This is a genomic window from Pseudomonas sp. B6002, from assembly GCF_013385985.1.
GTDB lineage: Bacteria > Pseudomonadota > Gammaproteobacteria > Pseudomonadales > Pseudomonadaceae > Aquipseudomonas.
Genome location: NZ_JACAOY010000012.1, coordinates 402426 through 517436, shown reverse-complemented (window position 1 = coordinate 517436; position 115011 = coordinate 402426). Strand labels below are relative to the sequence as shown.

Here is a 115011-nt window from a genome sequence, read left to right as displayed (position 1 = left end):
AAAGTTGTCCACAGGTGGTGCAGGCGGCGGCACTGGCCCAGCGCATATTGGATGCGATGAAGCAGCCGTTCATCTTCGACGGGCACCAACTGTTTATCAGCGCGAGTATTGGCATCAGCCTGTTCCCCAGCGATGCCCTGAGCGCCGAACAGTTGCTGCGTAACGCCGACTCGGCGCTGTTCAAGGCCAAGAGTGCAGGGCGCGAAGGCTACGCCTTGTACACCGAAGAACTGACCGCCCATGCCCAGCACCGCGTCGAGATCGCCAGCGAATTGCGCCGCGCCCTCGACCAGCAGGAGTTACGGGTGTTTTACCAGCCCGTGCACGACCTTCACGGCAGTCGCCTGATCGGCGTAGAGGCGCTGGTGCGCTGGCAACACCCGGAGCGCGGCCTGGTGCCCCCGGGCGACTTCATCCCGATTGCCGAGCGCACCGGACTGATTGCCGACATCGATGCCTGGGTGATGGACCAGGCCTGCCGCCAGATGTGCCAATGGCTGGCTGACGGCGTGCCGTTGAGCTTCATCGCGGTGAATGTCTCCAGCCGACTGTTTGCCCGGCGCGAGCTGTATGAACAGGTCGCCCAGGTGTTGCACGACACCGGCCTGGACCCGGCTTTCCTGGAGCTGGAAGTGACCGAAAGCGCCGTCATGGATGACCCCGAAGAAGCCCTGGAGCAACTGCACCGCTTGCGTGAACTGGGCCTGCGCCTGGCCATCGACGACTTCGGCACCGGCTATTCCTCGCTGTTGCGCCTCAAGCGCCTGCCCGTGCAGAAGCTCAAGATCGACCAGGGTTTTGTCGCCGGATTGCCATGGGACGAAGACGACGCCGCCATCGTGCGCGTGGTCATTGCCTTGGCCAAAAGCATGGGCATGCAGGTGCATGCCGAAGGGATCGAACAAATGGAGCAGGCACGGTTCCTGTTGGAGCATGACTGCGACATGGGCCAGGGGTATTGGTTTGGCAGGCCGGTGCCGGCAGGTGAAATTGATTGGGACAGGGCTCCCCCGATCCGACAGGCATAACGCCGTCAATGTGGGAGCCGGGCTTGCCCGCGATGGCGGTCTTACATTCAAAATAGTGGGTGGCTGACACACCGTCATCGCGGGCAAGCCCGGCTCCCACAGGGTTCTGTAGCGCCCTTGAAGCAGTATTTCGAAGCCGAAAACTCTCGCAACCCCACGTCCCGCCAGAAAATTCTTTCTGGTTATATAAACATTCTTAAATAGTATTTTTAAGAATATCCGCGCTTATCTACTATCGCCCTCACGCCACAAGCAGTGCCGCCACTGCGAGGCACTATTCATTTCAGGAGCGAGACCATGAGCGCATCTCTACGTAGCGTCGACGGCCAGGACGAAGCAGCCATTTTGCGTGAGATCCAGAGCGCGTTGCGCGACCTGCGGTTTGGCGCGGTGGAAATCACGGTGCACAACGCCCAAGTGGTACAGATCGAACGCAAAGAAAAATTCCGTCTGCAGAACCCGGGCAACAAACCGGCGTAAGCAACCACGGCGATTCGCATGCTAGACCCGCAACTATAAGAAAAAGCCAACACCCAGAATTTTCAGGAGCTTCTATGTCGTCGATTCGCCGTTACGCCCTGGCCGCCCTGGCCAGCGCCGTGTTTGCAGGTTCCGCCGTTGCCAAGGACTACGAGTTGCTCAACGTCTCGTACGACCCTACCCGTGAGCTGTACCAGGACTACAACGCTGAGTTCACCAACTTCTGGAAACAGTCCCACCCTGGTGACAACGTCAAGATCCAGCAATCCCACGGCGGCTCGGGCAAACAAGGCCGTGCCGTGATCGACGGCCTGCGTGCCGACGTCGTGACCCTGGCCCTGGCCGGCGACATCGACGAAATCGCCAAGCTGGGCAAGACCCTGCCGGAAAACTGGCAGACCCGCCTGCCGGACGCCAGCACCCCGTATACCTCGACCATCGTGTTCCTGGTACGCAAGGGCAACCCTAAAGGCATCAAGGATTGGGGCGACCTGATCAAGAAAGACGTCTCGGTGATCACGCCGAACCCGAAAACCTCTGGCGGTGCGCGCTGGAACTTCCTCGCCGCCTGGGCCTACGGCCTGAAAGCCGGTGGCAGCGAAGCCAAGGCCCAGGAATACGTGAAAGAGCTGTTCAAACACGTGCCTGTGCTGGACACCGGTGCTCGCGGTTCGACGATCACCTTCGTCAACAACGGTCAGGGTGACGTGTTGCTGGCCTGGGAAAACGAAGCCTTCCTGGCCCTGAAAGAAGACGGCGGCGCCGACAAGTTCGACATCGTCGTGCCTTCCCTGTCGATCCTCGCGGAGCCACCGGTGGCCGTGGTCGACAAGAACGCCGAGAAAAAGGGCAACACCGAGATCGCCACTGAATACCTGAAGCACCTGTACAGCCCGGCTGGCCAGGAGATTGCGGCGAAAAACTTCTACCGCCCACGCGATGCGAAAGTAGCCGCCAAATACGCCCAGCAGTTCCCGAAACTGGACCTGGTGACTATCGACAAAGACTTCGGCGGCTGGAAGACTGCCCAACCGAAATTCTTTAACGACGGCGGCGTGTTCGACCAGATCTACACCGCACAGTAAACGCATGCCCTTGTAGGCGCCGGCTTGCCAGCGATGAGGCCAGAGAGAACACTGCAAGCCTCAAGGCCCCATCGCCGGCAAGCCGGCTCCTACAGTTAGAGCCCGCATTCATTTGCGGGTTTTGTATGTTTGTCCCCTTACTCAAGGACTCTTATGTCGCGTCGTATCTCCCCCGTCATACCCGGCTTCGGGCTGACGCTGGGCTACACCGTGGTGTACCTCAGCCTGATCGTACTCATCCCCCTTGCGGCGATGTTTGTACACGCCGCTCAACTCACCTGGGATCAGTTCTGGAACATCATCTCCGCACCGCGCGTGCTGGCGGCGTTGCAACTGAGCTTCAGCACCGCGCTGTACGCGGCGCTGATCAACGGCGTGATCGGCACACTGCTGGCCTGGGTGCTGGTGCGCTACACCTTCCCCGGCCGCAAGATCATCGACGCGATGATCGACCTGCCGTTCGCCCTGCCCACCGCCGTGGCCGGTATCGCGCTGACTGCGCTATACACGCCTAACGGCCTGGTCGGCCAGTTCGCCGCCGACCTCGGCTTCAAGATCGCCTACACCCCATTGGGTATCACCCTGGCGCTGACCTTCGTCACCCTGCCGTTCGTGGTGCGCACGGTGCAGCCGGTACTCGCCGACATCCCCCGGGAAGTCGAAGAGGCCGCCGCCTGCCTGGGCGCCAAGCCGTTGCAGGTGTTCCGCTACATCCTCGTGCCCGCGCTGCTGCCTGCTTGGCTCACCGGCTTCGCCCTGGCGTTTGCCCGTGGCGTGGGTGAGTACGGCTCGGTGATCTTCATCGCCGGCAACATGCCGATGAAGACCGAGATCCTGCCGTTGCTGATCATGGTCAAGCTCGACCAGTACGACTACCGCGGCGCCACCTCCATCGGTGTGCTGATGCTGGTGGTTTCCTTTGTCCTGCTGCTGCTGATCAACTTGTTGCAGCGGCGCATCGAACGTCCATAAGGAGGCGCGGAACATGTCCCAATCGTCTATTTCCGCTGCGTCCTCGGCCAACGCTGCCCGCCGTGGCAGTGCTGCGTCGCGACGTATCCTGATCAGCCTTGGCTGGCTGGTGTTCGCGTTGTTCCTGCTGTTGCCATTGCTGATCGTGGTGACCCAAGGCTTGAAGAACGGCCTCGGCGCATTCTTCACCGCGATCCTGGAACCCGACGCGCTGTCGGCACTGAAACTCACGGTGATCGCCGTGGTGATCTCGGTACCGCTCAACGTGGTGTTCGGCGTCAGCGCCGCCTGGTGCGTGAGCAAGTACTCGTTCCGTGGCAAAAGCATCCTGGTCACGCTCATCGACCTGCCGTTCTCGGTGTCGCCGGTAATCGCGGGCCTGGTCTACGTATTGATGTTCGGCGCCCAGGGCTTCTTTGGCCCTTGGCTGGCCGACCACGACATCCAGATCGTGTTCGCCTTGCCCGGCATCGTGTTGGCGACCATCTTCGTCACTGTGCCGTTCGTGGCTCGTGAACTGATCCCGCTGATGCAAGAGCAGGGCACCCAGGAAGAAGAAGCCGCGCGGCTGCTGGGCGCCAACGGCTGGCAGATGTTCTGGCACGTGACCGTGCCGAACATCAAGTGGGGCCTGATCTACGGCGTGGTGCTGTGTACCGCACGGGCCATGGGCGAGTTCGGCGCGGTGTCGGTGGTGTCCGGCCATATCCGTGGCGTCACCAACACCCTGCCGCTGCACGTCGAGATTCTCTATAACGAATACAACCACGTTGCCGCGTTTGCGGTGGCCAGCCTGCTGCTGATCCTGGCGCTCTTCATCCTGCTGCTCAAGCAGTGGAGCGAGAACCGTATCAACCGCCTGCGCAAAAGCGCCGGTGAGGAATAAGTCATGTCGATCGAAGTCCGTAATGTCAGCAAGAACTTCAACGCCTTCAAGGCCCTGAACAGCATCAATCTGGACATCCAGAGTGGCGAGCTGGTGGCTTTGCTGGGCCCGTCCGGCTGCGGCAAGACCACCTTGCTGCGCATCATCGCAGGCCTGGAAACGCCCGATGACGGCAACATCGTGTTCCACGGTGAAGACGTCTCCGGCCACGATGTGCGTGATCGCAACGTCGGGTTTGTGTTCCAGCACTATGCGTTGTTCCGCCACATGACCGTGTTCGATAACGTCGCCTTCGGCCTGCGCATGAAGCCGAAGAACCAGCGCCCGACCGAAAGCCAGATCGCCAGCAAAGTGCACGAACTGCTGAACATGGTGCAGCTCGACTGGCTGTCGGATCGCTATCCGGAACAACTCTCTGGCGGCCAGCGTCAGCGTATCGCCCTGGCCCGCGCCCTGGCGGTTGAACCGAAAGTGCTGCTGCTGGACGAGCCCTTCGGCGCCTTGGATGCCAAGGTGCGTAAAGAACTGCGCCGCTGGCTGGCGCGCCTGCACGAAGACATCAACCTGACCTCGGTGTTCGTGACCCACGACCAGGAAGAGGCCATGGAAGTCGCCGACCGCATTGTGGTGATGAACAAGGGCGTGATCGAACAGATCGGCTCACCGGGCGAAGTCTACGAAAACCCGGCCAGCGATTTCGTCTATCACTTCCTCGGCGACTCCAACCGCCTGCACTTGGGTGAAGACCAGCACGTGCTGTTCCGCCCGCACGAAGTGTCGCTGTCGCGCCACGAGCTGGAAGACCACCACGCGGCCGAAGTGCGCGACATCCGCCCATTGGGCGCGACCACCCGCGTGACCTTGAAAGTGGAAGGCCAGAGCGAACTGATCGAAGCCGAAGTGGTGAAAGACCACGACAGCCTCACCGGTTTGGCCCGTGGCGAAACGCTGTTCTTCAAGCCCAAGGTCTGGCAAAAAGCCTAAGCCCACCCATCCCCCCCTGTGGGAACCGGGCTTTTGTGGGAGCTGGCTTGCCTGCGATAGCATCACTGCGGTGTGACTGACACACCGAGGTGATGCTATCGCAGGCAAGCCAGCTCCCACATTCAGACCTTTCTCGGCTCCAGATCGCGGCGGGTTACAGGCCCCGATCGCTCTTCGATCTGCTGCTTGAGGTCACCCCGCAACCCCACCAGAAACGCCAACTCCGCCACCACAAACAGCGGCCCGACGATCAGCCCCGACACATCGTCGACGAACGCTGGCTTGCGCCCTTCGTAGTAGTGCCCGACAAACTGGATCACCCAGCCCACCACAAACATCCCGATACCGCTGCTCAGCCACACCAGTGTGCTCTGCGCGGCCAGCACGTGCCCGGCCCACACCGACAAGCCCATCAGCACCGTCATCAGCACGCCCAAGGCCAATTCCAGGCGCAGGTAAAACCACGCGGAAAACAGCGCGAGCAGAACGGCGGGTGAGAGCCAGAGCCCGCCTACGGTCCATTCGGGGCGGGATAACAGCACCGCCACTGCGACGACGATCAGCGGAATGCCGATAAAGTGGCTGGCGATATTGCGTGGGTCACGGTGGTAGGCAGCATATTGACTGAGGTGGTCGACGAGGCTTTTCATTGTTGTTCCTCCTGTAGGATGCTGGATCATGCCCTGTCAGCCTTTGCCTGACTGTCAGCTGGGCGACAATCTTCGGAGTTCTCATGGACGCAGAGCAATGGCACGCGCGGCTGGCCATCGGTCATTGGTTCAGCCACCTGCCGTCATCTTTTCAGCATAGCCTGCTGGCCCAGGCCCGGCTGCGCTCGCTGGTGGCGGGGCAAACCCTGTTCAAGCGCGGCGATCCGCCGTGTGGTTTGTATGCCGTGCTCGAAGGCACCTTGCGCATCAGCGCGGTGAACGAGCAGGGCAAGGAAGCGATATTGAGCCTGGTGGAACCGCCTTACTGGTTCGGCGAAATCTGCCTGTTCGACGGATTGCCACGCACCCACGACGCCTGCGCCGCCGGGCCGTGCACTTTGTTGCAGGTGCCGCAGCAGGCGTTGTTGAATATCCTTGATGAAGCCCCGCACTACTGGCGCAACCTGGCGCTGTTGATGAGCCAGAAACTGCGCCTGAGTTTTATCGGCCTCGAACAGCTCAGCCTGATGCCGGCCCCGGTGCGCCTGGCCCACCGCTTGTTGATGATCGTTGAAGGGTATGGCGACATCGAACACTCCAGGCGCGTGCTGCAACTGCCCCAGGAAGACCTGGCGGCCATGTTGAGCCTGTCGCGCCAGACCACCAATGCGTTGCTCAAGGACCTGCAGGCCCAGGGCGTGGTGCGTTTGGGCTATGGCGAAATTGAAGTGCTGGATGTGCAGCGGCTGCGGGAGGTTGCACATACCTGAGGGGGCCCCATCGCGGGCAAGCCCGCTCCCACAATTGGAATGCGTACCCCTGTGGGAGCTGGCTTGCCTGCGATGAGGCCCTCAAAAACACTACAGAGCCCGCTACCGCAACCCATCCCGAAACTGCCCCGGCGTCAGCCCCGTCCAACGCTTGAACGCGCGGTTGAAACTGCTGGTATCGGCAAACCCCAATAAGTGACTGATCTCTGCCAATGAACACTGCGGGTCGCGCAAATGCAGCAACGCGAGGTTCTCCCGGCACTCATTGAGCAACGCATCAAACCTGCACCCCTCGTCCGCCAGATGCCGCTGCAGGCTGCGCAAACTCAGGTGCAGCGCCTGGGCGACGCGTTCGGCACTCGGCTCGCCATCGGGCAGCTGCGCTTCGATCACCCGGCGTACCTTGCGCTCCCAGGTCAGCGGTTGCAGTTGGGCGAGGGTGCGCTTGAGCACGGTCTCGTTGTGCTCGGCCAGCTCCGGGTTGGCATCGTCCAGGTGGCTGTCGAAGTCGTGGGCGGCGAACTCCAGGCGGTCTTCCTCGGCGGCAAAAAACACCGGAGCGCGAAACACCGTGTGCCACGGCTGGGGATCGGCCGGTTCAGGCCGGCGCAGGTACACCGCCAGCGGTGCGTACTCACGGCCCAGCCGGTTGCGACACGTGCGCACGTAAATCGCCGCAAACGCATCGATGGCCTCGAACGCCGGCGCCGGGCTGCCCTCCGGCTGCAGCAGGCGGAAACGGTAACGCTCACCGTCTCGGCTAAGCTCCAGGGCCAGGGCATCGCTGACCACCTGGTGATAGCGCACGATGCGCTCGAACACCTCGCGCAGGCTGCCGCTGGCCACCAGCGCATAGCCCAGCGCATGAAAGGTGGTGGGGCTGACAAACCGCGACACGCGCAAGCCGATTGCCGGGTCCCCGCTGGCCTGCACGGCCAGCGCCCACAAGCGTGTGGTGGCCGACAGCGGGTAGCGCGCATTCGGGTCGTCCATGTGTTGCGGGTCGAGCCCGGCCTGGGCGCACAGCGCGGCACTGTCGAGGCCCAAGGCATCGAGCTGCTTGCGCAGGGCGCGGGTCCAGCTGGCGAGTGAGGTGGGTTCGGTCATGGCGATTGGCGCTTGCGGTCAACAGGTTGGCGTCCGGGGCTAGCGTCCTGCGAGATCGCTTGGGGCAGGATGGGCGCATCAATAAGCAAGAGGATGGAAGCATGGACGGTACTTCTGCAAGTCCCCAGCAGATGAACGCGCAACAGCGTTCGGCGCATATCCGTGACGTGGTGCTGGCCGAAGGCGTGCGCTTGCGCCAGAGCCACCCCTGGCTGCTGCATCAGGACGCACTGGGCGCGGGCATCCTGGCGTTTGCGTTGGTGGGCATGGTCGGCTCGGCGGCGCTCTATTTCACGGGCCATATGGCCTGGTGGGTATGCCTGCTGCTCAATGCGTTCCTCGCTTCGCTGACCCACGAGCTGGAACACGACCTGATCCACAGCATGTACTTTCGCAAGCAGCGCCTGCCGCACAACCTGATGATGGGCCTGGTGTGGCTGGCGCGGCCGAGCACGATCAACCCGTGGGTGCGCCGGCATCTGCACCTCAACCACCACAAGGTTTCCGGCACTGAAACCGACATGGAAGAGCGCGCCATCACCAACGGCGAACCGTGGGGTTTTGCGCGGTTGCTGATGGTCGGCGATAACGTGATGTCAGCGTTTATCCGTATCCTGCGGGCCAAGACCTGGAAGCACAAACTCAGCATCCTCAAACGCTCGCTGCTGGTGTACGCGCCGTTGGCGCTGCTGCATTGGGGCGCGTGGTACGTGTTCCTCGGTTTTCACGCGGCAAATGGCATCGCCAGCCTGCTGGGCGCGCCTATCGACTGGTCAGCCAGCACACTGCACATGATGCAGGTGATCGACATCGCCGCCGTCGTGATCATCGGCCCCAACGTGCTGCGCACCTTTTGCCTGCACTTTGTCAGCTCGAACATGCACTACTACGGTGACGTGGAGTTGGGCAACGTGATCCAGCAAACCCAGGTGCTCAACCCCTGGTGGATGTGGCCGTTGCAGGCGTTCTGCTTCAACTTCGGCAGCACCCATGGCATTCATCATTTCGTGGTGAAGGAGCCGTTCTACATCCGTCAGATGACCGCCAAGGTGGCGCACAAAGTCATGGCCGAGATGGGCGTGCGCTTCAATGATTTCGGGACGTTTGCCCGGGCCAATCGGCTTGGCTTTCCACCGCCAGCAGGGTTTCGATCAGCGCCTTCGCCGCAGGCGACAAACGCACCCCAGCGCGGCTGATCACGCCGCAACGGTTGCTCAGGCTGTCGAGGTTGTGAGGCAGGTTGCGCCAGTGCAGCACCTTCAGTGCGCCGCTGGCCAATTCATCGACGAACGCCTCTTCGGCGCCCAGGCCAATGGCGTCGGACTGGCGCACGATGGTGGCCAGCGCCGAGAACTGTTCAAGTTCGATAGCGGGCGCAAAATCGATGCGCCCGCTGAGGTTAGCGAGCAGTTTGCGAATACCCGGTGCAATCAACGGCGTAGCCAGCGGGAAACCAAACAGGTCGTTGGTCGACAGACTGTCCTTGGCCAATAGCGGGTGACCGGCCCGGCAGAAAAACACGCTGCGCCGGGGCGTGAGGGCCTGGATCTGGAAGTTGGGGTCAGCCTCGAAGTGGCGGACATCGGCGATAAAGAATTCGATCTCCTCGCGGCTCAGGCTGCGCCCGAGCTTTTCCCAGTTATCCACCTGCAATGCGGTGCGGACCTTGGGGTAGGTGGTGATAAACCGCGCCATGGCCTGGGGCACCAGGTTCACGGCCGCCACGGCGTCGCTGCCCAGGCGCACTTCACCGGCGTCGAGCTTGGTCATGCGCGTGACTTCATGGCTGAGCAGCGCGGCGCCCTGGACCAGGCTCAGGGCATGCTGCAGCACCACCTGACCTTCGGGTGTGGGGCGCAGGTCCTTGTGAGCGCGGTCCACCAGCACGCAGCCGAACTCCTGTTCCAGGCCCTGGATGCTGCGGCTGAACGCCGGCTGTGTGATGCCCATGGCGTCGGCGGCGCGCACAAAACTGCGGTGCTCGTTGAGCGCGATGAAGTAGCGCAGCTGACGGAGATCCATGGGGCGCCCGGCGTCCAAGAGGGGAACCGGGATTTTAAGGGGCTTGCTTATTCCGTCAATGAAGCACGTTTGTTTTATCTAGATCTTAAATGCATATCTATAGAGCAGGCACCGTGCGGTAGGTGGCCGGGCTGAAGACCCGCGTCACCACCAGCATCGCCACCACGGTCACTGTCAGTACTACCCAGGCGCTGACAAAGGTGCCAGTCAGCTCACGCAGCCAGCCGGTCAACCAGGGCGAAATTGCATTGATCAAGAAGCCCACGCCCTGCACGAAGGCCGCCAGTTGCCCGGCCTGGCGCGGGTCGCGGTGGTGGTCGAGGGTCAGCAGCAGGCTCAGGGCGAAACACGCGCCCAGGCCAAAGCCGATCAGCGCGACCCACAGGTGGGGAAACTGCTGCGGCGCCATCAGCAAGCCGAGGTAACCCACGGTCTGCGCCAGCAGGCTGACGCCGAGCAAGGGCCGACGGTCGATCCCGCGTTGGGCCAGTACCGGCATCAACAACGCCGCGATCACCTGGAAAATGGTCATGAATGCCAGCAGCGAACCGCTCGGCAACACGCCCCAGCCCAGTTGCTGGTAGTACGCCGGCAGCCACGCCACCATGCTCATGTAGCCGCAGTTCACCAGGCCGAAATACAGCGCCAGCAACCAGGCACGGCGGTTGCGCAGGCCTTTGAAGGCGGGAATCACCAGCGCGCTTCTGGGCGCTCCCAGCGGCACAAATGCCCACAGCAACAAGGCGGCCAGCGCCGGCAACAGCCAGATCCCGAGCCCCGCCTGCCACTGCTGGAAGTGCGTGGCCACCACCGGGCTGAGCAACGCGGCCAGCCCGCCACCGGCCATCAGCGAGGCCGAATACACGCCCATTGCCACCGGTACGCGGTGATGGAATTCGCGCTTGATCATCGCCGGCACCAACGCCTGGATCAGCGCCACCCCGGCACCACCGAGCAAGGCCGTGACCAGCAGTGCCGAGGCCTGGCCCATCAGCCAGCGCGCCAGGCACGCCAGCAGAATCATCATCAAGCCCAGGGCGATGCCGCGTCGCTCGCCCAGCCTTGCTTCCACCCGTACGCCGATCAACGCCACCAGGCCCATGCACACCACGGGCAAGCTGGTGAGCAGGGCACTGCTCTGGAAGCTCAGGCCAGTGGCCTGGCGGATCTCGCCCAGCAGCGGGCTGATGGAGCTGAGGATCGGCCGCAGGTTCAGGCCCAACACCACCAGCAGCCCCCAGCCGGCGAGGGATTTATTGAGGGTCATGCAGGGTTTTCCATTGCTGGTACAGGGTGGTCATGGCCGCGTCGGGCAGGTGCTGGATCGGCAAGCGTTGTTCGCCCAGGGGCAAGCCGACCTGTTGCCCAATCGCCGCCGTCGACAAGCCGAAGGGCTCGGCCATCGCGTTGCTGGCCGCAAACACCACCCGTTCCACGCCGCACAGGTACATGGCGCTCAGGCACATCGGGCAGGGCTGGCCGCTGGCGTAGATCACGCAGCCTTCCAGGCGTGCACCGAGTTGACGGCTGGCTGCACGGATCGCCAGCAGCTCGGCGTGGGCGGTGGGGTCCCGGGTCAGGTGGATCTCGTTCACCGCTTCCACCAGCACCGCGCCGTTGTGCGTCAGGACCGCGCCAAACGGCCGGCCGCCTTGACTCACATTGGCCCGGGCCAGGGCGATGGCGCGTTGCAGGTGCGGGTGGTCGTCGCTCATGGCGCTACCTCGGGGAGGAATGGAGGGTGAAGTATGGGCAGCGGCCTTGGTATTCTGAAATTAAATATAACCATGCCAACCAGTGGCAAAGAGAATGGTGACGCCATGTTCGATCCCGTGTTGCTGCGCAGCTTTGTCGCCGTGGTGGACTGCGGCAATTTCACCCGCGCCGCCGAGCGCCTGCATGTGACCCAGTCCACCGTCAGCCAGCAGATCCGCCGCCTGGAGGACGCCGTGGCGTGCCAACTGCTCGACCGCGACCAGCGCCGGGTAGTCGCCACTGCCGAAGGTGAGCGCTTGCTGGCTTACGCGCGGCGCATCCTCGCGCTGCATGAAGAGGCCGCCGACGTCTTGATCAACCAGCAAAGCGACGGCGTGTTGCGCCTGGGCATGCCGGAAGACTTTGCGGCCGAACGCCTGATGCCGTTGCTGTCGGCGTTTGTGGTGGCGTACCCCCGTGTTCGCTTGGAAGTCACCAGCGGCCTCGGCCCGGAACTGCAGCGTCAATACCGCAGCGGTGAGTTTGATGTGCTGCTGGTCAAACAGATGGGTGACAGCGATGACTGCCTGGCTTCCTGGCCGGAGCCTTTGTGTTGGGTCGACAGCCGCAGCACGCCATCCCTGGGGCGTGACCCGCTGCCCTTGGTGGCGTTTCCGGTGGGTGGCCTGTACCGCAACGAAATGCTGCAGCACCTGGAAGTCGGCGGCTGGCGTTGGCGCATCGGCTATTCCAGCGCCAGCCTGGCCAGCGTGTGTTCGGCCGTGGCGGCGGGGTTGGGCATCAGCCTGTTGCCCAAACGTGTCGTGCAGGCAGGGCACGTGGTGCTGGGGCAGGACAGCGGACTGCCTGCGGTGCAGGGCGTTCGACTGGCCCTGTATGCCCGCAGTGGTTTAGGCCCGGCAGGGCAGACCTTGCAGCGCCAATTGCTCGATTTGTGCGCAAACAGCCCTGCCTGAGCCATGCCTTTGCTGAATATTTTTTATGCCTCAAAAGCATCGAAAAACGCGGACTGCGCGCCAGGCCGCGCAGCACAAGGCTTTGGCGTTTCGGGATGTTTCATTTATTCATTTTAGATCTATGTATAACTTTAAAGATTACTTTAAGAGATAAGCGTCTGGCCCCGATGATTCAGCCCTCGACGGCCTCTCATGCAGGCCTGTCGGTTTTTTTGTTTCAAAACCGTAGGGAGTGAATCAATGGGCAATGTCCAGACCGCCGCCAGTGCACAAGGGGCGCAGTGGCGCCAGGCACCAGGTGGTGAGTTGGTTGACCTTGGCCGGCCGCACCGTGCGCCGTTGGGGCAACAGCGTTTGCAGCAAGCCCCGAAACGCTTTTCGAGCCGCCGCGAAGGCCTGTTGCTGGGCTTGCTGGTGCTGGCCCTGCATGGCGCGGTGATCTATTGGGTGAGCCAGAAGCCGACCCCGGTGTTGCCAATTGTGCCGCCGGAAATTCCGCCGATGACCATCGAGTTTTCCCAACCGGCGCCGCCTGTGGTCGAGCCGCCTCCACCGGTTCCACCACCACCGCCGCCTGTGGTCGAGCCACCGCCGCCGGTGGTGGATGAATTGGCCGCCAAGCCGGCGCCACCCAAACCGATTCCAAAACCCAAGCCCAAGCCAGTGCCAAAACCTGAGCCCAAGCCCGCGCCTAAACCGGTTGAGCAGCCACCTGCGCCACCGGCTCCCCCTGCGCCGGCCGCGCCGCCGTCGCCGGCACCCGTGACACCCGCTTCGGCCAACGCCGCGTACTTGAAGAACCCGGCGCCCGAATACCCCTCGTTGGCCCAGCGCCGGGGTTGGGAAGGCACGGTGTTGCTCAGGGTGCATGTGTTGGCCAGCGGTAAGCCGGGTGAGATCCAGGTCCAGAAGAGCAGCGGTCGCCAGCAACTCGACGACGCCGCATTGGCCGCCGTGAAGCGCTGGAGTTTCGTGCCGGCCAAGCAGGGCGACGTGGCACAGGACGGCTGGGTCAGCGTACCGATCGACTTCAAGATTCACTAACTATTCGGCTGCGGTGTGTTGGACACGCCGCGACCTGCACAGAGGGAAAACATCATGGCATTAGCATCTCCACTTGAATCCATCGAAAGCGCGGTGATCTGGCTGCTGGTGGTCTTTTCGGTTGCCACCTGGGGCCTGGCCCTGCTCAAGGGCGTGCAGTTCGGCCGCCTCAAGGCGCAGGATCGCAAGTTCCACAAACAGTTCTGGGCGGCGTCGAGTCTCGACTCTGCGGCAGAACTTGCCGAAACCCAGCCCGGTGCGGCGGCCCGTGTCGCCCAGGCCGGTTATGCCGCGATCCAGGTGGGCGATGCGCCACACGCCGCCGATTTGAGCCAGGCCATCAACCACCAGGACCGCCTCGAACGCGCCCTGCGCCAGCAGATCGTGCGTGAACGCCGCTCCCTGGAAACCGGCCTGGCCGTGGTCGCCAGTATCGGCAGCACCTCGCCGTTCATCGGCCTGTTCGGCACCGTGTGGGGCATCATGGAAGCGTTGAAAGGGATCAGCGCCGCCGGTTCCGCTAGCCTGGAAACCGTGGCTGGCCCGATTGGTGCCGCACTGGTTGCAACGGGTGTGGGGATCGCCGTCGCGGTGCCTGCGGTGCTGGTCTACAACTACTTCCTGCGTCGCCTGAAGCTGACCGCCGCCGACCTGGACGACTTTGCCCACGACTTCTACAGCCTGGCGCAGAAGAATTCCTTCCGCGTGCTGCTGCACCCAACGCTGAACAAAGCGGCGGCCGGCAACCCGCAAAAAGTGAAGGAGGCGTCCTGAGATGGCCTTCTCCACGCAAGACAGTGATGAGGTGCTGAGCGAGATCAACGTGACGCCCCTGGTGGACGTGATGCTGGTGCTGCTGGTGGTGTTTATCGTCACCGCGCCGCTGTTGACCAACGCGATTCCGATCAACCTGCCCAAGACCCAGGCCGTGGCCCCGGTGGAGCAGAAAGACCCGCTGGTGGTGAGCATCGACGGCGCCGGCAAACTGTTTATCAACAAGGACGAAATCCAGCCGGACCTGCTGGAATTCAACCTGCAGGCGGCCAAGGCCAAGGACCCCGATGTGCGGGTGCAACTGCAGGCTGACGATGGAGTGAACTACGGCGAAGTGGCGCGAGCCATGGCGTCGATCGAACGCGCGGGCATTACCAAGCTGTCGGTGATTACCGCGCGTTGATTTGCAAAAGCCTCGACACTTTTTTGGCCGTCTCCTTGGCAGGGTGCGGCCTTTTTTTTGGTGTATAGAGGTATATAAGTGTCTCGTTGTAAAATAATCCTGTTGTAAAATTTGCTCTTGTTTTCTAATGTTTCCGGGCGTGCAATATGTGCGTAGTTTAATTATTTCTAGTGGGGTACAAACTATTGAACTGACGGAGAGGTTTATGGCAATTCGTTTTCCTGTTGACGTTGTAAGTTTCGTGACGCATTCATTGCCGAATAGTAAAAATCCTGAAGGCTCTGCTTCAACTCCGCCTGCCTGCGCAATATATTCTGGTGAATCCTCCAACGACTCAGTGAGTGCAAGCGGTGAAAAATCCCCACTCGACAGTAATCCGCTCATCGACCGGTCGGTGTTAGGAAAAAATGATCGCATAGATCGCTACCTCAACGCGCATGCCTCGGACTTCATGACGCCCGAAAAAGAGATGGCGAAAATATTATCGAGTGAGTTAAAGCACCGTTGGAAGATGGAGGTAGATCCGGATAAGACATTCTTGGTCACCTTTAAAGACGGTGAGCGCAATGAAAAGAGTGTGGTAGAAAAAGTCACGTTGACTCAGGCAGCTCTAAATAATAGCCAGGGCGTGCCTATTGAAAATAATAATAGCTGGTTTCAAAAAGTGGGTCAGTACTTCTCACCTCTGGTGTTTTCTTACAATAAAGTAGCAGAGGCTATTGAGTCATCGCACGCTGAGCAAGGTATTTATCGCCAGCCTGCGTCTTACACTGACTCGCCTTACAGTGCTTCGACACGGCTCGACATACCTGTAGCAGACTTTAAGGCACTTGTTTGGGATACTGATCGGACCCAATTATACAAAAATACACTCACCGCTTTTTGGGGCAAGCAGACCGAGTCCTATGCGGCCTTGAGCAAAATTTCGTTTGTCAAAGCCGTTAAGCTGCAGAGCCTTGAAGGAACACTGGGCGAGGAAGAGACAAAGCTGGCCCTGCGCGTTATCGGGCCGTTTGCGCAAAAACCATGGACTGAACTGAGCGCTCAGGATTTTACTCGGTGTACGTTGCAGGACCCGAACCTTAATGTCGGCCTGCTTAGCGTAAACGGTATGACGTCTACTGATTTGATGAGTGTGACGGACAAGAAAACCCAGTTGACGTTGTTACATATACCCGGTAACTCTTCCCCCCTGCATCGTTTTGATAACCCGGAGCAAATGCGGCGGTGGCTGGCCAAACAGGCGGCTGACCCGGTAAAACGTGCAGCGCTTATGACGCATTTTTCTCTTGAAGACCAAGCGGACAAGTCTTTTTCCGATGGCGTGTATCAATCCCTGCAGGGGTTGGGCGCTTGGTCCGATGCCCAGGGCAAGCAGGGCTTTAGCCTCTCCAAACTCAATGATTGGTCACCTGGGCGATACATCACGGTCGATCCGTTGAGCGGAGATCCGTTTCAGCAAATCATGACCCGTCAAAAGGCTAGGTCCTTTTCGGATGCAGATAGTGCGATTGTCAGTGATCGTGATTATACAAAGACCAAAATAACCGAAGGCATTGAGGAGGCCGCTAAAGTCGCGCTGTTTATGACCCCCCTGGCGCTTGTCATGCCAGAGGTAGCGCTGGCGCTGGACGCGTTCTACCTGGCTGCGGGAGCTACTGAGATGGGAATCGGCATTGTTGATGTGGCCAGAGGAAAATCCAAGGGAACGGATCGCATTGTATTTGGCGTATTGAATGCTGTGCCGCCGTTGGTTACCCATGGCGCAGGTTCGCTTGCAAGAGCGTTGAAACCGGAAGGTGAAGTTGCGGAACATACCGGGCAAGCCAGTGAGCAAGTCCGACCCTTCTTTAAGTTGCCTCAACGTATTAATGGTCAGATTGGATACCCAATGAGTCCGGTCTCGCCGCCCGCGCCGTTTCGAGAGTTTAAGATTCCCCTGGATGGTGTCATTAGCGCTAAAGGGACAACGGGCTCCATAGATTTGAATGGGTACTCATCACCCGTTGTTTATGATTTGCAAGCCGAGGCATGGCGTGGCCTGACCTTCCACGGAGAAGTCACTGATGTCTTTCATTGGCGTGAGGGTACAGGGCCATGGTTGTCAGGTACGCGAGAGCAACTGATAGCCAACAGTGCAAAGAGAGTGGCTTCGGTGAGTCACCGGGTCGTAAAGTTACCGGAACTACCCCTGTTGCCATTGAACCCAACAGAAGTGCCCAAGACGATCCATTATTTTTGGGCAGGCAATGAAATGCCCGAGCACCTCGTAAACAATATTGCTGAAAATGCTCGAAAGAGTCCGGGTTATAAATCAATTGTGCATGTCGATGCCAATGATCAAGCAACTTTCCTCAAGGTGAAAGAAGCGCTGGATCACAAAGTAGGTGGCCTGGAAGTTCAGGACCTGAACGCCGATGAGGGTTTTCGTGAGTTTAATGCCGGTCAATATGGCGAGATGTACCAATACTTTCGATCAGGTAAAACACAGAACCTTGCCGCCTCGTCGGATGTGATGCGTGTGGCGTTAATGAAGCGTTACGGCGGCATTTATATGGACACGGATGACGCGCTTACTGTCCCGGTGGGCGAAGTTTCCCTGAAGGCGGCGTCAAATGATGTATTGATGAACTCTCCCGTCACGTACGCGGCGGCGGACTTTTACGGTTTTAATACCAGTAATTTTGCAAGCCACGCGGATAATCCGGTGTTCGACAAGGTGTTGGAAGAAATGCATCGACGCTTTAGGAACAACAAAGAGTGGTTGGATGCAAACCGACCTTTTATCGGAGAACATTCCAGCGCATCCGACTTGGATGTGTACAAGGTTTACGAGAAGAAAGTCTTTGAGGTGACAGGCCCGGTGGCTTTTAATGACGTCATGAAAAAAGAAAAGTATGGCCTTTTTCCTGTTCTTGACGATTTAGCCGACGTGCTCAAAGGAAGTTTGATAGCGCCCGATGCCTACAGCCAGCAGTTGAAACAGGCGCAAGAGTACTACCAGTCAATGTGGGAGAAATTTCGGGCCGACATTGGCGCGGAGCATTCTATGCGCCATTCCCGCTGAGTGAGCGCACATAGCCGACCACGTTCTCGCCCCCCGACGCGATGTATCGGGGGGTTGATGAATTGACCCGCGAGGGTGAGTTCGAGCGAATAATCTGCACTTTGGTTATTAATAAATAGCTTCTTATTCCTTAACGAATATAAACCTCGTCCCTATACTGGTCAGCAACGTTAAACGCTGCAGGAGGGCACACCCATGCACAGCGAGTTGATTCGTTACCTGATCGTGCCGGGCTGGCAAGGATCGCCAGAAGATCATTGGCAAAGCCATTGGCAGAACAGCCTGCCCAACAGTGCGCGCGTGGAGCAGGCCGATTGGCTGACGCCCCGTCGCGAAGACTGGGTGGCGGCGCTGGCCGAGGCCATCGCGGCTGACAGCACGCCGGTGATCCTCATCGCCCATAGCCTGGGTTGCATCACCGTGGCGCATTGGGCCGCTACCGCGCCGGTGCAGTTTCTGCGTCAGGTGCGCGGCGCCTTGCTGGTGGCGCCCGCCGATGTCGAACGCCCGGCCTGTGCTCCCGCCCTGCGCAACTTTGCGCCGATTCCCACCGACCTGTTGCCGTTCCCCAGCCAAGTGGTCAGTTCCGACAACGACAGCGCCGTCAGTGCCCCCCGGGCCCTGGAGCTGGCGCGTAACTGGGGCGCCGAAGCCGGCATCCTCTCGGGTGCTGGCCACATCAATGTGAAATCCGGCCACCAGCGCTGGGAGCAGGGCTTCGCCTACCTCTATCGCCTGCAACACCGCCTTGAGCACCACGCCCGGCGTACTGCCTGAACATTTTTCAACGCCCCGTCCCTTGAGTGGATCTGGGGCGGGAGCCTGCCATGAGTCTGCATGAAACCTACGGCCAGCCCTTGCTGACCTTCCCCGACGCCGAAAAAAGCCCGCTGAGCATCCGCGCCAAGGCCTTGGTGTTTGTCGACCCACGCTCGCGCCAACTGCGCGAAGACCTCGAAAGCCTCGCCCCACGCGCCTTGCCTGTGTTGATTCGTGGCGAGACCGGCAGTGGTAAAGAACTGCTGGCACGGCATATCCACCGTGGCAGTGATCGCGGCGGTTTGTTTGTGTCGGTCAATTGCGGTGCGATCAGCCCCACTTATGCGGACGCCGAGTTGTTCGGCTATGCCGCCGGCAGCCACAGTGGCGCGGCCAGCAGCCGCGCTGGGTGGTTTGGTTCGGCCAATGGCGGCACCCTATACCTGGATGAGATCGGCGACTTGCCGTTGCCGATCCAGGTCAAGTTGCTCGCCGCGCTTGAGAACCACGAAGTCACCCGCGTCGGCGCCCATCAGCCCAGCCCGGTGGACGTGCGCCTGGTGGCCGCCACCAGCATCGACCTGGCCCAGGCCGTGGCGGCGGGCAAGTTTCATGAGCGGTTGTTCCATTACCTGAGCGAGGGCCAGCTGGAACTGCCGGCCTTGCGTGAGCGCATTGGTGACATCCTGTCCCTGGCCGAATACTTCCTCGGCATCTACAGCCAGCGCCTGGACCTGCCGGTGCCGCTGATCAGCGAAGCCGCCCAGCGCGTGCTGGAACACCACAGCTGGCCGGGCAATACCCGTGAGCTGGAAAACGTTATTCACTTTGCGTTGCTGGTGAGCAGTGGCGACGAGATCTTGCCCGAGCATTTGAACTTGCCGGCGGCGGGCTCACCTTTGGAACAGGTGCAGCGGATTGTCGAGGCAGCGAGCCCCGCTGACCTCCAGGCCCTCAAATCCTACCTCGCTTCCTTGTAGGAGCCGGCTTGCCGGCGATAGCAGTCTTGAGGGCCCCATCGCCGGCAAGCCGGCTCCTACAGTGGTTGGTGTGAACGTTGTGTATGAACAAAATGGAATATCAACGTGAATAAAAGATATTGTTCGGGAATAAAAAATCTAGGTATTGTCACTCCCACGCCGCGATAGCATTTCGCTGGCACGCCCTATAAAAACGGTCGTCAGAGACGCCCCGGAATTTCGATAAGGACACTGCATGAAAAAGGTTCTGTTGTTTACCGCACTGGCGGCTGCCCTGACTGCAAGCTTCGCCCAGGCCAACGAGAAGCTGGTGGTGGCTGCCACCCCGATCCCGCACGCGGAGATCCTCGAGCTGGTCAAGCCAACCCTGGCCAAAGAAGGCGTGGACCTGGAAATCAAGGTCTTCACCGACTACGTGCAGCCTAACGTGCAAGTGGCCGAGAAGCGTCTGGACGCCAACTACTTCCAGACCCTGCCGTACCTGGAAAACTTCAACAAGGGCAAAGGCACCAACCTGGTGACCGTGGTCGGCGTGCACGTTGAACCGTTCGGCGGCTACTCGAAAAAGATCAAGAACATCTCTGAACTCAAAGACGGCGCCACCGTTGCCATTCCCAACGAAGGTTCCAACAGTGGCCGTGCCCTGTTGCTGCTGCAGAAGGCCGGTGTGATCACCCTGAAAGACCCGAGCAATGCTCTGGCTACGCCAAAAGACATCAAGGACAACCCCAAGCACCTGAAATTCAAGGAGCTGGAATCGGCCCTGCTGCCACGCGTGCTGGACCAGGTTGACCTGGACCTGATCAACACCAACTACGCCCTGGAGGCCGGTTTGAACCCAGCCAAGGACGCGCTGATCATCGAAGACGCCAAGTCGCCGTACGTGAACTTCCTGGTGGCTCGCCCGGACAACAAGGACAGCGACGCTATCCAGAAACTGTCCAAGGCCCTGACCAGCCCGGAAGTCAAAGCCTTCATCGAGAAGAAGTACAACGGCGCAGTCGTGCCGGCGTTCTGATGTAACCCAAAACCCCCTTCAAGGTTTCAACGCCGACGGCTTTTTCAGCGTCGGCGTTTTTTATTGGGCATTTGAAATGCAATCAAACCCTGTAGGAGCCGGCTTGCCGGCGATTGCGGTCGGTCAGTTGAAACATCTGTAGCGGATAGGCCGCCATCGCCGGCAAGCCGGCTCCTACAAGGGGTTATGCAACACGGCTGTTGATGGCCCTGCGTAGCGCCACCAACCACTTCACCAGTTCCTGCGGATCAATCGGTTTCGCTTCGTTCATGGTTCATTCCCTCGAAACGGCTTTCCTGCGACCCCAAGACCATAGCTGCCACCTGTCAAACCCGCGAATCCGGGGGTTATCTTTTTGGGTGATATCAATATGCTTTTTGGGTATTTAAATTTTGATTTTTATACCTTTAAAGTTCGCGCTACCCGACGTTACCCACGTCGGCCTGGATTGCGCTCGCTGCATTACCCCTGCGGCGTCATGGACTGCCAATGACCTTCGATTTCGCTTTTATCCTCAGCACCTTGCCGGCGTTTCTCAAAGCCGTGGGGGTGACGCTGCAAGTGGGCTTGATCGCCATTGCCACCTCCCTGCTGGTGGCGCTGATCAACGCCGCGCTGCTGGTGTTTCGCACGCCCTACGTGTCGCGCCTGGTGGCGCTGTACGTAGAGCTGGCGCGTAACACGCCGCTGCTGATCCAACTGTTTTTCGTCTACTTCGCGCTGCCGGCCCTGGGGTTCAATATTTCCGGGTTCTGGGCGGCGATCATTACCATGACTTTCCTCGGCGGCGCCTACCTCACCGAAGTATTGCGCGCGGGCGTGGAAGCGGTGCCGCTGGCGCAGATCGAGTCGGGCAAGTCCATTGGCCTGTCGGACTGGCAACTGCTGCGCCACGTGATCCTGCCCCAGGCCGGCATCCTCAGCCTGCCGGCCCTCTTCGCCAATTTCATCTTTCTGCTCAAGGAAACCACCGTGGTCTCTGCCGTGGCGGTGCCCGAGATTCTCTACACCACCAAAAGCTACATCGCCCTCTACTACAAGACTTACGAAATGCTTGCCGTGCTGACGCTGATTTGCGTGTTGCTGTTCTTGCCGTTGTCGCTGCTGCTCAGCCGCCTGGAAAGGAGGCTCCAGCATGGCCAGTTCGGGTCTTGAGTTGCTGTGGGTGTCGTTGCCACAACTGGGCAAGGGCGCTGCGCAAACCCTGTCGATTTCGTTGCTGAGCATCGCCTTCAGCACCGTCGGCGGCGTGTTGTACGGCGTGCTGCGCACCTTGAACAACCGGCTGATCAACGCCGTGTTGCGGGTATACCTGGAGCTGTTCCGTGCGATCCCGGTACTGGTGTGGTTGTACCTGCTGTTTTTTGGCCTGCCGATTTTCTTCGGGTTGAGCATCCCGAGCTTCTGGTGCGCAGTGCTGGTGCTGTCGCTGTGGGGCGCCAGTGAAGTCGGTGAAGTGGTGCGTGGCGCGTTGCATTCGCTGCCCCGTGGCCAGCGTGAGGCGGGCTTGTCGATTGGCCTGTCCGACCCACAACTCTACGGCTATGTGCTGCTGCCCCAGGCCCTCAAGCGCATGACCCCGCCGACCATTAACGTCTACACGCGCATTATCAAGACCAGCTCCCTGGCGGTGCTGATCGGCGTGGTGGATGTGATCAAGGTTGGCCAGCAAATCATCGAACGCACCTATGAGTCGGTCCTGATCTACGGCGTGCTGTTCCTGTTTTTCTTCTTTATCTGCTACCCGTTGTCGGCCGCCTCCAAGGTGCTGGAACGGCGCTGGGCCCAAGCATGAGCGCATTGATCGAGTTCCAGGGTTTCAACAAATTCTTCGGCGAGGCGCAGGTGCTCAAGGGCATTGACCTGCGCGTGCAGAGCGGCGAAGTGGTGGTGATCCTCGGCCCCAGCGGCTGTGGCAAAAGCACCCTGCTGCGTTGCCTCAACGGCCTGGAAGTGGCCCACAGCGGCAGCCTGCGCTTTGCCGGCAATGAGCTGCTGGATAAAAAAACCGACTGGCGCCAAGTGCGCCAGGACATCGGCATGGTGTTCCAGAGCTACCACCTGTTCCCGCACATGAGCGTGCTCGACAACATCCTGCTCGGCCCGCTGAAAGTGCAGAAGCGCGACCCCCGCGAAGCCCGTGAACAGGCCGAAAAGCTGCTGGAGCGCGTGGGCCTGGCCGACAAGCGCGACGCCTTCCCGCGCCAGCTCTCCGGTGGTCAGCAGCAACGCATCGCCATCGTGCGTTCGTTGTGCATGAACCCTCAGGTCATGCTGTTTGACGAGGTCACCGCCGCCCTCGACCCGGAAATGGTCAAGGAAGTGCTGGAGGTGATCCAGGGCCTGGCCCGCGATGGCATGACCTTGCTGATCGTCACCCACGAAATGGCCTTTGCCCGCGCCGTCGCCGACCGCGTGGTCTTCATGGAGGCCGGGCGCATCCTCGAACACAACACCCCCGAGGCATTCTTTACGAACCCGCAGACCGCACGCGCGCAGCAGTTCCTGGAGAAGTTCTCCTTTGTTTCAACACTGCCGAAGAAAACCAAGGAACTGGAGCTGATATGAAAAAGTTACTGCTGCCACTGTTTGCCGTCGCACTGCTGGCCGGCTGCGATAAAAAGGCCGAAGAGCCTGCCAAACCGGCTGCCGCTGCGGCGAGCTACCTCGACAAGATCAAGGCACGCGACAAACTGATCGTCGGCGTCTTCACGGACAAACCACCGTTCGGTTTTGTGAACGAGGCGGGCCGCTACGTCGGGTTTGATACCGACATCGGCCGCCAATTCGCCAAGGACCTGCTGGGCGATGAGAACAAGGTCGAGTTCGTTGCGGTGGAACCGGCGAGCCGCATTCCGTTCCTGCAGAGCGACAAGGTCGATTTGATCCTCGCCAACATGACTGTGACGCCCGAGCGCAAGGAAGCGGTGGACTTCACCAACCCCAACCTGAAAGTCGCGGTGCAGGCCCTGGTGCCGAACGACAGCGCGGTGAAAAGCCTGGATGACCTGGCCACCCGCACCACCATCGTCACCACCGGCACTACCGCTGATATCTGGCTGACCAAGAACCACCCGGACTGGAAATTACTGAAGTTCGAGAAAAACTCCGAATCGCTGCAAGCGCTGTCGGCCGGTCGTGGCGATGCCTATGCCCAGGACAACCTGGTGCTGTTCAGCTGGGCCAAGCAGAACCCGGGCTACCGTGTGCTGGAACAGAAACTCGGCGATGAAGCGCCGATCGCGCCAGCCGTGAAGAAGGGCAACACCGAACTGCGTGACTGGGTGAATGCCGAGTTGGCAAAGCTGGGTGAAGAGAAGTTCCTGCTCAAGCTGTATGACCAATATGTGCGCAAAGAGCTGAGCGATGACACCAAGCCTGAGAGTGTGATTGTTGAAGGCGGTAAGTGGCAGGGTTGATCAGTCAGTTATTGAGTGGCTGATCTACCGCTATCGCAGGCAAGCCAGCTCCCACAGTTGTTCGCATTCCGCAGGTGGAACACGGTCGAATGTGGGAGCGGGCTTGCCCGCGAAGAGGCCCTTGCAGGCGATGACTATTCCGGCCAATGCCACGCCGGCGCATCCAGAATCCCCTGCCCAACGATCTGGGTCTCCCCCAACACCTTCTCCAACACTATCGAATTGCACCCCTCATCCTGCTGCAGCGCCGCAATCAGGCGACTGGCATGGGACACCACCCACACCTGGCAGTGATTCGAGGCTTGGATGATCAGGCGCGCCAACGCCGGCAGCAGGTCCGGATGCAAGCTGGTTTCCGGCTCGTTCAACACCATCATGGTCGGCGGCCGCGGCGTCAGCAGCGCCGCGATCAGCAGCAAGTAACGCAAGGTCCCGTCCGACAACTCCGCCGCCGACAACGGCCGCAGCAAGCCTTCCTGATAGAACTCAATCGCAAAACGCCCCCCCTGCAACGGCTGGATGTTCAAGCGCGCGCCGGGGAATGCATCGCTGACGGCCCGCTGCAGCGCCTCGGGGTCGCCAATCTCGCGGATCGTCTGCAAGGCGGCCGCCAGGTCGCGCCCGTCGTGATGCAACACCGGCGTGCGTGTGCCCAGTTGTGGCTGGCGTACCGGGGCGTCCGCATCGCTGCGAAAGTGATCATAAAAACGCCAGCCACGGATGCTTTCGCGCAGCAGCAACACCTCCGGCGAGCCGCGCAGGCTGCCGACCTGATCGAACAGGCTGTGATAGTTGGGGGTGTGCTGGGCCAGCACATCCCAACTTCGACCGTCGCGCGCGCGCACCATGGGGCCGGAACGCTGCACCAGCAGGCTGGCTGGCCGGTAGAGGTGGCCGGCCCAGATGCATTCCTTCTTCACTTCCGGGTCGAGGGAGAAAAATGACCTGCTGGGTTCAGGTAGCCCCAACGATATCGCATAGCTGAAATCATCCCCGGCAAACCCCAACCGCAGGCGTTTGACGCCTTGGCGCACGGTGGACTCGATCGGCACCTCGCCGTTGCGCATGCGCCGGCTGATGTTTTCCGGCCCGGCCCAGAAGGTGGAGTCCAGCCCGCCCTCACGGGCCAATGCATTGATCACCCCGCCCTGGGCAGTTTCGGCCAGCAGGCGCAGGGCACGGTACAAGTTGGACTTGCCGCTGCCATTGGGGCCGGTGACCAGGTTGAGCCGGTCCAGGGGTACCACCAATTTATTGATCGAGCGGTAATTGGCCACCGCGAGGGTTTTCAGCATGGGGATTTAATCGGTTTGGGAACCCCCCGAGTATGGGATCCTCCATGCAGATAAGGAACCCTGATCTAAGCTCACAGTCGCATACACACTGGCACGTCGGCATCACGCATAAGGAGCCTGCATGGGCGGTCGTACTTCCACATTGATCTTCGGACTTGGCCTACTGACGCTGTTGAGCGGCTGTGGCCAGGAAAAGGCCGAGCCCAAGGCCCATTCCCGGGTGTTTGTGCAAACCGTGCAGCCGGCGGATTTTGCCGCGGCGGTGACCCTCACGGGTGACGTCCAGGCCCGGGTACAGACCGACCTGTCCTTTCGCGTTGGCGGCAAGATCATCCAGCGCATGGTGGACGTGGGCGACCGCGTGAGCGCCAAGCAAGTGCTGGCCAAGCTCGATCCCAAGGATTTGCAGACCAACGTCGACTCCGCCCAGGCCCAGGTCGTGGCCGAGCAGGCGCGGGTCAAACAGACGGCCGCCGCCTTTGTGCGCCAGGAAAAACTGCTGCCCAAGGGCTACACCAGCCGCAGTGAATATGACGCCGCCCAGGCTGCATTGCGCAGCAGCCAAAGTGCGCTGGCCGCCGCCCAGGCCCAATTGGCCAACGCCCGCGAACAACTCGGCTACACCGCCTTGATCGCCGATGCGCCCGGTGTGATTACCGCGCGCCAGGCCGAAGTGGGCCAGGTGGTGCAGGCCACCGTGCCAATTTTCAGCCTGGCCCAGGACGGCGAGCGCGATGCGGTGTTCAACGTGTATGAGTCGCTGTTGGTAGAGCCGCCACCCGACGCACCGATCACCGTCAGCCTGCTGGAGAACCCCAGCATCAAGGCCGTGGGCAAAGTGCGTGAGGTCACGCCTGCCGTGGCCGCCAACACCGGCACCGTGCAAGTGAAGATTGCCCTGCAAGCGCTGCCCAAGGGCATGGAGCTGGGCTCGGTGGTCAGCGCCACGGCCAATGGCCCGGCCAAACCCAGCATCGAACTGCCTTGGGCAGCGCTCACCAAAGACCTCAACGAACCTGCCGTGTGGCTGATCGACGGCGACGGCAAGGCGCAATTGCACAAGGTCACGGTAGCGCGCTACCTCACCGGCAAAGTGATCATTGGCGACGGGCTCAAAGGCGGCGAAAAGGTCGTGGTGGCGGGCGGGCAGTTGCTGCACCCCGGCATGGTGGTTGAGATCGCGCAGCAAGGAGTCCAGCCATGAAGCGCCTGACGGCGGTACTCGCCGCCAGCCTGCTGCTGGCCGCGTGCTCCAAGGAAGAGGCGCCACCGGAGCCCGTGCGTCCGGTGCTGTCCATGGAAGTGAAAGCCGAAGACCAGGAAAACCTCGGCCGCTTCGCCGGTACCATCCAGGCGCGCTACGAGAGCAACCTGGGTTTCCGTGTGCCAGGCCGTATCGCCCGCCGCGCCGTGGATGTGGGCGCCGAAGTGGAGAAGGGCGCCTTGCTCGCGGTGCTCGACCCCACCGACCAGCAAAATCAGTTGCGCGCCGCCCAGGGCGACCTGGCCCGAGTGCAGGCGCAGTTCATCAACGCCCAGGCCAACGCCCGTCGCCAGCAAGAGCTGTTCAACCGTGGCGTCGGCGCCCAGGCCCAGCTGGACGTAGCTCAGACCGACCTGAAAACCACCCAGGCCTCCCTCGATCAGGCCCAGGCCTCGGTCAACCAAGCCAAGGACCAACTGAATTACGCCGAGCTGCGCACCGATCACGCCGGTATCGTCACCGCCTGGAATGCCGAGGCCGGCCAGGTGGTCAGCGCCGGCCAGCAAGTGGTGACCCTGGCCCGTCCGGACATCAAGGAAGCGGTGATCGACCTGCCGGCCGGGCTGGCTGAGCGCCTGCCGCCCGACGTGGTGTTCATGGTCGCCGAGCAGCTCGACCCCAACGTGCACACCACCGCCATCGTGCGCGAGATCGAGCCCCAGGCCCAAAGCGCCACGCGCACCCGTCGCGCGCGCTTGACCCTGGCCGAGACACCGCCTGCGTTCCGCCTGGGCACGGCGATCAGCGTGACCCTGAGCACCGCCATCGCGCCGCGAATCGAATTGCCCCTGAGCGCCTTGCAGGAGGTCGACGGCAAGACGCGCATCTGGCTGCTCGACACCCAAAGCCAGACCGTGCAACCGCGTGACGTCACCGTCGTCAGCCGCGACAGCGCCAGCGCCGTGCTCAACGGCGGCGTCAAACCCGGCGAGCGCATTGTCACCGCTGGCGTGAACAGCCTGAGGCCCGGGCAAAAAGTCAAAATCGACGAGGACAGCCCGCGATGAAAGGGAGCTTCAACTTATCCGACTGGGCCCTCAAGCATCAGTCCTTCGTCTGGTACCTGATGTTCGTCGCGCTGCTGATGGGCGTGTTCTCCTACATGAACCTGGGCCGCGAGGAAGACCCCTCGTTCACCATCAAGACCATGGTGATCCAGACCCGCTGGCCGGGCGCGACCCAGGAAGAAACCCTCAAGCAGGTCACCGACCGCATCGAGAAAAAACTCGAGGAACTCGACGCCCTCGACTACGTGAAAAGCTACACCCGGCCGGGTGAGTCCACGGTGTTCGTGTTCTTGAAGGACACCACCAGCGCCAAGGACATCCCCCATATCTGGTACCTGGTGCACAAGAAAATCGACGACATTCGCGGCACCTTCCCCCAGGGTCTGCAGGGGCCTTCGTTCAACGATGAGTTCGGTGACGTATTCGGCTCGGTGTACGCGTTCACCGGCGACGGCCTGACGATGCGCCAGTTGCGCGACTACGTGGAGCAGGTGCGCGCCGAGATCCGTTCGGTGCCGGGGCTGGGCAAAGTCGAGATGATCGGCCAGCAGGATGAAGTGATTTACCTGAACTTCTCCACGCGCAAACTCGCCGCCTTGGGGATCGACCAGCGCCAAGTCGTGCAGAGCCTGCAATCGCAGAACGCGGTCACGCCGGCCGGGGTGATCGAGGCCGGGCCGGAGCGGATTTCGGTGCGCACCTCGGGGCAGTTTGCCTCGGAGAAAGACCTGGCCAACGTCAACCTGCGGCTCAACGATCGCTTCTATCGCCTGGCGGACGTCGCCGAGATCAGCCGTGGCTACGTCGACCCGGCGCGGCCGATGTTCCGTTTCAACGGCAAACCGGCCATCGGCCTGGCGATTGCCATGCAGAAGGGCGGCAATATCCAGTCGTTCGGCAAGGCCCTGCATGAACGCATGGACGAGCTGACCGCCGACCTGCCGGTGGGTGTGGGCGTGCACAAGGTGTCCGACCAGGCGGAAGTGGTGGAAGAGGCCGTCGGTGGCTTTACCAGCGCGCTGTTTGAAGCGGTGATCATCGTGCTGGTGGTGAGCTTCATCAGCCTCGGCATGCGCGCAGGGTTGGTGGTGGCGTGCTCGATCCCACTGGTGCTGGCGCTGGTGTTCGTGTTCATGGAGTACAGCGGCATCACCATGCAGCGGGTGTCGCTCGGCGCGTTGATCATCGCCCTCGGCCTGTTGGTGGACGACGCGATGATCACCGTGGAGATGATGATCACGCGCCTGGAGAAAGGCGAAACCAAGGAACAGGCGGCGACCTACGCCTACACGTCCACGGCGTTCCCGATGCTCACCGGTACGCTGGTGACCGTGGCCGGCTTTGTGCCGATTGGCCTCAACGCCAGTTCGGCGGGCGAATACACCTTCACCCTGTTCGCGGTGATTGCCGTGGCGATGCTGGTGTCTTGGGTGGTGGCGGTGCTGTTCGCGCCGGTGATCGGCGTGCACATCCTCAGTGCCAATGTGAAATCCCACGATGCCGAGCCGGGGCGGATTGGCCGCGCGTTCAACGGCGGCATGCTCTGGGCGATGCGCAACCGCTGGTGGGCCATTGGTATCACGGTGGCGTTGTTCGTGGCGTCGGTGTTCTCGATGCAGTTCGTGCAGAACCAGTTCTTCCCGTCATCCGACCGCCCGGAAATCCTCGTCGACCTGAACCTGCCGCAAAATGCCTCGATCAACGAGACGCGCAAAGCCGTCGACCGCCTGGAAGCGATCATCAAGGACGACCCGGACATTGCCCGCTGGAGCACCTACATAGGCCAGGGCGCGATCCGTTTCTACCTGCCCCTCGACCAGCAACTGGAAAACCCTTACTACGCGCAGCTGGTGATCGTGAGCAAGGGCCTGGAAGAACGCGGCGAGTTGATCAAGCGCCTGCAAAAACGCCTGCGTGATGACTTCGTCGGCATCGGCAGTTACGTGCAGCCACTGGAAATGGGCCCGCCTGTGGGGCGGCCGATCCAGTATCGCGTGTCGGGCAAAGACATCGATCAGGTGCGCAAGCACGCCATCGAGCTGGCGACCCTGCTGGATAAAAACACCCACTTGGGCGAGATCATCTACGACTGGAACGAGCCGGGCAAAGTGCTGCGCGTGGACATCGCCCAGGACAAAGCGCGGCAACTGGGATTGTCGTCGGAAGACGTGGCGCAGTTGATGAACAGCGTGGTCAGCGGCGCCTCGGTGACCCAGGTGCACGACGACATCTACCTGATCAACGTGGTCGGCCGCGCCGAAGATGCCGAGCGCGGCACCCCGGAAACCCTGCAGAACCTGCAGATCGTCACGCCCAATGGCACGTCGATTCCGCTGCTGGCGTTTGCCACCGTGCGGTACGAGCTGGAGCAGCCGCTGGTGTGGCGTCGCGACCGCAAGCCGACCATCACCATCAAGGCCTCGGTGCGCGACGAGATGCAGCCGACCGACCTGGTGAAGCAACTGGCGCCGACCATCGAGCAATTCAGCGCCGGCTTGCCGGTGGGCTACAAGGTCGCCACCGGTGGCACCGTGGAAGAAAGCGGCAAGGCCCAGGGGCCGATTGCCAAGGTGGTGCCGCTGATGCTGTTCCTGATGGCGACCTTCCTGATGATCCAGCTGCACAGCGTGCAGAAGATGTTCCTGGTAGCCAGCGTTGCGCCGCTAGGCTTGATCGGCGTGGTGCTGGCGCTGATTCCCACGGGCACGCCCATGGGCTTCGTGGCGATCCTGGGCATCCTGGCGCTGATCGGCATCATCATCCGCAACTCGGTGATCCTGGTGACGCAGATCCACGAGTACGAATTGGCCGGCTACACGCCGTGGGATGCGGTGGTGGAAGCCACCGAGCACCGGCGCAGGCCGATCCTGCTCACCGCAGCGGCCGCGAGCCTGGGCATGATCCCCATCGCCCGTGAAGTGTTCTGGGGGCCGATGGCCTACGCGATGATTGGTGGGATCATCATCGCCACGTTGCTGACCCTGTTGTTCCTGCCGGCGCTGTACGTGGCCTGGTACAAGATCCGCGAACCGAAGCAGGATCAACAGGGAAAACGCGGTTAAACCTGTGGGAGCTGGCTTGCCTGTGATAGCGGTGCCCGTCAGTGAATGAGTGGCTGACCCACCGCTATCGCAGGCAAGTCGAATCGTCGCACCGCAGCTCCCACAGTTGGATTTTTATGCTGTATGAAATATCTCGAAATGCCTTTCGTGCCGCCTGCAAGTCTACGGGTGTTTTACCCTCGGCCCCCTTCGGCACAGGATGAGCAGCATGAACTTGCAACTTCACTTTTTACTGCTCTGCACGCTCCTCCTCTCACCACTGGTCTCTGCCACCACGGTCCTGGAAAACCCCCAGTGGCGGGTCGAACTCGACCCCGCCACCCTGGCCATCCGCGTCACGCCCAACGGCCAGGCGTCGGTGCAGGCTTCCAGCGGGGTGCAGGCGCGCGCTGTCAGCCAACTCTCGCACACGGATCAACAGGCCAGCTGGCAGTGGGATGAGGGCGCCTTCCGTATCAGCGCCCGCCTTGAGCAGCATGACCTGCTGCTGACCCTCCATGCTCGGGAGCCGGGCGCGCTGGCGATCCTCCAGCAACCGGCCAGCGCCATGGGGCATGGCGTGATGTGGCCATTGGCCGAAGGGCATTACGTGCCGGCCGATAACCCGGTGTGGAAGGCCTTCCTGCTGGATCAGGGCGAACTCAATACCACCCAGGACCTCAGCCTGCCGCTGTGGGGCCTGGACCACGGCAGTTTCACCCTCAATTGGCTGCTGACCAACCCCTACAACAACCGCCTGCACTGGCAGGAAGGCATGGCCCTGTCATTGGCCCATGAATTCACCTCGCTCGATCCCTCTGCGCCGATGACCCTGCTGTTGCACCTGGGCGACGCCGAGCCTTTGGCGGGCGCCAAACGCTATCGTCAATGGTTGGTGGAACACGGCCGCTATGAATCGTTGGCAGACAAGTTGCGGCAAACGCCCGAGGCGCAGAAGTTGCTGGGCGCCAGCCATGTGTACCTGTGGGGCAATGACTTGCTGGTATTGGACGATGTGCGTGACTGGCCAAAGCTGGTCACGTTGCTGCGCGGTAATGAGCTCAAGGGGCTGTTGGATAAAGAGAGCACGCAGGTTCTGGCGCAGACGACTGCGCTGAATCGCTATGAACACACCGTGTTGCTGCGCGGCCTCAATGCGGCAATCAACAAGAAGGCACGACAGGTGTGGCAGGTTGAAACGCCGGATGTGGCCCGGCTGGCCGCCCGATATGGTGAGTTGCGCCGTGAGCTGGCTGTCACCTTTGCCGGCGCCCTGAACGACAACCCTGAAAACTGGGGTAGCAAGGTCATTCCATCCCTGAAAGCCGCTGGGCTCGAACGCTTGCTGGTGACGTTGGGCGAAGGTTGGGAGGGCGGCCTCTGGCACCCGGAAGCGATTCGCGCCGGTGTCGACGCCGGCTACCTGATGGCGCCTTACGACTCCTATGAAACGGCGCTATCTGCCACCGAAAACCCGGATTGGACCACTGCTCATCTGGGCGACAATGCCTACCGTAACTGCGCCATCGTGCTTAAGGACGGCAAGCTGAAAACCGGTTTCCAGCAATCGGGCCACTACACCGACCCACGCTGCGTGCGGCCCTTGTTGGAGGCGCGGGTGCAAGCGGTGCAGGCCAAGTCCGGTTTCAACGCCTGGTTCCTCGACGCCTACGCCACAGGCATGGTATTCGACAGCTACCGCGACAGCGCCCCGATGAGCCAGGCGCAGAACGCCGAAGGCAATGTGGATGCTTCCCGCTGGCTCAGCACCGTGCTCAAGTTGCCGGCTGGTTCCGAAGACGGCAACGCCACCACCGCCCAGGGCGTTTTGTTTGCCCATGGCATGCAGACGCCGGTGATGGGGTGGGGCGATCAGGCCATGACGAAAGACAAAAAGTCGCCCTATTACGTTGGCAACTGGTACCCACCGGACCAACCCGCGGTGTTTTTCAAGCAGGTGCCGTTGAAAGAGCCGTTTCGCACCGTGTATTTCGAGCCGAGCATGCGTCTGCCGTTGTACCAGGCGGTGTTCCACGGCTCGGTCATCACGACGCATCACTGGCTGTTCGACAGCCTGAAGCTGAGCAATGTGCGGGCAGAGAACGAGTTGACCCAACTGCTCTACAACGTGCCGCCGCTGTATCACCTGAGTGCCGGGACCGTTAAGCAGCGGTTGCCCATCATTCAACGCCAGGACGCGTTTTTCCGCCCGTTGCATGAACGCCTGGCCACGCAGGAAATGACGAGCTTTCGGTGGCTGACAGCCGATCGGCGTGTGCAGGAAACCACTTTTGCAGATGGCACGCGGTTGATCGCCAATTTTGCAGAGCGCAGTGTGACGGCGTTGGTGGTGGGCGAAGATCCAGTGTTGTACCAGGTGGAATAGCTATCGCAGGCAAGCCAGCTCCCACAGGGGAACGCATTCCAACTGTGGGAGCTGGCTTGCCTGCGATGGGGCCGGCCCAGACGCAAAAAATCTAAATTTTTCGCCAGACGCTGGCCAACCACGGCTGCTGCTCCCGAGGCAACCCAGCCGGCCGGTAGTAATGCTCCAACTCTTCAAAGCCGGCCTCCGTCAGCAACGCCTGCCACCCTTCAAGGTCGTGATAAGACCCGTACCGTGGCCCATTCCAGCCTTCCTGGTTCTCACCCCGGGGGTTGGAGCTGAACAACACGCCGCCAGGCTTCAACGCCCCATGCAGCTGCTGGAGCACACGCGGCAGTTCCTGCTTGGGAATATGAAACAGCACGGCGTTGGCGAAAATCCCGTCGAAGCGTTCGGCCGGCAGGTCCAGCTTCAGGAAGTCCTGTTGCAGCACTTCACAGCCGCTGTCTTCACGCGCCATCTGCGCAAAGCGCTCCGAGCCGTCCAGCCCCACGGCGATGTGCCCCAGGCGCGTGAACGTCTGTAGATCCCGCCCCGGCCCGCAGCCGAAATCCAGCACGGTGAAAGGGGCGGTGCCGTGGATATGCCGCAGCAGGGCATCGATATTCTGGCTTACATCGTGATCGCGAGTGCCTTCACGGAAGTCCTCGGCCACCTTGTTGTAGTGGCCGAGGGTGGTGGAAGTGATCTGGTCGAGGTCGTCGGGCTTGAGGGACATGGCAAGTGATACCGGGCGCTGGGATGTCCCGACTATACCTCACCGCTTGTTCAACACCCGAGCCAAACGATCACCGCCCAACTGGATCACCGCCACCAGAATCACCAGCAGCACGATCACCGTGAGCATGATCTGCGTATCAAAGCGCTGATAGCCGTAGCGGTAGGCAATATCACCCAAACCACCTGCACCAATCGCCCCGGCCATCGCCGACGAGTTGATCATGGTCACCAGAGTGATGGTGAACCCGCCGACAATCCCCGGCAGTGCTTCGGGCAACAGCACATGCCAGATGATGTGCCAGCGCCGGCAACCCATGGCCTGCGCCGCTTCGATCAGGCCGTGATCGACCTCGCGCAAGCTCACTTCGGCGATCCGCGCAAAGAACGGTGTGGCGGCAATGGTCAGCGGCACGACGGCGGCCCATACCCCATAGGTGGTGCCGACGATCAGCCGGGTAAACGGGATCAAGGCCACCATCAGGATCAGGAATGGAATCGAGCGGAACAGATTCACGAACGCCCCCAGCACGCGATTAAGCGCCGGGGCCTGGTAGATGCCGCCCTTGTCGCTGGTCACCAGGAACACCGCCAGGGGAATTCCCACCAGCAACGCGATCAGTGACGACACACCCACCATCAACAAGGTATCGATGGCGCCCTGCACTAAACGATCAAACCACATAGCCCAGCACCTCCGCCTGTTGTGCCCAATTGCCGGCGCGGGTGCGCAGTTCTTCGGGGGTGTGGGGCGAACCGCTCACCGCCAGCAGCAGTTGCCCGAGGGCGTGGCCCTGGATGCGTTCCACGCCGCCTTGCAGTAAGCGCACGCGCCCGCCCAGAGCGCCGAACAGCGCGGCCAGGTCCGGCTCATCGGTGTCGCTGCCGGTGAACTGCAAGCGCAGTACCACCGCGGCCTCCGCCGACGTTGGGCTGGCTTGCAAACGGCTTTGCAGTTCTTCCGGCAGCCCATGTTGCAACGGTGCCAACAGGGTTTTGCTGACCTCGTGCTGCGGGTTGCCAAATACTTGCCACACCGGGCCTTGTTCGACGATACGCCCGTGCTCGAGCACCACCACGCGGTCGCAAATCTCGCGGATCACTGCCATCTCATGAGTGATCAGCACGATGGTCAAACCCAGGCGTTTGTTGATCTCGCGCAGCAGGCCGAGAATCGACTGGGTAGTCTCCGGGTCGAGGGCCGAGGTGGCCTCGTCGCACAGCAAAATTTCGGGGTCGTGTACCAGCGAGCGGGCGATGCCCACGCGTTGTTTCTGCCCTCCGGACAGCTGCGCCGGATAGGACCTGTGCTTATCCTGCAAACCCACCAGTTCCAGCAGCTCACGCACCTTCTGCTCGCGCTGCAGTTTCGGTACGCCGGCCACTTTCAGCGGCAGCTCGACGTTCTGCCACACGGTCTTGGCCGACATCAGGTTGAAGTGCTGGAAAATCATGCCGATGCGCCGGCGTAGCGCCACCAGGCGGTCTTCGTCGAAGTCGCCGATGTCCACCTGGTCGATCAGCACACGCCCGCTGCTGGGCTGTTCCAGGCGGTTGATGGTGCGGATCAGCGACGACTTGCCGGCGCCGCTGCGGCCGATGATGCCAAACACTTCACCGCGCTGGATCGCCAGGTCGATGCCTTGCAAGGCGTGTACGGCGCCGTCGTAGGTCTTGCCCAGGTTGATAAAGCGCACATGGGCGCGGTTCAGGTCGGGGTGCAGTTCGGTCTGCTCGGCGTCCCTGGGCGGTAAGCCCAGGTCGCGCAGTTGGGCATGGGCGGCGGTCATTTTTTATCTTCCCAGCCGACCTGGTAGAGCTTGCCCAGGGACTTGTCCAGTGCAGCACGTACCACCGGCGAATGCTGGTAGATGTCGACAAACTTGATCACACGCGGGTCGGTTTTGCTTTTCGGCTGGATCACGAACTGGATCACGTATTCCGGGTGATCAAGGCCGTCGAACAGCAGCGCCGACTCCGCGTCGAAGGTCTTGGACAGGCGGATGTACGCCGGGTAGCCCTGCACCAGGTCGGCGTCGTCATAGGCGCGCACCAGCTGCACGGCCTCGACTTGCAGGATCTTGATCTTCTTCGGGTTGGTCACGATGTCTTCTTCGGTGGCCTTGTAGCCCACGCCCGGCTTGAGCGTGATCAGCCCGGCCTTGGCCAGCAATTGCAGGCCGCGACCGCTGTTGATCGGATCGTTGGCGATGGCCACGCTGGCGCCCTGTGGCAGGTCGTTGATGCTTTTGTATTTCTTCGAGTACAGGCCGACGTTGTTGATGATGCCCGGGGCGTAGGGCACCAGGTCAAAGCCTGCGGCAGCCTTTGCATTTTCCAGGAACGGGATGTGCTGGAAGTAGTTCACATCGATATCGCCGGCTGCCAGGCTGACGTTGGGGGCAATCCAGTCGGTGAATTCCACCAACTCGACTTTAAGGCCTTGCTTGCCCGCCTCGGCCACGGCAGCTTCCAGCGGGATCGCGAAGGCGGCGGTGGTGCCGATTTTCAGCGGCGCATCGGCGGCGAAGACGGCCGAGCTGAACAAACCAAACGCCAGGGCCAGTGCTTTGACTGGGTGGGTGAGCAGTGTTTTTTTCATCATCATTTTCCAGTCATAAGGTGTTTACACAGATCCCTGTAGGAGCCGGCTTGCCGGCGATGAGGCCCTTGAATACTGCAGTGATCTCAAGGGCGCTATCGCCGGCAAGCCGGCTCCTACAGGGGGGAGTGGCGGTAGGTAGAACCGGTGTGTTGTTCGGGCAGGCGCGCGCTGTTGTGAAAGACTTTTTCACGCAGCGTGCCGGCCTCGTAGGCGGTCTTGTACGACCCACGCTTCTGCAGCTCCGGCACCACCAGGTCGATGAAGTCCACATAGCTTTCCGGCGTGACGATGCGCGTCAGGTTGAAACCATCCAGCCCGGTCTCCGCGATCCACGACTCCAGTTCATCCGCCACCTGTTCCGGCGAACCGACCAGGGTGATGTAGCGCCCGCCCAGGGCGTGCTGCTCGAGCAACTTGCGTCGGGTCCAGTCATTGTTCTGCAGGTTCTTGGTCGCCGACTGGATCGCGTTGCTCTTCACGTACTGGATCGGTTCGTCCAGTTCGTATTGGGCAAAGTCGATGGCCGTGGACGCCGAGAAGTGCGCCACGCCGGCTTCCGCGCTGGCATAGCTCAGGTATTCGGCGTGCTTGGCCCAGGCCAGCGCTTCGGTGGCGCCCACGATCACATTGAGGCCCATGAACACCTTGATGTCGTCCGGGTTGCGGCCCGCTTCGACGGCGCTGGCGCGCACCTTGTCCACCTGCACTTTGGTCGAGGCCTTGTTCTGCCCGCTGATGAACACGCACTCGGCGTGACGCCCGGCGAACAGCAAACCGCGATCCGAACTGCCGGCCTGGAACAGCACCGGCGTGCGCTGCGGCGAGGGTTCGCACAGGTGATAACCCTCCACCTGGTAGAACTCGCCGTGGTGCTCGACCTTGTGCACCTTGCCGGGCTGGGCATACACCCGCGCCTGCGGATCGTTGAGCACCGCGTCGTCTTCCCAGCTGCCTTCCCAGAGTTTGTAGAGCACCTCCAGGTACTCATCGGCCTGGTCATAACGGCGGTCATGCTCGACCTGCTCGGTCAGGCCCATGGCCTTGGCCGCGCTGTCGAGGTAGCCGGTGACAATGTTCCAGCCCACGCGGCCACGGCTCAGGTGATCGAGGGTGGACATGCGCCGGGCGAACAGGTACGGCGGTTCGTAGGTGAGGTTGGCGGTGAGACCGAAACCAAGGTTCTGAGTGACGGCGGCCATGGCCGAGACCAGCAGCAGCGGGTCATTCACCGGCAGCTGGATCGACTCTTTGAGCGGCACGTCGATGGAGTTCTGATAGACGTCGTACACGCCGACGATGTCGGCGATGAACAGCCCATCGAACAACCCGCGCTCCAGGGTCTTGGCCAGGTCGGTCCAGTATTCGATGGTTTTATACTGGGTGGACGTGTCCCGTGGGTGCGTCCACAGACCGTGGTTGATGTGCCCGATGCAGTTCATGTTGAAGGCATTGAGCAGGATCTTTTTCTTGGCCATCAGATGGTCCCCCGCAGTGGCGGGTTTGCATCGTTGAGGTAGTAATTGCCCACCGCGTGGTACTTCCAGCGCACCGGGTCGTGCAGGGTGTGCACGCGGGCGTTGCGCCAGTGACGATCCAGGCCGTGCTCGGCCAGGGTCGCCTGGCTGCCGGACAGTTCGAACAGCGTGCTGCCCGCCGCCAGGGAAATCTCGGTGCTCAGGGCGCGCACTTCAGCCACGGCAATCGAGGCGGCGGCGACGGTCTCGGCGTTGCTGTCAGCCTGGGCGCGGTCGAGAAATTCACCCGAGCGTTCCAGCAGCGCTTCTGCGGCATGCAGGCGCACGCTCAGGTGGCCGAAGCTTTTCAGGGTCAGCGGGTCCTCGGTGGCCTTGTCGTTGCCCGAGTCGATCCACGGGCGGGTCTTGGTGCGCACAAAATGCAGCGCATCTTCAAACGCCGCGCGGGCGATGCCGGTGTCGATGGCTGCGTGAAGAATCTGTGCCAGCGGGCCGACGGTGGTCGGGCGCTCGAACGCGCTCTGGAACGCAATCACGTCCTGCGCCGCCACCCACACGTTGTCGAACACCACCGAACCGCTGCCGGTGGTGCGCTGGCCAAAGCCGCTCCAGTCGTCGATCACGGTCAGGCCTTCGCTGCCACGCGGGACAAACGCCAGTTGCTGCACGCCGTGCTCATCCACCACGGAGGTGGGGATGCGCTGGGCGTAGATCGCGCCGGTGGAATAGAACTTGCGGCCGCTGACGCGAAAACCATCGCCGTCGCGGGTGATCGATGTAACGCGGTCATGGGCAGTCTTGGTGCCCAGTTCCGCCAGGGCGTTACCAAAGCGCTGGCCCGCGAGCACTTCGGCGTACAGGCGTTGTTGTTGCGCCGGGGTGCCGTTCACCCGCAGCACTTCAAGGGCGTAGAAATGGTTCTGCGGGATCTGGCCCAACGAGGCATCCGCCTGGGCGATCAGTGCAATGACCTTGGCCAGGGTGACGTTGGACACACCGGCGCCGCCGTACTCCTTGGGCACGCTGATGCCCCACAGGCCGGAGCGCGAGAACACGTCCAGTTCGGGCAGGGGCAGGCGGCGTTCGCGGTCACGCTGGGCGCTGTCGCGGCGGAAATCTTCGGCCAGGTCGCTGGCGACAATAAGGGCTTGTTCGTCGCTGGTGATGACCGCGACGTGATGAGAAAGGGTCATGCGTATTTCTCCAGAGGTCTGGTCGGTCAAATCCAGGAGTGGCGAGCCGGCAGCGTGCCGTTCAATCGAAAGGCGCCGATGGCGTGATACTTCCAGCGCACCGGGTCGTGCAGGGTGTGCACCCGGGCGTTGCGCCAATGCCGGTCGAGGTTGAACTCGGCGAGGGTCGCGCGGCTGCCGGCCAGTTCGAAGAGCTTTTCGCTGACTTGCAGCGACACTTCAGTGGTCAGTACCTTTGCTTCGGCCACGGCAATCGAGGCGCGGGCGGCAGACTGCGCGGTGATCGGTGCGGCGCTCACTTGGTCCAGCACCTGGCCGGCCTTGCGCAGCAGCGCTTCGGCGGCGTGCAGCTCGATCTTGAGCTTGCCGATGTCGGCGATCACATACAGGTCATCGCTGGCGCGTTCGACGTTGGCATCGACCCACGGGCGCGAACGTTCACGCACGAAGGCGATGGTGTCGTCCAGCGCACCGCGTGCAATGCCCGCGTCAATGGCGGCCTGGATCAACTGGGAGACGGCGCCCTGGATATTCGGGGTTTCGCCGATGCGCCAGTTTTCGACCACCAGCTCTGCGTCCACCGGCACCTGGTCCAGCAGTACCGTGCCGCTGGCGGTGGTGCGTTGGCCGAAGCCCGACCAGTCATCCACGATGCGCAGCCCTTCAGTGCCACGGCGCACGAACGCCATGACCTGCTTGCCGTCATCGTTCAGCGCCTTGACCGCGACCCAATGGGCAAACAGTGCGCCGGTGGAATAGAACTTCTGGCCGCTGATCACATGCCCGTCACCCTTGGCGGTGATGCGCGCCTTGAGTTCCAGGGTGTTTTTGGTGCCGCGTTCCGGGCCGCCATTGCCGATGCGCCAGCCGTCGAGGACGCTCTGGAACAGCTGCTTTTTCTGACGCTCGGTGGCCGCGCCCTGCACCAGGTGCAGGATGCCGAAATGGTTCTGCGGGATCTGCCCAAGGGCCGGGTCGGCCGCACTGATGATTGCGAACACCTCGGCCAGGGTCACGAACGAGACCTGCGGGCCGCCGTATTCGCGGGGAATGGAAATACTGCCCAGCCCGCTGCGAGTGAACTGTTCGATCTGTGCCCACGGCAGTTTGCGTTGCTGATCGCGCTTGGCGGCTTGCAGGCGTGCGGCCTTGGCAAGCTCGTGGGCCGCGTCCAGCGCCTCTGCGTCGTTGCGCAGCACAGCGGCCGGCAACAGCAGGGGGGCTATATCGCGATCATTGTCCAGACCACTCTGGGGGGGTGTTTGAGCCAAGTTAGACATCAGCGCCGCTCCTTGGCTGCACGTAATGCCCTGGCGTTATGCACCGGGGTAATTCTGACCATACCGACCTCGCATTCAATGAAATAAAAACAAAAAAATCAGAGATGTCCGGTGGTCCGGTGCATATACCCTAAGCGTGTTAAATCTTTAAATAAACTAACTTCTAGGAATATGCATAGAAGGGCTGTCACCCCGGTTCGCAGGGTGAACCAGGGTGATGCGGTTGGTAGGTCGACGCGGCCCTGGCGGGCCGGGCTGGCGCCTGGGGTGAGCAGGCGGCGATGTTCAGCGTGCGGGTCGGTGCCCAGCGTGAATTATTGCCCACGCGATCAAGGATGCAGTACGTCACGTCCAGACGGCTGTCGTCGCCGGCCTCGACAATCACCGCCGGGGGCACCCACAGGTGGACCGTCAGGCCGACGTCCGACGGTTGGATTGGCGGCAGGTCCAGGCGCACATCGCCCCAGCGCAGGGTGATGGCGTCGCCGCTGCTCATGTTCAGGTAGGGCTCGATGGTCAGTGGGATGCCACGCCGCACCTGATGACCATTGACGCCATGGCGACGGATCGTTTCGGGCAGGCCCACCGGGGCGAGGTTCTGGTTTTCATCGCTGAACAGGGGCGAAGGCTCGCCGCCGGGGTAATTGGTCTTCACCTTTACCCGCGTCGGGGCGGAACGGACCGGGCCGTAGCCCACTTGCATCACCTGGTAGTGCACTCGCGCCAAGCCATCCTGCACAAAGCTTTCCGGTACGCGCAGCTGGGTCGGCATGCCGATCTTGCAGGCCGTGATCCTCCGTGAGGCGGCGAAGCAGTTGTTCCAGAACAGTTCGATCAAGTCGCCCTCGTCCATGCCGGGGTAGGGCGCAATGTCGACTTGCAGCTGGGTGGCGGCCAGGGCGTTGATGCCTTCCCGATGCGCCTGGGGCAGGGTCGGGGCGGTGAGCAGGGGCGGGGTTGCAGTGCGCGTCATACGTAATCTCCTTGATGCAGCCAGCAGCAATCGTTCCGAACCGTTGGCGCGGGTGCGCAAGGGGGCCGAAAGGGAACGATTCAGTGAGTAGCCGGGATAGGATCCAATCCTCTAGGCCCTAGATAAGAGGGTTGGCCGGGGAGCGTCAATGGCGGCACGGGGCTAAACGGCGAGCAGGGGGAAATTCAGAAGGGTCTGACTCGCGCGGGGATATTCGGGTGGTGACGGCGGGGTGTTTTACAGGCTGGAATGAGCATTCCCTGTGGGACCGCGCTTCATGTAGGAGCTGGCTTGCCTGCGATAGCATCACCTGGGTGTGATGGATACACCCAGGTGTCTGCATCGCAGGCAAGCCAGCTTCCACACAAGCCATTTTCCATAGACCCAGGGGATGTTTCAGTGGGCGAGAAACTTGCTCAGGAACTGCTTGGTGCGTTCTTCCTTGGGGTTGGCGAACAGCGCCTTGGCTTCGCCTTGCTCCACGATCACGCCCTTATCGAAGAAGATCACCCGATTGGCCACATCGCGGGCAAAACTCATTTCGTGGGTGACGATGACCATGGTGCGGTTTTCTTCGGCGAGGCTGCGGATGGTCGCCAGCACTTCACCCACCAACTCCGGGTCGAGGGCCGAGGTGGGTTCGTCGAACAGGATCACCTCCGGCTCCATGGCCAGCGCACGGGCAATCGCCACGCGCTGTTGCTGGCCGCCCGACAGGCGCCGCGGGTATGACGCTTCCTTGCCCGCCAGGCCAACCCTGGCCAGCAGCTTGCGACCGAGGGCGACCGCCGCGTCGCGTGGCATCTTCTTGACCACGATCGGGCCTTCGATGACGTTTTCCAGCGCGGTGCGGTGGGGGAACAGGTTGAAGTTCTGGAACACGAAGCCCACGTGCTGGCGTAAGCGTCGCACCAGGCCTTGTTGCTGGTTGAGCGGCTTGCCGGTGTCAATCTCGATGTCACCCACCTTGATGCGGCCACTGGTGGGTTCTTCGAGGAAATTCAGGCAGCGCAGCAAGGTGGTCTTGCCGGAACCGCTGGGGCCAATGATGGCGACGACTTCGCCTTCCTTGACCTCAAGGTCGATGCCGTTGAGTACCACCTGGCCCTTGAATTGTTTGGTCAGTTTTTCAACCACGATCATGCTTCAAGACTCCAGGTCATGCCGGTTGACCCGGTCTTCCAGGCGGTTTTGGAAGTGCGCCAGGATGCTCGCCAGAATCCAGTAGATCAAGGCGGCGGACAGGTACATGGTGAAGATTTCGAAGGTTCGCGCAGACACCAATTGGGCCTGGCGGAACAGCTCGGGCACCTGGATGGTAGCGGCCAGCGCCGTGTCCTTGACCAGCGAAATAAAGCTGTTGCCCAACGGCGGCAACGCCGTGCGCATAGCTTGCGGCAGGATGGCCCGGCGCAGGGTCTGCGCGCGAGTCATGCCGATACTCGCAGCGGCTTCCCACTGGCCACGCTCGATGGAAGCGATGGCGGCCCGCAGGATTTCACAGGCGTAAGCGGCCATGTTCAGCGAGAAGCCGATCAAGGCCGCCGGGATCGGATCCAGCTCGATGCCCACTTGCGGTAAGCCGTAGTAGATCAGGAACAGCTGCACCAGCAAGGGCGTGCCGCGAAAGAACGACACATAGACCCGGGCGATCCAGCTTGCCAGCTTGAAGCGCGACAGGCGCATCAAGGCCAGGCCGAAGCCCAGCAGCAAGCCGAAAAACATTCCGCCGAGGCTAAGAATCACTGTGTAGTACGCGCCCTTGAGCAGAAAGGGCGCGGAGTCCAGCGCGAGTTGGAAACCTGCTTCCATTATTCAGTGACGTCAGCGTTGAAGTACTTCTCGGACAGCTTCTTCAAGGTGCCGTCGGCGCGCAGTTTGTCGAGGGCCTTGTTCACCGCGTCGAGCAGCTCAGGCTCGCCTTTGCGCAGGGCGATACCGGCTTCCTGGCGGGAGAAGGCGTCGCCGGCAGTGGCAGTGTCCGGGGCTTTCTTGGCGTATTCCAGGGCGGCCAGGCGGTCGATCAGGATGGCGTCGATACGGCCGATACGCAGGTCCTGGAACTTGGTCGGGTCATCGTTATAGGTCTTGATGATGGCTTTAGGCTGATTGTCCTTGAGCCATTGTTCGTAGTTGGTGCCCAGGCCTACACCGACTTTCTTGCCGGCCAGGTCGTCGGCGGTCTTGATGCTGTCGACGTTCTTTTTCAGGACCAGTGCCTGGATACCGGACACGGTGTAAGGCTTGGAGAAGTCGTACTTCTTCTTGCGCTCTTCAGAAATGGTGACCTGGTTGACCACCGCGTCCAGGCGCTTGGATTCCAGTGCGGCGAGGATGCCATCCCACGGCGTGGCCTGCAGCTTGACCTTCACGCCCAGCTCCTTGGCCAGGGCTTCGGACAGTTCCACTTCAAAGCCGCTGAGCTTGCCGCTTTCGTCGACGAAGCTGAACGGTGGGTAGGTGCCTTCCAGGCCGATCTTGATCTCGCCCGCTTTCTTGATGGTGTTCAACTGCTCGCCAGCAACCGCCTGGCCCATCCACCCAGCCCCGAGGGCCAGGCCCAAAGTGCCAACCAGCAACGTACGACGCAATGCAGAAATAGTCATGAAGAGCCCCTGTGTTTTTTATGTTGAGCGAAGCAGGTGACGCAGTAGTCGTATCCTGCCTTAAAGCGCGGTGCGCGTCTTCGCCTACGGCGCGATGATAAAGCCGCTTCTTAAGACTTGAAAATAATATAAAATTAATTTGTTATTCTGTTTTGGAATATAACGCCAATCTAATGTGGGAGCTGGCTTGCCTGCGATGGCGGTGTATCAGCCGACGGATGTTGTGCTGACCCACCGCCATCGCAGGCAAGCCAGCTCCCACATTTGCAGCCCGCGTTTATTCAGTTGAACGCAGAGCCATAAGCAAACAGCGCCGGCGCCCCACCGGTGTGCAGGAAAATGATCGGCCCGTCTTCAAACCGCTGACGTCCGATGCCGTCCAGCAAACCGGCCATGGCCTTGCCAGTGTAGACCGGGTCCAGCAGCAGCCCTTCCTGGCTCGCCAGCAGCTTGACCGCCGCTAGCGTGCCGGCATTCGGCTCACCGTAGCGCGGGCCGAAATACTCGTCCCACAGGATCACCTTGAAGGCCTCGGGAATCGCCACGCCCAGCAATTCGGCGGTGCGTTCGGCCAGGCCCTGCACTTTCGGGCGCTGGGCTTCATCAGTGCGCGACACGGTCACACCAATGACCGGCAGGTCCGGCAGTACTTCACTCAAGGCCAGGGCCAGCCCGCTGTGGGTGCCCGCGCTGCCCGATGCCAACACCACGGCGGCAAATTCGAGACCGCTGTCTTCGATCTGTGCGGCCAGTTCCAACCCGGCGCGCACGTAGCCCAGCGCGCCGAGGGCATTGGAGCCACCGATGGGCACCAGGTACGGCTTTTTGCCGTTGCTGCGCAGGCGATCGGCCAAAGCGTTGAGTTGGTCGTCGGCGTTATCGAGGTTCTCGACCAGCTCGACCTTGGCGTCGAACAGGTCCAGCAGCAGACGGTTGCCGTTGCCCAGGTAGTTGGGGTCTTCGGTGCCGGTGGGGTTTTCCAGCAGCGCCACGCAGCCCAGGCCCAGCTTGGCGGCCAACGCAGCGGTCTGGCGTACGTGGTTGGATTGCAGGGCTCCGGCGGTCACCAGGGTGTCAGCGCCTTGGGCGATGGCATCGGCGGCGAGGTATTCGAGTTTGCGCAGCTTGTTGCCGCCCATCGCCAGGGGCGTGGTGTCATCGCGCTTGACGTAGATGTCCCTGCCCAGCCAGGCCGACAGCCGCTCGAGTTTTTCCAGGGCAGTGGCGCCGCCCAGCAGTTCCAGGCGGTTAAAACGGTCGAGCTGTTGTTTGATCATGGCTACGCACGGTGGCTAAGAGATGAGGCGACTATAGGCAGGCACTTTTCATCGGGCAACTGCCAAACGCTTATGTCGGATAGTTCTGAGCATCACACCATTGGTTCTTAAGGACGGCCAGGGTGCATACCGTAAAGTGAGCGCCATTACGTCAGGAGTGAATACCGTGAGTGAGCGTTCCAGTCATTGGCAATTGCAGACCATCGTCAGCCAGCTGCGCGGCGCCCGGGACCAGTGGCGAACGCGCAACGGCCGCCTCAGCGGCGAACATGGTGGGCGCGAGTTGCCGTCGCGTGAGGCGGTGGCGCAGATTCTTGAATCGCTATGCGGCGCATTGTTCCCCATGCGCCTGGGGCCGGTGGACCTGCGTGAAGAAAGCGAAGATTTCTACGTCGGCCACACCCTCGACGTGGCGCTGAACGCGCTGCTCGGCCAGGCCCGCCTGGAGCTGCGCTATGCCGCCCGCCAAGGTGGCAAGGACGATCGCGAGGTCGACGCCCATGCCATCCGCCTCATCCAGGATTTCGCCCTGGCCCTGCCGTCCTTGCGCAGTTTGCTGGACACCGACGTGCTGGCCGCCTACCACGGTGACCCGGCCGCGCGCAGCGTGGATGAAGTGTTGCTGTGCTACCCCGGGATCCTGGCGGTGATTCACCATCGCCTGGCCCACCACCTGTACCGCGCCGGCCTGCCGCTGTTGGCGCGGATCAGCGCGGAGATTGCCCACTCGGCCACCGGTATTGATATCCACCCCGGCGCGCAGATCGGCCCGAGCTTCTTCATCGACCACGGGACCGGTGTGGTGATCGGCGAGACCGCGATCATCGGTGAGTGCGTGCGCATCTACCAGGCCGTGACGCTGGGCGCCAAGCGCTTCCCGGCAGATGAAGACGGGCAGTTGCAGAAGGGCCACCCGCGTCACCCGATTGTCGAGGACGACGTGGTGATCTACGCCGGCGCGACGATCCTGGGGCGCATCACCATCGGCAAAGGCTCAACCATCGGCGGCAACGTGTGGCTGACCCGCAGCGTGCCGGCTGGGGCGAATATCACCCAGGCCAACCTGCAGCACGATGACGGCACACAAAAATAAGAAGCATACACAACCCCCCTGTAGGAGCCGGCTTGCCGGCGATGAGGCCATTAGCCTTGCGCTGATTTTGAGACCGCCATCGCAGGCAAGCCAGCTCCCACAGGGTTAACCGCATTTCAAATTTCCCTCGCAATCGCTGAACGATTTGTCATCCCTGCCCGTCATACCTGTCCTTGAGCTAGTGTAGGAATTACCTACCACTCAGCCCTGCGATTAGTCCCAGACCGCCTATCCATGTTTAACTTGAATGCTCGTTCAAGTTAAATCCGGTGGTTCGCTGCCCGCTCACAACAGGAGGCTTACCTTTGCTGAGTCCGTTATTTACAGCCACATTCCACACCCTCGGGGTGCATCGTTCATGAGTGCATCGTCCACCCCTGCAAGCGGCCTGGTGCGCATGAATGCGCCGGTCTTCTACTTCGCCGCCACGTTTATTTTGCTGTTCGGCGTGACTGTCATCGCGATCCCGCAACAGGCCGGTGCCTGGCTGCTGGCCGCGCAAAACTGGGCGGCCAATACGGTCGGCTGGTACTACATGCTGGCGATGACCCTGTATCTGGTCTTCGTGGTGGTCACCGCGTTATCGGGCTACGGCAAGATAAAACTCGGTGCCGACCACGACGAGCCCGAATTCAGTTACTTGTCCTGGGCCGGCATGCTGTTCGCCGCCGGGATCAGCATCACGCTGTTTTTCTTCTGCGTTTCCGAGCCGCTGACGCACCTGGTGCAACCGCCCCAGGGCGCACCGATGAACGCCGACGCGGCGCGCCAGGCCATGCAGATCCTGTTTCTGCACTGGGGCCTGCATGGCTGGGGCGTGTTCGCCTTTGTCGGCATGGCCCTGGCGTACTTCGCCTACCGGCATAACCTGCCGCTGGCGCTGCGCTCGGCGCTGTACCCGCTGATCGGCAAGCGCATCAACGGCCCCATCGGCTACGCCGTGGATGGCTTCGGCATCATCGCCACGGTGTTCGGCCTGGGTGCCGACATGGGCTTTGGGGTGTTGCACCTCAACTCCGGCCTCGACTACCTGTTCGGTGTGGCCCACACCCAATGGGTCCAGGTGGGCCTGATCACCCTGATGATGGGCGCCGCGATCCTGGTGGCCGTCTCCGGCGTCGACAAGGGCGTGCGGGTGATGTCCGACATCAACATGCTGCTGGCCTGCGCGCTGCTGCTGTTCGTGTTGTTCGCCGGCCCCACCCAGCACCTGCTCAACACCCTGATCCAGAACCTGGGCGACTACCTGGGCGCCTTGCCGACCAAGAGCTTCGACGTATACGCCTACGACAAACCCAGCGACTGGCTGGGCGGTTGGACAGTGTTCTACTGGGCCTGGTGGATCGCATGGTCGCCGTTCGTGGGCCTGTTCATCGCACGGATTTCCCGTGGCCGTACCATCCGCGAATTCGTGTTCGGCGTGCTGCTGATCCCGCTGGGTTTCACCCTGGCGTGGATGTCGATCTTCGGCAACAGCGCCATCGACCAAGTGCTCAACCACGGGCTCACCGCACTCGGTCAATCGGCCATCGACAACCCGTCGATGAGCCTCTACCTGCTGCTGGAAACTTACCCGTGGAGCAAAACCGTCATCGCGGTCACGGTGTTTATCAGCTTCGTGTTCTTCGTCACCTCGGCCGACTCGGGCACCGTGGTGCTGTCGACCCTGTCGTCCAAGGGTGGCAACGCCGATGAAGACGGGCCGAAATGGCTGCGGGTGTTCTGGGGCGCGATGACCGCGCTGGTCACCAGTGCGCTGCTGTTTGCCGGCAGTATCGATTCGCTGAAATCAGCGGTGGTGCTGACGTCACTGCCATTCTCGATGATCCTGCTGCTGATGATGTGGGGGCTGCACAAGGCTTTCTACCTCGAGTCGCAAAAGCAGATTGCCCAGTTGCACTCATTGGCGCCTATCTCGGCCGCACGCAAGGGCAGGGGCGGCTGGCGTCAGCGCTTGAGCCAGGCCGTGCATTTCCCTTCGCGGGACGAGGTGTACCGCTTCCTGGATACCACCGTGCGACCGGCGATCGAAGAAGTGACGGCGGTGTTCGTCGAAAAAGGCCTGAACGTGGTGACCCAGCCAGACCCGGCGAACGACAGCGTCAGCCTCGAAATCGGTCACGGCGAGGAACGCCCGTTCGTGTACCAGGTGCAGATGCGCGGTTATTTCACGCCATCGTTTGCCCGGGGTGGCATGGGCAAGAAAGAGATCAACAACCGCCGCTACTACCGGGCGGAAGTGCACTTGGCCGAAGGTAGCCAGGACTACGACTTGGTGGGCTACACCAAGGAGCAGATCATCAACGACATCCTCGACCAGTACGAGCGTCACCTGCAGTTCCTGCACCTGGTGCGCTGAGGCTCAGGCCCTGAGGTACAGGGCCAGCGCCACCAACGGCGCGCCGAATACGCCACTGCCGATCACCAGCTCCGACACCAGGGGCTGGCCGGCAGTGAGCACGCCGACGGCGCCGTTGGCCACTGCTGCGATCAGCCAGAGGCCGACAAAACTGTAGGCCAGCACCGTGCGGCTGATGCCGAGTTTTTGCCCGATGAACAGCGTCAGTGCTAGCAGAATCAAGCCGCAGCTGATGACGATGAGGGTGTGCATGACGGTGATCTCCTGTGGGACCTATCCCCTCTGGGAGCCGGGCTTGCCCGCGATGCAGGCAACTCGGTTATTCAGACGCACCGAGGTGATGCCATCGCAGGCAAGCCAGCTCCCACACAAGCCAGCTCCCACAGGGGATCTCATCGGGTCGTTAGTGTGCAGTGGGTTTAAGCAAGTCCTGCAAACCCACCTTCCAGAACAGTTCTGCCCGCACCCGATCCGCCACGCCATTGACGATTTCGCAGCCATCCTCCGAAGGGTCGATATGCCGGCGGAACGGGCGTGTGCCGAACGGCAAGCCGACGATCTCGACAATCGCCTTGGCCACCTCTCCCACATCCGCATCCTCAGGCTCCAGCGCTGCCAGGCCTTGTAGTGCAGCGTCCGCAACACCCGCATACGGGCCGTCGTTGTACAGGTCGACACGCGCCTGATCGCTGGGCTTACCGGAGTGGGCAAAGTGATTGGTGCCCTTGGTAAACGCGCCGGGCACGATGATCGAGGTCTCGATACCCCAACGCGTCAGCTCGCTGGCGTAGGACACCGCCAGGGAATCCATCGCGGCTTTCGCCGCAAAGTACGGCGCCAGAAACGGCGGTGTACCCCCGCGAGCACTGCTGGACGACACCCACATCACCAGCCCGTTGCCCTGCTTGCGCAGGTATGGCAGCGCCGCACGGTTGACCCGCTGCGTGCTGAGCACGTTGATGTCGTACAGCTGGGCGAACTGCTCCGGCGTGAAGGCTTCGGCCGGGCCGAACGACATGTGCCCGGCGTTGTGGATGATCACATCCAGGCGCCCGCAGTCGGCGATGATCTTGGCGATGCCAGCGTCCACCGACTCGCTGGAAGCCACGTCCAGCTCGACGCTGCGCAGGTCCACCTGATGCTCTTGGGCATAGCGCTGCACCTGGGCCACTTGCGGCGCATTACGCCCCAGGGTTTCGCGCATGCTGGCGTAGACCGTGTGGCCGGCATCGGCCAGGGCACGGGCGGTAAGGGCGCCAAACCCACTGGAGGCGCCGGTAATCAGGATGATCGACTTCATGCTGTTGCCCTCGATTGCGTTCAGACCAGCCCGCCATTGGCGCGCAGGATTTGCCCATTGATCCAGCCACCGGCCGGGCTTACCAAAAACGACACCACGCGGGCGATATCTTCCGGTTGGCCCAGGCGTTCCAGGGGCGCCATCTTGGCCAGGCCCTGGATCTGCTCTTCGCTCTTGCCGTGCAGGAACAGGTCGGTGGCGACCGGGCCAGGGGCGACCGCGTTGACGGTGATGCCACGTCCGCGCATTTCCTTGGCGAACACTTGGGTCAGGGATTCCACCGCCGCCTTGCTGGCGATGTACACGGCGTAGCCTGGGAAATTGAGGCCCACGGTGCTGCTGGAAAAATTGACGATGCGCCCACCGTCGTTGAGGCGCGTGGCTGCCTCGCGCAGGGCGTTGAAGGTGCCACGGGTGTGGATGTCGAAGTTCTGGTTGTAGAGCTCGTCACTGTGCTGGGCCAGGGGCAGTGTCTTGAGAATGCCGGCGTTGTTGACCAGCACGTCGACCTTGCCCAGTTGGGTTTCGGTTTCATCGAACAGGCGCTTGATATCGGCGGGCTTGCTGACATCACCCTGGATCGCTATGGCTTGGTGGCCGGCCTGGCGCAGTTCCACCACCAGCTTCGACGCCTCAGTGGCGCTGCTGGCGTAGTTGATCGCCACGGCGTAACCGTCGGCGGCGAGTTGTCGGGCCACCACGGCGCCAATGCCACGGGAAGCGCCGGTGATGATTGCGACTTGAGTTGTCATGGTGCGAGGTCCTTTGGAGTGGGTGTGGACGCAGATTCACATGTTTACCAGGGCCGATAAATGCGCCAGAGTTGCCTTGACTGTTCAATAATCGCCAACAATAAGTCCGAGGTAAGGCCACATGGATCAAGTCAAAGCGATGAAGGTGTTTGTGCGCATTTACGAGCGTTCAAGCTTCACATTGGCCGCCGATGACCTGAACCTGCCGCGTGCCACGCTGACCCACACCCTCAATCAATTCGAGGCCTGGCTGGGCACCCGCTTGCTCGAACGCAGCACTCGCCGTGTGCGCCCCACCCTCGACGGCGAGGCTTACTACCAACGTTGCGTGCAACTGCTGGCGGAGCTGGAAGAGGCTGAACTGGCGTTTCGCAGCGTGGCGCCCAAGGGGCGTTTGCGCGTGGATTTGCACGGCACCCTGGCCAAGTATTTTGTGATCCCGGCGCTGCCGCAGTTCATGGCGCGTTATCCGGAAATCGAGCTGTCGATCAGTGAGGCGGATCGCTTCGTCGACCTGATCGCCGAAGGCGTGGATTGCGTGTTGCGCGCGGGCACCCTGGGGGACTCTGCATTGATCGGCCGACGTGTCGCGACCCTGCGCCAGGTGACCTGCGCCAGTCCCACCTACTTGCGAAAATACGGCGAGCCAAAGTGCCTGGCGGACCTCGCGACACATCGCGCGGTGAACTACGTTTCGCGCACCACGGCCAAGCTGTTTCCGTTCGAATTCATGGTGGGTGGCGAGCTTCAAGAGGTGAGTATCGAGGGTGCGCTTTCGGTGTTTGGCGCCGAGATTTACTCCGCCAGCGCGGTGGCCGGGTTGGGCATTATCCAGTGCCCGCATTACCGCATGGCCGAGCTGATCGAGCAGGGGGTGATGCGTGAAATTCTCACCGATACGCCACCGCCGCCCATGCCGGTTTCGATTTTGTATCCGCACAATCGACACATGTCGCCGAGGGTTCGCGTGTTCGTGGATTGGCTGTCAGAAATCTTCGAAAATGCCCGCTAACCCGCGTAGTTAAAGGGTTCCTTAAATTTAATTTCATTCGTGAACTAACGGTTTTGACTCCGAACTGTCATCTGGCCACTGCGTAATTGTGTGAAGCGTTTGACGCTTTCATTTCAGAACAGTGACGGAGACCGGTAACAATGAAGACGTTATTAAGCCCCATGGTGGGTGCCGCCATGGCGAGCTTTATGCTGTCCGCCCATGCCGATTTTATCGATGACAGCCACGCCGATGTGACCCTGCTCAATCGCTATCTCAACCAGCAGGGTCGTGATGTGGTGAACAGCACGGCCAAGGCGCACAGCGTGCGTGATTGGGGCCAGGGTTTCGAGTTCAACTTCAAGTCGGGCTACACCGACGGCCCGGTCGGTTTTGGCCTGGACCTGCAAGCCTTCTACGGCTTGAAACTGGATTCCGGTGGCGACCTCAACGACAAGGATCACCAAGGCCGCTACCCCGGCAGCATGTTCCCGCTGGACAACGGCAAGTCCGCCGACCAGTTCGGCGTGTTGAGCCCTACGTTCAAGATGCGTTTTGCCCAGGATGAATTGCGCCTCGGCACGCTCTACGGCAACAACCCGGTGCTGGCCAACACTGACGGCCGCCTGTACCAGCAGACCAACACCGGCGTGCAACTGGTGTCGAAGGACCTCACGGACTTCACGTTCACCGGCGGCGATATCTTCAAGACCAAGATCCGCAACGAGACCGGCGACCAGGGCATGATCACCGCCGGGGGCACCAAAGAGAGCGATCGCTTCCTGTTTGGCGGTGCGGACTACACCGGTATCCAGAACACCACCGTGAGCCTCTGGTATTCCAACCTCGAGGATTACTACCAGCAGTTCTTCCTGGGCGCCAAGCGTCATGACGCCTTGTCGGTCGGCGCAATCGACACCGATATCCGCGTATTCCGCAGCCTGGGTGTGGGCGAAAACGCCGACGGCGACAAGGACTTTGCCGGGGCTGGCCTCTACGGTGACGGCACCAGCAAGGGCCGCATCAACCAGACGACCGCCAGCTTGCTTGAAAGCTACAGCCTGGACGGCCACACCGTCGGTTTGGGTATCCAGAAAAACAGCGGCGACAGTGACTTCCCGTACCTCGATTCTGGCCTGAACAGCGGTGATAACCGCCAGGGCCCGGGCTCGGGCGCCGACACCCCGGCGCTGACCAACATGCAGTTGAATAAATTTCAACACGCCGGTGAGCGCACGTGGCTTGCGCAGTACAAGTATGACTTCGGTAAGCTGGGCCTCACGGGCCTGTCGTTCTCGGCGGCCTACGCCCACGGGGATGACATCCGCACCGTGCAAGGCACCACCAGCGAGTGGGAACGCAACATTGCCGTGGCTTACCAAGTACCGACCGGCACCCTCAAAGGCCTGGGCGTGACCTGGAAAAACGCGCATGCCAGCCCGGATATCACCGGCGCCACCGTGCAGGATGAAAACCGCTTCTATGTCAGCTATGTCGTTCCCCTCTGGTAGGAAATTGCTGTAGAACGGAACGGCAGACTTAAGCGATTCAGCTGCTTAAAAGGCCTGGGAATAGCGTTATTCCCGGGCCTTATTAGTCCCAAGTTCAAGAGAGGATTCGATGACTTACATTGCTGCCGAAAACCGCTATGAATCTATTCCGTATCGCCGCGTAGGCCGCAGTGGGTTGGTGCTGCCGGCACTGTCCCTGGGCCTGTGGCACAACTTTGGCGACAGCACCCCGATCGACACCCAGCGCGCCCTGCTGCGCACGGCGTTCGACCTGGGGATCAACCATTTCGACCTGGCCAACAACTACGGCCCACCGTACGGCAGCGCCGAGATCAACTTCGGCCGTTTGCTGCGCGAAGATTTCAAGCATTACCGCGACGAACTGATCATCTCCAGCAAGGCCGGTTGGGACATGTGGCCCGGCCCTTACGGCCAGGGCGGCGGTTCGCGTAAATACGTATTGGCGAGCCTGGACCAGAGCCTGCAACGCCTGGGCGTCGACTACGTGGATATCTTCTACTCCCACCGTTTTGACGCCGACACCCCCCTGGAAGAAACCGCCAGCGCCCTCGCCACCGCCGTGCAACAAGGCAAGGCGTTGTACATCGGCATCTCTTCCTACTCGGGCGTGAAAACCCGCGAAATGGCCGCCCTGCTCAAAGAGTGGAAGGTGCCGCTGTTGATCCACCAGCCGGCCTACAACCTGCTCAACCGCTGGGTAGAAAAAGACCTGCTGGACACCACCGAAGAACTCGGCGCCGGGGTGATTGCCTTCACGCCGCTGGCCCAGGGTTTGTTGACCGACAAGTACCTCAATGGCGTGCCGGCCGATGCACGGGTCAACCGTCCGGGCGGTGGTTCGTTGCAGGCCAAGCACCTGTCCGATGCCAACATTGCCCACGTGCGTGCGCTAAACGAAATCGCCAAGCGCCGTGGTCAGAGCCTGGCGCAACTGGCGCTGGCCTGGACCCTGCGCGATCCACGGGTGACCAGCGCGCTGATCGGTGCGAGCCGGCCGGAGCAGATCATTGAAAACGTCGGTGCGTTGAAGAACTTGAGCTTCAGTGCGGAAGAACTGGCGGAGATCGATCGGTTTGCCCAGGAAGGCGGGATCAACCTGTGGGAAAAACCATCCACCGCTGAATAACCCCACCGATGACCCCTGTAGGAGCCGGCTTGCCGGCGATGAGGCCATTAGCCTAGCGCTGATTTTGAGGCCGCCATCGCCGGCAAGCCGGCTCCTGCAGTTGATCTTCAGTGTGGCGAATTCACCCGGTAGTACTCGGTCAATGTGGGAGCCGGGCTTGCCCGCGATGAGGGCGCCTCGGTGTGGCAGTCAGACCGTGGTGATGCTATCGCAGGCAAGCCAGCTCCCACACAAGCCGGCTCCTGCAGTTGATCTTCAGTGTGGCGAATTCACCCGGTAGTACTCGGTCAATGTGGGAGCCGGGCTTGCCCGCGATGCGGGCGCCTCGGTGTGTCAGTCAGACCGCGGTGATGCTATCGCAGGCAAGCCAGCTCCCACACAAGCCGGCTCCTGCAGTTGATCTTCAGTGTGGCTAATTCACCCGGTAGTACTCGGTCAATGTGGGAGCCGGGCTTGCCCGCGATGCGGGCGCCTCGGTGTGGCAGTTAGACCGTGGTGATGCTATCGCAGGCAAGCCAGCTCCCACACAAGCCAGGTTCCACAGGTGATCTTCAATGCGGGGGTTAGAAGGGTACGTCGCCCAGGATGGTCGCCCGGTGCATCACCCGCCGCTGTGGCCGGTAGTCATCCACCGCGTAGTGCTGGGTCACGCGGTTGTCCCAGAACGCCACGTCATTTTCCTGCCAGCGCCAGCGAATGGTGAATTCCGGACGGGTCGCGTGGGCAAACAACAGTTTCAGGATCGCCTCGCTTTCGGCCGGTTCCAGTTCGTTGATCTTGGTGGTGAACCCATCGCTGACAAACAGCGACTTGCGCCCACTCACCGGGTGCGTGCGCACCACCGGGTGCGACAGCGGCGGGTTCTTCTTGCGGGTCTCTTCCCAGCGCGCCAGGTCTTCGGCGGTGTTGCCAAAGCGCTCCAGCGGGAAGGATTTGGTGAAGTCATGGGTAGCGGTCAGCCCGTCGAGCAAACGCTTCAACGGCTCCGACAACGCCTCATACGCCGCAATGCCACTGGCCCACAACGTGTCGCCACCAAACGCGGGCAGCAGCTTGGCGCTCAGCACTGCACCGAGTGCGGGCGTTGGCAGGAAGGTCACGTCGGTGTGCCACACGGCGTTGTCACGCACGTCGGTGACGGCGGTGTCGAGGATCAGCACTTCGGGCTGTTCCGGCACGTTGGGGTAGATCGGGTGAATGTGCAGGTCACCAAAGTTCGCCGCGAACCGCGCCTGCTGTTGCGGGGTGATTGCCTGGCCACGGAAGAACAGCACCGAGTGGGTGAGCAACGCCTGTTCGATGGCGTCGCGTTGTTCGATATTCAGTGGCTGGGTGATGTCGACGCCGCTGATCAGGGCGCCCAAAGCGGTGCTGATGGGGGTAACGGTCAGGCTGCTCATGCTGTTCTCACTCAATGTGCCTGGCCATGCCACGGCACTAATTTACGCTGCAGGGCACGCAGGCCCATTTCCATGGCGAAGGCGATCAGGGCGATGACGAGGATGCCTAGCACCACCACGTCGGTGACCAGGAACTGCGCCGCCGACTGCACCATGAAGCCCAGGCCGCTGGTGGCGGCGATCAATTCGGCGGCGACCAGTGTCGACCAACCCACACCCAGGCCGATGCGCACGCCGGTCAGGATGTCAGGCAGGGCGCTCGGCAAGATCACATGGCGAATCAACTGGGCGCGTGTGGCGCCCAGGGACTGCGCAGCGCGTAACTTGGCCGGGTCGACCGTGCGCACGCCGGTCGCGGTGGCGATGGCGATGGGCGCAAAGATCGCCAGGTAAATCAGCAGCACCTTGGACAGTTCGCCAATGCCGCACCAGATCACGATCAGCGGCAGATAGGCCAAGGGCGGAATCGGACGGTAAAACTCGATCAGCGGGTCGAGAATGCCCCGGGCAATACGGTTGGAACCGATGGCGATCCCTACCGGCACGGCGGTCAGCACGGCAAAGCCCAGGCCCAGGCCGATACGGCTGAGGCTGGCGCCCAAATGCTGCCACAAGGTGGAGTCCATGTAGCCGGTAGTTGCCAGTAGCCAGCCTTTTTGCAGCACGGCCGACGGTGGCGGCAGGAACAGCGGTTCAATCAACCCGGTGGCGGTCACGGCCCACCAGAGGGCCAGCAGCGCGACCAGGGTCAGTAAGCTGATCCAGCGCGTGCTCAGGCTGCGACGCACCGGAATCACCGCGTGTACCACCGGCTTGGCGACGGCGGCGGGGAGTTCGTAGCTGCTCATGCGGACACCTGCCGTTGGGAGAACACTTTGCCCAGCACGTGTTCGCGGGTTTCGATAAAGCGCGGGTCGGACTTGATCGCCCGTGCCGATTCGCCCGCCGCGTAGCGCTGGCCGAAGTCCAGGCTCAGGCGTTCGACGATCTGGCCCGGGTTGGGCGCCAGCAGGATCAAATCAGTGGCGAGGAATACCGCTTCTTCAATGTCGTGGGTAATCAGGAACACCGGCTTGGCCGTGCGGCGCCATACCTGCAGCAGCAACTCTTGCATCTGCTCGCGGGTGAAGGCGTCGAGGGCGCCGAAGGGTTCGTCCATCAGCAGTACGCGAGGGTCGGCGGCCAAGGCACGGGCCAGGCCGACGCGCTGCTTCTGGCCGCCGGAGAGTTGCCAGATACGGCGGTTGTCGAAGCCGGCCAGGTCCACGAGGGCGAGCATTTCCCGGGCGCGCACTTCGCGTTGCGCCTTGGGCACGCCAGCCAGTTCGAGGCCGAAGGCGACGTTGGCGAGCACGTCCTGCCAGGGCAGCAGGGCGTCGTCCTGGAACACCACGCCGCGTTCGGCGCTGGGGCCCTTGACCGGCACGCCGTCGAGGGTAATGCGCCCGGCGGACGGTTCGACAAAGCCGGCAATCAGGTTCAACAGCGAAGTCTTGCCACTGCCGGACGGGCCGAGGGCTACCAGCAATTGCTGGGGCCCCAGGTCGATTGAGATGTCAGACAGTACCGGTTCTGTGGCGCCTGGGTACTGTGCGCTGATGCGCTCCAGTTGTAGCAAGGCCATCGCGATGAACTCCTGATCAGTTGGTAATGAACTTGGCGCTGACGTAAGGGGCGTAGTCCGGCAGCACCGCGTCGACCTTGCCTTGTTCCTTGAGGAACGCGGCGGTGTCGGTCACGGCCTTGGTGGTCGGCGCGCCCAGCAGGGTCACTTGGTCAGCAGCCAGCGGGTAGACGTTGCCTTGCAGCAGCAATGGGATGTCGCTGGCCTTGGCGCCGGAGAGCTTCACCAGCTTGTCGACGTTGCCTTTGTCAGCGAGCCAGGCTTGTGGGTCTTTGCGGTAGGCGGCGTAGGCATCCAGGGTGACTTTGGCGAAGGCCGTGACGATTTCCGGGTGCTTCTCGGCAAAGTCCTTACGCACGATCCACGCGTCGAAGGTCGGCGCACCGAACTTGGCCAGCTCGCCGGAGGTGATCAGCACTTTGCCGTTTTCCTTGGCCACGCCCAGGGCCGGATCCCACACGTAGGTCGCGTCGATGTCACCGCGCTTCCAGGCGGCGATGATGGCCGGTGGTGCGAGGTTGAGGATGGTCACTTTCGACGGGTCGATGTTCCAGTGCTTCAGTGCGGCGAGCAGGCTGTAGTGGCCGGTGGACACGAACGGCACGGCGACTTTCTTGCCAACCAGGTCCTGTGGGCTATTGATACCCGAACCGTTGCGCGCCACCAGGGCTTCGGCACCGCCGATCTGGGTGGCAACGAGGAAGGTTTCCACCGGCACTTTGCGGGTGACGGCGGCGGTCAGCGGGCTGGAACCGAGGTAGCCGATCTGCACGTCGCCGGAAGCGATGGCGGCGATGATGTCGGCGCCATTGTCGAATTTGCGCCAGTTGATCTTGGCGTTGGTGGCTTTTTCATAGGCGCCGTCGGCCTGGGCAACTTTGGCCGGGTCCACGGTGGTCTGGTAAGCGATGGTCACATCCGCCGCCTGGGCAAACAGGCTGGCACCGGCCAGGGACAATGCGGCCAAAAGACGCAGAGGGGTTAGCAGTTTCAAGGGGAAGCTCCTCAATCAGGCGGCCGAGGATCGGCGTGTGAGGAGACTAAATGATCTAAGAATCCGAAAATAAATAACATTTTCGAATTAGCTTATGAGAGGAAACGCTGTCGGATTAAAACGAATAACCCCGTAGGAGCCCGGCTTGCCGGCGATGGCGTATTCAAAATCGCCGTCGCCGGCAAGCCGGGCTCCTACAAGGGTGGTGAGGCCATGGAAATGCTAGTTGCTGATGGCGAGGATGCTCGCCTGGTACGAGCCGACAAACACATCAAAATCGCCCACTTCGTTCTGCTCCAGCTCCGCCTGTTGCGCCAGCGACGTGCGTGCCAGCTCTTCGAAACGTGCCTGCTCTTCGGCCGGCAGCGGTTCCTTGCGGAAGTGCTCGGCGTGCAGTTGGCTCTGGTGCAGGGAGAACTGCGCAAAACTCTCTTTACGCTCAGCCATCGCCGCCAACACCTGGGCCGACGGGGTCAGGGACGAGTCCTTGACCTTCGCCAGCTGGGCGTCCAGCGCCTGGCTGTGTTCGGTGATGCCGTGGCTTTCATCGAGCAGGGCGGCCAGCGGTGCGATTTTCTCCAACAGCTCGGCGGCCCATTCCTTCATGTCCACTGGCTGGCCATCGCGCTGCAATTGCAGGCCTGGGCGGCGACCTTCCTTGACCACGCTGAGGAAGTTGGAGGTGGCATTGCCGCACTCGTTGTTGGCGAACAGCGGGCTGTCGTTCAACGCGCAGTACAACAGGAAGGCGTCGAGGAAGCGCGACTCCGGCAGGTCGATGCCCATCGGCAGGAACGGGTTGATGTCCAGGCAGCGCACTTCGATGTACTGGATGCCACGGGCCATCAGCGCCTGGATCGGGCGCTCGCCGGTGTAGGTCACACGCTTGGGGCGAATGTTGGAGTAGTACTCGTTTTCGATCTGCAGGATGTTGGTGTTGAGCTGTACCCACTCACCATCCTTGTGGGTGCCGACTTCGACGTACGGCGCGTAGGGCGTTGCCACCGCTTCACGCAGGCTGTCGGTGTAGCTGTTCAAATCGTTGTAGCACGGCGTGAGGCCGGCCTGGGCGTTGCTCTGGTAGCCCAGGTCGCTCATGCGCAGGCTGGTGGCGTACGGCAGGTACAGGGTGTCGGCGTCCAGCACTTCAAGCTGGTGCGAGCGACCCCGTAGGAAGCCGGCGTCCAGGGCCGGCGAGGCACCGAACAGGTACATCAGCAGCCAGCTGTAGCGGCGGAAATTGCGGATCAGCGCGATATAGGCGGTGGACTGGTAGTCGCGGTCGGTGCCGACAAACCCTTCGGTTTCCTTGAGCAGTGGCCACAGCTCTTCAGGTAAGGAAAAGTTGTAATGAATCCCGGCGATGCACTGCATGGTCTTGCCGTAACGCAGGGCCAGGCCTTTGCGATACACGTACTTGAGCTGTCCGATATTGGACGTGCCGTAGTAGGCAATCGGAATGTCTTCCTCGGCCGGCAACGGGCACGGCATCGAGGGGCTCCACAGGTATTCGCTGCCCAGCTTGGTGTAGGCAAAGCGGTGGATCTTGTCCAGGCTGCTCAGGGTATCGGCCGGGTTCGGCAGGGCGGGAGTGATGAACTCCAGCAGCGATTCCGAGTAGTCGGTGGTGATCTGTTCGTGGGTCAACGCGGCGCCCAGGGCTTCAGGGTGCGGTGTTTGCGCCAGGCGGCCTTCACCGGTAACGCGTAGGCATTCGCGCTCGATGCCGTGCAAGCACTGCTCTAGCAGGGAGAGGTGTTCGCGCTTGCCGAGCAGAGCCAGGCGGCGGTTGAGAAGTTCGCTCAAGTTGGATTCCTTCACGCGTCAGTCGCCCCAATATGGGGGTGGGCAGGACGGTCTACAAGGGTGAAGTTGAAACTGGCGTTATCGCCTGGTTTTCGAGCCGATTTAACTGGCCCTGAAAGTGCCGACTTCAGTCCCTGAATCTGGCTATAGCGCAGGAAGAAACTTCCGACGCCGCTTTCGCAGCGCCGAAATTAACTCAAATCGAGGGCAGGGAGCTATAGGACAGCGAAGGTGCCTTGTGCTTTTGCGACCAGTTTTTCGTCCTGGTACACATCCGCTTCCACCACCAACGTGCGGCGGCCGGCATGAATCACGCGGCTGGTGCACAGCACGTCACCGTCTTCGACGGCGCGGATGTAGTTGATTTTGCATTCGATTGTCGCGCTCTGCTGGTCAAAGCCATGGGAGCTGGAACAGGCCAGCCCCATCGTGATGTCCACCAGGCTGAAAATCGCCCCGCCGTGGAGCTTGCCTGCGCGGTTGCGCAGGTGCGGCTCCAGGGTCAGGGCCACTTCGGCAACGCCTTGTTCGAGGCGTTGCAGGCGGCAGCCGATCAGTTCGCTGAACGCGCTCTGGGTCAAACCGGCAGGGATTTCCATCAGCGTTTCTTCAACTGTTTGGCGTTGGCGAACAGCGAGGCCATGGCATTGTTGCTGGGCGCTGCGGCGGTGGTTTCCTTGCGCGGCGCAGTGTTCTGCGACTGACGCGGTGTGGAGCCTGGGCGTGCGCCACGGGCACCGTCGATTTTCTCGCCCGGGGTGTCGCTCATGCGCATCGACAGGCCGACACGTTTGCGCGGGATGTCGACTTCCATGACCTTGACCTTGACCACGTCACCGGCCTTCACCGCTTCGCGCGGGTCTTTGATGAATTTCTCCGAAAGCGCAGAGATATGCACCAAACCGTCCTGATGCACGCCGATGTCCACAAAGGCGCCGAAGTTGGTCACGTTGGTCACCACGCCTTCGAGGATCATGCCAAGTTGCAGGTCCTTGAGGTCTTCGACGCCGTCCTGGAACTCGGCGGTCTTGAACTCGGGACGCGGGTCGCGGCCAGGTTTTTCCAGCTCTTGCAGGATGTCGGTGATGGTCGGTACGCCGAAGGTTTCGTCGGTGTACTTCTTCGGGTCCAGGCGCTTGAGGAACGCGGCGTCGCCGATCAGCGAACGGATGTCGCGGTCGGTCTCGGCAGCGATGCGTTGCACCAGCGGGTAGGCTTCCGGGTGGACCGCCGAGGCGTCCAACGGGTTGTCGCCGTTCATCACGCGCAGGAAACCGGCAGCTTGCTCGAAGGTTTTTTCGCCCAGGCGTGCGACCTTTTTCAGCGCGGCGCGGGTTTTGAATGCGCCGTTTTCATCGCGGTGGGTGACGATGTTCTGCGCCAGGGTGGTGTTGAGGCCGGAAATGCGTGCCAGCAGCGCCACGGAGGCGGTGTTTACGTCCACGCCGACTTTGTTCACGCAGTCTTCCACCACGGCGTCCAGGCCGCGCGCCAGTTTCAGCTGCGACACGTCGTGCTGGTACTGGCCGACGCCGATGGATTTCGGGTCGATTTTCACCAGCTCGGCCAGCGGATCCTGCAGGCGGCGGGCGATGGACACTGCGCCACGGATCGACACGTCCAGGTCCGGGAATTCCTTGGAGGCCAGTTCCGACGCCGAGTACACCGAAGCGCCGGCCTCGGAGACCATGACCTTAGTCATCTTCATGGCGGGGTATTTTTTGATCAGTTCGGCGGCCAGCTTGTCGGTCTCGCGGCTGGCGGTGCCGTTGCCGATGGCGATCAGATCCACGGCGTGCTTGGCGCACAGGGCAGCCAGGATGGCGAGGGTCTGGTCCCATTTGTTGTGCGGCACGTGCGGGTACACGGTGGCGTGGTCCAGCAGCTTGCCGGTGGAGTCGACCACCGCGACCTTGCAGCCGGTACGCAGGCCCGGGTCGAGGCCCAGGGTGGCGCGCGGGCCGGCCGGTGCGGCCAGCAGCAAGTCGTGCAGGTTGTGGGCGAACACGTTGATCGCCTCGGTTTCGGCGCCGTCGCGCAGCTCGCCCAGCAGGTCGGTTTCGAGGTGGGTGTAGAGCTTGACCTTCCAGGTCCAGCGCACGACTTCGCCGAGCCACTTGTCCGCAGGACGATTCTGATTCTGGATGCCGAATTGTTGACCGATCATGCCTTCGCACGGGTGCATGGTGCCCGGCAGCTCGTCGCCGACTTTGAGTGCGGAGCTGAGAATGCCTTCGTTGCGGCCACGGAAAATGGCGAGTGCGCGGTGGGATGGCATGCTTTTCAGCGGTTCGTCGTGTTCGAAGTAGTCGCGGAACTTGGCGCCTTCTTCCTCTTTGCCGGCGATGACGCGGGCGCTGAGGGTGGCTTCCTGCTTGAGGTAGGTGCGCAGTTTTTCCAGCAGGCTGGCGTCTTCGGCGAAGCGCTCCATGAGGATGTACTTGGCGCCCTCGAGGGCGGCCTTGACGTCGGCGACGCCTTTTTCGGCATCGATGAAGCGTGCGGCTTCGGTGTCCGGGCTCAGCGATGGGTCGTTGAACAGGCCGTCGGCCAGCTCGCCCAGGCCGGCTTCCAGGGCGATCTGGCCCTTGGTGCGGCGCTTCTGTTTGTAGGGCAGGTAGAGGTCTTCGAGGCGGGTCTTGGTGTCGGCGAGCTTGATGTCGCGCTCAAGTTGTGGGGTCAACTTGCCCTGTTCCTCGATGCTGGCGAGGATGCTGATGCGCCGTTCGTCGAGTTCTCGCAGGTAGCGCAGGCGCTCTTCCAGGTGACGCAGTTGGGTGTCGTCGAGGCTGCCGGTCACTTCTTTACGGTAACGGGCGATGAAAGGCACCGTGGAGCCTTCATCCAGTAGAGCGACGGCCGCTTCGACCTGTTGTGGGCGTACACCGAGTTCCTCGGCGATGCGGCTGTTGATGCTGTCCATAAAACCACCTGAAATTCTGAAAAGCAGCTCGCAGGCCCGGAAAACAAGGCCTTGGGAGGCTGGTTGAGCGGCCCGACTGGCGCCGCTGCCTGGGTCAAGAGGCAGCCTATTGACCCTCGAAATCGAAAAAATCACGACAAGCGGGTGAAAAAAGCCCGGCAGTAAACGGTAACGATCTGACGTTGCCCTGCACGAAGGCGCCGCATTATAACCAGCGTTCTGCTCTTGGGGGGTACTGCGCCAGAGGTTGTAGGGCGCGGGTTCGCTGGCGGTGGAGGAAAAATCTGCTAACAATGCACACGGTGCGTATAACGGCAGCTACGCCATAATGCGCGCCGAGATAAGAGGAGCATCTAATGAGCAGCACTGCACAAACTGCTGAAGGCGAAAAAATTCTCATCGTTGATGACGATCCGGGGCTGAGCAGCCTGCTGGAGCGTTTCTTCAACTCCAAGGGCTACCGTGCCCGCGCGGTGCCGAACACCGAGCAGATGGACCGCCTGTTGGGCCGTGAGGTGTTCAACCTGGTCGTGCTCGACCTGATGCTGCCCGGCGAAGACGGCCTTACCGCCTGCAAACGCTTGCGTGGCGCGAACAACCAGATTCCGATCATCATGCTCACCGCCAAGGGCGATGAGCTGAGCCGCATCAAAGGCCTCGAACTGGGCGCCGATGACTACCTGGCCAAGCCGTTCAACCCTGACGAGTTGATGGCACGGGTCAAGGCGGTATTGCGTCGCCAGGCTCCGCCTGTACCAGGCGCACCGGGCAGCGAAGACGAGAGCGTCACCTTTGGCGACTACGAACTGTCGCTGGCCACCCGTGAGCTCAAGCGTGGCGATGAAGTGCACATGCTGACCACCGGCGAATTCGCGGTGCTCAAGGCGCTGGTGATGAACGCTCGCCAGCCGCTGACCCGTGACAAGCTGATGAACCTGGCCCGTGGCCGTGAGTGGGACGCGTTGGAACGCTCCATCGACGTGCAGATCTCCCGTCTGCGCCGGATGATCGAGCCGGACCCGTCCAAACCGCGGTATATCCAGACGGTGTGGGGCGTGGGTTATGTGTTTGTGCCGGATGGCACTGCGACCAAGTGACCCATGATTTGCGGCGGCAGGCATCCCGGTGTTCAGTTTCTTGAATATCGACAGGGTGCCCGGCCTCCGCAATTCTGCGAGCGCCGCTCGTTCCTGCAAGGTGTCTAGCTGTCTCCTATGAAAACCCCGTTGTGGTTCCCACAAAGTTTCTTCTCGCGCACCCTTTGGCTGGTGCTGATCGTCGTTCTGTTTTCCAAGGCACTGACGCTGGTTTATCTGTTGATGAACGAAGACGTGCTGGTGGACCGACAATACAGCCACGGTGTGGCCCTGACCCTGCGCGCCTACTGGGCCGCCGACCCCGAGAACCGCGAGAAGATCGCCAAGGCCGCCACGCTCGTGCGCGTGGCGGGCGCTGGCGTGCCGGAGGGCGAGCAGCACTGGCCCTACAGTGAGATCTACCAGCGTCAGATGCAGGCCGAACTGGGTGAGGACACCGAGGTGCGGCTGCGCATGCACGTGTCCCCGGCCCTGTGGGTTCGGGCGCCGAGCCTGGGCCAGGATTGGTTGAAAGTACCGTTGTACCCGCATCCGCTGCGGGGGCAGAAGATCTGGAACGTGTTGGGCTGGTTCCTGGCGATCGGGTTGCTTTCAACCGCATCCGCGTGGATTTTCGTGCGTCAGCTCAACCAGCCACTCAAGCGCCTGGTGTTTGCCGCCCGCCAGTTGGGGCAGGGGCGAAGCGTGCGATTGCCGGTCAGCGATACGCCCAGCGAGATGACCGAGGTGTACAGCGCCTTCAACCAGATGGCGGAGGACGTCGAACAGGCCGGGCGTGAGCGCGAGCTGATGCTTGCGGGGGTGTCCCATGACCTGCGCACGCCGCTGACGCGTCTGCGGCTTTCACTTGAGCTGATGGGCAACCACAACGACCTGACGGATGACATGGTGCGTGATATCGAGGACATGGACGCGATTCTCGACCAATTCCTGGCGTTTATCCGTGATGGCCGTGACGAGGTAGTCGAGGAAGTCGACCTGACGGACCTGGTGCGCGAGGTGGTCGCGCCTTACAACCAGAATGGCGAGCAGGTGCGCATGCGCCTGGAGCCTATCCAGCCGTTCGCCTTGCGCCGTGTATCGATGAAGCGTCTGCTGAACAACCTGATCGGTAACGCCCTGCATCATGCCGGTTCGGACGTGGAGGTGGCGGCCTACGTGTCCGGCGACAGCACGGCACCTTACGTGGTGCTCAGCGTGATGGACCGTGGCGCCGGTATCGACCCGGCAGAGCTGGAGGGCATCTTCAACCCCTTCACCCGTGGCGATCGTGCCCGGGGTGGCAAGGGCACCGGCTTGGGGTTGGCGATAGTGCGGCGAATTGCTTCGATGCACGGTGGCAACGTTGAGCTGCGCAACCGTGAAGAGGGCGGCCTGGAGGCGCGGGTGCGCTTGCCGCTGGGGCTGATGTTACCCCGCGACGCGGTCTAGGCAACAACACAACCCGAATGTGGGAACGGGCTTGTGTGGGAGCTGGCTTGCCTGCGATGGCATCACCGAGGTGTGCCTGACACACCGAGGTGGCTGCATCGCGGGCAAGCCCGGCTCCCACACAAGCCGGCTCCCACATAGGTTTTGCAGTGTTTCAAACGCTGTGTTTTATCAGCCCTTGCCTTTGGTCCGGGTCATGTTCGGCCCACCATTCTTCTCAAGATGCTGAATGATGATCCCCGCCACATCCTTGCCGGTGGTGGTCTCGATCCCTTCCAGGCCTGGCGATGAGTTCACTTCCATCACCAGCGGCCCATGGTTGGAACGCAAGATATCCACACCCGCCACGCTCAGCCCCATCACCTTGGCCGCACGCAATGCGGTCATGCGCTCTTCCGGGGTGATCTTGATCAGGCTGGCGCTGCCGCCTCGATGCAGGTTGGAGCGGAACTCACCGGGTTTGGCCTGGCGCTTCATCGCAGCAATGACCTTGTCACCCACCACGAAGCAGCGAATGTCGGCACCACCGGCCTCTTTTATGTATTCCTGCACCATGATGTTCTGCTTGAGGCCCATGAAGGCCTCGATCACCGACTCTGCGGCGGTGGCGGTTTCGCACAGCACCACGCCGATACCCTGGGTGCCTTCCAGCACCTTGATCACCAGCGGCGCGCCATTGACCATCTCGATCAGATCGGGAATGTCGTCCGGGGAGTGGGCAAAGCCAGTGACCGGCAGGCCGATACCCCGGCGTGACAGCAGTTGCAGCGAACGCAGCTTGTCCCGCGAGCGCGCAATGGCCACCGATTCATTGAGGGGGAACACCCCCATCATTTCAAACTGGCGCAGCACCGCGCAGCCGTAGAACGTCACCGATGCACCGATGCGCGGGATCACCGCATCGAAGCCCTCCAGCGGCTTGCCCCGGTAGTGGATCTGCGGCTTGTGGCTGGCAATGTTCATATAGGCACGCAACGTGTCGATCACCACCATTTCGTGGCCACGTTCGGTGCCGGCCTCAACCAGGCGGCGGGTGGAATACAGACGCGGGTTTCGCGACAGCACAGCAATCTTCATGCAGCACCTGGGGCAGAAAGGGTAGAGACCGGGAACACCGGCTTGTCTTGAACGTACTTGACGCCGGGATTGACCACCAACTGGCCGTCAATCAACGCCTTGGAGCCCAGCAACAGGCGGTAACGCATGGCCTTGCGGCAGGCCAGGGTGAACTCCACCCGCCAGACCCGATCGCCCAACGCCAGGGTGGTGCTGATCACGTAGCGCACCTGCGCGTGACCGTTGGAGCTCTTGATGGTTTTCATCGTCACCAGCGGCGCTTCGCAGCGGCGGTGACGCAGTTGCACCACGCTGCCCAGGTGCGCGGTAAAGCGCACCCACTTTTCACCGTCGCGCTCAAACGGCTCGATGTCGGTGGCATGCAGGCTGGAAGTGCTGGCGCCGGTGTCGATCTTCGCGCGCAGGCCCGCCACTCCCAAATCGGGGAGTGCCACCCACTCACGCAGACCCACAACGGTCAAATGGTCAAATGTCTTCAATATGGGTAACCGGCAATTCAGAAATGTTTCGTAGTCGTCGAGGACAGTAACGTCCAACTGCGCATGGATTGTGACAATCCCCAAACCTTATCGAGGGTTTGGCGCCGATTTCGCGGTATTCACGCAGAATATTCGGCAAATGGCGACAGATATCTCTCAGGCTGCAGTAATCAGTGGCTGTTAGGGAAAGGCACGCAAAAATCGCGTTCCTTGGCGTATCTTAGGTGAGCCTTGAGGTTTATGCGTCGAAGGGTTCCAACGGTAAAGTTGCGACATTTTTCAGAGCGAGGAATTCAAGTGGCTCAAAAGCAGGAAGAGGAAGAAAAGGTCCGGCTGGACAAGTGGTTGTGGGCAGCGCGCTTCTATAAGACCCGTGCCCTCGCCAAGGCCGCCATCGAGAGCGGCAAGGTGCACCATCGTGGCGAGCGCTGCAAGCCGGGCAAGGAACCGCGCGTCGGCGACGAGTTCCAGATTCGTACCGGTTTTGATGAAAAGACCATCGTGGTTCAAGCGCTTTCCATCGTCCGGCGTGGCGCGCCTGAAGCGCAGGCCTTGTATGCCGAGACCGAAGCCAGCATTGCCAAGCGCGAGAATGCGGCGGCTATGCGCAAGGCCGGCGCCATGGGCTTGAGCACCGACGGCAAGCCGAGCAAGAAACAACGCCGCGATCTGTTCAAGTTCCGTGGCAGCGGCAACGACGATTGAGGGCGCCGGCAATCGCCTGGCGCGTCACTTGGCTTGGAACAAACCCGGATTGTTCATAAACTGCGTCATCTTCGCGTTACTATTATTCAACTCAGATACCCAGACCTATGACTGATCTACCGGATACCGACTTCACCCAACGCTTCATCTTCGACGAGACCGACGCCCGTGGCGAGCTGGTGTCGCTGGAGCGCAGCTATGCCGAAGTCCTCGCCAAGCACCCCTATCCGGAGCCGGTCGCGCAACTGCTCGGTGAGCTGATGGCGGCAGCGGCGCTGCTGGTGGGCACCATGAAATTCGATGGTTTGCTGATCCTGCAGGCACGCTCCGAAGGCCCGGTGCCGATGCTGATGATCGAGTGCTCCAGCGAGCGCGAAATCCGCGGCCTGGCCCGTTACGAAGCTGATCAGATTGCCCCGGACGCCACCCTGTCGGACCTGATGGCCAACGGCGTGCTGGCGATCACCGTCGACCCGACCGAGGGCCAGCGCTACCAGGGCATCGTCGACCTGGACGGTGAAACCCTGTCGGACTGCTTCACCAACTATTTCGTGATGTCCCAGCAGGTCGGCACCAAGTTCTGGCTCAACGCCGACGGCAAGCGTGCGCGTGGCCTGCTGTTGCAGCAATTGCCGGCCGACCGCATCAAGGACGACGACGAGCGCACCGACAGCTGGCGCAAGCTGACGGCCCTGGCCGGCACCCTGACCGCTGAAGAGCTGTTGGGCCTGGACAACGAAACCATCCTGCATCGCCTGTACCACGAAGAGGCTGTGCGACTGTTTGACGCACAGAGCTTGCGCTTCCATTGCAGCTGCTCCCGCGAGCGTTCGGCCAATGCCCTGGTGAGCCTGGGCCTGGAAGATGCGCAGAATCTGGTGGTGGAACACGGTGGCAATATCGAGATCGACTGCCAGTTCTGCAACCAGCGCTACCTGTTCGATGCGGCTGATGTAGCCCAATTGTTCGCCGGAGCCGGCATCGACACCCCTTCCGACACCCGCCACTAAAACGTTTAAGCACAGGTAAATCACCTGACAAACGCCGGATTAGCGCAGTTCTGACGGGAGGGCCCTACTCTTTTTGGGCTTTTCTGGCATAATCCGGCCCACTTTTTTCGCGGTAGTAGTGCGCAACTTTCTACTACAAAACGTTTGGAGCACTCGGCCATAGGCCGACGGGGAACCTCATGACGCAAGCCAATAACGCCGTATACACCGATCTGAGTGTTGACGATCTGGTCAAAGAAGCCCTGCAGCGCGGTGAAGGCGTGCTTGCCGATACTGGCGCGCTGGTCGTAGAAACCGGTCACCGTACCGGTCGTTCGCCAGTCGACCGTTTCATCGTTGAAGAGCCTACTACCCAGGACGCTATCGCCTGGGGCCCGATCAACCGCAAGTTCCCGGCCGACAAGTTCGATGCCCTGTGGGCTCGCGTCGAGGCCTTCAACAACGCGCAAGAGCATTTCGTTTCCCACGTTCACGTTGGTGCTGCGCACGACCACTACCTGGCCGTGAAAATGACCACCCAGACTGCCTGGCAGAACCTGTTCGGTCGTTGCCTGTTCATCAACCCGGCCCAGTACAACCCGGCCGGTCGTGAAGAGTGGCAAGTGCTCAACGTGGCCAACTTCGAGTGCGTGCCAGAGCGTGACGGCACCAACTCCGACGGTTGCGTGATCCTCAACTTCGCACAGAAGAAAGTGCTGATCGCCGGCATGCGTTACGCCGGTGAGATGAAAAAAGCCATGTTCTCGGTGCAGAACTTCCTGCTGCCGGCTTCCGACGTGCTGCCAATGCACTGCGCCGCCAACATCGGCGAAGCAGGCGACGTGACCCTGTTCTTCGGTCTGTCGGGCACCGGTAAAACCACCCTGTCGGCCGACGAAAGCCGTTACCTGATCGGTGACGACGAACACGGCTGGGGCGAAGGCGTAGTGTTCAACATCGAAGGCGGTTGCTATGCCAAGTGCATCGACCTGTCCGAGAAGAACGAGCCGGTGATCTGGAAAGCCATCAAGCACGGCGCCGTGTTGGAAAACGTGGTGATCGACGATGCCAAGCACGCCGACTACACCAACGTCAGCCTGACCCAGAACAGCCGCGCCGCCTACCCGCTGGAGCACGTGGCCAAGCGTTCCGAGAAGAACCTGGGCGGCGAGCCAAACGCGGTGATCTTCCTGACTTGCGACCTGACTGGCGTACTGCCACCGGTGTCCATCCTCAGCGAAGAACAAGCGGCCTACCACTTCCTGTCCGGCTACACCGCGCTGGTGGGCTCGACCGAAATGGGTTCCGGCGGCGGCATCAAGTCGACCTTCTCCACCTGCTTCGGCGCACCGTTTTTCCCGCGCCCGGCTGGCGAATACGCTGAGCTGCTGATCAAGCGCATCCGTGGCTTCGGCTCCAAGGTCTACCTGGTCAACACCGGCTGGACCGGCGGCGGCTACGGCGTCGGCAAGCGCTTCAACATCCCGACCACTCGCGGCGTGATCGCAGCGATCCAGAGCGGCGCGTTGGTGGGTGCTGAAACCGAACACCTCGACACCATCAACCTCGACGTGCCATTGGCCGTACCGGGCGTTGATACTGGCCTGTTGAACCCACGTAACACCTGGGCTGACAAGGCTGCCTACGACGAAGCGGCGAAGGCACTGGCTGGCTTGTTCATCGAGAACTTCAAGAAGTTTGAAGTAAGCGATGCGATCAAGGCTGCGGGTCCTAAGTTGTAAGATTCGAGCGTTGTGAAAAAGCCGCCCTCAGGGGCGGCTTTTTTGTGCGCGATAGGTCAGTCGACCCTGTGCAAAACAACGGCACCGACCAGTACCAGTGCAACGCCTAGCACCTGTACAGCCGACAACCGCTCCTTGAAAAACACGAACCCCAGAATCGCCGCAATCCCGCCCGACAACGTACTGATCACCGTCACCACCGACACCGACCCTGCCATCGCCCCCCAGGAAAACGCCGAGAAGCCGCCGAGGTTCATCACGCTCGCCCCGGTCAGTGTTGCGCAGTTTTTCAGCGGCGGGATTTTCAACCCGTCCTTGATCCTCAGTACCATCAACACCAATACGCATAACCCCACCAAATACCCGAGCCACAGCATGGTAATCGGCCCCAGCGCCGGCAGTGTGTAGCGGCCTTGCAGCCAGAAACTGCTGCCATACAGCACAGCGGCAAGCATGGCGTAAGCGATGGACAGGCGGGGGTTGTTGTGGGGAACGCCGTTGTCCTTGTGGATGCTGGAGAGGAACACGCCGATCACGCACACGGCGATGCAACCCAGCTGCGTCAGGCTGATGTGCTCGCCGCTGGCCCAGGACAGCAGGGTGGTGACCACGCCGTAGGAGGTCACCAGCGGTGCGACGATGGCGGCTTTGCCGAGTGCAAAAGCTTTGGATAACGCGAGGGCGCCGGAAACGGTGAGCAGGGCGGCGGCGATGCCCAGAAGCCAGACGCTCAGCGGCGCGTCGAGGGATTTGAGCAGGAAGGTCGGGAGAATGGCCAGCAGCAGGGTCATGATCAGAAAGCCCAAGGCTTGGCCGAAATACACCGCGCGTTTTACGCCGACAGCGCGGGCATTGAGGCCCACGAGAAAATCTGTACCGCCCCAGAGCAGGGCGGCCAGCAGGCCCATTGTTACGTCCATGTAAGGTCCTTTCCGAAGGCGCAATGTCCTGTAGGAGCCCGGCTTGCCGGCGATGAGGCCCTCGGGACCGCCATCGCCGGCAAGCCGGCTCCTACCGTTAACTCAGGTTTTCGAGAGTTTGCGTGTCCCAGCTGTGGGTCTTGATGGCCAGGTAGAGCATGCCGATGGTCAGCGGCACTTTCTCGCCGCGCCCTTTGGCCCGACGTTTGAGAAACACATCAAACACCGGCGGGTTGAAGTAACGATAAGTGTCGAAGTCGACCAGGTCGAGTACAAATTCCTGCTCCAGCGCCTCCATCAATTGCTTGGCCTCACTGCCATCACAACCCAGGTCGACGTTGATCGAGGTTTGCAGGCTGATGGTCTTGTGTTTTGGCAGGCCGATTTCTTCGTGCAGCAGTTGCAGGAGTTGCTGCATGGCGGCGTCTTCGGGGAAGTTAGGCGCGAGGTTCATGGTGGGGGCACGCAGGAGTGGGTGAGGGGGATGGTTGCGGTGGCGGCGATATTTGTTTTGGCTGGCTAGCAACACGATACCCGTTACAAGAGCAATGGCAGGCAAGCTGTCCATCGCTGATCCCTTTAACCATAGGGTGTCGCAGAATAAGAGTGTCGGACCGGTTACCACAAGGACCAGCCCAAACCATTTTCTGAGTGGAGGCCGTTTGATTGTTTTTTCGATCGACGCGGCAACGGCCAAGAGCAGTATCAGGCCGATCCAGTAGATGGATTCGGTCATCGCATCAGCCACCCAAGATTTGCCAATGCATGTGGATTGCTAAGCAAGATGATCAGGCGCCGCTCTGTGAAGGTGACGCCGTTGTGGCTGATAGGTTGCGTCCTTTCGATGTTCACAGATTCTTGTCGGCGTTGTTGAAAGGCCGCTAGTTTCGGTCAGGCGAAGGTGAGTTTTGTAGAGGGCGTGCAGGGCGTTTTAAGCAGTTTGGGAAACGTACGGCGCGGTATTGCGTGGTTTCTTACGGATGCTTCCGATTTTTGGTTTGACGGAGGTTCTTTGGGGGCGAGTGGTCGTTTTTACTCAGAACCTGAGGAGCCAGAAGTTGCTGTTGGAGGTGATAAAAACTACGTCACACTTTGTACAAAAAATCCGCCAGAGGCCTGATTTCAGCGTATGTTTCACCGCAAAATCTTGTAGGGCGATTCCGCCCACTACTTAAAGGGAGTTAAGCATGGGTTTGCTTCGTGTCGCCTCGGCGATGTCATTGTGCGCAGTGGCGTTTTCCATCCAGGCCGAACAGTTGCCGATTGAGGTCCTGAGTGCGGTGGTCAAGGACCAGAAAATCGCCGATGCCGAAGTGCTGCTGCAACGCAACGGTGCGCAGAACGTGGTGGGGCGCACCAACGCCCAGGGCCAGGTCACATTGACCAGCGAAGCCGCTGACGACTCCACCAACCTGCTGATCATCAAGAAGCCCGGCTACTCCAACCTGGTGGTGAAATGCCCGTGCAAGGGCATGACTTACGCCATCAGCCCGGTGATGGAGAACCTCGACGGCCTGCGCGTGGTACTGACCTGGGGCAAGACCCCGGAAGACCTCGACTCCCACATGATCTTCCCGGGCAACAACATCTACTTCGAAAACAAAAACGGCACCGATGCCGAACTGGATGTGGATGACACCGACAGCTACGGCCCGGAAACCATCACCCTGCAGAAAAAACACTATGGCGAAAGCTACGTGTACGCCGTGCATGACTACACCAACGGTGGTAATCCAAGCTCGCGTCAGCTCTCCAATAGTGAAGCCAAAGTGTTCGTGTACATGGGCCAGTCGCTGGTGCGTACCTACTATGTACCGCAGAACCGTAGCGGCAACCTGTGGACCGTGTTCCGCATGACCGGCAGCGGTGACTTCCAAGACATCAACACCTTCAGCGGTGTGACAGTGGATGCCAAGGACGTACTCAACGAAGTGAAACCGTTGCTGGATGACAGCGTCGCGGTCACGGCCGTAGCCGTCAGCTCTTCTGCACAAACCGATGCGAAACGTCTGAACGTACAAGGTGAAGCGGCCTACCAAGCGGGTAACCTCGACCAGGCCATCGACCTGTTCCGCCAGGCCATCGACCTGGACAACAGCTTCGGCAAGGCCTACGGCAATCTGGGCCTGGCGTACCAGAAGGCTGGCAACACTGCCGAGTCGATCTGGGCAAACCGCAAGGCCATCGCCCTGGCGACCGGTGCGAATGCCGCGACCGTGCGTGCAGGGTCTTACTACAACATTGCGCGGATCTATGAGGCTGCGGGGCAGTTCCAGGATGCGTTGCGTCACTACCAGCTGGCTAAAGAGCAGAAGGCCAACCCGGTCTATGACACGGCGATTGAGCGCGTGAAAAACCGATGATTCAGCCCTGATACAAAAATAAAAATGTGGGAGGGGGCTTGCCCCCGATAGCGATCTGTCAGGCCAAGATTTATTGGCTGACACACTGCAATCGGGGGCAAGCCCCCTCCCACATTTGGATTTGTATCTTTTCTGCTCCTACCTCGGATTATTCCCACTTCGGCCCTAGGCCACCCCTCACGCTGTGTATCATCCTGTCTCTTTTTTCCATGCGACCTTTCTCGATTCGCTGAGATTCCCGGGCTATGTTTTTGAGCCAACTCAGCGGTCAATGGAGTGACAGCCTATGCACGACACCCTCCAGCAGGTCTTTGGTTATCCACAGTTTCGTTTGGGCCAGGAAGAAACCGTCAGCGCGGTACTGGCCGGTCGTTCGGCAGCTGCGATTTTCCCAACCGGGTCAGGTAAATCTTTGTGTTACCAGCTGTCGGCGGTGTTGCTGCCACACCTGACATTGGTGGTTTCACCCCTGTTGGCGTTGATGCAGGACCAGCTTGGTTTCTTGCAGCGCCACGGCATTTCGGCGGGCAGTATCGATTCGGCCCAGAGCCGCGATGAGGCCAATGACGTGATGGCCCGTGCGCGTTCCGGCGAGCTGAAAATCCTGATGATCTCCGTAGAACGCTTGAAGAACGAGCGCTTCCGTAACTTCCTGCAAAGCGTGCAGATCTCGTTACTGGTGGTGGACGAGGCGCACTGTATTTCCGAGTGGGGCCACAACTTCCGGCCGGACTATTTGAAGCTGCCGGACTACCAGCGCCAGTTCAATATCCCACAAGCCCTGCTGCTGACGGCTACGGCCACGCCTAAGGTGATTGCCGACATGCAGGCGAAGTTCGCCATTGCACCGGGCGATGTGGTCACTACGGGCTTCTACCGGCCCAACCTCAACCTGTTGGTGGAGCCGGTCAGCGGCGCGGACAAGCGTCGTCGCTTGGTGCAGTGGATGAGTGAGCGCGCTGACCAGCCAAGCATCGTCTATGTCACCTTGCAAAAAACCGCCGAGCAGATTGCCGAGCACCTGAACCGCAACGGCATCCAGGCCGAGGCGTATCACGCCGGCTTGCCCCACGATAAACGCGAGGGTATCCAGCAGCGCTTCATGGGCGGACGTTCCAATTGCATTGTCGCCACCATCGCGTTTGGCATGGGCATCGACAAAAGTGACATCCGCAATGTGGTGCACTTCGACCTGCCTAAATCCATCGAGAACTACAGCCAGGAGATCGGCCGTGCCGGGCGTGATGGGCAGCCGTCCGACTGCCTGGTGCTGGCCAACCGCGACAGCCTCAACGTGTTGGAGAATTTTGTGTACGGCGATACGCCAGAGCAGGAGGGGATCCGGCGGGTATTGGATGAGCTTCAGGCTGCACGGAGCGAGGGGCAATGGGAATTTCTGCTCAGGTCCTTGTCGGATCACAGCAACATTCGCGAGCTGCCGTTGAAGACACTGCTGGTGCAGTTGGAGCTCAAGGGGGTGATCGCACCACGCTACGCGTTCTACGCCGAATACCGCTTCAAGTACCTGATCGAGCCCGACGCCCTGCTGGCGCGGTTTTCCGGCGAGCGACAGCAGTTTGTCGCAGCGATTATCCAGGTGTGCAAGCGGGCGAAAACCTGGGCTACAGTGGATTTCGACGCGCTGTACCAACAGCACAACGCCGAGCGTGGCCGGGTGGTGAAAGCCCTGGATTACTTCCAGGAGCAGGGCCTGATCGAGCTGGAAAGCAAGCAGATGACCGAGGTCTACAGCCTGCTGGATACCGATTTTGATCCAGAGGTGTTGAGCGCCGAGTTATACACAGGCTTCAAGCAACATGAGGTGGGCGAGGTGGCGCGGATTCACGCCATGCTCGATCTGTTCGCCACCGAACATTGCCTGGGGCAACGCCTGGCTCAGTATTTTGGCGATGAAAATGCGCCCCAGCGTTGTGGGCATTGCTCTGTATGCCACGGCCATGTTGCACACCTGCCGCCACCGCCCGGTTTGCCGCCGCTTGTGGATAAAAACTTCATGGGGCTGTGCGGTGATTTTATCCACAGGCATCATGAGCACACGGGGCAATTGCCGGGTGCGGAACGTTTGACGCGGTTCCTTGGCGGTATCAGCGTGCCGCTTTTCACCAAGCTGAAAGCGCGTGGCATTCCGGGTTTTGCCGCACTTGAGGACTACCCCTACGCCGAGGTGCGCGAGTGGGCCGAAGCCCATTTGAATGACCTTTGAACCCACCTTCACGAGATGCGCCCATGCCTGACTCTGTACCACAACGTGCCGATTACCCTCACTTCCAGCCGATCATCACGCGCTGGCACGACAACGATGTGTATGGCCATGTGAATAACGTGACCTACTACAGCTTCTTCGACACGGCGGTGAACACCTACCTGATCGAACAGGGTGGGTTGGATATTCATGACGGTGAGGTGGTGGGGTTTGTGGTGAGTTCAGCGTGCGATTACTTCGCGTCGATTGCCTTTCCCGAGCGCATCGAAATCGGCCTGCAGGTGAGCAAGTTGGGCAACAGCTCAGTGCAGTACGAGTTGGCGGTATTCAAGCAGGGTGAGGTCGAAGCCTGTGCGGCGGGGCGCTTTGTGCACGTGTTCGTGGATCGTGGGACGAACCAGCCGGTGACGATTCCGGGAATGTTGCGCGAGGCGTTGCAGCGCTTGGTGATTCTTTGAACAAAAATATCCACTGTAGGAGCTGGCTTGCCAGCGATCGCGATGGGTCAGGTCAATAAGTATTGCCTGATACTCTGCTATCGCCGGCAAGCCGGCTCCTACAAGGGATTGATCGTGTTCTTCAGCTCTTACCGGTGACGGTAGTGATGCTTGTTCTTGCGATGGCCATAGGCATGCCCGCGGCCACGGTGATCGTCGCGGTCATAGCGGCGGTTGTCGCGCCCACGGTAGCGACGGTCGTCGTCATCGCTCTTGTTGCCCATGTAGTTACCCAGCGCGCCACCTGCACCGCCGCCAGCGGCTGCGCCGATCAGGCTGCCAGTGTTGCCGCCCATGCTGCGGCCAACCACGTTGCCACCGGCTGCGCCCAGCGCACCACCAATGGCCGCTTCGCCACGGCTGCGCTTGTCAGCGCCGACCGCACTGCCGCCCGCGCCACCCAGGGCTGCGCCGATGGCCGAACCTGTATTGCCGCCGATCTGCTGGCCGACAACGGAACCTAAAACCCCGCCCAATGCGCCGCCCACACCGGCTTCGGTGGTGCCACCGGCCATGGCTGCGCCACTGACCAGGCCAAGGGACAACAAGAGAATCGAGGAGAACTTCATAGAGAGACCTCAAGAGGATGACGGCGCGATCCTGAGGTTGTATCGAGATGCTGACAATCGAAATCCGACCGGTGGCAGCAGTTGTATACAATTTGCTAAGTTACTGTTTTGTATAGGGAACTTAAGTGATTTTTACAGGTCTTTAACTACTTCGGAACGGCCGCTTTTATGCAAAAGCGGCCTTTTTTGTGCCCGAAATTTGACCTGGCATCGCCCCCGCTGCCTGCATTGGAACACTCACTGTAGGAGCCGGCTTGCCGGCGATAACGATCGCAAGATCGCCGCAAGGCTTAAAGGCTCATCGCCGGCAAGCCGGCTCCTACAGAGGGTGGGGTGGTCAAGCCGAGCGGGCCATGATCAAGCCGTTATCGCTCGCCGCTTCCAGGCGAATCGCCACGAACTTCGACGTTGGCGTGTGGCTGCCATCGCCGGTGCTCTCCAGGGGCACCAAAGGGTTCACTTCCGGGTAATAAGCCGCCGCCTGCCCCGCAGGAATATCAAACGCCAGCAAGGTAAAGCCTTTCACACGACGCTCGCGGCCGTCTTCCCACAACGAGACGATGTCGGCTTTCTGTCCCGGCTTGAAGCCCAGGCGGATGATGTCGGCTTCATTGACGAACAGCACGTCACGCTGGCCTTTCACCCCACGGTAGCGGTCGTCCAGGCCATAAATGGTGGTGTTGTACTGATCGTGGGAGCGCATCGACTGCATGATCAGGTCCGGCACACGGCCGGTCGCGTGAGTACGTTCGTGAATCAGGTCTTTGGGCAGGATATTCGGGCGGAAGTTGGCGCGGCCCGACGGCGTGTTCCAGCGGCGGGCGCCAGCTGCGTTGCCCAGGTAGAAGCCGCCCGGGTTTTTGATCTTCTCGTTGAAGTCCTTGAAGCCTGGGATGGTGTCGGCAATCAGGTCGCGAATACGCCCGTAGTCGGCTACCAGCCAATTCCAATCCACGGGCTTGCTGCCCAAGGTCGCCGCCGCGATGCCAGCCAGGATGGCAGGCTCCGACTTCATGAATTTCGACAGCGGCTGCAGTTGGCCGTTGGAGCCGTGAACCATGCTGAACGAGTCCTCTACCGTCACCGCTTGCGGGCCGTCGGCCTGGATGTCGATGTCGGTACGGCCCAGGCATGGCAGGATCAGCGCGTCTTTGCCGTGCATCAGGTGGCTGCGGTTGAGCTTGGTGCTGATCTGCACGGTCAGGTCGCAATTGCGTAGCGCTTCAAAGGTACGCGGGCTGTCTGGCGTGGCTTGGGCGAAGTTGCCTCCCAGGCCGATGAACACCTTGGAGCGACCTTCGAGCATAGCGTGGATCGCTTCGACCACGTTGTGCCCGTTCTCACGTGGCACCTGGAACTGGAAGCGACGCTCCAGAGAGTCGAGGAACGCCACTGGAGGACGCTCGTTGATGCCCATGGTGCGGTCGCCCTGCACGTTGCTGTGGCCTCGCACGGGGCATAGGCCCGCGCCTGGGCGGCCGATGTTGCCGCGCAGCAGCATCAGGTTGGCGATTTCCTGAATGGTCGGCACCGAGTGGCGATGCTGGGTGATACCCATGGCCCAGCACATGATCACGTTCTTGCCTTTGGCGTACATGCGCGCCGCTTGCTCGATCTCCACCAGCGTCAGGCCGGACTGCTCGACGATTTCATCCCAGGAGGTGTCGTCGATCTTGCCCAGGTAATCCAGCACGTTGGCGGTGTGTTCGTTGAGGAAGTCGTGGTCGAACACGGCTTCCTTGCCTTCGGCCTGGGCCTGGCGCTCCCACAGCAGCAGGAATTTAGCCATGCCGCGCAGGATGGCCATGTCGCCACCCAGCGCTGGGCGGAAGTAGGCGGTGTTGGTCGGCTTGTCGCCGTTGGTGAGCATTTCCAGCGGGTGCTGCGGGTGCTGGAAGCGTTCCAGGCCGCGTTCTTTCAGCGGGTTGATGCACACCACCTGGGCGCCACGTTTCACCGCTTCGCGCAGCGGTTCGAGCATGCGCGGGTGGTTGGTGCCGGGGTTCTGGCCCCACACGAAGATCGCATCGGCATGTTCGAAGTCATCGAAGGTCACGGTGCCTTTGCCGACACCCACGCTTTGCGCCAGGGCTACGCCGCTGGCTTCGTGGCACATGTTCGAGCAATCCGGGAAATTGTTGGTGCCATAGGCGCGCACGAACAGCTGATACAGGTACGCCGCCTCGTTGCTGGCGCGGCCCGAGGTGTAGAACTCGGCCATGTCCGGGCTGGGCAGGGCGTTGAGGTGCTTGCCTACCAGGTCGAACGCGGCTTCCCAGCTGATGGGCTGGTAGCGGTCGGTTTCGGCGTCGTAGCGCATCGGCTCGGTCAGGCGGCCCTGGTATTCCAGCCAGTAGTCGCTTTGCTCCAGCAGCGCGGTGACGCTGTGCTTGGCGAAGAACGCGGCGTCGACGCGACGTTTGGTGGCTTCCCAGTTCACGGCCTTGGCGCCGTTCTCGCAGAACTTGACCATGCCGCTTTCCGGCGAGTCGCCCCATGCGCAGCCCGGGCAGTCGAAACCGCCGTTCTGGTTGGTCTTGAGCATCATGCGCAGGTTTTTCAGCGCGTTGTCGCTGGTCAACCAGGCCTGCGCCACGCTGATCAGTGCGCCCCAGCCACCGGCTGGGCCTTTGTAGGGCTTGTAGCGCGGAGTCGGGGTTTGGTCGGCTTGGTGATGCATGCTCATGGTTGGTACTCCATCGCTGGGCTGTAGACCCGCGGCGCGCTTTTCTGCGGCAGGTGGATGAGGTTGAGGTTGTGACGACGGGCCCACTGCAGGGCCAGGCCGGTAGGCGACGACAGGCTGACCAGGGTCTGGATGCCCGCGCGCAGGACTTTCTGGATCAACTCCAGGCTGCAACGGCTGGTGACGATTGCCAGGCCACCTTCGGTCGGAATCTTTTGGCGGATCAGTGCGCCGATCAATTTATCCAGGGCGTTATGCCGGCCGATGTCTTCACGGCCCAGCAGCAATTCGCCCTGGGCGTTCATGAACACCGCCGCGTGTACCGCGCCGCTGTATTGGCCCAGCGGTTGAAAAGCGCTGATGCGTTGGCGCAGGCCGTCGAGCCATTCGGCGGGCGGCAAGGGCGCGCCCGGCAGCACCTGAAGGTCCGGTAGGGCCTGTTCAACCGCTTCCACGCCGCACAGACCACAGCCGCTGGTGCCTGCCAGTTGTCGGCGCTGTTGCTTGAGGTTCCAGAAGGCGCGGCTGGAAATCTGTACCTGGGCGTATTGGGCAGAGCCGGAGCCGCTGAGTTTCAGGTCATAAATGTCGCTAACGTCGGCGATAATTCCACTGCCGATACTAAAGCCGACGATAAAGTCTTCCAGGTCGGTGGGCGTCACCAGCATCACGGCCTGGCTGATGTCGTTGTAGGCAATCGCCAACGCCACTTCTTCCGCCAATGCAGTGCTGGCGACTTCTGTGTGCTCGAGATTGCAATACTGGTAGCTCTGGCTGGCAGCAGGCGCGGGCGTTTCAGAGGCGGGCGCCGCGCAGACGGGGCGCTTGGCGTTCATGGGGCAGTACCACCGACGGATTGATCAGTGTTTAGACTAGGCGCGACAAAGCGTCGCGTCTAATTGCCAGTACTGATCTGCCGATAGATGACGTCGATCAAGACTCGTTTTGCGATTTCTGAAACAGCGCAAAACAGGCTTCGGCCAGTGCTGATCGAGGTGCGCTGCGGCGCATGATCAACCCCAGGCGCGCCAGGGTGTGGGCGTCTTCAATTGGTTGCAGGCGCAAATGTTCGGTGAGTGCATCCAGGCCTCCCTCCAGCGGCATCACCGCGCAACACAGCCCGCCGTGCACAGCCTGTAACAACTGATGGACGGCGTCGGTTTGCAGCAGCGGTTGTGGGTTGAGCCCCCGGCTGTGGAAGTTGTGGTCGATGGACTGGCGAAAGTGCATGCCGCTGGTGAGCATGCCCAGCGGCAGCTCGATCAGCGCTTCCCAGCTCAACGGCGTGTCACCGAAGCTGAAAAACCGCTGGTCATACAGCAGGCCCATACGGGTTTCGCCCAAGGTCAAGGAGTCGAAGCGCTCGTTGTCCAGGCGTTCCAGGTAGGACACGCCCAGGTCCAGCCGATTGCTGGCCAGTTGTTCAAGGATTTGCTCGGAGCTCAGTGCCGACAGCTCGAAACGCAGGCTGGGGTGTTCCTTGTGCAACTGCTGCATCAAGGCCAGGGGGTCGAAGCTCGACAGCGGCACCACCCCTAATCGTAATGTGCCCACTAGGTTGCCGCGACAGGCAGCGGCTTCGGCCTGCAAGCCATCATAGGCCGCGAGCACGGTGCGGGCCCACGCCAGCACCCGTTCGCCCGGCGCGGTAAACCCTTCGAAGCGCTGGCCCCGGTTGACCAAGGGCAGGTCCAGCTCTTCTTCCAGGTTGCGCAGGCGCATCGACAGGGTTGGCTGGGTGATATGGCAACGCGCTGCCGCCTGGCCGAAGTGACGGGTTTCGTCGAGGGCGATGAGGAATTTCAGCTGTTTGATGTCCATCTTCGCTCCGTGGGCTTGCTCCAATAACGCGTGGATTCTAACGCGTGTAGGAGTCGTCTGGTCATTGGTCGGGCTGGAACCAGGTTCTGTGGGACTGGTCTAGTCTTTGGCATCTGGAACCTAAACCCCAAGGAGAGCAAACATGAGTATTTTCAGCTTTGTTAAAGAGGCCGGCGAAAAGCTGGTCAAGCTGTTGACGCCGGGCAATGCCAACGCCAGCGAAGACCTTAAAAAGCACATTGAGGACGTGGGGCTGGGCAACCCGAACGTGCATGCCACCGTCGACGGTGACAAGGTGACGATCAGCGGTGAAGTGGCCAGCCAGGAAGAGAAAGAAAAAATCATCCTGGCAGCAGGCAATATTGCCGGGGTGGCCAGTGTCGAGGATCAGATCACCGTATCCGGCCCGGCGGTTGCCGCCGCCCGTTTCGTCGTGGTGAAAAAGGGCGACACACTGAGCGCAATTTCGCTGGCGGTATATGGCAACGCCAACCAGTACAACAAGATCTTCGAGGCTAACAAGCCGTTGCTGTCCCACCCGGACAAGATTTACCCAGGGCAGACACTGCGTATTCCTGAGTAATACACGCTACGAAATGTGGGAGTTGCTTTCTGTGGGAGCCGGGCTTGCCCGCGATAGCGGTGGATCAGGTAGAGAGGTGTTGCCTGACACTCTGCTATCGCGGGCAAGCCCGGCTCCCACATGGGTTTTGGGTCACACTGTTTCAGAGTCCGGCAATGAGGTCTCGATAGTCCTCGACGGCGGCAAACTCCGCCGTGTCCTTTGGCCCTTTCTTGCTGTCCGGCTCTTTCACCGCCAACAAATGCCCCACCCCAAACGCCTGGGCACTGCGCAGGATCGGCAAGGTGTCATCAATAAACAGGCTGCGCGTCGGGTCGAAGCCAATATCGGCTTGCAGCGCGTCCCAGAACTGCGGGTTTTCCTTGGCGAAACCGTAATCGTGGGAGCTGATCAACCTTTCGAAATACGGCGCCAATTCGATGCGTTCCAGCTTCAATGACAGCGAATCGCGATGAGCGTTGGTGATCAGGATCACCCGCTTGCCGGCCTGTTTGATCGCCGCCAGAAAGGTGTCGGCGTCCGGGCGCAGGGCGATCAGGTGGGCGGTTTCCAGCTTGAGTTCGCGCACCGGGATCTTCAGTTCGCGAGTCCAGAAGTCCAGGCAATACCATTGCAACTGTCCCGCGTTATGCTCGAACAGCGGCTGCAACTCCATCTCGGCTATCGCACGGCTCACGCCATGCAACTCGGCGTAGCGTTGTGGCAGGTGTTCCATCCAGAAATGATTGTCGAAGTGCAGGTCGAGCAGGGTGCCGTCCATGTCCAGCAGGACGGTGTCGATGGCGTGCCAGGGCAAAGAGGGCATGGGGTGTTCTCATGTAAGTAAAGATATCCGACACAGACAATCGGAAAAGCCACGGTATAGTAACCCGATCACGCCAAGGAGCCGCTTATGCGCCAGAAACCCACCGTACTCGCCCGCGAAATAGTCGCCAGTAGCCGTTTGTTCCGCGTGGAGGAAGTGCAATTGCGCTTTTCCAATGGCGTTGAACGAACCTACGAACGCTTGGTGGGCCGCGGTGCCGGTTATGGTGCAGTGATGATCGTGGCAATGATCGACGCCGATCACGCGTTGCTGGTGGAAGAATACTGCGGCGGTACGGATGAATATGAGTTGTCCCTGCCCAAGGGCCTTATCGAGCCCGGCGAGGATGTGCTGGCGGCGGCGAACCGTGAGCTCAAGGAAGAGGCAGGCTACGGCGCACGTCAGTTGGAACACCTCACCGAGCTTTCGCTGTCACCTGGCTACATGAGCCAGAAAATCCAGGTGGTGCTGGCCACCGACCTCTATGAAGAACGCCTTGAAGGTGACGAGCCCGAGCCGATGCGGGTCGACCGCGTCAACCTGCGGGAGTTGTCGCAACTGGCGCAAAACGAGCAATTCAGCGAAGGCCGCGCCCTGGCCGCGCTGTACCTGGTACGAGACCTGTTGACCCAGCGTGGAGCGTTTATCGCATGAGCGAACTGTTTTTAGGCCACCCTTTTATTGCCCCCGTGATCGAGCTGGCGCGTCAGGCGGGTGAAGCGATCCTTCCTTATTGGCGGGCCGACGTGGCGGTCACGTCCAAGTCTGATGACTCGCCGGTGACGGCGGCAGACCTGGCTGCTCACCACCTGATTCTCGCCGGGCTCACCGCGCTGGACCCGAGCATTCCCGTACTGTCTGAAGAAGACGCCGATATCGACCAAAGCGTGCGCGCCGGTTGGCAACGCTGGTGGCTGGTAGACCCGCTGGATGGCACCAAGGAATTCATTTCCGGCAGCGAAGAGTTCACCGTTAACGTCGCCCTGATCGAGCAAGGCCGCGTGGTATTTGGCGTGGTGTCGATGCCCACCAGCGGCCGTTGCTACTTTGGCGGTGCCGGTTTGGGCGCGTGGCGTTCTGATGTGAATGAGCCACCCAAGCAGATTCAGGTGCGCCAGACGCCAGCCGCCGGAGAGGCATTTACCGTGGTTGCCAGCCGTCGGCACACCAGCCCTGAGCAGGAGCGTTTGCTGGATGGTTTGAGCGAAGGCCTGGGTGAGCTGAAACTGGCGAATATCGGCAGCTCGCTGAAGTTCTGCCTGCTGGCCGAAGGCAGCGCCGATTGCTACCCACGGTTGGCGCCGACGTCGCAGTGGGACACCGCAGCAGCCCAGGGCGTGCTGGAAGGGGCGGGGGGCGAAGTGCTGGAGTTGAGTGGCGAGCCGTTCAGCTATCCAGCGCGGGAGTCGTTGTTGAACCCGTTCTTTTTGGCGTTGCCGGCCAAGGCTGCCTGGCGTGAGCGGTTGCTGACCCTGGCCCGTTCGTAGACCCCTGTAGGAGCCCGGCTTGCCGGCGATGGCGCCGGCAAGATCGCTGCATGACTTGAATGCCTCATCGCCGGCAAGTCGGCTCCTACAATGGATTGTGTTGTGGCGGTTAGCGGTGCAGGACGTACTGGCCGGTAAACGCTACGGCATGCTCCTCGCTGCCCTCATTCACAATCCACGTCTCCAGCGTTAGCCGTGCACGGCCATAGCGCTTGTAGGTCGCCACAAAGCGTTTCCACACCTTCTCCTCTGGCGCCTGGCACACCACCGTCGCGTCCCGGGTCACGGGCAGCGGATAGCTGATCTGCCCTTCCTGAATCACGATGTGCCCGTCTTCAACCCCTTCCTCCCGCAATTGCAGGTGCAACCAACCCCAGCCCGCCAGCACAGCACCGCAATAGAGGCTGCCGCCAAACATGGTGCTCTTGTGGTTGATGTTGGCTTGCAAGGGCAGGTGCAGCTGCAATTGGCCGTGTTGCCAGTCGAGCACCTTGAGGCCCATTTCCCGGGTGAGGGGGATGTCGTGGTGAAGGATGGATTCCAGATAACGGCTGTCGCGGCTCATGGGGGCCTCGTGGCGAGTGGGGAGGGTCATTCGTCGTCGGCGCCGTGGTTGGCGCTGTCGGCGAAGTTCAGGCCGTGCTTGCGCAGTTTGTCGTGCAGGGTCTTGCGCGGCATGCCCAACGCCTCGGCGAGGCTGCGCATGGAGCTGTGGGGGCGGGTCAGTTCGGCGGCGATCAGGCTTTTTTCGAACTGCTCGACTTGTTCACTCAGGCCGCCTTTGGTAGAGGTCAACACGCCGGCAGACGGGTTGTCCGGTGTCGCATCCAGGGCCAGTTCAAGGCCCAGGGCAAACCGTTCGGCGGCGTTTTGCAGTTCCCGTACATTGCCTGGCCAGCTGTGGCGCAGCAGGAGCGCGCGCTGGCCCGGCTGCAACTCGTGCAGCGGCAGGCCGTGGCGGCTGCTGGCTTCGTCGGCAAAGTGCTGGAACAGCATCAACGCATCTTCGCCCCGCTCGCGCAGCGGCGGAATGCGCAGCGGCGCAACGTTGAGACGGTAATACAAGTCGGCACGGAAGCGGCCCTGGTCGGCGGACTGACGCAGGTCTTCCTTGGTGGCGGCGATGATGCGGATATCCAGCGGGATCAGCTGATTGCCGCCCAGGCGCTCCACTACGCGTTCCTGCAACAGGCGCAGCAACTTGACCTGCACATCCAGGCTCATGCTTTCGATTTCATCGAGAAACAACGTGCCGCCGTTGGCAAACTCGAACTTGCCGATACGGCGCTTTTGCGCGCCGGTAAAGGCGCCGGGCTCGTGACCGAACAGCTCGCTTTCCACCACGGACTCGGCCAGGGCGCCGGCGTTGATCGCCACAAACGGCCCGCTGCGCCGGCTCGACAGGTCGTGCAGTGCACGCGCCACTACCTCTTTGCCCGCGCCGGTTTCGCCAAGGATCAGTACATCGGCCTTGGTCGCCGCCAGCGCGCCGATCTGCTCGCGCAGGCGCAGCATCTGCGGAGAATGCCCCACCAGGCGCGTGCTTAGTTGCTGGCGATCGCTGAGGGCCAGGCGCAGGCTGCGGTTGTCCAGCACTAGGCGGCGCAGGGCGAGGGCGCGGCGCACGCTGTCGAGCAAGGCATCGCTGGCAAACGGTTTTTCCAGGAAGTCATACGCACCGGCGCGCATGGCCTGTACCGCCAGCGGCACATCACCGTGGCCGGTAATCAGCAGCACCGGCAGCTCCGGGTCCTGGCCGTGCAGTTCGGCCAGCAGCTCCAGGCCGTCCATGCCGGGCATACGGATGTCGCTGACCACCACGCCCGGCCAATCGCGGGACAGGCGCGCGGTGAGGCCGCTGGCTTCGCCCAGGGTCAGGACTTTCAGCCCAGCCAGGTCCAGGGTCTGGCACAGGGCCTGACGCAGGTGTGGATCGTCGTCGATCAACACCACCTGGATCCCGTTATCGATACTCATACACTGCGGTCCTCGGACGGTTGCAGACTGACGCCCGGCGAACCGGCACGCAATTTCAAGGTTAACAGTGCGCCGCCTTCCTTGTGGTTGGCGAACAACAGCTCGCCGCCGAAGGCGCGCATCAACGTGTCACAGATCGCCAGGCCCAACCCCAGGCCCTGGGTGCGGGTCTTGGTGGTGTAGAACGGCTCGCTGGCACGCCCCAAGGCTTCCATGCAAAAGCCCGGGCCATTGTCGCGAATGTACAGGTTGACGCCCTGTTCGGTGGTTTGGGCACTCAACCAGAGTTTACGCGGCGGGCCTTTTTCGGTGAGGGCGTCGAGGGCGTTGGCCAGCAGGTTGCCCAGTACCTGGCGCAAGCGGGTTTCACCGGCCTGTACCCACAGGGTTGCCTCCGGCAGGTCGCGGATCAGCTCCACTTCCATCGACCGACGCCGCTTGGCCAACAGTGCCAGCGCGTCGTCGAGCGCCGGTTGCAGCGCCACACTCTCGGGCGCATGGCGGTCACGGCGGGCGAAGGCGCGCAGGTGGGCGATGATCGAGGCCATACGCCCGGTCAGCTCGCTGATCAGCTTGAGATTGCCCCGGGCATCGCTGGTGCGTTCGTGGTCGAGCAGGATCTCGGCGTTTTCTGCATAGCTGCGGATCGCTGCCAGGGGCTGGTTGAGTTCATGGCTGATACTCGCCGACATGGTGCCCAGCGCCGACAGCTTGCCGGCCTGCACCAGGTCATCCTGGGCGCGCACCAGTTCCTGCTGGGCGTGTTCGCGCTCCAGCACTTCCTGTTTGAGGCGCCGGTTGAGGCCCTCCAGGTCGCTGGTACGCTCGACCACACGCATTTCCAGCTCGCGGCGCGCCTTGGCTTCAAAGGCGATGCGTTCCAGGTAGTGCCGACGGCGCTGCATCATCAAGCCCAGCAGCAACATCAGCACCAGCAGGGTGGCGCCGCCGACGGCAACCACCGTGCGCACCGGGCGGCTGATCAGCGAACGAGGGGCGAGGATTTCGACGTTCCAGCCGGTTTCCGCGATGGCCGTGGACTGGCGCAACCAGGCGGTGTTGCTCAGGGCCAGTGGTTGCGGATCACGGGTAGGGTAGGGCTGGATCGCGATGATGGCCTGGCGCTCTTCGGTGGTCAGCGGCCGGGTGGCGCGGAATCGCCATTGAGGGCGCGACGTGAGGATCACCACGCCGTTGTGGTCGGTCACCAGCAGTTGTTCCGGCGTATTGCCCCACAGGCTTTCGGTGTGATCCAGGTCAACCTTGACCACCAGCACGCCGATGATCGTGTCGCCGTCGCGCACGGCGGCGGCGAAGAAGTAACCGCGCTTGGCCGAGGTGGTACCCAGGCCGAAAAACCGCCCCAGGCGGCCGGCCATGGCTTCGCTGAAGTAGGGCCGGAACGAGAAGTTGCGCCCGACAAAGCTGTCCTGTTTGTCCCAATTGGAGGCGGCAAGGGTCTTGCCGGTGGTGTCCATCAGGTACATCACTTCCACCCCGGCCTGGGCGGCGACGTCCTTGAGCAGCAGGTTGGCGTTGACCAGGTTGGTGCTCACCTGGGGCGCGTCCAGCGCGGTGCGCAGGGCGGGCAGGTCGCCGAGGATCTGCGGCAGCACTTCATAGCGGTGCAGGGTGCCGAGCAGGTTGGCGACGTACAGGTCGAGGGTCTGGCGGTTCTGCCCGGCCAGTTCGTTGCGGTAATACCGTTCGGCCAAGTGCTCCAGCGGCCACAACAACGGCGCCAGGCACAGCGCCAACAGGGCGAGGCTGCGCCAGCGGGGTCTACGTGGAAGGGATGGAGTCATGAGTCATGCGCCTGTGGGTACAGGTGCATTATGCCTAGTGCTGCTGTGCAAGACACTCGCGTAATGCGTCTTGCCACTGCGGTTGGCTGACCTGCCACTGCTGTTGCAGGCGGCTGCAATCGAGGCGTGAGTTTAGCGGGCGCTTGGCCGGCGTCGGGTAGGCGCTGGACGGAATGGCTTCCAGTTCGGCGCAGGCTTTGCCTTGGGCTTTCAGATGCTCGCCGATGGCTTGGGCAAAGCCAAACCAGGAGGTCTCACCCTGGGCCGTCAAATGGTAGATGCCCCAGTCGCCGGGTTGGCCTGCCTGCCAGCGCTCGATCAACGCGCGGGTGCTGTCAGCGATACTCCCGGCCCAGGTCGGCGCACCGATCTGGTCGGCCACGATGCGCATCTGCGGCTTCTCTTGCAGCAGACGTTGCATGGTCAGCAGGAAGTTCTTGCCGTGGCTGGAGTACACCCAGCTGGTGCGCAGGATCAGGTATTCGCCGCCCACCGCAGCAATCGCCTGCTCGCCCGCCAGCTTGCTCTGGCCGTAGACACCCAAGGGGTTGGGCGTGTCGGCTTCGGTGTAGGGCGCCGGTTTGCTGCCGTCGAACACGTAGTCGGTGGAGTAGTGGATCAAGGGAATGCCCAGGGCCTTGGCCTCTTCGGCCAAAACACCCGGCGCGATGGCGTTGATGGCGAACGCGGCATCTGGCTCGCTCTCGGCCAGGTCGACGGCGGTGTGGGCTGCCGCGTTGATGATCAGGCCGGGGCGCTGGGCGCGCACCTGCTGGCGGATCTGCTCGGCGTCTGCCAGGTCCAACTGGTCGCGCCCCAGCACGATGAGTTCACCGAGGCCCTGGAGCCGCTGTTGCAGCTCGCGGGAAACTTGGCCGTGCTGGCCGGTAATGAGGATTTTCATGGGAACAGGTCGGCGTCTTTCAGGCTTTTACCGTTCTGGTCCTTGGCGGACAAGGTCGGTGTGCCGTTCAGTTGCCAATCGATATTGAGGTCGGGGTCGTCCCAACGAATGCAGCGTTCGGCCGTCGGGGTGTAGTAGTCGGTGGTTTTGTAGAGGAATTCAGCGTAGTCGCTAAGCACCACAAAGCCATGGGCAAACCCCGGTGGAATCCACAGTTGCCGATTGTTCTCGGCAGACAACCGCACGCTGGCCCATTGGCCAAAGTGAGGTGAACTACGGCGAATATCCACTGCTACGTCCAAAACTTCACCCGCTGTTACACGCACCAGTTTCCCCTGGGCGTGTTCAACCTGGTAGTGCAGGCCACGCAGCACACCCTTTTGTGAGCGTGAATGGTTGTCCTGCACGAATTGCTGCTGCAGCCCTGTGGCTTGGGCGAACGCCCGGGCGTTAAAACTCTCGTAGAAAAAGCCGCGTTCATCGCCAAAAACCTTCGGCTCGATGATCAATACACCGGGCAACTCAGTGGCGGTCACATTCATATGGTTTCCCCTGCGAGTGTGAACAGGTATTGACCATAGCCGGTTTTGCCAAAGTACTTGGCGCGTTCCAGCAGGTGGTCACGGTCGATCCAGCCATTTTCGTAGGCGATTTCTTCGAGACAGGCGACTTTCAGGCCCTGGCGATGCTCGATGGTCTGCACATAGGTCGATGCTTCGAGCAGGCTGTCGTGGGTGCCGGTGTCGAGCCAGGCAAAGCCACGGCCGAAGCGTTCTACGTGCAGATCGCCACGCTTGAGGTAGGCGTTGTTGACGTCGGTGATCTCCAACTCGCCACGGGGCGAAGGCTTGACTGCCTTGGCGATCTTGATCACGTCGTTATCGTAGAAATACAGGCCGGTCACGGCATACGGTGACTTGGGCTTGGTCGGTTTTTCTTCGATGGAGAGGGCGCGGCCTTCCTTGTCGAAGTCGATCACACCGAAGCGTTCCGGGTCCTTGACCCAGTAGCCGAACACGGTGGCGCCGGACCGGCGTTCGGCGGCGGTACGCAACTGGTCGCCGAAGTGCTGGCCGTGGAAGATATTGTCACCAAGGATCAGGCATACCGGGTCATCGCCAATGAATTCCTCGCCGATCAGGAAGGCCTGGGCCAAGCCATCCGGCGTCGGCTGCTCGGCGTAGGTGAAGCGCACGCCGAACTGGCTGCCATCGCCCAGCAGGTTGCGGTACTGGGGCAAGTCCAGCGGGGTGGAAATCACCAGAATGTCCTTGATGCCGGCCAGCATCAACACCGAGATCGGGTAATAGATCATCGGTTTGTCGTACACCGGCAGCAGTTGCTTGGACACGCCCAGGGTAATGGGGTGCAAACGGGTGCCGGAGCCACCCGCCAATACGATTCCTTTCATCATGCAATCAGATCCTTCATGTCGGTGTTGCCCAATCGTTCGCCTTGATAACTGCCGTCCTGGACCCTGCGGCACCATTCCAGGTTATCGAGGTACCACTGCACGGTCTTGCGCAGCCCGGTGTCGAAGGTTTCTTGCGGGACCCAGCCCAGCTCGCGCTCGATCTTGCTGGCGTCGATCGCATAACGCTGGTCGTGGCCCGGGCGGTCCTTGACGAAGGTGATCAGGTCGGTGAATTTTTCCACGCCGGCCGGGCGCTGGGGCGCCAGTTCTTCCAGCAAGCCACAGATGCCGCGTACCACGTCGATGTTCTTTTGCTCGTTATGCCCGCCGATGTTGTAGGTCTCTCCCACTACACCTTCGGTGACGACTTTGAGCAACGCGCGGGCGTGGTCTTCGACGAACAGCCAGTCGCGCACCTGCAGACCGTCGCCGTACACCGGCAGCGGCTTACCCGCGAGGGCGTTGAGGATTACCAGCGGGATCAGTTTTTCGGGGAAATGGAACGGCCCGTAGTTGTTCGAGCAATTGGTCAACAGCACCGGCAAGCCGTAAGTGCGCTGCCAGGCACGCACCAGATGGTCGGAGGCCGCCTTGCTGGCCGAGTAAGGCGAGCTTGGCGCGTAGGGCGTGGTTTCGGTGAACAGGTCGTCCACGCCATGCAGGTCGCCATACACTTCGTCGGTGGAAATATGGTGGAAGCGGAACGCACGTCTGGTGGGCTCGTCGAGTTTCTGCCAATAGGCACGGGTGGCTTCCAGCAGGCTGTAGGTACCGACGATGTTGGTCTGGATGAAGTCCGATGGGCCGTCAATGGAACGGTCCACATGGGACTCGGCCGCCAGGTGCATGATCGCGTGGGGCTCAAAGCGCGCCAGTACGGCGCTGACGGTTGGCTGGTCGATGATGTCGGCCTGCACGAACTCATAGCGGCTGTTCGACGCGATGCTGGTCAGCGACTCGAGGTTGCCAGCGTAGGTGAGCTTGTCCAGGTTTAGCACTTCGTGCTCGGTGTGTTGGATCAGGTGACGGATCAGGGCGGAGCCGATGAAGCCGGCGCCACCGGTGATGAGAATGCGCATGTCGAGGGCCTTTTCCTTAGACGGACACTTGGCGAATGAAGCATAGCTTGAGTTGTGAATCGGGCCGGTGCAAGCGCGATATACGGGGAGGGGTTGCTTAACCCCCCATAACAGTGGCGATATAGACGCCTAAAAAAACAGAGGTCGTCACAATGCTGCTCGCCACGTTGATCCATCGCGCCAGTTTGCCTTGCCCGCAAGTGGGCCCTGATCAGGCAGCCCTGCTGCTGCTGCAGCATTACGACCTCGCTGGCACGTTGCAGTCCCTGGGTAGCCAGCAGGACCTCAATTACAAGATCGACAGCACCCGTGGTCGATTTGTTCTGAAAATCTGCCGGGGCGACTATGCCGCCGTGGAGCTTGAGGCCCAGCACGCGGCCCTTGAATACTTGCAGGGCCAATTGCGTGTCCCAAAGGTGATTGCGGCTAAGACAGGTGAAGCGTTACTGACCGAGAGCATTGCCGGCCAAACCGTTCACTTGCGGCTGCTCGACTATATCGACGGCGAGCCATTGACCCACCTCCCGCACCTGGGCCGCGATGTGATCGCAGGCTTTGGCGAACTGTGCGGACGGATGAGCCTGGCGTTGGCCGATTTCTCGCACCCCGGCCTGGAGCGCACCCTGCAATGGGACCCACGCCACGCTCAGGAACTGATCACCCACCTGCTGGCGAACCTGGAAAACCTGCCCCATCGTGCTGCGCTGGAACAGGTGGCCGAACACGTGGACGCCGCCATCCGGCCGTTGGCGCCGCGCCTGCCCTGGCAAGCGGTGCACATGGATATCACCGACGACAATGTGGTGTGGCAGCGCGACGCCCAGCGGCGTTGGCAGGTCCAGGGCGTGATTGATTTCGGCGACCTGGTGCACACCTGGCGTATTGCTGACCTGTCGGTGACCTGCGCCGCTCTGCTGCACCACGCCGAGGGCGATCCGTTTGCCATTTTGCCGGCGATCCAGGCCTGTCACGCCGTCACGCCGTTGCAGCGCGAAGAGCTGCAAGCGCTGTGGCCGTTGATTGTCGCCCGCGCGGCGGTGCTGGTGTTGAGCAGCGAGCAACAGCAACGGCTGGACCCGAACAACACTTATCTCTTGAAAAACGCCGAGCACGAGTGGGAAATCTTCCACGTTGCGACGTCGGTGCCGTTTGAACTGATGGAGGCGGCAATCCTGCGTTGCGTTGGCGAGACGTTGCCAACGATAGCCAACCAGGATTTCGCACCGTTGCTGCCAGGCCTGGTCGGGCGTGAGTTTGCGTTGATCGACCTGGGCGTGCTCAGCCCGCATTTCGAGGCGGGTAATTGGGAGCAACCGGGCATCGACCGGCATTTGTTGGATGAAGCCGCGAGGGTGCACGGCCTGGCTGCTAGCCGTTACGGGCAATACCGCTTGTCGCGCACTTGCCCGGACAGTGCCGTTGAACCGCAGACATTGCCTTTGCACGTGGAACTGCACCTTCCCCACGGCACCGTGTTGGAAGCCCCGTTCGCCGGGACGCTTCACTTGGGGGCTGACGGTTTGCTGTGCTTGCACGGCGCCCAGGCGAGCCTGCGCCTGTGGGGAGGAAAAACCACGCTGGCTCAAGGCTCGACATTGGTGAAGGGGCAGGTACTGGGTGAGGTCCAGGCTCCGCTGATCGTCCAGTTGTGCCTTGGCGACCTTGAGCCGCCCTTGTTCTGTACACCGTCCCGGGCCGCGGCCTGGCAGGCTCTGTGCCCCTCGCCGGCCGAGCTGCTGGGGTTGGCCTGTGATGCCGAGCCCGAACTCGACCCCGAGGCCCTGTTGGCACGTCGTGACGCCAGCTTCGCCCGTTCGCAGAAACATTATTACGTCGACCCGCCGCGTATCGAGCGCGGTTGGCGCAATCACTTGATCGACATGCAGGGCCGGTCCTATCTGGACATGCTCAACAACGTGGCGGTGCTGGGGCATGGCCATCCGCGCATGGCGGCAGTGGCGGCGCGGCAATGGTCGCTGCTCAATACCAACTCGCGTTTTCACTATGCGGCGATTGCCGAGTTTTCCGAACGCCTGCTGGCGCTGGCGCCGGACGGCATGGACCGGGTGTTCCTGGTCAACAGCGGCACCGAGGCCAACGACCTGGCGATCCGCCTGGCCTGGGCCTACAGCGGCGGTCGCGACATGCTCAGCGTGCTGGAGGCGTATCACGGCTGGTCGGTGGCGGCGGATGCGGTGTCCACCTCGATTGCCGACAACCCCCAGGCCCTGAGCAGCCGGCCGGACTGGGTTCACCCGGTGACGGCGCCGAATACCTATCGCGGCGAATTCCGTGGGCAGGACAGTGCACCGGATTACGTGCGTAGCGTGGAACACAACCTGGCGAAAATTGCCGAGAGCAAACGCCAATTGGCCGGTTTCATCTGCGAACCGGTGTATGGCAATGCCGGTGGCATCTCCTTGCCACCCGGTTACTTGCAGCAGGTGTACGGGTTGGTGCGTGCTCAGGGCGGTGTGTGCATTGCCGATGAGGTACAAGTGGGTTACGGCCGCATGGGGCACTTTTTCTGGGGCTTCGAGGAGCAGGGTGTGGTGCCCGATATCATCACCATGGCCAAAGGCATGGGCAACGGCCAGCCGTTGGGTGCGGTTATTACTCGTCGCGAAATCGCCGAGGCGCTGGAGGCCGAAGGGTATTTCTTCTCGTCGTCAGGCGGTAGTCCAGTCAGTTGCCGGATTGGCATGGCGGTGCTGGATGTCATGGAAGAAGAAAAGCTGTGGGAAAACGCCCAAGTGGTCGGTGGGCATTTCAAGGCGCGCCTGGAAGCACTGATCGACCGTCACCCCTTGGTGGGGGCGGTTCACGGTTCCGGCTTCTACTTGGGCCTGGAGCTCGTGCGTAATCGACAAACCCTGGAACCAGCGACTGAAGAAACCGCGCTGCTGTGCGATCGCCTGCGCGAGCTGGGGATCTTCATGCAGCCGACGGGCGACTACCTGAACATCCTCAAGATCAAGCCGCCGATGGTCACGACCAAACGCAGTGTGGATTTCTTTGTCGACATGCTGTCGAAGGTGCTGGATGAGCAGTTGTAGTTAGTCGATTGTTATCGGCTAATGAGTGTCATAATTCGTCGTTACTATACTTTGTCGCTTCTAAAGCCGATTTATATCCGTTATAAAGTCGGCATTTACCCCATTCGGAGTCTTGATCGCCATGACCACCCTGCACAGCACGCCCCGCGCCGATGGCTTTCATATGCCTGCCGAGTGGGCACCACAGACCCAAACCTGGATGATCTGGCCGGAGCGCCCGGACAACTGGCGCCTGGGCGGCAAGCCGGCGCAAGCGGCTCATGTGGCGGTGGCCAAGGCCATTGCGCGTTTTGAGCCGGTGACCGTGGCGGTTTCTGCCGGCCAGTACGAAAACGCCCGCGCACGCCTGGATGTGCCCAATATCCGCGTGGTGGAAATGTCCAATGATGACGCCTGGGTGCGCGATACCGGCCCGACGTTCGTCATCAACAACAATGGCGAAGTGCGTGGCGTGAACTGGGATTTCAACGCCTGGGGCGGTTTTGAGGGTGGCTTGTATGCACCGTGGAACCGTGACTCCCAGGTAGGCGGCAAGATTCTCGAGATCGAGCGCGCACCGCGTTACCGTACCGAAGGCTTTGTGCTGGAAGGTGGTTCGATCCACGTCGACGGCGAAGGTACGGTGATCACCACCGAAGAGTGCCTGTTGAACCATAACCGCAACCCGCATCTGAACCGTGGGGAAATCGAGGCGGTGCTCAGCGCCAACCTGGCGGTGGATAAGGTCATCTGGCTGCCGGATGGCCTGTTCAATGACGAAACCGACGGCCATGTGGATAACTTCTGCTGCTACGTGCGCCCCGGCGAAGTGCTGTTGGCCTGGACCGATGACCCGCAAGACCCGAACTACGCGCGCTGCCACGCCGCCATGGACGTGCTGCAAAGCAGCACTGACGCCAAGGGCCGCTCGTTCACAGTGCACAAGATGCCGATTCCGGGGCCGCTGTACGCCACCGAAGAGGAATGCGCGGGCGTGGACCCGGTGGACGGCAGCCAGGAGCGCAACCCGACCGTGCGTCTGGCCGGTTCCTACGTCAACTTCCTGATCGTCAACGGCGGCATCATCGCCCCGAGCTTCGACGACCCGCTGGACAGCCAGGCCAAGGAAATCCTGCAGAACCTGTTCCCGCAGCACGAGGTGGTGATGGTGCCGGGCCGTGAACTGTTACTGGGTGGCGGCAATATCCATTGCCTGACCCAACAACAGCCAGCCCCGCACAAAAACTGAGTGCAGTTGTAACAACGGCTGACCGGCGATCGGGTGCTACTCGGTTTCAGCGCCCACAGCAAGCCCGCGGCCTAGCAAGGTCGCGGGCTTTTTTGTGTCCGAATGCCCATAAACACGGGACATTGGCATAGCTCTTGTATCGGTGTTGCGACAGTGACCCAAGGTGATGACTGCGCAGTTCTGTCACAAACCTTGAGTAAGTTAGCCGCTCACGCAGTAGGAGAGAGCGCTGAAATGAATGCCGATATCAACCTGATGTACACGCGCACGTTCCACCCCCTGCGGGTCAACGGTGACGCAATCCACGCGCTGGCGCTCTGGTTGAAGGCAAATGGCTCGCGGCAGATCAGGCAACAGCCTGACCTGCGCAGTGTGATGAGTGAACGTTACCCGGCGGGGTTGTTCAGCGAAGATGAAGTGCACGCCTTGTGCGAATTGATGGCGCCCTTGTAGGAGCCGGCTTGCCGGCGATGTTGGCAGTCAAATCACTGCAAGGCTTCAGGCCGCCATCGCCGGCAAGCCGGCTCCTACAGGGGAGTGGTGTGCGTTAGAAGCTGTAGGTGCCTGTCACGACGAGGCTGCGCGGTTCACCCGGTTGGATCTGCGCCACGCTGGTCGCCGAGGCGTAGTAGTTTTTGTCGGCGATGTTGTTCAGCGCCGCGCGCACATCCCATTCCTTCTGGCGCAAGCCGACCAACGCATCCCATCGGCCATAACCCGGCAACACCACGGTGTTGAGGTTGTCGGCATAACGATCGCCCACCAGGGTCAGGCCGGTTTCGGCGTACCAGCCCATTTCCGGTTTCCAGGTGAGGAACAGGCTGCCATTGCGCTTGGCCACATCGCTGACGCGCTTGCCTTCAAAGCCGTTGTTGTCCTTCTCGACCTTGGCATCTTGCAGGCCGATGCCGCCGCGCACATACCAGTTGCCGACGATCTTGCCGGTGGCCGTCAGCTCCACGCCGCGTGAGCGCTGCAGGCCGGTGAGCAGGGTGATGGTGCGGTTCAGCGGGTCGGCGGTGCGTCGGTTGTAGAGTTCCAATTCGTACACGGCCAGGGTGGTACTCAGGCGATCGTCGAGCCAGTCGCTCTTGACCCCGATTTCCTTTTGTTTGGTCAGCTCGGGGCTCAGGTCGTTGACGCTGCCCGCCGCGTTTGGAGTGATACCGATCAAGCCGCCGCCTGCTGGCGAGAAGGTCTTGCTCCACGAGGCATAGAACGAGTGATGCTCCACCGGCGTCCACACCACGCCGACGCGCGGGCTGGTGCTGTGGCTTGCGACGGCTTGCTGGGTGTTGAGCACCTTGTTGGTGGTGTCCACTTCGAAGTGGTCGTAACGCAAGCCGCCCAACAATTGCCACTGGTCATTGAGGCGCAGTTGGTCCTGCACATACAGCGCGCGGCTTTCGACTTCGGTGTGGTTGTTGCTGGAGACGCTCATGCGTCCGGTATGGCGCAGGTTGCGGTTGGGGTTGTTGAGGTCCAGGCTGGGCACGGCCTGCCGACCGGGGCCGCTGGTAGCGGCGGTATACAGTTTCGGGTCACGGCGCTGGCTGCCCAGCTCAAGGCCGGTGAGCAGGCGATGCTCCAGGCCGTAAGTGTCGAAGCCGCCTTCCAGTTCAAGGTTGTTGAACACGTTGCGGGTGTTCAGGTCCTGCTGCCAGTGTTGGCGGGTAACCTGGTTGGTCGCGGCGGAGTAGCCGGTCTGGTAGGTGTTATCGAAATCGCTGTTGAGCTTGAACACGCCCAGGGTGTGGCGCAGTTGCCAGTTGTTATTCAACTCGTAGGCAAGCTTGGAGCGCAGCGACTGGGATTTGTCGTCGATGTAGTCGTGGTTATCGAAGTAGGTGGTGCTACGGCTCACATCCGCCGGCCGGCCGTTGACCCCGGGGATGCCTCGGTCGGGCGTGCGGTTGTAGCGGCTGTATTCGTATTGCACCAGCCAGTTCAGGTCGGGCGTGAGCTGCCAACTCATGGACGGCGCGAACAACTGGCGGTTGCCACTGACGCCATCGCGGAAGCTGTTGTTGTCCTGGTTGCCCATGTTCAGGCGCAGGCTGATGTTTTCGGTGGGGTCGGTGCTGAGGTCGGCGTACAGGCTGCGCAAATCATCGCTGCCGCCCTGGGCTTCGATGCTCGATTTGTGCCCGGCTTGGGGCAGCTTGCTCACACGGTTGACGATCCCTCCCTGGCCGCCTCGCCCGTAAAGCACTGCCGCTGGCCCCTTGAGCACTTCGATGCGCTCGATGTTGTGCAGGTCGCGCACGTATTGGCTGTCGTCTCGAATGCCGTCGAGGTAGAAGTCATTGCTGGCGTCAAAACCGCGGATGCGCAGGCTATCGAAACGTGTGTCGGCACCGCTGCTCACGTTGGGGATGCCGCTCAGTGCCTGGCCCAGGTCATTGGTGCCGTAGGAACGCAGGCTTTCGGTTTTCACCGAGTCGATCGCCTGGGGGACATAACGCACCGAGGTGGCGGTGCGGGTGGCGGTGTTGGTTTCCCTGACGCGTGGGTCGTCTTCGTCAGCTTCTGCGCTGACTGAGGTTTCAGGCAAAACCGTGGCCGCACAGGCAAAACCGGCAGACAGCAAAACAGAAAGCCCAAGGGTGATGGGCGTCAGGCGATAGGCAGGCATGAAGGCATGTATCCAGAAAGTTTGGGAGGGAAAAATGCGCGCGAATGGTAATGCTTTGCATTTGCGCGTGTTATCCATTACCAAAGATGTCGTCTGGAAATGTGTTACCGCATGTGTTTTTTGGGGGTATTTGGAAGGATTACGGACTTTTCGCGACCTGCCGTAGGACGTTGCTTAGAATTATTTCGCCTAAATACAGACGATTCACGAAATTGACACATAGTTCAACGCGCGCATAGGATTGCGCCCAACGCCTGTGGCTAACCGCCATGACTCATCCAATAAAAAAAGGCCCGCGGCAGTTCAGTCGTCCGCGGGCCTTCTTTTTTCTGGAAAAAGTCGACACCAGAAAAGCAACACGGAGCCTGGTGTCACAGCGCGTACTCAACCAGTAATAAGGAATACAAGAAAATGTTGAAGCAACGGATGGGTCTGATCGCTCTGGGGATTTTGAGCGCCACTCAGGCAATGGCCAACGACCAGGAGCAATCCAAGGGTTTTGTTGAAGACAGCCACCTGAACATCGCAGCACGCAATGCCTACATCAGCCGTGACTACAAAAACGGCAAGCAAGACAAAGCCGAATGGGGCCAGGGTTTCATCGGCAAGTTCGAGTCCGGCTTCACCCAAGGCACCGTCGGTGTGGGTGTGGACGCCATCGGCCAATACGCTATCCGTCTGGACGGTGGTAAAGGTCGCAGCGGCGCGGGCGGCATCAACTTCTTCAAGCAGGGCGACAGCGGCGAAGCAGCCCGTGACCTGTCCAAAGGCGGCGCTGCCGTGAAGTTCCGCGTATCCAACACTGTGCTCAAGTACGGTGATCAGTTCCCGGCCGTGCCGGTTCTGGAATACGACAACTCCCGCCTGCTGTCCGAAACCTACACAGGTACTTCGATCGTTTCCAAAGAGATCGCCGGTCTGCAACTGGACGCGGGTCACTTCACCAAGGAAGCCCAGAAAGCGGCTGAAGGCACCGACAGCGGCCGCCTGAAAAGCATCGACTACATCGGTGGTAGCTACAAATTCACCGAAAGCCTGTCGGCTGCCCTGTACGCTTCCGACATGGAAGACGTGCTGAAGAAGCAATACGTCAACGTCAACTACGTGCTGGCCCTGCCAGAGAAGCAATCGCTGACCTTTGACTTCAACGGCTACAAAACCAAGCTGGACAAGAGCTTCGCCCAGCTGACCCAAGGTGACGCTGACGCCCGCGACAACAAGATCTGGAGCCTGGGCGCTACCTGGGCTGTCGGCCCGCACAGCTTCACCGTGGCCCACCAGCGCAGCACCGGTGACACCGGTTACCTGTACGGCGGCTACCGCAACAACACCAAGGACAGCGGCATCGGCGACGGTGGCAACACCATCCTGCTGGCCAACTCCTACTGGTCTGACTTCAACGGCAAGGACGAGCGCTCCTGGCAAGCCGGCTACGGCCTGGACTTCAGCGCCTTCGGCGTGCCTGGCCTGACCTACAACATCGCCTACGTGCGCGGCACCAACATTGACGACGGTTCCAACCGCGGCAGTGGCACCGAGCGTGAAATCTTCAACCAGTTCAAATACGTCGTTCAGAGCGGCCCGGCCAAAGACCTGAGCCTGCGTGCTCGTGCCTCGTGGTTGCGCGTCTCCAACAACGCCAGCAACTACAACGTAGGTGGTAACGAACTGCGTCTGTTCGCTGACTACCCGATCAACGTGTTCTGATTGATCGCATGTAGCGCCTGATTCAAGGCGATAAAAAACCCCGACTGGTTCGGGGTTTTTTTATGCCTGGCTTTTGCACAGGAAAACAGCCAGGCGAGGGCGCGAAAAAAGCGGGAATGTGTGTGCGAAGCAAGCAGCGCCCAAGCGCTGCCCGCCCTTCACTTCAGTTTTGCGGACGCTGTTTGGTGGCGTCCAGCTCGGCCTTTTTGGCCGTGCTGATTTCGGTGATCTTTGCCGACTTCTCGATCGCCATGTTGAACGTGGCTTCCATCTTGGCAATCGCCGAATCGGCATTGTTGGTGCTGCCGGTCCCGCTGGTGGCCGGTGGCTTGCTGCCGCCGCCGCAGGAAGGAGGAACGCACGACATTGGAGCTCCTTGCATCGTCAGGATGCGCGTTGAAGGTTTGAGGGGAACACCAGGCGATGCTACTTAGCCAGTATCGCGGGCGGGTGTGAAATCTTGTGGAAGTGGCGTGAACACTTGTTACACCGCATCACTAATGAAGTACTCCGCGCCACCTTTATCCCTCAATGGCGCACGCCTAAATTGGCCCCACTGCCGGCCCATCATCCCGATGCCCGGCCACTGGAGCCTCTGCCATGCCCTTTGTCAGCCTGCGCATTACCCGTGATGGCGTCACCCCGGAGCAAAAAGCCCAGGTCATCGCCGAATTCACCGAAACCCTCGAACGCGTCCTGCACAAACGCCCGGACCTGACCCACATCGTCATCGAAGAAGTCGACACCGATAACTGGGGCTACGCCGGCATCACCACCACCGAATACCGCAAATCCCAAGCCTCTTCTGGAGAAGCATCATGAGCAAAGTCGTCATCATTACCGGCGCCTCCCAAGGCATTGGCGCCGCTGTGGTCCAGGCCTACCGCGCCCTCGATTACCGCGTGGTTGCCACCTCGCGTTCGATCCAGCCGTCCACCGACCCGAACGTTCTTACCGTGGTCGGCGACATCGCCGACCCAGCCACTGCCCAGCGCGTGGTCCGCGAAGCCCTGGCCACCTTCGGGCGTATCGACAGCCTGATCAACAACGCCGGCATCTTCATCGCCAAGCCTTTCACCGCCTACACGCCTGAGGACTACGCCAACGTCCTCGCGGTGAACCTCAACGGCTTCTTCTATATCACCCAGCTCGCCATCGCCGAGATGGAAAAGAACCGCGCCGGCCACGTGGTCAACGTCACCACCAGCCTCGCCGATCACGCCATCGACGGCGTGCCCTCGGTGCTCGCCAACCTCACCAAAGGCGGGTTGAATTCGGCAACCAAATCACTGGCGATTGAATACGCCAAGCGCGGCATCCGCGTGAACGCCGTAAGCCCGGGCATCATCAAGACGCCCATGCATGGCGAGGAAACCCACGCCGCGCTGGGGCAACTGCACCCGGTGGGGCATATGGGGGAAGTCAGTGATATTGCCCAGGCGATCATCTACCTGGAGACCGCCGCGTTCGTCACCGGCGAGATTCTCCACGTGGACGGCGGGCAAAGCGCCGGTCACTGATCCACAAGCCCGGCCTAACCCGGCCGGGCGTTGTCCTCCCGTGGCGAGCGGCCAAAGAAGGCCTTGTAGGCCCGACTGAAAGCCGCCTCCGACTCATAGCCCACCGCGAAACCGACCTCGCCGATCCGACTGTCGTGCTGCGACAATAGGGTCTTCGCCAGGGTCAGCCGCCACTCATTCTGATAGCGCAACGGCGAACGCCCGATCAATGAACTGAAGCGCTCACAGAAATTGGAGCGCGACATGCCCGCCAGTTCAGCCAACGCATCAATGCGCCACTGCTGCCCCGGTGTCTCATGAATGGCCCTCAGCGCCCGGGCGATACGCGCATCCGACAGCCCACCCAGCCATCCCGACGCGGCACCCTGATGCACCCAGGTGCGCAAGATGCGGATCACCACCAGGTCGATCAGGCGCGAAATCATCAACGCACCGCCCGGTTGCGTGTCGTGGGCCTCAAGCAACATGAAATGCAAAATCCCTTCCGACCACGGCGCGGCGTCGGCGTGACGAAGAAGGATCAGCCGGGGCAGGGCGAACAGCATCGCCTGGAAACTGCTCGCGTCGAACCAGAACCGACAGATCACCACCGTCGCCGGCCCGTCGATCGCCGTGATCGTGATGCCCGTGGGGTCATGGGGCAGCAGGATGATGTCGCCCTGCTCAAGCATTGTGGTGGGCTGACCGGCGCCCTCCAGAAGCAACCGACCTTGCTGAAGCACGCCGATGTGCGCGCTCTTCTCATCCAGCTCAAGGCACTGCGCTTCCACCAGTGCCGCGGAATACACCCGATCGCCCGTCAGACGAATCTGCGCCAGCACTTGGGACAGCAAATCCCCTTTGGCCAGCCCCTCCAACTGCATTTCCGGATGAATGATCAAGTTTTCGAGGGGATTCGTCATGTTGGTCCGACCACGTCTTCACTAAGCTGAGCCCAAGATCATAGCGCGCTGGCTCGAGCAAAACGCAACCGCCAAACGTCAGCCGTTTATGCCTATCGTCCAATCACACGAGAACCCACCATGTTCGGAATCTCCGCCCTCGGCTGGCTGCACACCCTCGGCAGCCTGCCGGCCATTCCACTGGCCGCCTACATGTTCATCCGCCACGGCCGCATCGTCCCCCGCTCGACGCCGGGCGTGCTCTACCTGGCATCGATGCTGATCGGTGGTTTCACGGTGTTTTTGGTCGCGAAGCAACCGGTCAGCAACGTGATTGGCGTCATCACGATTGCACTGCTGCTGGCGGGGTATGGCGTGGGATATGTCAGCTGGCTGGGTAGGGCGCGGGCGTATCTGGAAACGATCTTCCTGAGCCTGACCGCGTTTTTCCTGATGGTACCGACCGTTTCGGAGACGTTGCGCAGAGTGCCGGATGGGCATCCGTTTGTGACGGATCTGCAGTCGCCGGTGTTGATTGGGGCGCAGGGGGGGATTGCGTTGGCGCTGGTGGTGGGGGTGGCTGCGCAGATGGTTTACCTACGCAGGCAAGGCGGGCGGTTTGCCTGACAGCAAAAAGCGCCCCAGCCTTCACAGGCTGGGGCGCTTTTTTGTGGGAGCCGGGCTTGCCCGCGATGGTGGCGGCTCAGTCACTGCATCAACAGCCTATTGCATGGTGATGTCGGGCGACTCCAATACCTTCACCGCATCATCAATCACAGCCTTGCTCATCTCCTGCAGATAATGCGAAGCCCAGATGTGGCGATCGCTATTTTGCGAGCCACTTGGCGAAATGAAGCAAATCGGAAACGTGGTGTAAGGTTTCAGGCAGACCCCCCCGTTGGCGCGGAATAAAGATTGGTGGGGGCGTCAGATGCAGGTGCAGTGCTCATAGATCAAACCCCCATATCTGACGAGATCTAAATGTACTAATTCAGGCGAGTGGGAGTTCATCTGTGCTCGGGTCGAGAAAACGGAGACACAGGTACCTCGCAGACCTTGAGGCCTTCTACGCAAACCCTCCGTTACACAAAACCAAAGGCATAGAAAAACGCCAAACGAGATCGGTGGTGCTGTAGTGCCTGAATCATGTCGTGTCCTCAGGCAGTGAAATGCGCTGGTTAGACGAATTAGCGAAACGACCTAGCTGAGGGAGAGGCTTCTATCTGTCTAATTAGGTAAGGATCCGGGAAAACTACGTCTGTAGCTTCCGGCTGTTGACAGAGGGGAAAGGTTTGATAGGTAGAGCCGAAATCTCGCAAATTGAGCACTTCATTTTTAAGAAAATCAGCAAAATCAGAGCTTTATGAAAAAAATATCGATGTGCAGGCTTGTCAAGGAGGGTCGTGGCGATAGGCGGGCTAGGTTTTCAGATAAGTCGCAACGTATCATTGCAGGTGACGCTTCCGTCAGATGCTCCAGATGCCAAACGTGTCAAAAAATCTAACGATGATCTATGATTCCGCCTGGGTTATCGAAGAAAGACGACGTTTTTTTGGAGTTATAAGTCGTCGACATACGGAAGGCTGATGGGTGGGTAGATATATCGTTATTTTGAAAGAAAGCGTGTTAGGCCGGAATTGTGGCAAGCTAATTTTAACTAATTATCTCAAATGGAATTGAAAATGCCAGTTGCTCAGAGCACCGTACCTGTTGCATCAAACGACAGCAATCAGACATCTAGCACTTTACTGGGATCTTTAGTTTCTAGAGAGTTGATCTTCGCTGTAGTGGGGCCTGCCGGTTCCGGGACGAGCTGGATCGCGACGGCGCTGAAAGAGTGTCTGAGTAACGCTATTCCAAGTTCGGAAGTTGTGGTTTTGAAAGCCAGTAACGCAATTGCCAGTTGGGCGGAATCTAAAAATTTCACTATCGATAATGCATCGCAGTTGTCTCGGGCTAAATCCCTCCAAGATGCAGGGGACGCTATTAGGTCAAAAGATGCGGCTGGAGTTGCTGTTAGTCTGATTTCAGAAATTGTTGGTATTAGAAAGGCACCTTCAAGCGATAGTTCTAGTGGTACTGAGAAACCATTTAGAGTTTATATTTTAGATTCGCTAAAAAATCCAGCAGAAGTATCTCTGTTGCGTAGTGTTTATCAGGAAGCATTTTGTCTCGTTGGGGTAGTTTGCGAGAACCAAAAAAGACGTTCTCGGCTTAGAGATGGGAAGTGTAACTCTTCATCAGGTGAGGAGATCGATAAATTCATCGAGCGCGATCAGGATTCAGGATCTAATAGCGGGCAGAAAGTAAGCGATACATTCCATCTTGCAGATTATTTTATCGATAACACTCAAGATAGGTTTTTAGATGAATTACATAGAAATGAGAACCCCGCGTGGGACGTTAATGATCAACTTGGACGGCTCATAGATATACTTACTTTTAGGAAGGTTGTGCGCCCGTCTGCCAGCGAAACTGGAATGTTTCATGCGTATGGAGCTAAAATGACCAGTGCCTGTTTGTCGAGACAAGTAGGGGCAGCGTTGATGGACAAGGCTGGGAACTTGCTTGCGACAGGGAAAAATGAAGTTCCCGCTGCTGGAGGGGGAGTCTATGGTGGCGGTTTCCAAGTAGATCCACGAAATGATCACCGTTGCGCCTACTCTAATGAATACTGCAGCAGTAATAAGCATCAAGATGAGATTATCGGAGAGCTTATTGGTGCTGTGCCGGAGTTGCAAAATGCGGATCCTACAACTCTGAAGGGTATTTTAAAAAAGACAGGAATTGGTCGACTTTTGGAGTTTAGCCGGGCTGTGCATGCTGAAATGGACGCCTTGCTAGCTGCTGCACGACAAAGCCTATCTCCAGTAGGTAGCAGGCTGTTTGTTACAACTTTCCCCTGTCATTATTGTGCTCGGCATATAGTTTCAGCAGGTGTTGATGAAGTGCAGTATATTGAACCTTATCCTAAGAGTTTGGCGTTTGATTTGCATGGCGATGCTATTGAGAAGTCTAAGTCGCTCTGGGTATCGCCTAGTGATGCGATAGTTACGCATAACGAACTAATAGTGAAAGCGTCTGATCATCAGGCTACACCGAAAGTTTTGTTTAGAGCGTTTACGGGTGTTGCACCGCGACTATATCGCCAAGCTTTTATGAAAGATAGAAAACTAAAAAATGATCTAGGGAAATTGACATTTGGGCAGCCGGAATGGTTTCCTGGTTTGCTGAGTGAGAATTATCAAGTTCTCGAGAAAAAGCTTGTTGAAAATATGATGGAGGGATGAAATGAGAAAGAGTTTTGATTCCTCTTCTAACTTGTACGGCATCAAGTCGGGGGTATGCTACTCCAGTTATGAGCCTATGAATATGAATACTCATAGTAAAGGGTTTGTAGGAAATACTTTGGTTTTCATGAAGGAAAGCGAAGTGGTTAAGAAAAATTCGTTCCTGCAGTTTTCTAGCGCCTATGACCCAGGGTGTATTTTGGATTTGCGAGTGGCTCCTCGTCTTGACGTATTTTATGGGTCTCGTCAACTAAGCTTTAGTTTTTTTCAAAAGTTAGACATTGAGTATTTTGATTTTTTTGGGCGTATGGGAATTGGCTCTAGAGAGGAGGTTTCCGAAATTCAATTCAGCTTTGTTGAGGCTTGCATATATCTATTGTCTTCGGAACGTTATAGCTCTAGGCCGATTGTATTGTTTTTTGATAATGATCAGGTTTTGTTGGAGTGCTCCACATATCTCCGCGATTCATTTTATTTGAAGCTGCTTCCGACAGATATACTAAATATGGCAGAATTTAGGTCGGGTTTATTGAGAATTAATACTATTTCAAGTTAGTTTCTTGTCGTCTGTGAGGTAGGCACGTATAGGGATTTATGAGGGTTTTATATCTAAAAGTGTTGATTGTTCTGCAGCGTTAAAGTCTGAGGGGCTGCGGATGGGGTAGGTAAGTTTATAGGCGGATGGTAGGATGTTTTCATGTTTAAATTGAATTGCTAAGAGCTAAATAGTTATTCCAGATTTTGCCTTTAGTTGGAGTGATTTATAAAATGCAGTAGGCGAGTGCATATCCTCTACTGTGTTGATAAGTATAAAATTTCATGGGGGCGGATAATTGTTTCGCTAGTTTTTTAAGCGGAAGATGAGCTTCGATGGGTTGCCATCAGTTGCCCCGTTTGTTGGCGATGTAGGTATGACTTGTTACTCCCCTTCACTCCAAATGCACGAAGCACACCACTGACGTTTAAATCCTCGTGGGTTTGCAGGTGCACCTCCGCGGGTTTTGAAGATGTGACCCTCTTGTAATCCTAGTAATCATACCTTTGGCGACGGTAATACCTTGGCGATTGTTGGTAAACACACCACCGAAAGCCCAGATATATCAACGGTAGGCTTGGTTGAGTGCTTGGGCTTACTGATTGCAAGGAGGGTGCTCGAGAGATATCAATCAATGACTTACGGTATTCCTTGTTATGTCAAAACGCGCCGAGGCCCCCGTGGATAGGGGCTCCGTGAAATACAAGGGCATAGGGTATAGGAATATAAATCTGACAAAACTGACAGGCTTTTAGGGGGTAACCCTAGTTTTTTTATCTTGCATAAGGCATTCCTTATGAAGTGCTCACACAAATGGCTTTTAACTTTCGCGCTACGCCATCGCAGTACTTTTACAGGGCTCACCCCGTCAAGCGCCCCGCTTCTTTCTGCCGACGTAAATACCTGCTCGCCATTAATCCCGCGATCACGGTAAATACAATCGCGACCGTGGATGGCCAGGCTTCTGGGTACGGCATGGCCGTAAAGAGATCGTTAGGTAAGCTGATCCTGATCAATTTCACACTTCCAGCAGCACATGCTGCTGCGATACAGAAAGCGAGCCCGCGTGGGATCGCGAATTGCTTATCGCGGAATGCAATTGGCCCGAAGAGGAAATATAGGAATAGGAGTCCGTACGACGTCACCACGCCGATTAGAGATGACAAATAGCTGCTGCCGTTTCTGACTGTGGTGTCTTCAAACCCCACTTCATTTATACCCACGATACGAGCCCTTACCTCGAACTCTGGACGTGGCCCGGAGGTGATTACGGCGATGGTTACGGCATCTTTGGGGTTTGATAGATACGGAGATATGGCCGCTTTATCCCCGATCGTTGCGACCTGGGCGGGAATGTTTTTTGGAGTTGTACTCGTGATCTCGGCGCTAATCAATTTGGCGCTATTTGCCATTTGAATTTGCAAGGTACTGTCAAAATCTGTACTCGTAACTGGCTTCGATCCGGTGTTAACCAGCTCAAGGGTTGAGATGTATGGCGATTCGACATTCTGACCGTTCAGCGAGATCTGAAGATTTTGAATGTTTAAGGCAGGCTGCAAAGGCGACGAGGCCAAAAGACGGACGGTGAGTGAGCGGGAGGACAGGTCTATCTGGGGAACGATTAACGCTGCAATGGCGATCACAGTGGTAGCGATGAATTTCCAGTCCCAAGTCTTCCAGACCATAAACACTTCCTTTTGAAGTAAGCCGTCATGCTTTGCAAAAAGCTGAAATGCTCGCCTTGTTACTTCTGTTTTACGTATTACAGGCAAACAAAAGGCCTGCATCGCTGCAAGCCTTTGTTTTTAAATGGTGCCGGCACCAGGAGTCGAACCCGGGACCTACTGATTACAAGTCAGTTGCTCTACCAACTGAGCTATACCGGCGTGTTAGGGCGACGATTATAGCGATTGGCAAGCTTCTGTAAACCCCTGAATTCTGACTATTTTTACAAAACCCAAGCTTTTCTCCCTCGCGCCCCTTTTTCCTACAGGCAAGGTTAGGATGTACACCGCGCCTCAGAGCGTTCAGCAGCGCCGCGCAACCCCTCCAAATCAAAGGAAGCCTCACGTGAAACGGACTTTGTGCCTGTCCCTCCTTCTTCTAACCGCCGCCCTCAGCGCGTGCTCCTCTAATAAGCCTGCCAACGACCCCGCCCTGGTGGGCACATGGAAAGGCCTGCGCACGCAAACCGACAAATGCCAGTTCCTGTCATGGACCAACAACCTGCGGCCCGACGGGCGTTTCACCATTACCTTCTTCCGCGATGCGCAGCAGACGCAGGTGATCCAGACCGAGCAGGGCAGTTGGTCGGCGGCCAATGGCAAGAATGAGTTGCGCACCGACGGTGTGCGCACGCCGGATCTGTACACCTATAAGCTGGTGGACCCGGACACGGTGCATTACGTGAGTGTGTCGGCGAGCCCGAGTGGGGACTGCCAGGAAGACTATGCGTTTACCGAACACCGCATTCGCGGCTGACTCACCTTCGCGCTAAAACCGGGCACCGCTGTGCCCGGTTGGCGCGCTTCTCAGTTTCCATCCCCGCAGTTATCCGCAAATTTCTTGTAGGCCAGTACCTGGGTCTGGCCTTTCGAGTCCAGGTAGGTCATGCGTGCATCCACCACACCGCAACCTGTGCCCACGGTTTCGGTGGTGGACAGTACGCGCTGTATATCGGGCTTTGGCTTCATGTCGGCGTGTGCGTTTACGGCAAAAGCCAGCAGGCTGACGGCGATCAAGGTGTTCCAGTTCATGGTGGGTATCCTCCGGGTTCAATAAGGGTGTGGGCTTATTAAAGGTGTGGGAGGTATCTGGCCTGTGTCAGGCGGCGCGGGTTTTGCTTCGTTGTGTATAGGGGCCAGGCCTTCATACACAGAGATACACGGGCCGTGGCTTTGCCGGTGATTTTGAGTCGACCGCTCAGCCGGTTTTCCCTTGAATCCGGGTGAGGTTTCCGTATTCTGTTGCGCGATATAAATCGTAGGTTTAATCGCGGTTTCGTGTAGGCAAATTTTCGAGACAGTGTGGGGCTGCCGAATATTTGTTGATGGATATGTCAGTTTTGCGCCGTTGTTGTCCGTTCGGGCAGCAATCTCCGCGAAAAAATAACGCAAGTTCATGTTCTAACAGCGAATGCCTTTTTCTTCGCAGAACTGTCATAAAAATGGCGTCATGCCGTTCGTCGGATTAAATTGAACTAAAAGCATCAAAATACTGACACCATCAATGTGATATCACAGAATGCGCCCCACACCACATAACTAGAAGAATTCAAGGTCAGCACATTGCTGACCTTTTTATCGCCTTTAAAGCGCAAACCAGGTGGGGAGGGGCAGTGAGTGAGTCGGGCAGATGACATTTCAAAACTATTCAACAAGCTGGGTGCCAACCCGAATGGTTACCGCGAGATCAACGTTGTCCACGAGTACCTCGAGGACGATGTAGAGGTCCTGGAAAGCCCGGAAGTCGTTGAAGCGCCTGCGGTTGTGCAAATGCCCCCGGTCATGGAAGCGCCGTCCGCCCCCTTGCTGCGGTTGCTCGAAGAGCTGAACCACGGCGAAGCCGAACACCTGCACCCGCCTGAAGTGGTGGAGGGCCTGGACGGCGAAGTGTACTCGGAGCTTTCCAGCCCGGCCGTTGTGGTGGTGGTCTCGGTAAAAGGCGGCGTTGGCCGCAGCACCCTGACGGCAGCCATTGCCAGCGGCTTGCAGCGCCAGGGCCGCCCAGCGCTGGCCCTGGACCTCGACCCTCAAGACGCCCTGCGCCATCACTTGTGCCTGGGCCTTAACATGCCCGGCGTCGGCGCCACCAGCCTGCTCAATGAAGGTTGGGAAGCGCTGCCTGAACGTGGTTTTGCCGGCTGCCGCCTGGTGGCATTCGGTAGCACCGACCACACCCAACAGCAGAGCCTGAACCGCTGGCTCGGCCAGGACGCCGAGTGGCTGAGCAAACGTTTGGACAGCCTCAAATTGAACGGCCAGGACACGGTGATCATCGATGTCCCGGCCGGCAACTCGCTGTACCTGAGCCAAGCCCTGTCGGTGGCTGACGTCGTGTTGGTCGCCGTACAGCCCGACGTGGCGTCGTTCAGCACCCTGGCCCAGATTGACACTTTGCTCGCGCCCGCTTTCGAGCGCGTAACCCCGCCACAACGCTTCTATGTGATCAACCAGTTGGACGCCGCGCACCGCTTCAGCCTGGACATGGCCGAGGTGTTCAAGACGCGCCTGGGTGATGCCTTGCTAGGCACCGTGCACCGTGACCCCTCGTTCAGCGAAGCCCAGGCCTACGGGCGTGACCCCCTCGACCCTACCGTCAACAGTATCGGCTGCCAGGACGTCCACGCCCTGTGCCGCGCCTTGCTCGAACGCATCGACTCGGACCTTCCATGACCGACACTACGTCCTCCACGCCCTTCGTCGAAGGGCGCGCTGAACAGCGCCTAAATGGCGCCATTGCGCGCTTCAATCGCTGGCCGGCGGCGCTGCGTACGGTACTGGTTGTCACCAGTGGCGTGCTCGGCGCCCTGCTGTTGATGAGCATCATCGCCGCACCGCTGGACCTCTACAGCCAGTTCCTGTTTGCCGGCGTGTGCTTCCTGGCGGTGCTGGTGTTGCGCAAGATCCCGGGGCGCCTGGCGATTCTTGCGCTGGTAGTGCTGTCGCTGGTGGCGTCGCTGCGCTACATCTTCTGGCGGCTGACCTCCACGCTCGGGTTTGAAACCTGGGTCGACATGTTCTTCGGCTATGGCCTGGTGGCGGCCGAGTTCTACGCCATGGTCGTGCTGATCTTCGGCTACGTGCAAACCGCCTGGCCCCTGCGCCGCCAGCCCGTGTGGCTCAAGACCGAACCGGAAGAATGGCCGACGGTCGACGTGTTCATCCCCACCTATAACGAAGCCCTGAGCATCGTCAAACTGACCATCTTCGCCGCCCAGGCGATGGACTGGCCAAAAGACAAGCTGCGCGTCCACGTGCTGGACGACGGTCGCCGCGACGACTTCCGCGACTTCTGCCGCAAGATCGGCGTGAACTACATCCGCCGCGACAACAACTTCCACGCCAAGGCCGGTAACCTCAACGAAGCGTTGAAGGTCACCGACGGCGAATACGTTGCCCTGTTCGACGCCGACCACGTGCCGACGCGCTCCTTCCTGCAGGTGAGCCTGGGCTGGTTCCTGAAAGACCCGAAGCTGGCGATGCTGCAAACGCCGCACTTCTTCTTCTCGCCGGACCCGTTCGAGAAGAACCTCGACACCTTCCGCGCCGTGCCCAACGAGGGTGAGCTGTTCTACGGCCTGGTGCAGGACGGCAACGACCTGTGGAACGCCACCTTCTTCTGCGGTTCCTGCGCGGTGATCCGCCGTAAGCCCCTGCTGGAAATCGGCGGCGTTGCCGTCGAGACCGTGACCGAAGACGCCCACACGGCGCTCAAGCTCAACCGCCTGGGCTACAACACCGCCTACCTGGCCATCCCGCAAGCCGCGGGCCTGGCCACCGAAAGCCTGTCACGCCACATCAACCAGCGAATCCGCTGGGCACGGGGCATGGCGCAGATTTTCCGCACCGACAACCCGCTGCTGGGCAAAGGCCTCAAGTGGGGCCAGCGCATCTGCTACGCCAACGCCATGCTGCACTTCTTCTATGGTTTGCCGCGCCTGGTGTTTCTCACTGCGCCGCTGGCCTACCTGGTGTTCGGCGCCGAGATTTTCCACGCCTCGGCGCTGATGATCGTGGCCTACGTGCTGCCGCACTTGGTGCACTCCAGCCTGACCAACTCACGGATCCAGGGGCGTTTCCGCCACTCGTTCTGGAACGAGGTGTACGAGACGGTACTGGCCTGGTACATCCTGCCGCCGGTACTGGTGGCGCTGGTCAATCCCAAGGCCGGTGGCTTCAACGTCACCGACAAGGGCGGCATCATCGACAAGCAGTTCTTCGACTGGAAGCTTGCGCGCCCGTACCTTGTGTTGCTGGTGGTGAACCTGGTGGGCCTGGGCTTCGGTGTGCATCAACTGGTGTACGGCGCGGAAAACACCGCCGTCACCGTCGCCATCAACATGACCTGGACCCTCTACAACCTCATCATCACCAGCGCCGCCGTGGCCGTGGCCTCCGAGACGCGCCAAGTGCGTTCCGAGCCGCGTGTGAGTGCGAAGCTGCCGGTGAGTGTGATCTGTTCCGATGGTCGCGTGCTTCACGGGATCACCCAGGACTTCTCGCAGAACGGCTTCGGCCTGATCCTCGATGATGGCCACTCTATTGTCCAAGGTGAACGGGTGCAGTTGGTGTTGTCGCGCAACGGCCAGGACAACCTGTTCCAGGCGCGAGTGGCGTTCAGCAAAGGAGCCCAGATTGGTGCGCAGTTCGAGTCATTGAGCCTGCGTGAGCAAAGCGAACTGGTGCGCCTGACGTTCTCACGTGCTGACACCTGGGCCGCCAGCTGGGGTGCCGGCCAACCCGATACGCCGCTGGCCGCCTTGCGCGAAGTCGGCGGCATCGGCATCGGCGGTCTGTTCACGTTGTGCCGCGCCACCCTGCATGAATTACGTATGGCCCTGCGCCGCACTCCCTCACAACCGCTTGATACGTTGATGGACAAGCCATGACCTTCACACCTCTTTTTGCGCGCGCTCATTCGCGTGCCGCACTCGCGTTGATGATCGCCTCGCTGTTGGGCCTGAGCCCACTGCTGCAGGCGGCCGACAAAGCCGCGATTGCCCCCGTTGCCGCGCAAGGTGCCGAGAACGGCTACAGCCTCACGCTCAAGCAACTGGGCCGTCGCGACACCATGAACCTGCAGGGTGTGGAGTCGTCCGACAGCGTCAACTTCGACATCCGTGCCGACCAGGTCGTGACAGGCGCTCAACTGCTGCTCAACTACAGCTACTCGCCGGCGTTGCTGGCAGACCTGTCGCAAATCAACGTGCTGGTCAACGACGAAGTCGCCGCCAGCCTGCCGTTGCCCAAAGAGGGCGCCGGCACGGCGCAACAGGCCGTGGTACAGATTCCGCCGCACCTGATCACCGAGTTCAACCGCATGCGGTTGCAGTTCATCGGTCACTACAGCATGTCCTGCGAGGACCCGCTGCACAGCAGCCTGTGGGCGAAAATCAGCAACACCAGCGAACTGAAAGTGCAGGTCTCGCCGATCCTGTTGAAAGATGATCTGTCGGTGTTGCCGCTGCCGTTCTTCGACAAGCGCGATGCCCGTCAGGTCAACCTGCCGTTCGTGTTCGCCACCGCACCGGATAACGCCACACTGGAAGCGGCGGCCACGTTGTCTTCGTGGTTCGGCGCAATGGCCAGCTACCGTGGCGCTACGTTCCCCACGGCCTACGGCACGATCCCGGCCAAGGGCAATGCCATTGTGCTGGTGCTCAGCCCCAACGCAGTCGATGTCAACGGCGTGAAAGTGGCGCAAGCCAGCGGGCCGACCCTGAACCTGATCGCCAACCCTAATGACCCCCAGGGCAAATTGCTGATCGTGTCGGGCCGCGACGGCGCCGAACTCAAGCGCGCGGCGACCGCTGTGGCGCTGGGCAACCCGGTGCTGGCCGGCAGCAGCGTGGTGATCGACAAGCTCGAAAGCCTGGCACCGCGCCGTCCTTATGACGCGCCGAACTGGGTGCCCAGTGATCGCCCGGTGCGCCTGGGTGAACTGGTCGAGCTGAAAAAACTCAGCGTCTCGGGCTACAACCCGGGCGCCATCAACGTGGATTTCCGCCTGCCGCCCGACCTGTTCAACTGGCGTGAAGAGGGTGTGCCGCTGCACCTCAAATACCGCTACACGCCGCAGCAGGTGTCGACCAATTCCTCGCTGCTGGTGGGCCTGGATGACCAGTTCATGAAGTCCATGCCACTGCCGTCGATCACCAACCTGGCGGACGGCAAGACCCTGTTGAGCATGATGCAGAAGGACAACACGCTGCCGCGTGAAGCCACTGTGCTGCTGCCGATCAGCTCCGCGTCGCCGATGTCCAAGCTGCAACTGCGCTTTATGTACGACTACATCAAGGAAGGCGAATGCCGGGACATCATCGTCGACAACATGCGCGGCACGATCGATCCGGATTCGAGCCTCGACATCAGCGGCTACCAGCACTTCATCGCCATGCCCAACCTGGGTGTGTTCAATGACGCAGGCTTCCCGTTCACCCGCCTGGCAGACCTGTCCGAGTCGGCCGTGGTGTTGCCTGACACCTTTGGCACCGAGGAGCTGAGCGCGTACCTGACCATTCTGGGTCGCTTCGGCGAGTCCACCGGTTACCCGGCGACGGCCGTCAAAGTGGTGCAAGCCAAGGACGTGCAAAGCGTTGCCGATAAAGACCTGCTGGTGATCGCCACCGGTGCCGACCAGCCGTT

Annotated in this window: 102 protein-coding genes, 1 tRNA gene and 1 pseudogene (2 of these 104 running past the window's edge); 53 read left to right on the top strand and 51 right to left on the bottom strand. The window is 60.6% G+C overall.

What is annotated here, in order from left to right; all coding sequences use genetic code 11:
- The 6 genes from dibA to HX792_RS18390 form a co-directional block, all read left to right on the top strand.
- A protein-coding gene (gene dibA, locus HX792_RS18415; RefSeq protein ID WP_176997400.1) for a phosphodiesterase DibA crosses the window boundary here: on the top strand, nt 1–1028 show its 3' portion. It extends 889 nt beyond the left edge of the window; the window shows 1028 of its 1917 coding nt (coding positions 890–1917); its start codon lies beyond the left edge, outside the window; its stop codon occupies nt 1026–1028.
- 297 nt (nt 1029–1325) lie between these two features.
- Nucleotides 1326–1508: a sulfur starvation response protein OscA gene (gene oscA / locus HX792_RS18410; RefSeq protein WP_010565387.1), complete on the top strand. Its 183-nt coding sequence runs from the start codon at nt 1326–1328 to the stop codon at nt 1506–1508.
- 74 nt (nt 1509–1582) lie between these two features.
- The gene (locus tag HX792_RS18405) at nt 1583–2593 is read left to right on the top strand and encodes a sulfate ABC transporter substrate-binding protein (protein ID WP_016975030.1); all 1011 of its coding nucleotides are present in this window, start codon (nt 1583–1585) and stop codon (nt 2591–2593) included.
- A gap of 153 nt (nt 2594–2746) precedes the next feature.
- The gene (gene cysT / locus HX792_RS18400; protein WP_012721625.1) at nt 2747–3565 is read left to right on the top strand and encodes a sulfate ABC transporter permease subunit CysT; all 819 of its coding nucleotides are present in this window, start codon (nt 2747–2749) and stop codon (nt 3563–3565) included.
- A 13-nt stretch (nt 3566–3578) separates the two neighbouring features.
- Nucleotides 3579–4451: a sulfate ABC transporter permease subunit CysW gene (gene cysW / locus HX792_RS18395; RefSeq protein ID WP_176997399.1), complete on the top strand. Its 873-nt coding sequence runs from the start codon at nt 3579–3581 to the stop codon at nt 4449–4451.
- A 3-nt stretch (nt 4452–4454) separates the two neighbouring features.
- A complete protein-coding gene (locus HX792_RS18390; protein WP_176997398.1) occupies nt 4455–5435 on the top strand; it encodes a sulfate/molybdate ABC transporter ATP-binding protein in 981 nt (326 codons plus the stop codon).
- Nucleotides 5436–5557: 122 nt separating this feature from the next.
- Here HX792_RS18390 and HX792_RS18385 read toward each other — a convergent pair whose 3' ends face one another.
- Complete coding sequence (locus tag HX792_RS18385) at nt 5558–6085, bottom strand: DUF962 domain-containing protein (protein WP_176997397.1); 528 nt, start codon at nt 6083–6085, stop codon at nt 5558–5560.
- An 83-nt stretch (nt 6086–6168) separates the two neighbouring features.
- On the opposite strand from HX792_RS18385, the gene HX792_RS18380 reads away from it, so the two are divergent.
- Entirely contained in the window at nt 6169–6855 is a 687-nt protein-coding gene (locus tag HX792_RS18380; protein ID WP_176997396.1) for a Crp/Fnr family transcriptional regulator, read from the top strand.
- A gap of 102 nt (nt 6856–6957) precedes the next feature.
- On the opposite strand, the gene HX792_RS18375 is transcribed toward HX792_RS18380, so the two are convergent.
- Complete coding sequence (locus tag HX792_RS18375; RefSeq protein ID WP_176997395.1) at nt 6958–7962, bottom strand: AraC family transcriptional regulator; 1005 nt, start codon at nt 7960–7962, stop codon at nt 6958–6960.
- A gap of 101 nt (nt 7963–8063) precedes the next feature.
- On the opposite strand from HX792_RS18375, the gene HX792_RS18370 reads away from it, so the two are divergent.
- On the top strand, nt 8064–9158 hold the full coding sequence (locus HX792_RS18370; RefSeq protein ID WP_176997394.1) for a fatty acid desaturase: 1095 nt from the start codon (nt 8064–8066) through the stop codon (nt 9156–9158).
- Here HX792_RS18370 and HX792_RS18365 read toward each other — a convergent pair.
- From HX792_RS18365 to HX792_RS18355, 3 genes are all read right to left on the bottom strand, one after another.
- Nucleotides 9049–9984, bottom strand: a complete 936-nt coding sequence (locus HX792_RS18365) for a LysR family transcriptional regulator (protein WP_176997393.1) — start codon at nt 9982–9984, stop codon at nt 9049–9051. The two genes, HX792_RS18370 and HX792_RS18365, sit on opposite strands and share 110 nt — an antisense overlap.
- A gap of 97 nt (nt 9985–10081) precedes the next feature.
- Nucleotides 10082–11251, bottom strand: a complete 1170-nt coding sequence (locus HX792_RS18360; RefSeq protein ID WP_176997392.1) for a CynX/NimT family MFS transporter — start codon at nt 11249–11251, stop codon at nt 10082–10084.
- Nucleotides 11238–11699: a nucleoside deaminase gene (locus tag HX792_RS18355; protein WP_176997391.1), complete on the bottom strand. Its 462-nt coding sequence runs from the start codon at nt 11697–11699 to the stop codon at nt 11238–11240. Before HX792_RS18355 ends, HX792_RS18360 begins: the two co-directional genes overlap by 14 nt.
- A gap of 105 nt (nt 11700–11804) precedes the next feature.
- Between HX792_RS18355 and HX792_RS18350 the strand changes: the two genes are divergently transcribed.
- The 12 genes from HX792_RS18350 to HX792_RS18295 all read left to right on the top strand — a co-directional run bounded on the left by HX792_RS18350 (nt 11805) and on the right by HX792_RS18295 (nt 24120).
- The gene (locus HX792_RS18350; RefSeq protein WP_176997390.1) at nt 11805–12656 is read left to right on the top strand and encodes a LysR family transcriptional regulator; all 852 of its coding nucleotides are present in this window, start codon (nt 11805–11807) and stop codon (nt 12654–12656) included.
- A 240-nt stretch (nt 12657–12896) separates the two neighbouring features.
- Complete coding sequence (locus tag HX792_RS18345) at nt 12897–13700, top strand: energy transducer TonB (RefSeq protein WP_176997389.1); 804 nt, start codon at nt 12897–12899, stop codon at nt 13698–13700.
- A gap of 51 nt (nt 13701–13751) precedes the next feature.
- Nucleotides 13752–14474 carry a MotA/TolQ/ExbB proton channel family protein gene (locus HX792_RS18340; RefSeq protein WP_135291170.1) on the top strand — a complete coding sequence of 241 codons (723 nt, stop codon included), beginning with the start codon at nt 13752–13754 and terminating at the stop codon, nt 14472–14474.
- Between the two features lies 1 nt (nt 14475).
- Nucleotides 14476–14877 carry a biopolymer transporter ExbD gene (locus HX792_RS18335; RefSeq protein WP_060755558.1) on the top strand — a complete coding sequence of 134 codons (402 nt, stop codon included), beginning with the start codon at nt 14476–14478 and terminating at the stop codon, nt 14875–14877.
- Nucleotides 14878–15082: 205 nt separating this feature from the next.
- A complete protein-coding gene (locus HX792_RS18330) occupies nt 15083–17944 on the top strand; it encodes a glycosyltransferase family 32 protein (RefSeq protein ID WP_176997388.1) in 2862 nt (953 codons plus the stop codon).
- Between the two features lie 195 nt (nt 17945–18139).
- Nucleotides 18140–18721: an alpha/beta hydrolase gene (locus HX792_RS18325; protein ID WP_176997387.1), complete on the top strand. Its 582-nt coding sequence runs from the start codon at nt 18140–18142 to the stop codon at nt 18719–18721.
- Between the two features lie 50 nt (nt 18722–18771).
- Nucleotides 18772–19683: a sigma 54-interacting transcriptional regulator gene (locus tag HX792_RS18320; RefSeq protein WP_176997386.1), complete on the top strand. Its 912-nt coding sequence runs from the start codon at nt 18772–18774 to the stop codon at nt 19681–19683.
- Between the two features lie 235 nt (nt 19684–19918).
- On the top strand, nt 19919–20701 hold the full coding sequence (locus HX792_RS18315) for a MetQ/NlpA family ABC transporter substrate-binding protein (RefSeq protein ID WP_016970653.1): 783 nt from the start codon (nt 19919–19921) through the stop codon (nt 20699–20701).
- Nucleotides 20702–21190: 489 nt separating this feature from the next.
- A complete protein-coding gene (locus HX792_RS18310; protein WP_176997385.1) occupies nt 21191–21856 on the top strand; it encodes an amino acid ABC transporter permease in 666 nt (221 codons plus the stop codon).
- A complete protein-coding gene (locus tag HX792_RS18305; RefSeq protein ID WP_176997384.1) occupies nt 21837–22496 on the top strand; it encodes an amino acid ABC transporter permease in 660 nt (219 codons plus the stop codon). The genes HX792_RS18310 and HX792_RS18305 overlap by 20 nt, the downstream gene beginning before the upstream one ends.
- Entirely contained in the window at nt 22493–23269 is a 777-nt protein-coding gene (locus tag HX792_RS18300; protein ID WP_176997383.1) for an amino acid ABC transporter ATP-binding protein, read from the top strand. Before HX792_RS18305 ends, HX792_RS18300 begins: the two co-directional genes overlap by 4 nt.
- Nucleotides 23266–24120, top strand: coding sequence for a transporter substrate-binding domain-containing protein (locus HX792_RS18295; RefSeq protein ID WP_176997382.1), 855 nt, complete (start codon nt 23266–23268; stop codon nt 24118–24120). Before HX792_RS18300 ends, HX792_RS18295 begins: the two co-directional genes overlap by 4 nt.
- Nucleotides 24121–24254: 134 nt before the next feature.
- Here HX792_RS18295 and HX792_RS18290 read toward each other — a convergent pair whose 3' ends face one another.
- Nucleotides 24255–25415 carry an AAA family ATPase gene (locus tag HX792_RS18290; protein WP_176997381.1) on the bottom strand — a complete coding sequence of 387 codons (1161 nt, stop codon included), beginning with the start codon at nt 25413–25415 and terminating at the stop codon, nt 24255–24257.
- 121 nt (nt 25416–25536) lie between these two features.
- On the opposite strand from HX792_RS18290, the gene HX792_RS18285 reads away from it, so the two are divergent.
- The 4 genes from HX792_RS18285 (at nt 25537) to HX792_RS18270 (ending at nt 33113) form a co-directional block, all read left to right on the top strand.
- A complete protein-coding gene (locus HX792_RS18285) occupies nt 25537–26619 on the top strand; it encodes an efflux RND transporter periplasmic adaptor subunit (RefSeq protein WP_176997380.1) in 1083 nt (360 codons plus the stop codon).
- Nucleotides 26616–27686: an efflux RND transporter periplasmic adaptor subunit gene (locus HX792_RS18280; protein ID WP_176997379.1), complete on the top strand. Its 1071-nt coding sequence runs from the start codon at nt 26616–26618 to the stop codon at nt 27684–27686. Before HX792_RS18285 ends, HX792_RS18280 begins: the two co-directional genes overlap by 4 nt.
- A complete protein-coding gene (locus HX792_RS18275; RefSeq protein ID WP_176997378.1) occupies nt 27683–30748 on the top strand; it encodes an efflux RND transporter permease subunit in 3066 nt (1021 codons plus the stop codon). Before HX792_RS18280 ends, HX792_RS18275 begins: the two co-directional genes overlap by 4 nt.
- 208 nt (nt 30749–30956) lie before the next feature.
- Nucleotides 30957–33113, top strand: a complete 2157-nt coding sequence (locus tag HX792_RS18270; RefSeq protein ID WP_176997377.1) for a glycoside hydrolase — start codon at nt 30957–30959, stop codon at nt 33111–33113.
- Nucleotides 33114–33204: 91 nt separating this feature from the next.
- Here HX792_RS18270 and HX792_RS18265 read toward each other — a convergent pair whose 3' ends face one another.
- The 12 genes from HX792_RS18265 to HX792_RS18210 form a co-directional block, all read right to left on the bottom strand.
- Entirely contained in the window at nt 33205–33831 is a 627-nt protein-coding gene (locus HX792_RS18265; protein ID WP_176997376.1) for a bifunctional 2-polyprenyl-6-hydroxyphenol methylase/3-demethylubiquinol 3-O-methyltransferase UbiG, read from the bottom strand.
- 39 nt (nt 33832–33870) lie between these two features.
- Nucleotides 33871–34515 (bottom strand): methionine ABC transporter permease, encoded by a 645-nt coding sequence (locus HX792_RS18260; RefSeq protein WP_016974994.1) that lies wholly within the window; start codon nt 34513–34515, stop codon nt 33871–33873.
- Complete coding sequence (locus HX792_RS18255; protein WP_176997375.1) at nt 34505–35620, bottom strand: methionine ABC transporter ATP-binding protein; 1116 nt, start codon at nt 35618–35620, stop codon at nt 34505–34507. Before HX792_RS18255 ends, HX792_RS18260 begins: the two co-directional genes overlap by 11 nt.
- Complete coding sequence (locus HX792_RS18250) at nt 35617–36432, bottom strand: MetQ/NlpA family ABC transporter substrate-binding protein (protein ID WP_176997374.1); 816 nt, start codon at nt 36430–36432, stop codon at nt 35617–35619. Before HX792_RS18250 ends, HX792_RS18255 begins: the two co-directional genes overlap by 4 nt.
- A gap of 116 nt (nt 36433–36548) precedes the next feature.
- Entirely contained in the window at nt 36549–37910 is a 1362-nt protein-coding gene (locus HX792_RS18245) for an LLM class flavin-dependent oxidoreductase (protein ID WP_176997373.1), read from the bottom strand.
- Nucleotides 37910–39103, bottom strand: coding sequence for an SfnB family sulfur acquisition oxidoreductase (locus tag HX792_RS18240; RefSeq protein WP_176997372.1), 1194 nt, complete (start codon nt 39101–39103; stop codon nt 37910–37912). The genes HX792_RS18245 and HX792_RS18240 overlap by 1 nt, the downstream gene beginning before the upstream one ends.
- A gap of 26 nt (nt 39104–39129) precedes the next feature.
- Nucleotides 39130–40383: an SfnB family sulfur acquisition oxidoreductase gene (locus HX792_RS18235; protein ID WP_176997371.1), complete on the bottom strand. Its 1254-nt coding sequence runs from the start codon at nt 40381–40383 to the stop codon at nt 39130–39132.
- A 187-nt stretch (nt 40384–40570) separates the two neighbouring features.
- Nucleotides 40571–41356 (bottom strand): hypothetical protein, encoded by a 786-nt coding sequence (locus tag HX792_RS18230; RefSeq protein WP_176997370.1) that lies wholly within the window; start codon nt 41354–41356, stop codon nt 40571–40573.
- Between the two features lie 396 nt (nt 41357–41752).
- Nucleotides 41753–42499, bottom strand: coding sequence for an L-cystine ABC transporter ATP-binding protein TcyN (gene tcyN / locus HX792_RS18225; RefSeq protein ID WP_176997369.1), 747 nt, complete (start codon nt 42497–42499; stop codon nt 41753–41755).
- Between the two features lie 3 nt (nt 42500–42502).
- Nucleotides 42503–43168 carry a cystine ABC transporter permease gene (gene tcyL / locus HX792_RS18220; RefSeq protein WP_071482540.1) on the bottom strand — a complete coding sequence of 222 codons (666 nt, stop codon included), beginning with the start codon at nt 43166–43168 and terminating at the stop codon, nt 42503–42505.
- Nucleotides 43168–43962 carry a cystine ABC transporter substrate-binding protein gene (gene tcyJ / locus HX792_RS18215; protein WP_176997368.1) on the bottom strand — a complete coding sequence of 265 codons (795 nt, stop codon included), beginning with the start codon at nt 43960–43962 and terminating at the stop codon, nt 43168–43170. The genes tcyL and tcyJ overlap by 1 nt, the downstream gene beginning before the upstream one ends.
- A gap of 281 nt (nt 43963–44243) precedes the next feature.
- Nucleotides 44244–45239, bottom strand: coding sequence for a D-cysteine desulfhydrase (locus tag HX792_RS18210; RefSeq protein WP_176997367.1), 996 nt, complete (start codon nt 45237–45239; stop codon nt 44244–44246).
- Between the two features lie 166 nt (nt 45240–45405).
- Between HX792_RS18210 and epsC the strand changes: the two genes are divergently transcribed.
- Both epsC and betT read left to right on the top strand, forming a co-directional pair.
- Complete coding sequence (gene epsC / locus HX792_RS18205) at nt 45406–46332, top strand: serine O-acetyltransferase EpsC (RefSeq protein ID WP_176997366.1); 927 nt, start codon at nt 45406–45408, stop codon at nt 46330–46332.
- Nucleotides 46333–46729: 397 nt separating this feature from the next.
- The gene (gene betT, locus HX792_RS18200; protein WP_176997479.1) at nt 46730–48691 is read left to right on the top strand and encodes a choline transporter BetT; all 1962 of its coding nucleotides are present in this window, start codon (nt 46730–46732) and stop codon (nt 48689–48691) included.
- Between the two features lie 3 nt (nt 48692–48694).
- On the opposite strand, the gene HX792_RS18195 is transcribed toward betT, so the two are convergent.
- From HX792_RS18195 to HX792_RS18185, 3 genes are all read right to left on the bottom strand, one after another.
- A complete protein-coding gene (locus HX792_RS18195) occupies nt 48695–48943 on the bottom strand; it encodes a hypothetical protein (protein ID WP_176997365.1) in 249 nt (82 codons plus the stop codon).
- A 151-nt stretch (nt 48944–49094) separates the two neighbouring features.
- Nucleotides 49095–49991 carry an SDR family oxidoreductase gene (locus HX792_RS18190; RefSeq protein ID WP_176997364.1) on the bottom strand — a complete coding sequence of 299 codons (897 nt, stop codon included), beginning with the start codon at nt 49989–49991 and terminating at the stop codon, nt 49095–49097.
- Between the two features lie 20 nt (nt 49992–50011).
- Nucleotides 50012–50743, bottom strand: coding sequence for an SDR family oxidoreductase (locus tag HX792_RS18185; RefSeq protein WP_176997363.1), 732 nt, complete (start codon nt 50741–50743; stop codon nt 50012–50014).
- A 121-nt stretch (nt 50744–50864) separates the two neighbouring features.
- Between HX792_RS18185 and HX792_RS18180 the strand changes: the two genes are divergently transcribed.
- The 3 genes from HX792_RS18180 (at nt 50865) to mgrA (ending at nt 54392) form a co-directional block, all read left to right on the top strand.
- Entirely contained in the window at nt 50865–51755 is an 891-nt protein-coding gene (locus HX792_RS18180) for a LysR family transcriptional regulator (protein ID WP_176997362.1), read from the top strand.
- Nucleotides 51756–51916: 161 nt separating this feature from the next.
- Nucleotides 51917–53245 (top strand): OprD family outer membrane porin, encoded by a 1329-nt coding sequence (locus HX792_RS18175; protein WP_176997478.1) that lies wholly within the window; start codon nt 51917–51919, stop codon nt 53243–53245.
- 109 nt (nt 53246–53354) lie between these two features.
- Nucleotides 53355–54392 carry an L-glyceraldehyde 3-phosphate reductase gene (gene mgrA / locus HX792_RS18170; RefSeq protein WP_176997361.1) on the top strand — a complete coding sequence of 346 codons (1038 nt, stop codon included), beginning with the start codon at nt 53355–53357 and terminating at the stop codon, nt 54390–54392.
- Nucleotides 54393–54955: 563 nt separating this feature from the next.
- Here mgrA and tauD read toward each other — a convergent pair.
- The 7 genes from tauD to HX792_RS18135 all read right to left on the bottom strand — a co-directional run bounded on the left by tauD (nt 54956) and on the right by HX792_RS18135 (nt 63139).
- Nucleotides 54956–55792 (bottom strand): taurine dioxygenase, encoded by an 837-nt coding sequence (gene tauD / locus HX792_RS18165; protein WP_176997360.1) that lies wholly within the window; start codon nt 55790–55792, stop codon nt 54956–54958.
- Between the two features lie 11 nt (nt 55793–55803).
- Nucleotides 55804–56640 (bottom strand): taurine ABC transporter permease TauC, encoded by an 837-nt coding sequence (gene tauC / locus HX792_RS18160; protein ID WP_176997359.1) that lies wholly within the window; start codon nt 56638–56640, stop codon nt 55804–55806.
- Nucleotides 56637–57416, bottom strand: coding sequence for a taurine ABC transporter ATP-binding subunit (gene tauB / locus HX792_RS18155; RefSeq protein ID WP_176997358.1), 780 nt, complete (start codon nt 57414–57416; stop codon nt 56637–56639). The genes tauC and tauB overlap by 4 nt, the downstream gene beginning before the upstream one ends.
- A gap of 16 nt (nt 57417–57432) precedes the next feature.
- A complete protein-coding gene (gene tauA, locus HX792_RS18150) occupies nt 57433–58410 on the bottom strand; it encodes a taurine ABC transporter substrate-binding protein (protein ID WP_176997357.1) in 978 nt (325 codons plus the stop codon).
- 222 nt (nt 58411–58632) lie between these two features.
- Nucleotides 58633–60216, bottom strand: coding sequence for a glutamate--cysteine ligase (gshA, locus tag HX792_RS18145; RefSeq protein WP_176997356.1), 1584 nt, complete (start codon nt 60214–60216; stop codon nt 58633–58635).
- A gap of 215 nt (nt 60217–60431) precedes the next feature.
- On the bottom strand, nt 60432–60815 hold the full coding sequence (locus tag HX792_RS18140) for a PaaI family thioesterase (protein ID WP_176997355.1): 384 nt from the start codon (nt 60813–60815) through the stop codon (nt 60432–60434).
- Entirely contained in the window at nt 60815–63139 is a 2325-nt protein-coding gene (locus tag HX792_RS18135; RefSeq protein ID WP_176997354.1) for a Tex family protein, read from the bottom strand. The genes HX792_RS18140 and HX792_RS18135 overlap by 1 nt, the downstream gene beginning before the upstream one ends.
- Before the next feature lie 356 nt (nt 63140–63495).
- Here HX792_RS18135 and ompR point away from each other — a divergent pair, with 356 nt between their 5' ends.
- Nucleotides 63496–64236 carry a two-component system response regulator OmpR gene (ompR, locus tag HX792_RS18130; protein WP_015373500.1) on the top strand — a complete coding sequence of 247 codons (741 nt, stop codon included), beginning with the start codon at nt 63496–63498 and terminating at the stop codon, nt 64234–64236.
- 117 nt (nt 64237–64353) lie between these two features.
- The gene (locus HX792_RS18125; RefSeq protein WP_176997353.1) at nt 64354–65667 is read left to right on the top strand and encodes an ATP-binding protein; all 1314 of its coding nucleotides are present in this window, start codon (nt 64354–64356) and stop codon (nt 65665–65667) included.
- Nucleotides 65668–65838: 171 nt separating this feature from the next.
- Here the strand turns inward: HX792_RS18125 and rimK are convergent, their stop codons facing one another.
- Both rimK and HX792_RS18115 read right to left on the bottom strand, forming a co-directional pair.
- Nucleotides 65839–66744 (bottom strand): 30S ribosomal protein S6--L-glutamate ligase, encoded by a 906-nt coding sequence (gene rimK, locus HX792_RS18120; RefSeq protein WP_003187674.1) that lies wholly within the window; start codon nt 66742–66744, stop codon nt 65839–65841.
- Entirely contained in the window at nt 66741–67205 is a 465-nt protein-coding gene (locus tag HX792_RS18115) for an ATP-dependent zinc protease (protein ID WP_176997477.1), read from the bottom strand. Before HX792_RS18115 ends, rimK begins: the two co-directional genes overlap by 4 nt.
- A gap of 315 nt (nt 67206–67520) precedes the next feature.
- On the opposite strand from HX792_RS18115, the gene HX792_RS18110 reads away from it, so the two are divergent.
- From HX792_RS18110 to HX792_RS18100, 3 genes are all read left to right on the top strand, one after another.
- Nucleotides 67521–67928 carry a S4 domain-containing protein gene (locus tag HX792_RS18110; RefSeq protein WP_176997352.1) on the top strand — a complete coding sequence of 136 codons (408 nt, stop codon included), beginning with the start codon at nt 67521–67523 and terminating at the stop codon, nt 67926–67928.
- Nucleotides 67929–68035: 107 nt separating this feature from the next.
- Complete coding sequence (hslO, locus tag HX792_RS18105) at nt 68036–68938, top strand: Hsp33 family molecular chaperone HslO (RefSeq protein WP_176997351.1); 903 nt, start codon at nt 68036–68038, stop codon at nt 68936–68938.
- Nucleotides 68939–69117: 179 nt separating this feature from the next.
- A complete protein-coding gene (locus HX792_RS18100; RefSeq protein WP_176997350.1) occupies nt 69118–70659 on the top strand; it encodes a phosphoenolpyruvate carboxykinase in 1542 nt (513 codons plus the stop codon).
- Between the two features lie 56 nt (nt 70660–70715).
- Here HX792_RS18100 and HX792_RS18095 read toward each other — a convergent pair whose 3' ends face one another.
- Complete coding sequence (locus HX792_RS18095) at nt 70716–71579, bottom strand: DMT family transporter (protein WP_256349855.1); 864 nt, start codon at nt 71577–71579, stop codon at nt 70716–70718.
- Between the two features lie 97 nt (nt 71580–71676).
- Nucleotides 71677–72033 (bottom strand): DUF1493 family protein, encoded by a 357-nt coding sequence (locus HX792_RS18090; protein ID WP_176997349.1) that lies wholly within the window; start codon nt 72031–72033, stop codon nt 71677–71679.
- 733 nt (nt 72034–72766) lie between these two features.
- On the opposite strand from HX792_RS18090, the gene HX792_RS18085 reads away from it, so the two are divergent.
- The 3 genes from HX792_RS18085 (at nt 72767) to HX792_RS18075 (ending at nt 76624) form a co-directional block, all read left to right on the top strand.
- On the top strand, nt 72767–73942 hold the full coding sequence (locus HX792_RS18085) for a tetratricopeptide repeat protein (protein WP_176997348.1): 1176 nt from the start codon (nt 72767–72769) through the stop codon (nt 73940–73942).
- A gap of 286 nt (nt 73943–74228) precedes the next feature.
- Entirely contained in the window at nt 74229–76166 is a 1938-nt protein-coding gene (locus HX792_RS18080; protein WP_176997347.1) for an ATP-dependent DNA helicase RecQ, read from the top strand.
- Between the two features lie 23 nt (nt 76167–76189).
- On the top strand, nt 76190–76624 hold the full coding sequence (locus tag HX792_RS18075; RefSeq protein ID WP_176997346.1) for a thioesterase family protein: 435 nt from the start codon (nt 76190–76192) through the stop codon (nt 76622–76624).
- Nucleotides 76625–76752: 128 nt separating this feature from the next.
- Here the strand turns inward: HX792_RS18075 and HX792_RS18070 are convergent, their stop codons facing one another.
- From HX792_RS18070 to HX792_RS18055, 4 genes are all read right to left on the bottom strand, one after another.
- Nucleotides 76753–77232 (bottom strand): glycine zipper domain-containing protein, encoded by a 480-nt coding sequence (locus HX792_RS18070; RefSeq protein ID WP_012721700.1) that lies wholly within the window; start codon nt 77230–77232, stop codon nt 76753–76755.
- A gap of 337 nt (nt 77233–77569) precedes the next feature.
- Nucleotides 77570–79918: an FdhF/YdeP family oxidoreductase gene (locus HX792_RS18065; protein ID WP_176997345.1), complete on the bottom strand. Its 2349-nt coding sequence runs from the start codon at nt 79916–79918 to the stop codon at nt 77570–77572.
- The gene (gene fdhD, locus HX792_RS18060; RefSeq protein WP_176997344.1) at nt 79915–80754 is read right to left on the bottom strand and encodes a formate dehydrogenase accessory sulfurtransferase FdhD; all 840 of its coding nucleotides are present in this window, start codon (nt 80752–80754) and stop codon (nt 79915–79917) included. The genes HX792_RS18065 and fdhD overlap by 4 nt, the downstream gene beginning before the upstream one ends.
- 97 nt (nt 80755–80851) lie before the next feature.
- Complete coding sequence (locus HX792_RS18055; protein WP_176997343.1) at nt 80852–81739, bottom strand: LysR family transcriptional regulator; 888 nt, start codon at nt 81737–81739, stop codon at nt 80852–80854.
- Nucleotides 81740–81881: 142 nt separating this feature from the next.
- Here HX792_RS18055 and lysM point away from each other — a divergent pair, with 142 nt between their 5' ends.
- Complete coding sequence (gene lysM / locus HX792_RS18050) at nt 81882–82322, top strand: peptidoglycan-binding protein LysM (protein WP_176997342.1); 441 nt, start codon at nt 81882–81884, stop codon at nt 82320–82322.
- Between the two features lie 142 nt (nt 82323–82464).
- On the opposite strand, the gene yrfG is transcribed toward lysM, so the two are convergent.
- Nucleotides 82465–83127: a GMP/IMP nucleotidase gene (gene yrfG / locus HX792_RS18045; RefSeq protein ID WP_176997341.1), complete on the bottom strand. Its 663-nt coding sequence runs from the start codon at nt 83125–83127 to the stop codon at nt 82465–82467.
- A gap of 87 nt (nt 83128–83214) precedes the next feature.
- On the opposite strand from yrfG, the gene nudE reads away from it, so the two are divergent.
- Entirely contained in the window at nt 83215–83781 is a 567-nt protein-coding gene (gene nudE / locus HX792_RS18040) for an ADP compounds hydrolase NudE (RefSeq protein WP_176997340.1), read from the top strand.
- Nucleotides 83778–84614, top strand: coding sequence for a 3'(2'),5'-bisphosphate nucleotidase CysQ (gene cysQ, locus HX792_RS18035; protein ID WP_176997339.1), 837 nt, complete (start codon nt 83778–83780; stop codon nt 84612–84614). Before nudE ends, cysQ begins: the two co-directional genes overlap by 4 nt.
- A 109-nt stretch (nt 84615–84723) precedes the next feature.
- On the opposite strand, the gene HX792_RS18030 is transcribed toward cysQ, so the two are convergent.
- The 7 genes from HX792_RS18030 to rfbB are packed head-to-tail and all read right to left on the bottom strand — an operon-like array spanning nt 84724 to nt 91793.
- Nucleotides 84724–85179, bottom strand: coding sequence for a YiiD C-terminal domain-containing protein (locus tag HX792_RS18030; RefSeq protein WP_176997338.1), 456 nt, complete (start codon nt 85177–85179; stop codon nt 84724–84726).
- Between the two features lie 26 nt (nt 85180–85205).
- Nucleotides 85206–86591: a sigma-54 dependent transcriptional regulator gene (locus HX792_RS18025; RefSeq protein ID WP_176997337.1), complete on the bottom strand. Its 1386-nt coding sequence runs from the start codon at nt 86589–86591 to the stop codon at nt 85206–85208.
- On the bottom strand, nt 86588–88396 hold the full coding sequence (locus HX792_RS18020; protein WP_176997336.1) for an ATP-binding protein: 1809 nt from the start codon (nt 88394–88396) through the stop codon (nt 86588–86590). The genes HX792_RS18025 and HX792_RS18020 overlap by 4 nt, the downstream gene beginning before the upstream one ends.
- A gap of 34 nt (nt 88397–88430) precedes the next feature.
- A complete protein-coding gene (gene rfbD / locus HX792_RS18015) occupies nt 88431–89300 on the bottom strand; it encodes a dTDP-4-dehydrorhamnose reductase (protein ID WP_176997335.1) in 870 nt (289 codons plus the stop codon).
- On the bottom strand, nt 89297–89842 hold the full coding sequence (gene rfbC / locus HX792_RS18010) for a dTDP-4-dehydrorhamnose 3,5-epimerase (protein WP_176997334.1): 546 nt from the start codon (nt 89840–89842) through the stop codon (nt 89297–89299). The genes rfbD and rfbC overlap by 4 nt, the downstream gene beginning before the upstream one ends.
- Nucleotides 89839–90714 carry a glucose-1-phosphate thymidylyltransferase RfbA gene (gene rfbA, locus HX792_RS18005; protein ID WP_176997333.1) on the bottom strand — a complete coding sequence of 292 codons (876 nt, stop codon included), beginning with the start codon at nt 90712–90714 and terminating at the stop codon, nt 89839–89841. Before rfbA ends, rfbC begins: the two co-directional genes overlap by 4 nt.
- Nucleotides 90711–91793, bottom strand: a complete 1083-nt coding sequence (rfbB, locus tag HX792_RS18000; RefSeq protein WP_176997332.1) for a dTDP-glucose 4,6-dehydratase — start codon at nt 91791–91793, stop codon at nt 90711–90713. Before rfbB ends, rfbA begins: the two co-directional genes overlap by 4 nt.
- A 152-nt stretch (nt 91794–91945) precedes the next feature.
- Between rfbB and HX792_RS17995 the strand changes: the two genes are divergently transcribed.
- The 3 genes from HX792_RS17995 to HX792_RS17985 all read left to right on the top strand — a co-directional run bounded on the left by HX792_RS17995 (nt 91946) and on the right by HX792_RS17985 (nt 96530).
- Nucleotides 91946–94849 carry an aminotransferase gene (locus HX792_RS17995; protein WP_176997331.1) on the top strand — a complete coding sequence of 968 codons (2904 nt, stop codon included), beginning with the start codon at nt 91946–91948 and terminating at the stop codon, nt 94847–94849.
- A gap of 121 nt (nt 94850–94970) precedes the next feature.
- Entirely contained in the window at nt 94971–96077 is a 1107-nt protein-coding gene (gene aguA / locus HX792_RS17990) for an agmatine deiminase (RefSeq protein WP_176997330.1), read from the top strand.
- A 234-nt stretch (nt 96078–96311) separates the two neighbouring features.
- A complete protein-coding gene (locus HX792_RS17985) occupies nt 96312–96530 on the top strand; it encodes a hypothetical protein (protein WP_176997329.1) in 219 nt (72 codons plus the stop codon).
- A 94-nt stretch (nt 96531–96624) separates the two neighbouring features.
- Here the strand turns inward: HX792_RS17985 and HX792_RS17980 are convergent, their stop codons facing one another.
- Nucleotides 96625–98712: a TonB-dependent siderophore receptor gene (locus tag HX792_RS17980; protein ID WP_176997328.1), complete on the bottom strand. Its 2088-nt coding sequence runs from the start codon at nt 98710–98712 to the stop codon at nt 96625–96627.
- A gap of 411 nt (nt 98713–99123) precedes the next feature.
- On the opposite strand from HX792_RS17980, the gene HX792_RS17975 reads away from it, so the two are divergent.
- Nucleotides 99124–100419, top strand: a complete 1296-nt coding sequence (locus HX792_RS17975; protein ID WP_176997327.1) for an OprD family porin — start codon at nt 99124–99126, stop codon at nt 100417–100419.
- 163 nt (nt 100420–100582) lie between these two features.
- Here HX792_RS17975 and HX792_RS17970 read toward each other — a convergent pair whose 3' ends face one another.
- Nucleotides 100583–100786 carry a hypothetical protein gene (locus HX792_RS17970; protein ID WP_176997040.1) on the bottom strand — a complete coding sequence of 68 codons (204 nt, stop codon included), beginning with the start codon at nt 100784–100786 and terminating at the stop codon, nt 100583–100585.
- A 233-nt stretch (nt 100787–101019) separates the two neighbouring features.
- Between HX792_RS17970 and HX792_RS17965 the strand changes: the two genes are divergently transcribed.
- Nucleotides 101020–101241, top strand: coding sequence for a 4-oxalocrotonate tautomerase family protein (locus tag HX792_RS17965; RefSeq protein ID WP_176997326.1), 222 nt, complete (start codon nt 101020–101022; stop codon nt 101239–101241).
- Nucleotides 101238–101939 (top strand): SDR family NAD(P)-dependent oxidoreductase, encoded by a 702-nt coding sequence (locus HX792_RS17960; RefSeq protein WP_176997325.1) that lies wholly within the window; start codon nt 101238–101240, stop codon nt 101937–101939. Before HX792_RS17965 ends, HX792_RS17960 begins: the two co-directional genes overlap by 4 nt.
- Nucleotides 101940–101953: 14 nt before the next feature.
- Here the strand turns inward: HX792_RS17960 and HX792_RS17955 are convergent, their stop codons facing one another.
- A complete protein-coding gene (locus tag HX792_RS17955) occupies nt 101954–102841 on the bottom strand; it encodes an AraC family transcriptional regulator (protein ID WP_176997324.1) in 888 nt (295 codons plus the stop codon).
- Between the two features lie 120 nt (nt 102842–102961).
- Here HX792_RS17955 and HX792_RS17950 point away from each other — a divergent pair, with 120 nt between their 5' ends.
- Nucleotides 102962–103447 carry a hypothetical protein gene (locus HX792_RS17950; RefSeq protein WP_176997323.1) on the top strand — a complete coding sequence of 162 codons (486 nt, stop codon included), beginning with the start codon at nt 102962–102964 and terminating at the stop codon, nt 103445–103447.
- A 96-nt stretch (nt 103448–103543) separates the two neighbouring features.
- On the opposite strand, the pseudogene HX792_RS17945 reads toward HX792_RS17950, so the two are convergent.
- Nucleotides 103544–103739, bottom strand: a pseudogene (locus HX792_RS17945) (DUF3077 domain-containing protein); the annotation flags it as partial.
- A gap of 763 nt (nt 103740–104502) precedes the next feature.
- Here HX792_RS17945 and HX792_RS17940 point away from each other — a divergent pair.
- Nucleotides 104503–106110 carry an anti-phage dCTP deaminase gene (locus HX792_RS17940; protein WP_176997322.1) on the top strand — a complete coding sequence of 536 codons (1608 nt, stop codon included), beginning with the start codon at nt 104503–104505 and terminating at the stop codon, nt 106108–106110.
- 1 nt (nt 106111) lies between these two features.
- Nucleotides 106112–106666, top strand: a complete 555-nt coding sequence (locus tag HX792_RS17935; protein ID WP_176997321.1) for a hypothetical protein — start codon at nt 106112–106114, stop codon at nt 106664–106666.
- Nucleotides 106667–107505: 839 nt separating this feature from the next.
- Here the strand turns inward: HX792_RS17935 and HX792_RS17930 are convergent.
- Nucleotides 107506–108330, bottom strand: a complete 825-nt coding sequence (locus HX792_RS17930; protein ID WP_176997320.1) for a hypothetical protein — start codon at nt 108328–108330, stop codon at nt 107506–107508.
- A gap of 125 nt (nt 108331–108455) precedes the next feature.
- Nucleotides 108456–108531, bottom strand: a tRNA-Thr gene (locus HX792_RS17925).
- Between the two features lie 184 nt (nt 108532–108715).
- Between HX792_RS17925 and HX792_RS17920 the strand changes: the two genes are divergently transcribed.
- The gene (locus HX792_RS17920; protein ID WP_176997319.1) at nt 108716–109126 is read left to right on the top strand and encodes a hypothetical protein; all 411 of its coding nucleotides are present in this window, start codon (nt 108716–108718) and stop codon (nt 109124–109126) included.
- 50 nt (nt 109127–109176) lie between these two features.
- Here the strand turns inward: HX792_RS17920 and HX792_RS17915 are convergent, their stop codons facing one another.
- A complete protein-coding gene (locus HX792_RS17915; protein ID WP_176997318.1) occupies nt 109177–109401 on the bottom strand; it encodes a DUF2790 domain-containing protein in 225 nt (74 codons plus the stop codon).
- A 585-nt stretch (nt 109402–109986) separates the two neighbouring features.
- Here HX792_RS17915 and bcsQ point away from each other — a divergent pair.
- The 3 genes in view from bcsQ to bcsB are tightly spaced (each overlapping or abutting the next) and all read left to right on the top strand, a layout consistent with a single transcriptional unit that may run on beyond the window.
- Entirely contained in the window at nt 109987–111039 is a 1053-nt protein-coding gene (gene bcsQ / locus HX792_RS17910; protein WP_371319363.1) for a cellulose biosynthesis protein BcsQ, read from the top strand.
- Complete coding sequence (gene bcsA / locus HX792_RS17905; RefSeq protein WP_176997317.1) at nt 111036–113255, top strand: UDP-forming cellulose synthase catalytic subunit; 2220 nt, start codon at nt 111036–111038, stop codon at nt 113253–113255. Before bcsQ ends, bcsA begins: the two co-directional genes overlap by 4 nt.
- A protein-coding gene (gene bcsB / locus HX792_RS17900) for a cellulose biosynthesis cyclic di-GMP-binding regulatory protein BcsB (protein WP_176997316.1) crosses the window boundary here: on the top strand, nt 113252–115011 show its 5' portion. The gene runs 514 nt beyond the window's last position; only the first 1760 of its 2274 coding nucleotides appear in the window; the start codon lies at nt 113252–113254; its stop codon lies off the right edge, out of view. The genes bcsA and bcsB overlap by 4 nt, the downstream gene beginning before the upstream one ends.

Coding starts and splice junctions, on each gene's coding strand:
- HX792_RS18295 (WP_176997382.1), top strand. CDS start 23,266: ATGAAAAAGTTACTGCTGCCACTGTTTGCCGTCGCACTGCTGGCCGGC.
- HX792_RS18290 (WP_176997381.1), bottom strand. CDS start 25,415: ATGCTGAAAACCCTCGCGGTGGCCAATTACCGCTCGATCAATAAATTG.
- lysM (WP_176997342.1), top strand. CDS start 81,882: ATGAGTATTTTCAGCTTTGTTAAAGAGGCCGGCGAAAAGCTGGTCAAG.
- HX792_RS18055 (WP_176997343.1), bottom strand. CDS start 81,739: ATGGACATCAAACAGCTGAAATTCCTCATCGCCCTCGACGAAACCCGT.
- HX792_RS18270 (WP_176997377.1), top strand. CDS start 30,957: ATGAACTTGCAACTTCACTTTTTACTGCTCTGCACGCTCCTCCTCTCA.
- HX792_RS18140 (WP_176997355.1), bottom strand. CDS start 60,815: ATGGAAATCCCTGCCGGTTTGACCCAGAGCGCGTTCAGCGAACTGATC.
- HX792_RS18080 (WP_176997347.1), top strand. CDS start 74,229: ATGCACGACACCCTCCAGCAGGTCTTTGGTTATCCACAGTTTCGTTTG.
- HX792_RS17960 (WP_176997325.1), top strand. CDS start 101,238: ATGAGCAAAGTCGTCATCATTACCGGCGCCTCCCAAGGCATTGGCGCC.
- HX792_RS18100 (WP_176997350.1), top strand. CDS start 69,118: ATGACGCAAGCCAATAACGCCGTATACACCGATCTGAGTGTTGACGAT.
- HX792_RS18070 (WP_012721700.1), bottom strand. CDS start 77,232: ATGAAGTTCTCCTCGATTCTCTTGTTGTCCCTTGGCCTGGTCAGTGGC.
- HX792_RS18125 (WP_176997353.1), top strand. CDS start 64,354: ATGAAAACCCCGTTGTGGTTCCCACAAAGTTTCTTCTCGCGCACCCTT.
- HX792_RS17930 (WP_176997320.1), bottom strand. CDS start 108,330: ATGGTCTGGAAGACTTGGGACTGGAAATTCATCGCTACCACTGTGATC.
- rfbB (WP_176997332.1), bottom strand. CDS start 91,793: ATGCGCATTCTCATCACCGGTGGCGCCGGCTTCATCGGCTCCGCCCTG.
- HX792_RS18260 (WP_016974994.1), bottom strand. CDS start 34,515: ATGTGGTTTGATCGTTTAGTGCAGGGCGCCATCGATACCTTGTTGATG.
- HX792_RS18275 (WP_176997378.1), top strand. CDS start 27,683: ATGAAAGGGAGCTTCAACTTATCCGACTGGGCCCTCAAGCATCAGTCC.
- HX792_RS17985 (WP_176997329.1), top strand. CDS start 96,312: ATGAATGCCGATATCAACCTGATGTACACGCGCACGTTCCACCCCCTG.
- HX792_RS18235 (WP_176997371.1), bottom strand. CDS start 40,383: ATGTCTAACTTGGCTCAAACACCCCCCCAGAGTGGTCTGGACAATGAT.
- HX792_RS18250 (WP_176997374.1), bottom strand. CDS start 36,432: ATGAAAAAAACACTGCTCACCCACCCAGTCAAAGCACTGGCCCTGGCG.
- HX792_RS17970 (WP_176997040.1), bottom strand. CDS start 100,786: ATGTCGTGCGTTCCTCCTTCCTGCGGCGGCGGCAGCAAGCCACCGGCC.
- HX792_RS18065 (WP_176997345.1), bottom strand. CDS start 79,918: ATGAGCATGCATCACCAAGCCGACCAAACCCCGACTCCGCGCTACAAG.
- HX792_RS18255 (WP_176997375.1), bottom strand. CDS start 35,620: ATGACCGCCGCCCATGCCCAACTGCGCGACCTGGGCTTACCGCCCAGG.
- HX792_RS18195 (WP_176997365.1), bottom strand. CDS start 48,943: ATGCACACCCTCATCGTCATCAGCTGCGGCTTGATTCTGCTAGCACTG.
- rfbC (WP_176997334.1), bottom strand. CDS start 89,842: ATGAATGTGACCGCCACTGAGTTGCCCGGTGTATTGATCATCGAGCCG.
- HX792_RS18315 (WP_016970653.1), top strand. CDS start 19,919: ATGAAAAAGGTTCTGTTGTTTACCGCACTGGCGGCTGCCCTGACTGCA.
- HX792_RS17915 (WP_176997318.1), bottom strand. CDS start 109,401: ATGAACTGGAACACCTTGATCGCCGTCAGCCTGCTGGCTTTTGCCGTA.
- HX792_RS18075 (WP_176997346.1), top strand. CDS start 76,190: ATGCCTGACTCTGTACCACAACGTGCCGATTACCCTCACTTCCAGCCG.
- mgrA (WP_176997361.1), top strand. CDS start 53,355: ATGACTTACATTGCTGCCGAAAACCGCTATGAATCTATTCCGTATCGC.
- HX792_RS18085 (WP_176997348.1), top strand. CDS start 72,767: ATGGGTTTGCTTCGTGTCGCCTCGGCGATGTCATTGTGCGCAGTGGCG.
- HX792_RS17965 (WP_176997326.1), top strand. CDS start 101,020: ATGCCCTTTGTCAGCCTGCGCATTACCCGTGATGGCGTCACCCCGGAG.
- hslO (WP_176997351.1), top strand. CDS start 68,036: ATGACTGATCTACCGGATACCGACTTCACCCAACGCTTCATCTTCGAC.
- HX792_RS17955 (WP_176997324.1), bottom strand. CDS start 102,841: ATGACGAATCCCCTCGAAAACTTGATCATTCATCCGGAAATGCAGTTG.
- HX792_RS18230 (WP_176997370.1), bottom strand. CDS start 41,356: ATGACGCGCACTGCAACCCCGCCCCTGCTCACCGCCCCGACCCTGCCC.
- HX792_RS18185 (WP_176997363.1), bottom strand. CDS start 50,743: ATGACAACTCAAGTCGCAATCATCACCGGCGCTTCCCGTGGCATTGGC.
- HX792_RS18210 (WP_176997367.1), bottom strand. CDS start 45,239: ATGATCAAACAACAGCTCGACCGTTTTAACCGCCTGGAACTGCTGGGC.
- HX792_RS18405 (WP_016975030.1), top strand. CDS start 1,583: ATGTCGTCGATTCGCCGTTACGCCCTGGCCGCCCTGGCCAGCGCCGTG.
- cysT (WP_012721625.1), top strand. CDS start 2,747: ATGTCGCGTCGTATCTCCCCCGTCATACCCGGCTTCGGGCTGACGCTG.
- HX792_RS18370 (WP_176997394.1), top strand. CDS start 8,064: ATGGACGGTACTTCTGCAAGTCCCCAGCAGATGAACGCGCAACAGCGT.
- tauD (WP_176997360.1), bottom strand. CDS start 55,792: ATGAGCAGCCTGACCGTTACCCCCATCAGCACCGCTTTGGGCGCCCTG.
- HX792_RS18325 (WP_176997387.1), top strand. CDS start 18,140: ATGCACAGCGAGTTGATTCGTTACCTGATCGTGCCGGGCTGGCAAGGA.
- tcyL (WP_071482540.1), bottom strand. CDS start 43,168: ATGGAAGCAGGTTTCCAACTCGCGCTGGACTCCGCGCCCTTTCTGCTC.
- HX792_RS18330 (WP_176997388.1), top strand. CDS start 15,083: ATGGCAATTCGTTTTCCTGTTGACGTTGTAAGTTTCGTGACGCATTCA.
- tcyN (WP_176997369.1), bottom strand. CDS start 42,499: ATGATCGTGGTTGAAAAACTGACCAAACAATTCAAGGGCCAGGTGGTA.
- nudE (WP_176997340.1), top strand. CDS start 83,215: ATGCGCCAGAAACCCACCGTACTCGCCCGCGAAATAGTCGCCAGTAGC.
- HX792_RS17940 (WP_176997322.1), top strand. CDS start 104,503: ATGCCAGTTGCTCAGAGCACCGTACCTGTTGCATCAAACGACAGCAAT.
- cysW (WP_176997399.1), top strand. CDS start 3,579: ATGTCCCAATCGTCTATTTCCGCTGCGTCCTCGGCCAACGCTGCCCGC.
- HX792_RS18030 (WP_176997338.1), bottom strand. CDS start 85,179: ATGAGCCGCGACAGCCGTTATCTGGAATCCATCCTTCACCACGACATC.
- HX792_RS18020 (WP_176997336.1), bottom strand. CDS start 88,396: ATGACTCCATCCCTTCCACGTAGACCCCGCTGGCGCAGCCTCGCCCTG.
- HX792_RS18180 (WP_176997362.1), top strand. CDS start 50,865: ATGGATCAAGTCAAAGCGATGAAGGTGTTTGTGCGCATTTACGAGCGT.
- HX792_RS18245 (WP_176997373.1), bottom strand. CDS start 37,910: ATGGCCAAGAAAAAGATCCTGCTCAATGCCTTCAACATGAACTGCATC.
- HX792_RS18300 (WP_176997383.1), top strand. CDS start 22,493: ATGAGCGCATTGATCGAGTTCCAGGGTTTCAACAAATTCTTCGGCGAG.
- HX792_RS17995 (WP_176997331.1), top strand. CDS start 91,946: ATGCTGCTCGCCACGTTGATCCATCGCGCCAGTTTGCCTTGCCCGCAA.
- HX792_RS18310 (WP_176997385.1), top strand. CDS start 21,191: ATGACCTTCGATTTCGCTTTTATCCTCAGCACCTTGCCGGCGTTTCTC.
- tauB (WP_176997358.1), bottom strand. CDS start 57,416: ATGGCCTTGCTACAACTGGAGCGCATCAGCGCACAGTACCCAGGCGCC.
- tcyJ (WP_176997368.1), bottom strand. CDS start 43,962: ATGACTATTTCTGCATTGCGTCGTACGTTGCTGGTTGGCACTTTGGGC.
- HX792_RS18280 (WP_176997379.1), top strand. CDS start 26,616: ATGAAGCGCCTGACGGCGGTACTCGCCGCCAGCCTGCTGCTGGCCGCG.
- HX792_RS18240 (WP_176997372.1), bottom strand. CDS start 39,103: ATGACCCTTTCTCATCACGTCGCGGTCATCACCAGCGACGAACAAGCC.
- HX792_RS18355 (WP_176997391.1), bottom strand. CDS start 11,699: ATGAGCGACGACCACCCGCACCTGCAACGCGCCATCGCCCTGGCCCGG.
- ompR (WP_015373500.1), top strand. CDS start 63,496: ATGAGCAGCACTGCACAAACTGCTGAAGGCGAAAAAATTCTCATCGTT.
- aguA (WP_176997330.1), top strand. CDS start 94,971: ATGACCACCCTGCACAGCACGCCCCGCGCCGATGGCTTTCATATGCCT.
- HX792_RS18135 (WP_176997354.1), bottom strand. CDS start 63,139: ATGGACAGCATCAACAGCCGCATCGCCGAGGAACTCGGTGTACGCCCA.
- betT (WP_176997479.1), top strand. CDS start 46,730: ATGAATGCGCCGGTCTTCTACTTCGCCGCCACGTTTATTTTGCTGTTC.
- HX792_RS18090 (WP_176997349.1), bottom strand. CDS start 72,033: ATGAACCTCGCGCCTAACTTCCCCGAAGACGCCGCCATGCAGCAACTC.
- HX792_RS18335 (WP_060755558.1), top strand. CDS start 14,476: ATGGCCTTCTCCACGCAAGACAGTGATGAGGTGCTGAGCGAGATCAAC.
- HX792_RS18285 (WP_176997380.1), top strand. CDS start 25,537: ATGGGCGGTCGTACTTCCACATTGATCTTCGGACTTGGCCTACTGACG.
- HX792_RS18190 (WP_176997364.1), bottom strand. CDS start 49,991: ATGAAGTCGATCATCCTGATTACCGGCGCCTCCAGTGGGTTTGGCGCC.
- HX792_RS18375 (WP_176997395.1), bottom strand. CDS start 7,962: ATGACCGAACCCACCTCACTCGCCAGCTGGACCCGCGCCCTGCGCAAG.
- HX792_RS17975 (WP_176997327.1), top strand. CDS start 99,124: ATGTTGAAGCAACGGATGGGTCTGATCGCTCTGGGGATTTTGAGCGCC.
- HX792_RS18390 (WP_176997398.1), top strand. CDS start 4,455: ATGTCGATCGAAGTCCGTAATGTCAGCAAGAACTTCAACGCCTTCAAG.
- tauC (WP_176997359.1), bottom strand. CDS start 56,640: ATGAGCAGCTACGAACTCCCCGCCGCCGTCGCCAAGCCGGTGGTACAC.
- HX792_RS17950 (WP_176997323.1), top strand. CDS start 102,962: ATGTTCGGAATCTCCGCCCTCGGCTGGCTGCACACCCTCGGCAGCCTG.
- HX792_RS18380 (WP_176997396.1), top strand. CDS start 6,169: ATGGACGCAGAGCAATGGCACGCGCGGCTGGCCATCGGTCATTGGTTC.
- HX792_RS18095 (WP_256349855.1), bottom strand. CDS start 71,579: ATGGACGTAACAATGGGCCTGCTGGCCGCCCTGCTCTGGGGCGGTACA.
- rfbD (WP_176997335.1), bottom strand. CDS start 89,300: ATGAAAATCCTCATTACCGGCCAGCACGGCCAAGTTTCCCGCGAGCTG.
- HX792_RS18320 (WP_176997386.1), top strand. CDS start 18,772: ATGAGTCTGCATGAAACCTACGGCCAGCCCTTGCTGACCTTCCCCGAC.
- HX792_RS18265 (WP_176997376.1), bottom strand. CDS start 33,831: ATGTCCCTCAAGCCCGACGACCTCGACCAGATCACTTCCACCACCCTC.
- HX792_RS17980 (WP_176997328.1), bottom strand. CDS start 98,712: ATGCCTGCCTATCGCCTGACGCCCATCACCCTTGGGCTTTCTGTTTTG.
- HX792_RS18345 (WP_176997389.1), top strand. CDS start 12,897: ATGGGCAATGTCCAGACCGCCGCCAGTGCACAAGGGGCGCAGTGGCGC.
- oscA (WP_010565387.1), top strand. CDS start 1,326: ATGAGCGCATCTCTACGTAGCGTCGACGGCCAGGACGAAGCAGCCATT.
- rimK (WP_003187674.1), bottom strand. CDS start 66,744: ATGAAGATTGCTGTGCTGTCGCGAAACCCGCGTCTGTATTCCACCCGC.
- HX792_RS17935 (WP_176997321.1), top strand. CDS start 106,112: ATGAGAAAGAGTTTTGATTCCTCTTCTAACTTGTACGGCATCAAGTCG.
- HX792_RS18175 (WP_176997478.1), top strand. CDS start 51,917: ATGGTGGGTGCCGCCATGGCGAGCTTTATGCTGTCCGCCCATGCCGAT.
- HX792_RS18360 (WP_176997392.1), bottom strand. CDS start 11,251: ATGACCCTCAATAAATCCCTCGCCGGCTGGGGGCTGCTGGTGGTGTTG.
- rfbA (WP_176997333.1), bottom strand. CDS start 90,714: ATGATGAAAGGAATCGTATTGGCGGGTGGCTCCGGCACCCGTTTGCAC.
- HX792_RS18305 (WP_176997384.1), top strand. CDS start 21,837: ATGGCCAGTTCGGGTCTTGAGTTGCTGTGGGTGTCGTTGCCACAACTG.
- cysQ (WP_176997339.1), top strand. CDS start 83,778: ATGAGCGAACTGTTTTTAGGCCACCCTTTTATTGCCCCCGTGATCGAG.
- fdhD (WP_176997344.1), bottom strand. CDS start 80,754: ATGAACGCCAAGCGCCCCGTCTGCGCGGCGCCCGCCTCTGAAACGCCC.
- HX792_RS18365 (WP_176997393.1), bottom strand. CDS start 9,984: ATGGATCTCCGTCAGCTGCGCTACTTCATCGCGCTCAACGAGCACCGC.
- HX792_RS18025 (WP_176997337.1), bottom strand. CDS start 86,591: ATGAGTATCGATAACGGGATCCAGGTGGTGTTGATCGACGACGATCCA.
- bcsA (WP_176997317.1), top strand. CDS start 111,036: ATGACCGACACTACGTCCTCCACGCCCTTCGTCGAAGGGCGCGCTGAA.
- HX792_RS18350 (WP_176997390.1), top strand. CDS start 11,805: ATGTTCGATCCCGTGTTGCTGCGCAGCTTTGTCGCCGTGGTGGACTGC.
- yrfG (WP_176997341.1), bottom strand. CDS start 83,127: ATGCCCTCTTTGCCCTGGCACGCCATCGACACCGTCCTGCTGGACATG.
- HX792_RS18385 (WP_176997397.1), bottom strand. CDS start 6,085: ATGAAAAGCCTCGTCGACCACCTCAGTCAATATGCTGCCTACCACCGT.